Raw genomic sequence first — 106,523 nt, 5'->3', positions numbered from 1 at the left:
CTCCAGGCCGCCGCCGTGCACTCGTCGACCGGCGGGTCGGTCGGGTCGGTCGGGTCCGTCGGGTCCGTCGGGTCCGTCGGGTCCGTCGGGTCGGTCGGGTCGGTCGGGTCCGTCGGGTCGGTGGGGTCGGTGGGGTCTCCGCCCTCGACCGGCCCCGGCGTCCCTGATCCGAGCACGCCCTGCAGCGCGCCGGTCAGGGTCCCGGAACGATCACCGGACAGGTCCCACCACATGGCCCCGCCCAGGCCCTCGGCCCGGATGTAGTCGGCCTTCGCCCGGACGGACTGCTCGTTGTCGTACGACCACCAGGTGTTGCCGTCGTGCCGCCAGGCAGCGCCCAGCTCGGCGTCGTAGTACCCGGTACCCACGTTCTTGACGACGTCGTAGTCGTTGATGCCCGCCTCCCACTGACCCGAGGCCGGGCCGGTCGCGGTGCCCCACGCGTCGGACGACGGGGCGCCGGTCCAGCCCCGGCCGTACATCGCGAGGCCGAGGCCCAGCTGTGCCGGGTCGATCCCGGCGTCCGTGTACGACTTGACGGCCAGGTCGACGCTGAACTGCCGCGCCGGCTCGCGCGGGTCCGCAGGGTCGTGGTGCAGGTTGCCCTGGTGCCCGGTGAGGTTCGCGTCCCAGGCACCATGCAGGTCGTAGCCCTGGACGTTGCCGAAGTCGAGGTACTCGAAGATCTCCGGGTCGTTCCAGCCGCCCGCCTCGATGTCCGCCGGGTTGGCGGGCAGGAACGCGGAGAGCTCGTAGTCCTTGCCGGTCGTCGCGCCGAGCGCGTCGAGCTGCTCGCGGAACTCGGCGAGGAGGAGCTTGAAGTTGCGCTTGTCGTTGACGGGGTCGACGTGGTTGCCCTCGGCGCCGTTCGGCGAGCCCGGCCACTCCCAGTCGATGTCGAAGCCGTCGAAGACGCCGGCGGCGGCACCGGGTCCGCCGCGGCCGTCGATGACCGGCAGGTTGCCCTTGATGAACATGTCGATGCAGCTCGACACGAGCTTCTCGCGCGATGCCTCCGTCTTGGCCGCCAGCGAGAAGTTCTTGGACCAGGTCCACCCGCCCATCGACATCATGACCTTGAGGTCCGGGTGCTTCGCCTTGAGCTGCTTGAGCTGGTTGAACGAGCCGGCCAGCGGCTGGTCCCAAGCGTCTGCGGTGCCCGACACGGAGTTGGCCGCCGTGTAGCCCATGCCGTAGTCGGCCCAGGCGTCGCCCGCTCCGTCGGAGCCGTTGGGGCCGGGGCTCTGGGCCTTGTTGGCCTCGAAGCACTCGAGGTTCTGGTGGTGGATGTTCGCGAAGGCGTAGTTGATGTGGGTCAGCTCGTCGGCCACGCCGGACGTGTCGATCTGCTTGACCTGGTAGCCGCGCCCGTACACCCCCCACTGGGCGAAGTAGCCGACGCTGCGGAAGCCGTTGATGGCGGAGCCACCGGCAGCGGTGGCGGCGGTCTCCGTCTCTGCCGCGTGCGCGTCGCGCAGGCCGGCGCCGGCCACGGCGGCGGAGGCTGCCACGGCGAGCGCGGCCACCCCCGCGAGGATGCGTCGGCCTGTCCTGCTGATGCCTGACGGCGGTTGGTACGTCGAGTCCATCGTCTTCCCTCTCTCATCCGGTCGTCTCTGATCCGGTGGGTCACGCTGGTTACGCTCCTCTAAAAGTAAGGAAACCTGCGTTAATCGGGAATAAGGGAATTCCACACGGTGGGACTACGTAGTGGGACCGCGCCGGACGCGCGAGGTTGTTTCGGCATGAAACCTTCGACTCCGAAACAACCTCGTGCGGTACCAGGTACCTCACCGTCGAGGCGCAGCAGGATCCCAGGTCCGACGGCAGAACGCAGCAAAAGTCGTGCCCTCAGGTTGATGCGGGTGAAACGCGAGGAGGCCATACTTGCGAGCACCGTGAACGAATCCGGGAGGCTCGACGATGACCGCGCTGCCGCTGCAAGTCGTTTTTCCGCTCTCCCTCGGTGACCGCACCGTGGCGCCCCACGTCGCGTGCGAGCTCAGCCGACTGGTGGGTGATGAACCTGGATGTGTGGACCAGACAGCCCGGATGCTCGACGACGAGCATCTCCTCGGGACGGCGCTGATGCCGGACCCGCTCCCTGCCGCGCGTGCGGTCCGAGAGGCCGTCGGCCCGCTCGGGCTCGACGACGAAGCGCGCCGTGTCCTGCTCGTCGCCGCCGTGGCGGTGGTGGACCGCACGGAGGTGCTGCTCGCCGCGTCCGGCACCGACATCGACACACTCATGGCCGGACCGGCCGGCCGCCACCTGCACCTGGTGGGCGGCCGGTTCCGGTTCCACCATCCACGTATCCGCTCGGTGGTGCACGAGGACGCCGACCTCGCCACCCGCACCGCCGCCCACGTCGCCCTGGCGGAGGTGCACCGCAGGGCCGACGAACCGCTCATCGCCATGTGGCACACGGCGCTCAGCACGCTGGCCGGTGACCCCCTGCTCGCCGACGGGCTGGTCGAGCTCGCCGAGCAGCACCTCGCCCGGGGCGACGTCCACCGGGCGCACGAGGTGGCGCGCGAGGCCGCCAGTCACGGCACCGACCAGGTGCGGGCACGCGCGTTCGCGGTGGCCGGCCGCGCCGCCCTGTGGGCAGGGCAGGTGCACGACGCCGTCGTGCACCTGCGCCGTGCCGCCCATGCCGACGACGGCTCGGCCGCCGACGGGCAGCCCGACGCCACTCGTCCGCTCGGCATGGCGCTCGCCCTCCTGGACGGCCGGCCCGACGCCGTGGTCCCGGGTGACGCCTGTGGTGTCGACCGTGCGGCGATCGCCGCCGCACGCAAGACGATCCGCATGCTCGACGGCGCGCCCGGCGAGGCCACGACCATCCTGTCCGAGGTCGCGGAGCTCGCTCCGGCACGCCCGCCGAGCTGCTGGTTCGACGGTCCCGACGAGACGATGACGCCGCTCGCGGAGGCGCACCTGCGCGTGGCGCAGTCCTACCTCGCGCTGCGGCTCGGCGACATCACCGGGGCGGTGTCGGTGCTCGACGACGCCGTCGAGCGCCTCCCCGTCGCCCTCGCCTTCGGTGGGCTCGGGATCGCACTCGCGCGGCGCCTCGACCTGGTCCGGGAAGGGCACCTGAGCCGGCCCACCGCAGCGCTCGAGGCGTCGGTGCCCGGACAGGTGGCGCCCGTCGTACGGGCGGCGACGCTCGGCGACCGCGCCCAGACCGCCGTGTTCGACGGCCGCTGGGTCGAGGCCGCCACCCTGCTCGGGCTCGCTGCCGAGCGCGGCGGCGACGACCTGCGCCGCCTCTGGCTGCCCACGCCCGACCCGGTGGAGCTGCTCGTGCTCGCCGGCCAGGACCGGGCCGCCAGGCGCTCGCACGAACGGCTGCGGCTCCGCGTCCTGCCGACGGTCGGCCCCGAGTCGGCGGGCGGCTTCTCCGGCGGGCCGGTGCGACGGCGCCGGCTCGACCTGGCACGCGCCGAGCTCGCCCTGGCGGACGCGTCCGGGGTCAACCGGGCGCGCGAACGGGCCGTCGAGGCCTCGTTGCGGGTGGGTTCGACGTTCGAGCGCGGCCTGACCGAGCTCGTCGCGGCCCGGGCGTTCGCGCGCCTCGGACTGCCCGGGGACGCCGCCGCACACCTGCTCGGCGCCCACGAGCTGTTCGAGGAGTCCGGAGCGAAGGCCTGGGAGCACATCGCCGAACAGGCGCTGAAGGCACCGGGCTTCGTACCCACCGGTGCGGGCGAGACGGCGAGCCGGGCGCCGGACGAGCCAGCCGGCGAGCCCGCCGCCGACGTCACGCCGGAGGAGCTGTGCGGGCAGTGGGACGGCCTGCTCACCGAACGCGAGCTCGACGTGGCACGGCTGGTGGTGCAGGGCCGGACGAACCGGCAGGTCGCCGCGAGCCTCTACGTGTCGGTCCGGACGGTGGAGGTGCACCTGGGACGGGTCTTCCGCAAGCTCGGGGTGCGCTCCCGCACGGAGCTGGCGGTGCTGGCGCTGCGGGGGTGAGGCTCAGGCCTCGACGAGGATGGTCACCGGGCCGTCGCCCGTCAGCTCCACCTGCATGTCGGCACCGAACCGCCCGGTCTCGACGGTCAGGCCCCGCTCGCGCAGGGCGGCGACGACGGCGTCCACGAGGGGCTCCGCCACCGGCCCGGGCGCCGCCTGGTTCCACGTGGGACGGCGCCCCTTGCGGACGTCGCCGTAGAGCGTGAACTGGCTGACGACGAGCACCGGCGCGCCGACGTCGGCCACCGACTTCTCGTCGTGCAGGATCCGCAGGTCGGCGATCTTGCGGGCGATCGTCTCGACCTGGGCGGGACCGTCGTCGTGCGTGACGCCGACGAGCGCCAGCACACCCGGCTTGTCGATGGCACCCACCACCTCGCCGTCGACGGTGACCGAGGCGCGGGTGACGCGCTGCAGCACCGCCCTCATCGGCGGCCCTCGTACGCGTCGGCGAAGACTGCTCGGACCTCCCCGACGGGCCGTCCGCCGCCGAGCACGGGCACGCGCCCCAGCCCGTCGAGACCGCCCGGGTACACGCCCGGCAGACCGGCGGCGCCCGCCGCGCGCAGAGCGGCGGCGAGGATCGCCGGCCGGGAGCGTGCGGAGCCGTCGAGCACCTTGAACGCGAGGGCCGAGCCGTCGGGCAGCCCGGCGGCGTAGACGCCCTCGGCGCCGTCCTTGGCGACCAGGCCCGGCACCGCCTGCATGGCAAGCGTGGCGTCCCGCCCTGTGCCGCCCACCATGTCCGGGTGCGCGGAGATCGCGCGGCCGGCGCGGGCATCGTGCGAGCGGACGTCGACGGTGGGCGCCGCGCCGAGTATCGAGAACGCGCGGGCCAGACCCAGCAGCGTCGTCGAGAACAGGGGGGCGCCGCAGCCGTCGACCGTGGTGCGCATGACTACTTCGGCGTCACCGGTCATCTCCAGGATCGTGGCACGCATGGCGCGCTGCAGCGGGTGCTCCGGCGACAGGTAGGTCTGGATGTCCCAGCCCTGTGCGAGGCAGGTGGCGAGCATCGCCGCGTGCTTCCCGGAGCAGTTCTGCGCGAGCGGCGCCGGGCCCGGCCCGCCGTTGTGGGGCGCCATGTGCCACTCGAGCGCGGCCGGTGCGTAGAGCGGCAGGTCGGGCGTGTTCTGCAGCGCACCGGAGCCCAGGCCCACCGAGCCGAGGATCTGCAGCACACCCTCCAGATGGAACAGCTCGCCGTTGTGGCTCGCGGCGGACAGCGCCAGCAGGCGGTCCGGCAGCTCCAGGCCGGCGCGCAGCATCGCGACGAGCTGCAGCGGCTTGAGCGACGACCGCGGCCAGATCGGCGTGGTCGGGTTGCCCACCTGGAGCACCGGACGGCCGGAGGGGTCGAGCACCACGAGGTGTCCCAGGTGCACCGACTCCACCAGGTCGCCACGGATCACCTCGGCGAGCGGCGCGGCGTCGTCGAGCACGCTGGCCGACGCCGACGTGCCTGGCCGGGCCATCGGCGTCACCATCCGCTCTGCGGGCCGCGGGGCCGGTTCCCGGTCCCGTACGGCTGCAGACGGGGGCGCAGGTTCACCCAGTAGATGATCGCCGGCGCCACCGCGATGATGTTGAGGAAGGAGCCGAACATGAACCCGCCCTGGAGCCAGCCCTGCGGCAGCCCGAGGAAGCCGAGAGCGGCGGCGAAGCCCAGGATCGCCAGCCAGCCGGCCTTCGGTACGCGCCCTTCGGCGCGGTAGCCCTTGTCGGGCCTACGTACGGCGTCGACGAACGCGACGACCTGCACGACGAAGACCACGAGCGCGAGCGCGGCCATGACGAACCACTGCAAGAATCCCACGGCGCGAGCCTACGGCACGGGCCGGTCGTTCCCGTGGTCGGCGCCGAACAGCATCCGGGCCACCATGAGCATGAACGCGGCCACGCCCAGCAGGGCGGGAAGCAGCGCCCACAGCCAGCCCACCGTGAACCCGACCAGAAGGAACGCCGCGCCGGTCAGTGTCCACAGGACCACCGCGTAGATGCCGAACCTGGCAGCCGCCGCAGGGTCCCTCTCGAAACGGTCGCCGACCTGCGCATGCTGCCGTGCCTGCTCCAGGACCCACGGCTTGTGCCGGTTCGTCTGGGTGGCCACCAGGTAGGCGAGCCATGCCCCGCCTGCGACGAGCAGGGGCACCGCCGTCTGGAACACGACGTAGACACGATCGAACACCAGGACGCTCTCGACCCCTGCGACCACACCGACCACAAGAAGGGCGGACGCCACCCCGTACGCGGTCGCGCGCCGCCGGGGCATCCCGTAGCTCGAGGCCGTCTCCCGCATGAGGGACGCCGCGACGATCCAGCCAACGGCAGGGCCGGACAGGATGAGCCCGACGGCCATCGCGGCCAGGACCATATAGCTCCCGGGCTCGAGCCGGTCTGCGTTGCCCAGGACCAACGCCACGACCGTGACGAGCGGAGCGAGAGCGAGCAGCGCGACCGCCGAGGCCACGACGACTCCGGCGACGTACCGGCGCGCCACGGGCACCGGACGCCGTGCGGCCGCGGCGGCAGCAGCGCTCGAGGTCGCCGGGCTGGCCGTCGGGGGCGTCAGCATGCCACCTTCTGCCGCCGGACCGGACGCCTCCTCGGCGAGCGCCCGCACGTCGCCGAGCTCGTCGACCGCCCGCCGGGCGGCCTCGTCGGGGGCGACGCCACCCGCCGTCAGCTCCGCGACGCGGTCCAGGAGGTTCGCGCGGATCTCCTCCTTGAGGTCCTGCACGTCGGGGGTTGCCGGGAGCCCCGCGAAGGCTTCGTCCAGCAGGCGATGCACCGATGTGCTCGTCATCATCAGGAACCTTTCAGGTCGAGGAGGGAGTCGATGGTGCGCCGCGTGACCACCCACGCGTCCACGTTGCGCCGGTACACGGCCCGGCCCGCATCGGTGATGCGGTAGTACTTGCGCCGTCCGCCCTGGGACTCGTCGCCCCAGTAGGCCTCGACCAGCCCGTCCTTCACGAGCCGCCGGTAGGCCGCGTAGAGCGTGGCCTCCTTGATCTCGTAGTCGCCGCCGGTCGCGTCGCGGATCGCCTTGTAGATCTCGAACCCGTAGCGGTCCTCGCGGCGCAGCACACCCAGCACGATCGTGTCCGTGTGGCCGCGCAGGAGGTCGGCGGCGAAGGCGTCCGCCCCGCCGTCCGACGTCGTACCGCTCTCCTTCTGCATCACAACCAGTACTGTATCTGATGAACTACTACACCACAACGATACCGATACCGGCGGTGGACCGAGCGTGGCCGGTCCCGGGGCTCAGAGCTCCGGGAGGGCGTCCCGGGCCTCGCCGGGGGTGGCTCCCGCGGCTTCCAGCGCGTCGACGACCGGCGACCGCAGCAGCATCACCAGGGACTGCACCTGCCAGTCGCCCTCCCCCACGGTCCGTGGGTCCACCTGGGCGGCGACGGTGGTCAGCACGTCGCGCCCGCGAGCGCCGTCGGCCCCGGAGCCGACGTCGGACGCGAGCTGGCGCACCCCCGTGGCGAAACCCTCGACCAGGCCGGCCACGGGCTCGACGTCGTGGTCCCCCTCGAGCACCGGGAGCACGCGGCGGGCCAGCACCCGCACCGACCGCATGGTCCGGTCGACGAGCACCGCCTGGTCCTCCAGCCGGCCGAGCTCCCCGCGGTGCACCCGTCCTACGGAGATCCGGGCCAGCTCGCGTGCACCGCGCGCGGCCTCCTGCCACTCGGCGAGCACGGGCTCGGACGCGCGCCCGCGCACGAGGGCCGCCCGGACGTCGTCCTCGTCGCGAGAGCGCAGCCCGCGGGCGAGCGTCTCCAGCGTCTCGGCGAGCTCGGTCACTGCCTGTTCGGCCAGCGCACGGGGCCGGCGCCGGGTGTCGCCGGGTGTGAGCAGCGCGACGAGGAGGGCGACGGCGCCGCCGATCAGCGCGTCGGTCCACCGGCCGAGCGGCCCGCCGGAGACCGACGGGAGACCCACCACGATGATCGCCTGGACCCCGGCCTGCGTGACCAGGAGGGCGCCCCGGTCGATGAAGCGAGCGGCGGTGGCGGAGATGAACAGCACCAGGCTGAGCTGCCACCAGCCCGACCCGATCAGGTGCACGATCAGGTCGCCCATGGCGACGCCGACGGCCACGCCCACCGCCATCTCGGAGACCTTGCGGACGTCCCGCTGCGCGGAGAAACCGAGGAGCACCCACGCCGCGACCGGGGCGAAGAAGGGCTGCTCGTGCCCCAGCGCGTAGCGCGCGATGAGGTAGGCGGCGCCGGCGGCGAGCGACGCCTGCGCGATCGGGATCAGGCCCGCCCGCGCCCGCGTCCAGCCCTGGCGCAACCGGGTACGCAGCATGAGCGTGCGCATGGCCTTGCGCCACATCTCGTCGGCCGAGCCGGGCAAGGAGGTCACGAAGGCATCTTCGCATCCGACCGATCGCCGGACACGGGACCTCGCCCGTGGGTCAGATCAGGCTGCCCGGCCCGCGCAGGCCTCGGGTCAGCGGGCCGTGCGACTCGGGGCGGTCGACCGACACGCCGTCGCCGGGAACCACCACCTCCTGGGCCGCGGACACCTCGAGGGCCTGACCGGAGACCTCACCGACCACCATGAGCTCGGCCTCCTCCGGCACGTTGCGCTTGAGCACAGCGAGGCCGATGGGGCCCAGCTCGTGGTGACGGGCCATCGAGGTGAGCGTGCCGACGACCTTGCCGGCTCCGCCGTCCGGCGCCGGGAGGCGCACCTCCGCGCCGGGCTCGGGAAGCAGGTGCTGGGAGCCGTCGAGGTGCAGCATGACCAGCCGGCGCGGCGGCCGACCGAGGTTGTGCACGCGGGCGACCGTCTCCTGGCCCCGGTAGCAGCCCTTGTTGATGTGGACGGCGGTCCGCAGCCAGTCCAGCTCGTGCGGGATGGTGCGGGGGTCGACCTCGCGCGCGAACCGCGGGCGCCACGCCTCGACCCGGAGCGCCTCGGTGGCCCAGGTGCCCGCGAGCGGCCAGCCGGCCGCCTCACGCGCGGCGACCTCCGCCTCGAGGTCGGCACGCGGCACCAGCACGAGACGCCACGGCCGGGCGGCCCCAGGGTGCTCGGACTCGGGGGGCCCGTAGCGGGTACCACCGCTGACCACCGTCGGCCAGGCGTCGTGCCAGGTCACGGGCTCGCCCTCGATGCCGTCGGCGGCGACGGGCTCACCGATGGCCGCCCACTCGTCGGTCACGTCCGCGACCTCGACGCGGCGCGTGAACCTCATCCGATCGAGCCAGCCGGCCAGGCCGGGCGCCGACTCGCGCTCGGTGATCAGCCACGTGGCCTCGCCGTCGTCCACGACGCCGGCCACGTGCTCGATGTGGCCCTGCGGCGACAGGACGAGCAGCTCCGTGCTGGCCCGGGGCGCCAGGCCCTCGAGCTGCTGCGAGGTGATGGAGTGCAGCCAGGTCAGCCGGTCGGGCCCGGCGACCCGCACCACGCCGAGGTGCGACTGGTCGACCACCGCCCCGCCGCGCGACAGGGCGCGCTGCTCGGCCGTCGGGTCGCCGTAGTGCCAGGCGATCCCGGCGTCGGGTCCGGCGGCGGCGACCGCGCCGTGGCGGCTCAACAGGGGGCTCTCGTAATCCATGCTCACCTCAGGTGCAGCGTTGTGGGCGGACGAGGCATTCCCCGCCCGCGTTGTCACTGCCGGTCCAGCTCCGCCGAGGCGTACGAGCGCAGCGGCTCGCCGAACGCGGCGAGCTCCTCCACCCACAGCAGGCGGCCCTGCACCAGGCCGTACAGGCGCTTCGACGCACGCACCTCGGACGCCGTCGACGTCCGCGCGATGGCGTCCGATGCCAGGTCGATCCGACCGTTGCCCGCGGCGCCGACGTAGACCGTGATGCGCCCGGAGGCGTCGGCCACGAGCACCTCGAGCGCGTGCTTGTCGTCCTCGAGGCCGTCGGGACGGTCGGTCGACACGCGCCAGTAGCCCGTCTCGGTGGACCAGACGGTCCCCGCCGCCGCGACGTCGCCGTCGTCGGCGGTCTCGGGCACGTCGTCCTCCGACTCGGTCGGGTCCGGCACGGGTGCGGGCCACTCGCCGTCGTCGGGCAGCTTGTCCGGGACGGCGTCCTCCAGCACGCGCAGCGTGGACTCGAACCGCAGGTACGGGCCGCCGTCGTGGTCGAAGACCAGGTCCTGCACGAACGTCTTCTTGCCGATGCCCGGGTACTCGATCACCCCCTCGCCGCGCCAGCGGCCCACCAGCCACGCCAGCGGGTACACCTCGGGCGAGAGGCCGTCAGGGAAGGTGAACGTCATCAGCGCTGACCGGTGTACAGCTTGTAGACGACGTAGCCGGCGAACCAGGCGACCGCCACGGCGACGGCGACGATGAGGCCGGTGAAGATGAGCTCAAGGGCATGGATCGACATGGTGTCGATCCTAACGGTCCACCGCTTACAGTCAGCGGCATGCGCCAGCTCGTGATCAAGACCACTGCAGGCCTGGACCGGCCCGAGGCCACCAACCAGGCGTTCACCGTCGCGGCCGCCGCCGTCGCGTCCGGGGCCGAGGTGAGCCTGTGGCTCACCGGGGAGTCGGCGTGGTTCGCGCTGCCCGGGCGGGCGGCCGACCTCACGCTCGAGCACGCGACGCCGTTGCCCGGCCTGCTGGACGTCGTCCTGGCCGCCGGGACCGTCACGCTCTGCACCCAGTGCGCCGCACGCCGGGACATCACCGAGGCGGACGCGCTGCCCGGGGTCCGCATCGCGGGCTCCGCCCTCTTCACGGAGGAGATCCTGCGCGAGGGGGCCCAAGCCCTCGTCTACTGATCAAGGTCGGCAAAAGGTCAGGTGATCGGCAGTCCGGACTGCCGATCACCTGACCTTTTGCCGACCACCTGAGCCGGGGACCGTCAGGCCCGAACCAGGCCCGTCCGACGCAACAGCAGGTACATCTCGCACCCGAGGCACAGCCCGACGACGGCGTTGAGCGCCGCGGCGACGAATGCCACGGCCGCCGCGATCGGCACGGCCGGAAGCACCCCGAAGAACCCGAGGATCACGCCCACCGCGGTGACGAAGAGGCCGATGCCCTGCGCGAAGCGTGGCGGACGCCGGTCCTCCATCTCACCGGGCGGGCCCAGCCGCGGCCGGACGAACTTCTTGAACAGCATGCCCTGCCACGAGCCCTCGGCCCCGCGCAGCGTGCCGAGCAGGAAGCTCAGCATGATGAACGTCAGCAGCCACAGGCCGGCCGTGCTCGCGCCGAGCAGCACCACCGCTGCCAGCAGCACCGCCGTGATGCTTGCCCCCACACGCGGCCCGCGTGGGTCGATCCCCTTGCTCACGCTCATGACTGCCCTTCGTCCGCTTCGGCCACCGCAGGCGTCGGGACCCGGTTCAGCGCCTGACGCGCCTGGGTGTCGGAGACCACACCGCTCATCCGGGCCACCTCGCGCCCGCCGCCGTCGACCACGAGCACCGTGGGGGTGCGCTGCACGCCCAGACTGCGCACGAGGTCGAGGTGGTCGTCCACGAGCAGCTCACGGTGACCGACGCCGGAGCTCGACCCGGTGAGCCCGCCGAGCACACGCGAGGTGGACCGGCACGCGGCACACACCTCGGCAGAGAACTGCACGAACGTCACCCGCTCCGCGAGCGCGATCCCGGCCGACGACCAGTCGATGCCCGCGGACGTCTCCCGGGGTGCGCGCACAGCACCCTGACGTGCCGACCACCACACTCCGAGCGCTGCGGTACCCAGCACGAGCACGACGAGCGCTATCACCTGTCCCAACATTTAACCCACGATGCCGTGTGTTGCTCGTCCAGACAAGTCCTCACCTGCAATGACACCTGTCACAGTGCAGGCCTCTCCCTTCTCGCAGCGTCGCGCGCGTGATTTCCTTGGCACCGCACGTGGCCGCAGCAGTATTTATCGTGCCGAAATGCCGACGAAGCCGATGCCGCCCCGGTGGTAACGTGCATGCATCCGCATATATGGGAGAATTTGCTGAGATGGAAGTTTTGCCAACGCGCACCTGGAATGGAATAACCATCCCGGCGGCCGGGGTGTACAAGATCGACCAGAACCACAAGCGGCTCGGCTTTCTCGCCATGCACATGATGGTGAGCCCCGTGCGCGGCGAGTTCGCCGAGGGCGAGGCGACGGTCGTCGTCGCCGAGGACCCCCTCGTCTCCCAGGTCACGTGCACCATCCGGACGGCGTCGATCGGCACCCACGTGCCCGACCGCGACGCCCACCTGTCCAGCCCGGACTTCCTGGACGTCGAGAACCATCCCACCATCGAGTTCCGCAGCACCGGCTTCCGGATGCGGACGCAGGTGGACCCGATCTTCTCGTGGGCGCGGCTCAAGGCGGGCACCGCGGGCCGTCGTCCGCACGACCCGACCCAGCCGGACGGCTCGTTCACAAAGTTCGTCATGGACGGCCTGCTCACGGTCCGCGGCGTGACGCGCCCGGTCTCGCTCGAGTGCGAGTTCGGCGGCGTGGGGCACGACCCCTACGGCCAGGACATCTTCGGTTTCCACGGCAGCTGCGACATCGACCGCGAGGAGTGGGGTCTCCTCTGGAACGTCGCGCTCGAGGCCGGCGGCGTCCTGGTCGCCAAGAAGGTCCGCATCGAGATCGCCGGCGAGATGATCCGGCAGTCCTGAGCGCCAGTCACCTCAGAGGATGACCATCCGGCCCACGACGAACACGAAGATGCCGCACACCGCCACGGGCAGCGCGCTCGCCGCGAGCCCGGCAAGTCGCGCACCACGGGCCGGCAGCCGTTCGAGCAGCAGGTGCAGCGCACCCACGACGACACCGGCGACGAGCCCGCACCAGAGGCCGCTCACCGTGTCGATGTTCGGCAGCAGCGTTCCCGCGGTACCGCCCACCAGCACCGCGGCGACCGCGGAGATCCCCAGCGCGACCCAGCCGCGGACCGGCAGTGCCGACACGGCCGCCGCGACAGCCAGCGCGACAGCGCTCGTCACCACGAGCGCGGCGCCGGCGTCGGACCGCGCCGCGGCGATCCAGCCGGAGGTCGTGATGGCGGCGACGACTCCGGCCACGGTGCCCGACACCGACTCGGTCAGCTGGGGCCGGCCGTCGCGGCGCAGCATCTGCGCGATGAACGCGAGCACCACCGCACCGGCCAGGACGGTCGGCAGGTGCCGTAGCACCGGCTCTCCCTGCGTGAAATAGGTGGCAGCCGCTCCGCCGATGCCGCAGAGCGCCACGACCAGCCGCGTGCTGCCCGCCGCGGGCAGCCGGAGCAGCGAGGGCCAACCCAGCGCGACGAGAACCACCAGGACCACGACCGCCGCCACGAGGGGCAGCGGCCGGGGCTGGACGTAGGACGCAGCGGCGACGAGGGCCGCGAGCGCAGCAGTCGTCACGGCGCGGGTGGAGACGGACACGGGACCAAGTTTTCCAGAGTCTGCCCGAGTTCCTTCAATCGCAGCCTCTGAACCGCCTGATCACAGGCCTGAGAGAGACGAGCGACACTCGCGTCATGTGCGCGTCACGGGTCCTGAGCAGCATGGTGGTACCCAGGAAAAGGGCGTGTAACATGCACGCAACAAGCAACAGGGCAGACTTCCGCAGAGCCAGTTGGACGCGACGGGACGTCTCGCGACAGCGAGACCCGAGCCAGGGACGGTTGCAAGACGCCGGTTCCGAGAGGAGGTGCGTCAATGGCAGAGCTGTTGATCCTCACACCCGCCACCGGTGGGTCTGCCGAGGTACTGCCCGCACTAGGACTGCTTTCCCATCGGGTACGGGTGCTTCCGATGGAGCCTTCGGCGCTCGTCGACGCCCCGGACGCGGATGTCGTCCTGCTGGATGCCCGGCGCGACCTGGTCGCGGCCCGCACCACCTGCCGGCTGCTGCACGCCACGGGACTCACCGTGCCGCTCGTGCTGGTTCTCACCGAGGGCGGCCTCACGGTCGTGACCCACGAGTGGGGGGCCGATGACCTGTTGCTGGAATCCGCCTCTCCCGCCGAGGTCGAGGCGCGCCTGCGCCTGGTGATCGAGCGCTCCGCGCGCGGCCCGGCCGAGGAGTCCCAGCAGGAGATCTCGGCGGGCGAGCTGGCGATCGACGCCGGCGGGTACACGGCCCGGCTTCGCGGTCGCCCCATCGACCTGACCTACAAGGAGTTCGAGCTCCTCAAGTACCTCGTCCAGCACCCGGGCCGGGTGTTCACCCGGGCCCAGCTGCTGCAGGAGGTCTGGGGCTACGACTACTACGGGGGCACCCGGACCGTCGACGTCCACGTGCGGCGGCTGCGGGCCAAGCTCGGCCCCGAGCACGAGCAGCTCATCGGCACGGTGCGCAACGTCGGCTACCGGTTCGACCCGCCGAAGGAGCAGCGTCAGGTCGAAGAGGTTCCCGCACCGCCGCCCCCGGCGGCAGCCCCGCCCGTCCAGCCCGGCGCCGCGCCCGACGCCACCCCGCAGCGGACCACCACGGACGACCCGGGCGCAGGACCGACCGGGAGGCGGGTCGCGCAGACCGGTCACTGAGCCGGGCGCACACGGCACCGAGCGCGTAGGTTCGTACCTGTGACCGCACTCTCGGCCAGACCGGCCGTCCGCACGGCAGCCACCAGCGACTACACGTGCGCCCTGGTCGAGGGCCCGTGGCAGCACGAGTTCGTCTCGTCGGGCGGGTCGCGCTTCCACGTGGCGGTCGCCGGGTCGGAGAGCCGCTCGGCGCCCCTGGTCCTCCTGCTGCACGGCTACCCCGAGTTCTGGTGGGCCTGGCGCGCGCAGATCCCCGCCCTGGCCGACGCCGGCTACCGCGTGGCGGCGATGGACGTCCGTGGAGTGGGCGGGTCGGACAAACCGCCGTCGGGCTACGGGGTACCGACACGGGCGGCGGACGTCGCGGGCGTCGTCCGGTCGCTCGGCCGCGAGCGGGCGGTGGTGGTGGGGCACGGCACGGGCGGCACCCTTGCCTGGGCGATGGCCGCCCTGCACCCGGACACGACGGCGGCGGTCGCCGCCCTGTCCAGCCCGCACCCCGCCCGGGCGCGCCTGCACAGCCGGGCCGCGCTCACGACAGCGGCCCTCCGCGAGCTCGCATACCTGCAGCTCCCGACTCTGCCCGAGCGGGCGCTGGCCCAGGGTGACCTCGTGGCACGCACGCTCGCGCTCGGCGCGGCGACCCCGCTCCCCGATGACGCGGTAGGCCTGTACACGTCGGTGATGCGCATCCCCTTCGCCGCGCACTCCGCCGCGGAAGCGCTGCGCTGGGCAGTGCGGTCGACGCCCCGGATGGACGGACGCCGGTTCGGCACCGCGCTGCGCCGTCCGCTCGATATACCGGCCCTCCAGCTACAGGGCGGACGGGACGGCATCGTGCGGCCCGAGCGCGCCGACCTCGACGCCGTCGCTCTCGCGCCCGACCTGCGTTACGAGCTGATCCCCGGTGCCGGCCACTTCCTCCCGGAGGAAGCCCCGGACGAGGTCAACCAGATCCTGCTGGAGTGGCTTGCCCGCGTGAGCCCGGCACCGCGATAGCACTACTTGAGCGGCAGGCCCGCGGACTCCGAACGCTCGGGCGCCGGCCGCACCAGCTTCGCTGCCTTCTCGGGGTCGGTCTCACCCGCCCCGTACGAGGGGCACAGGTCGGAGATGCTGCAGGCCCCGCACGCGGGGTTGCGCGCCACGCACACCCGTCGGCCGTGCCAGACGAGGTGGTGGCTGAGCTTGGTCCAGTCCTTCTTGGGGAACAGCTCCCCCACCTCGGTCTCGACCTTCACCGGATCCTCCTCGGTGGTGAGGCCGAGCCGCCGTGCCACCCGCCCGAAGTGGGTGTCCACGGTGATTCCCGGGACCCCGAAGGCGTTGCCGAGCACCACGTTCGCCGTCTTGCGCCCGACGCCCGGGAGGGTGACCAGGTCCTTCAACCGGCCCGGGACCTCGCCGTCGAACCGCTCGACCAGCGCCTGGCCCAGGCCGATCACTGCGCGCGCCTTGGCGCGGAAGAAGCCGAGCGGCCGCAGGATCTCCTCGAGCTCGTCCGGGTCCGCCTCGGCGTACGCCTGGGCGTCCGGGTACATCACGAAGAGCTCCGGCGTGGTCTGGTTGACCCGGACGTCGGTGGTCTGGGCGCTGAGCACGGTCGCGATCAGCAGCTCCAGCGGCGTCGTGAAGTCCAGCTCCGCCCGAGCATCCGGATAGGTCTCTCCGAGCAGGCGATTGACACGCCGCGCTCTGCGCACGAGCGCCAGCTTGCTCTCCGCCGTGCCTTTCGCTGCCTTATCGGGTTCGCGTTCCCTGACTGTGGTCACATCCGCCACACTAACGATCCTCACCGACATTCGGCCCCGAGCTCGGCCGCCCGGTTTGGCGCCGTGTACCTAGGACGCGGAGTATGAGAAGGTCGAGGACGCACACGCCGTCCACGAGCCGTGCGTCGCACCCGATGCCCCACCCCACGGTCCGGGCAGCACCCGGACCTCACGACGGTCCACGTGAATCGAGGAAGAATCACCATGCCGTACACGCACCACCTGCGCGTCTACCCGTCCGCCGAGCCGCTCGAGCGCACCGACCAGCTCGCCTGGAAGCTCGCGGAGCTCGCCACGGACGCCGTCGAGCCCACCGCCGAGGTCACCGACATGGTGATCAACCGCGTGATCGACAACGCCGCCGTCGCGGCGGCCAGCCTCACCCGTGGTCCCGCGGTCTCGGCCCGGTCGCAGGCGCAGGCGCACCCGTACCGGCCCGGCTCCACCGTGTTCGGCCTCGCGCACGAGGCGACGAGCAGCCCCGAGTGGGCGGCCTGGGCCAACGGCGTCGCAGTGCGTGAGCTGGACTTCCACGACACCTTCCTCGCCGCCGAGTACTCCCACCCCGGCGACAACATCCCGCCGATCCTCGCGGTGGCCCAGCATGTCGGCTGCACCGGCAAGGACCTCGTCCGCGGCATCGTGACCGGCTACGAGATCCAGGTGGACCTGGTCCGCACGATCAGCCTGCACAAGCACAAGATCGACCACGTGGCACACCTCGGCCCGTCGGCTGCGGCGGGGATCGGCACGCTGCTCGGGCTCGACACCGAGACCGTGTTCCAGGCGATCGGTCAGGCCCTGCACACCACCACGGCCACGCGGCAGAGCCGCAAGGGCCAGATCTCCACGTGGAAGGCGCACGCCCCCGCGTTCGCGGGCAAGCTCGCGGTCGAGGCGGTGGACCGCGCCCTGCGCGGCCAGACCTCCCCCGAGCCCATCTACGAGGGTGAGGACGGCGTCGTCGCCTGGCTCCTCGACGGGCCGGACGCCGCCTACGACGTGGTGCTCCCCGAGGCCGGCGAGCCGCGCACCGGCATCCTCGACACGTACACCAAGGAACACTCCGCGGAGTACCAGGCGCAGGCGATCATCGACATGGCCCGCGCGCTCGGCAACGAGCGGCCGGAGCTGCGGGACCCCAGCAACATCCAGGGCATCGTCCTGCACACCAGCCACCACACGCACCACGTGATCGGCTCGGGCGCCAACGACCCGCAGAAGTACGACCCGACGGCGTCCCGCGAGACGCTCGACCACTCGGTCCCGTACATCTTCACGGTCGCGCTGCAGGACGGCGGCTGGCACCACGTGGACTCCTACGCCCCCGAGCGCGCTCAGCGACCCGACACGGTGGAGCTGTGGCGCAAGGTCACCACCGCCGAGGACCCGGAGTGGACCCGCCGCTACCACTCGACCGACCCGGCCGAGAAGGCGTTCGGCGGCCGCGTGGAGATCACGCTCGCCTCGGGCGAGGTCGTCACGCGCGAGATCGCCGTGGCCGACGCCCACCCGCTGGGCGCACGCCCCTTCGCCCGCGCCGACTACGTGCGCAAGTTCCGCACCCTGGCGGCCGGCGTCCTGGAGGACGCCGAGATCGAGCGCTTCCTCGCCCTCGCGGAGCGCCTGCCCGAGCTCACGCCCGCCGAGGTCCGCGAGCTCACGATCGTCGCCGCCCCCGGCGTGCTGGACGCGGTCGACGCCCCGACGGGCCTCTTCGAGCTGGGTGCGGAGAGCCGCTGATGCTCTACTCCCACCTCACCGCGCCGGCCAAGCGCCGCGCCTTCCGCGAGGCCCTCGCCGGACCGGACATCCTGCGTCTCCCCGGGGCGTTCAACCCGCTCAGCGCGAAGCTGATCCAGGACAAGGGGTTCGACGGCGTCTACGTCTCTGGGGCCGTCCTCTCCGCGGACCTCGGCCTGCCCGACATCGGCCTGACCACGCTCACCGAGGTGGCCGGCCGGGCCGGCCAGATCGCCCGGGTCACCGACCTGCCCGTGCTGGCCGACGCCGACACCGGGTTCGGCGAGCCCATGAACGTGGCCCGCACGGTCCAGACCATGGAGGACGCCGGTGTCGCCGGCATCCACATCGAGGACCAGGTCAACCCGAAGCGGTGCGGCCACCTGGACGGCAAGGAGGTCGTCGGGCTCCCCGACGCCGTCCGGCGCGTCCGGGCCGCCGTCGACGGCCGCCGCGACCCCGACTTCCTCATCATGGCGCGCACCGACGTGCGCGGCACGGAGCCGGGCGAGCGCGGCCTGAAGCTCGCGATCGACCGGGCGAAGGCCCTGGCCGACGCGGGGGCCGACGCGATCTTCCCCGAGGCGATGCAGGACCTCTCCGAGTTCGAGGCCGTCGCCTCGGCCCTCGACGTCCCCGTCCTCGCCAACATGACGGAGTTCGGCAAGTCCGAGCTCTTCACCGCCGAGCAGCTGCACGACGCCGGTGCGCGGCTCGTGATCTACCCGGTCACCCTGCTGCGCATCGCGATGGGTGCCGCCGAACGGGCGCTGGACCAGATCTCGGCGTCGGGCACCCAGGACGCCCTGGTGCCCGAGATGCAGACCCGCGCACGGCTCTACGAGCTCACCGACTACGCGGCGTACAACCACTTCGACTCGAACGTCTTCACCTACAAGCCCTGAACTTGTCTCGACACGAAGGAGTGCACATGACCGAGACCACGGAGATCCGCAAGGGTCTGGCCGGTGTCGTCGCCGACACGTCGGCAATCTCGAAGGTCAACCCCGAGACCAACTCGCTGCTGTACCGGGGCTATCCGGTGCAGGAGCTGGCCGCGAAGAAGACCTTCGAGGAGGTCGCCTACCTGCTGTGGCACGGCGAGCTGCCGACTCCGGCACAGCTGACCGAGCAGACGGCCACCGAACGTGTGCACCGCGAGCTGCCGGACAACGTCCGCGACGCCATCCTCGAGCTGCCCACCGACTGCCACCCCATGGACGTGTGCCGCACCGCGGTGTCGGTCCTGGGCGCCCACGACCCGGCGGCGGAGGACTCCTCCGTCGAGGCCGAGCTCGCCAAGTCGGTGCGCCTGTGGGCCGTCCTGCCCGCCGTCGTCGCGCTGGACCAGCGCCGCCGCCGCGGCCAGGAGCTCGTGCACCCGCGCGAGGACCTCGGCTACTCCGCGAACTTCCTGTGGATGACGTTCGGCAAGGAGGCGGAGCCCGCCGTCGTGCAGGCCTTCGAGGCCTCTATGGTGCTGTACGCGGAGCACTCCTTCAACGCCTCCACGTTCACCGCGCGGGTCATCACCTCGACGCTCGCCGACCTGCACTCGGCCGTCACCGGCGCGATCGGCGCCCTGAAGGGTCCGCTGCACGGCGGCGCGAACGAGGCCGTGCAGGCCACGTTCGAGGAGATCGGCACGGCCGACAAGGCGGAGGCGTGGCTCGAGGACGCCCTGGCGAGCAAGAAGAAGATCATGGGGTTCGGCCACCGGGTATACAAGAACGGCGACTCGCGCGTGCCGACCATGCGGGCGGTGCTCGGCGACCTGGCAGAGCACTACGGCCAGACCGAGGTGCTCGACCTGTACGACACGCTCGAGAGCGTCATGGGCGACCGGAAGAACATCAAGCCGAACCTCGACTACCCGGCGGGCCCGGCGTACCACCTGATGGGGTTCGACACGAACATCTTCACGCCGCTGTTCGTGGCCTCCCGGATCACCGGCTGGACCGCGCACATCATGGAGCAGCGCGCCGCGAACGCGCTGATCCGGCCCGTGTGCGAGTACGTGGGACCGGAGCAGCGCAAGGTTCCCTGAGCGGTTCCTGGGACGCCCGTTCCAAACTCCCAGGTGAGACCCCCTAGGATTTATGGACGGGCGTCCTACTTCGCACCGAGCAAACCTGACATCCCGCACGAGGCGGACGATCACGTCGGTCTGCGCGCCACGCGGACGCCACGAGAGAACCCGATGACCCGGCATTCTCGTGACATTGAGGCAGACTGAGAGGTGGAAAAGACTGATGGACGAAAGTCCCCGACACGTGAGGACACCACTGGTGGACGACGAAGTCGTACTCTCTGCCCCCCTCTTCGCGGACATGGAAGGCGAGGAGACGCGCGCGCTCTTCGAGTCCATGGTGCCCGTGGAGCTGGTCCGGGGTGACGTGCTCTTCCGCGAGGGCGAACCGGGTGACCGGCTCTATGTCATCGCGCAGGGCAAGATCAAGCTGGGTCGCCGGTCGAGCGATGGCCGCGAGAACCTGCTGTCGATCCTGGGTCCGGGCGAGATGTTCGGGGAGCTCTCCCTGTTCGACCCGGGTCCCCGTACCGCTTCGGCCTCGTCCGTGTCGGACTCCGTGGTCTACGAGCTGCGTCACGAGTCGCTCGTGCGCTGGATCGCCGACCACCCCGGTGTCGCCACCCAGCTGCTCGGCGCGCTCGCGCGTCGCCTCCGGCGCACCAACGAGACGCTCGCGGACCTCGTGTTCTCCGACGTCCCGGGCCGCGTGGCCAAGGCGCTGCTGGACCTCTCGACGCGCTTCGGCGAGCCGAACGACGACGGCATCCGGGTGGCGCACGACCTCACGCAGGAGGAGCTGGCGCAGCTCGTCGGCGCGAGCCGCGAGACGGTGAACAAGGCCCTGGCCGACTTCGCGACCCGCGGCTGGGTCCGCCGCGAGGGCCGTGCCGTGGTCCTGCTGGACCTGGACCGGCTGGAGCGCAGGGCGCGCTGAGTCCAGCAGTTGTGGCGAGTCAGAGCCAGGTGGTCGGTACCCGTGGGTACCGGCCACCTGGCCTTTTCAGTTAAACCCCGCGAAAGGAATCCCAAGGCCTACGATCAAGGCTGCCCACCCCCACAACCAGAATGTCCGGGACCTTCTCCGCGCAGCAAAGCCGACCAGCACAGGGACCGCCAGCAGCGCCATCGCGGCCAGGAAGTACCTGATCCCGGCCCCCGGATCTGGTTCTGAGCACTCCAGGAAACAGCCGCCGACTGACGCAAAGCCGAAGATGATCGTCAGCCCCAGGGGAATCGCCACAACGGTACTAGCGCCGAAGACGAACAGGGCGGTCGACATCTGTTCACGGGGCTGCGCCACTGTTCACTCCGATCGCCGCAGGAAGTTCCGACGGCACAGTATTGCGGCCAGGCTCAGTGTTGCTCCAGGGAGGAGATGAGGGGATGCAGTCCCCATCAAAGGGAGAACTCGTGACATCGACACCATTCGATGTGACGGCCGCCTGAAGCTCGAAACACTGCGGCGAGATCGACCCGCCTGGCACATGCACGACGGCCCTCAGCGCCTCTGCCCTGACGGAGCCGCGCCAGTACTCGCCGACACTCGCCGACACTTCCGCTTCGGTGAAAGACCCATCGGTTCCGGCTGTCTCAAGACCTGTAACGTGCGCCGTCGGTGCATCGCCCGACCATGATCATGGAGTCGCCGTCAGCGTCATCAGCGTCGCCTCGGGGCGGCACGCGAAGCGGACCTGCGTGTAGGGCGAGGTGCCGGCGCCCGCGGAGACGTGCAGCCACGTCGAGCCCTCGCCGCCCTCGCGGTCCGGCCGGGCTCCGGGCCAGCCGTGCAGGCCGGACGCGCGGGTCCGGTCCAGGTCGCAGTTGGTCACGAGCGCCCCGTAGAAGGGCAGGCAGAGCTGCCCGCCGTGCGTGTGGCCGGCGATGATCGCGTCGACGCCGTCGGCCGTCAGCTGGTTCAGCACCCGCTGGTAGGGCGCGTGCACGACGCCGAGGCGCAGCACCGCGTCCTCCTCGCCGGGCACGCGGCCCGGCTCCGGCATGACGTCCCGGTCGAGGTGGGGGTCGTCCATGCCGACCAGCCCGACGGTGCGGCCGTCGCGCAGCTCGACGAGCCCGCGGCTGTTGTCGAGGTCTAACCAGCCGGCTTCGGTGAACGCCTTGGTGAGCGACTCCGTGGGCAGCGGGACCTTGTCCTCCCGCTGGACGCGAGCATCGGGCAGCAGATACCGCGCAGGATTCTTGAATGTCGGCGCGTAGTAGTCGTTCGACCCCATGACGAACGCGCCGGGCACGTCCATCAGCTGACCGAGGACATCGAGCAGCGGCGCCAGCGCCTGGGTGTGGCCGAAGTTGTCGCCCGTGTTGATCACGAGGTCCGGCTCGAGCGCCGCGAGCGAGCGCACCCAGGCCTGCTTGGTGCGCTGGCTCGGCGTCAGGTGCAGATCCGAGATGTGCAGCACCCGAATCGGGCGCTGCCCAGGTGGCAGCACGGGCACGGTCACCCGCCGCACGCGGAAATGCTTGGTCTCCACGTGCGCGTAGGCCAGTCCGGCGACGGCGACGCCCCCGGCTATCCCGAGCGCCTTGCCGACGTTACCCAGCGTCCCCATAGAGATCAGTCGTTCCCGTTGTTGCCGCCGTTGCCGTTCCCGTTCCCGTTGCCGCCGCCGTTACCGGAGTCGCCGCCGCCGTCGGAGTCGCCCTCATCGCCGGAACTACCGCCGTTCGAGCCGCCCTCGTCGTCGTTCTTCGGCTTTGGCGGGGCGGGCTCCTGGCCGACAAGGTTCGGGTCCTCGGGGCCGAACTGGCCGATCGGCATGCCGGCGCTGGCGGCCTCGGTGTACGACGACCAGATCGGCCCAGCGACGTAGGAGCCGTACAGCGGTCCCTCGCGGTAGACGCCCTTGACGGTCGTGTGGAAGTGCTGGACGTCGCCCTCCGCGTCACCGACCCAGACCGACGTCGACAGCTGCGTGGTGTACCCCGTGAACCAGGTGTGCCACGAGAGGTTCGTCGTGCCGGTCTTGCCGGCCGAGGGACGCCCGCCCGAGAGCTCGTTGCCCGCGTACGTACCCTTGGTGAACACGTTCTCCAGCGCGTGGGTGACCGTGTTGGCGATGTTCGCCGGAAGGGCGTTCTTGTCGCAGTTGGCCCCCGGCACCTTCATCTGCTTGCCGTCCCCGTCCTTCACCCTGAGGATCGCGATGGGCGAGCAGTAGGTGCCCCCGCTGGCGAAGGTGGCGTACGCGGCCGCCTGGTTGAGCGGCGAGGTGGGCTGCGTACCGAGGATCATCGGCGCCTGGATCTCGATGTCCTCCACCTTGGCCTTCTCGAGCGGGCGCGAATACCGGGCGCCCTCCGAGTTGGTGTCAGGGATGGACGTCGGCCGGTAGCCGATCTTGTAGGCGGTGTTCCGCAGGTCGCACAGGTTCAGCTTGAAACCCATGTCGGCATAGGCGGTGTTCACCGAGTTGTAGGTCGCCTTGAGCACCGGCATGCTGCCCGACCCGGCGCCGTCGGAGTTGAACGGCTTCCACGGCTCGGCGGCAGCCAGGTTCCCGACACACGGTGTGTTGAAGTCCTGGGGCCACCGGGAGACCTGGTTCGCGTTCACGATGTCGTTGAGCTGGCGCCCGCTCCGCAGCCATTCCGCCAGCACGAACGGCTTGAAGTTCGAGCCCGGCTGGAACCCGCGCGAGTTGCCGTGCGAGTAGTCGGCCGCGTAGTTGACGGTCGTCGTGCCGGAGGGACGCTCGGCCCCGGACGCATACGGCACGTTCTGCGCCATCGCGAGGATCTTGCCGGTCCCCGGCTGCACCGAGGCGATCGCGCTCTCCAGGCCGCTCGAGTCCCCGACCGGGACGGCGTCGAGGACGGCCTTCTCGGCCGCACGCTGCTTCTTGATGTCGAGCGTGGTGACGATCTTGAGGCCACCGCGGTAGAGCAGGTCCTGGCGGTCCGCCTTCTTCTTCCCGAAGGCGGGGCTGGCCATGACCTCCTTGATGACGTAGTCACAGAAGAAGGCGGCACCCTTGGCGGAGTCGCATCCGACATCCAAGGGCTGGACGTCGAGGCTGTCCGACAGCTTCGTCGCCAGCGCCTCGTCCCGCTCCTCGGTCGAGATGTAGCCCAGCTGCCACATCTTGCCGACGACGAGGTTACGGCGCTCCTTGGCCTTCTGCGGGTTCTCCACCGGGTCGAACTGGTTCGGTGCCTTGGTGATGCCGGCGATCGTCGCCGCTTCGACCACCGACAGGTCGCTCGCCGACTTGTTGAAGTAGTGCCGCGAGGCCGTCTCGACGCCGTACACGCTCCGGCCGAACTGCGCGATGTTGAGGTAGCCCTGCAGGATGTCGTCCTTGGACATCTCCTTCTCGAGGGCGATCGCGAGCTTCGCCTCGCGCAGCTTGCGCGTCAGCGAGTCCTCGCGAGCCTCCAGGATGCCGAAGGTGTCACCTGCCCGGTCGGCCTCCTCGATCAGGACGTTCTTCACGTACTGCTGGGTGAGCGTCGAGGCGCCCTGCATGTCGCCGCCGCCGAAGTTCTTGACCGCGGCGCGCGAGATGCCCTCGGGATCCACGCCACCGTGCGTGTAGAAGCGCTCGTCCTCGATGGAGATGACGGCGTTCTTCATGTTGGCCGAGACCTTGTCGAGCGGCACGACGATGCGGTTCTGCGCATAGAACGTGGCCAGCTTCGTCCTGCCGTCGCTCGCATAGATCTGGGACTGCTCCGACAGTGGACCCGGGACAAGCTCGGCCGGCACCTCCTCGAAGACCTCGACGCCGGTGTCGACGGCGGTGTTCACGCCGGATGCGAGCGGGATCACCAGCCCGGCCGCGATCACGCCACCAGCACCAGCGGTGAGCACGAATGCGAGAAGGAGTCCGATGAGCTGCGCGGCGGGGATGGTTCGGGTGATCCGGCGCGGCTCGCGAGGGTTCGCCATGGCCATGAGCCCAGGTTACGGGGTGACCCTGAGCGGGCGCGCCGAAACTGGAGCCGCCCGTGTGCAGGTCTCGTGGGGAATCGCCGTCCTCGATCGCGGGCTAGCATCGTCGGCATGGCAACGAAGTGGGAATACGCGACGATCCCCCTCCTCATTCACAACACCAAGGCGATCCTCGACCAGTGGGGCTCGGACGGCTGGGAGCTCGTGCAGGTGGTCCCCGGACCCGACGGCACGGGTCTCGTCGCCTACCTGAAGCGTCCGACGGGCGGTGACGCATGACCCACGAGAAGCGCCTCGCCGAGCTGGGCATCACGCTCCCCGAGGTAGCGGCGCCGGTCGCGGCGTACGTACCGGCGGTGCAGACCGGCCGCTACATCTACACCTCGGGCCAGCTGCCCTTCGTCGACGGCGCGCTGCCGGCGACCGGCAAGGTGGGCGACGGTGCAGGTCTGGTCTCCCCCGACGACGCCGCGGCCTACGCACGCACCTGCGCGCTCAACGCCCTCGCAGCGGTCCGATCGGTCACGGGCTCGCTCGACACGATCTCCCGGATCGTGAAGGTCGTCGGGTTCGTCGCGAGCGACCCGTCGTTCACCGGCCAGCCCGCGGTCATCAACGGCGCCAGCACGGTGCTCGGCGAGATCTTCGGCGACGCCGGTATCCACGCCCGCTCCGCCGTCGGCGTGGCAGTTCTCCCGCTGGACTCGCCGGTCGAGCTGGAGCTCGTCGTCGAGCTGGCGTAACGCCTCCGCAGCGGCCCGGAACGGGCGTGATCGGACCCACTCCGGATTCGGTTTCCGTTCCGGGCCCTGCGTCGGCTATTCTGAGCAGGCTTCCGCGGAAAGGCTTCGTGCCTGTCGTGCCGTGGACTCCATCGGGGTGTGGCGCAGCTTGGTAGCGCGCTTCGTTCGGGACGAAGAGGTCGCAGGTTCAAATCCTGTCACCCCGACCATGGGAAAGGCCCTCTGACCAGCAGAAATGCTGGCACAGAGGGCCTTTTCGCTCTCTCGAGGGCCTGCGCTGCGAACGCGCTAAGAAGCCGGCACAGGCGGACGCCAGTCACGCCGGAGCAGCCCGAACACCCAGCTGTCGGACACGTCTCCGTCCACGATGCAGTCTTCCCGCAGCGTCCCCTCGCGCACGAATCCCAGCTTCTCCAGGACCCGCGCCGACCCGATGTTGCGGGTGTCCGTCTCGGCCTGGACCCGGTTCAGGTCCAGCGTGTCGAACGCCCACCCCAGCAGGGCGTGCGCAGCCTCCGTCGCGTAGCCGTGCCCCCACGCGGACCGGTCCAGGCAGTAGCCCAGCGACGCACTGCGGAAGTCAGGGTTCCACTCCATCAGGGCGCACCACCCGACGAAGGCCCCGTCCTCCACGCGATCGATCGCGACGCGGGCACCGGACCCCTCTTCCGCCAGCCGCTCGCAGACCGCGAGGAATCGCTCGGCGCGGCTGGGGTCCGTCCAGCGCGGGGAGTCCCAGTAGCGCATCACCTCGGCACTGGTGTGCAGTGCGACCAGGTGGTCGGCATCGGCTCCGGCGAAAGGTCGCAGACGCAGGCGGGAGGTGTGCAGCTCGGGGGTCGGCAAGGTCATGCGCCCATCGTGCGACGCCAGGCGCCGGTGGGTCACGGGATTTCCGCGGTCAGAACGGATGCGGACGCCGGGCGCCACGCCCGCCGCGCCATCGAACTTCTCACTGTCGATGGAGCCGACTGACACCAGCCGTGGTTCCGCCTTCAGCAGACGGTGCCCGTTGGGCGCGCACTTCGAACACCTGTCGGATAGATTGATGCCATGATGCGCACCAGTGATCGAACACGACGAACGCCTGACGGCTCTCCTCCGTCGGCGCCGCTCGGCGTGGACGGTGCTGCGCTCCACCCGGCAGCGCTGCGGGCCGTGCGCGAGCAGCTGGCGGACATGATCCTTCCAGGCCCCTCCGACACGCCTTCCGCACTGCCCGACAGCGTCCCGGCACAGTGGATCGAGCTGCTCGCGGAGCTCGAAGCCCTGAAGAAGAAGAACACCGCGACCGCCGCTCAGGCTCGGTTGGCTGTGGCAGTGGAGGAAGCGACGAAGGTCGCCGAGGCCGAGCACGGGGTTCGTACTGAGCGGCGAGGTCGGGCCGTTCCGAACCAGGTCGGGGCAGCGATGCAGCAGAGCCCGCACGCCGGATCAGCATTCCTGGGCACGGCGCGGGCATGGCTGACCAGCATGCCCCACACGTTCCACGCGCTCCGTACCGGAGCCCTCTCGCAGTGGCGCGCGACTCTGATGGTCCGCGAGACCGCACACCTGACAGCGGAGGACCGCGCCCAGATCGATGAGCAGATCTGCGGACCGGCGAACCGAGCCGCGCTGTGGCGGATGGGCACCCGCCGGCTGATCGCGCGGATCAAGGAACTCGCCAGCCAGCTGGACGTGCATGCGTGTGTGAAGCGGAACGCGAAGGCGGCCTCGCAGCGGTGTGTCTCGGTGCGTCCGGCGCCGGATCTGATGGTGTATCTGACTGCGCTGGTGCCGATGGCGCAGGGTGTGCAGGCGTACGCGCAGCTGAAGAAGCACGCGGAGGCAGCCACAGCAGCAGGTGACGAGCGCGGTGCCGGGCAGATCATGGCCGACACCCTGATCGAGCGCGTCACGAGCCGCGACCCGGGTGCGGCTGACGAGGTGCCGGTCACGCTCAATCTGCTGGTCTCCGACCAGACCCTCCTGACCGGTGGTGACCAGCCCGGTGTGGTCGTCGAGGGCATGCCCGGGGGCGCGGGCATGGTCCCGGCCCCCGTGGCCCGGCACCTGGCCGCACACGGGATCGACGCCGACGCGGCATGGCTGCGCGCGATCTACGTCAATCCCCAGGGGCGGTTGCTGGCCACGACGTCGAAGGCACGGTTCCACCCACCGGGCCTGGCAGATCTGCTGCGGGCGCGGGAGCAGGGCATCTGTGCCACGTCGTGGTGCGACGCACCGGTACGGCACATCGACCACATCACCCCGCACGCCGAGGGTGGTGCGACCAGCCTGGACAACGGTCAAGGCCTCTGCGCCCGGTGTAATCATGCGAAGCAGGCGCCCGGCTGGGCACAGTCGGTCACCGAGCACGAAGGCCGACAAGCCGTCGAGACCACCACGCCCACCGGGCACAGCTACGGCTTCGTCGCGCCCACACCACCCGAACCGGTCCGGGAGCGGGAGGGCACACCCGCCTGGACACCAGCGACAGGCATGACCGGTCCCCGTGACGGGCACACCCCGCGCAGCCGGTACGACGTCGGGCACTGCGTGCCGCGGCACAGCGGGACGATCGCCTACCGTCCACGCGGACGGCGTCGGGCCGCGCGCCGACGACCCCGGCCCGACCTCGCCTGGGCAGATATCCGCTGACCCGACCGCCGTCGGACGCTCGTGCCTGCCTCGCCCTCCGATGCAAGACTGGAGAGCCAACCCAGCACGGGAGGCATCCGATGGATCCGTACGTCCTCGTGGGCGGCGGGCTGACGACAGCCCGCGCCGCAGAAGCGCTCCGCGCCGGTGGATACGACGGCGAGCTGGTGGTAGTCACGGCTGAGCCCCATCATCCGTACGAGCGACCTCCGCTGAGCAAGGACTACCTGCGTGGCGAGGCGGAGCGCGACGTCGCCTTTCCGCTGGACGAAGCCTGGTACGGCGAGCACGCTGTCACCGTCCGGGCCAACGAGGCGGTCGTCGGGCTGAACCTGGCCCGGCACCACCTGACCCTGTCCGACGGCGGCACGCTCACCTTCGCGAAGGCACTCCTCGCCCCCGGGTCCACACCGCGAGCGCTGGACGTGCCCGGCGCGGACCTCGCCGGTGTGCACTACCTCCGCACCATCGAGGACTCCGACCGCATCTCCAGCACGCTGCTCGAGGCCTCCCTGGAGGGTGTGGGCCGGCTCGTCGTGATCGGCGACGGGTGGATCGGGCTCGAGGTGGCTGCGTCCGCACGGTCCCTGGGCCTGGGCGTCACGGTGGTCGGCCGTGGTTCCCACCCGCTCGGGCGGGCGCTCGGGTCCGAGATGAGCGACTTCTACGCGGGCATCCATGCCGAGCACGAGGTACATCTGCTGCGCAACGCTTCGGTCATGCGGATCCTCGGTGCCGACGGCCGCGTCACCGGCATCGACCTGACGGACGGCAGGCACATCGGTGCCGACGTCGTGGTGATCGGCGTGGGCGTCGCGCCGAACGTAGGGCTCGCCGAGGCAGCGGGCCTGGACCTTCGGGCCGCATCCCAGGGCGGGGGCGTCGTCGTGGACGGCACGCTGGCGACCTCGCATCCCGACGTGTTCGCCGGTGGTGACGTGGCGAGCGTTCCGTCCCCGCACTACGGGCGCCCGCTCCGCGTGGAGCACTGGGCCATCGCTCAGGAGACCGGCGCACACGCGGGCCGGGCGATGCTCGGCGCCCCCGACCAGTACGACAAGCTGCCCTACTTCTACAGCGACCAGTACGACGTCGGCATGGAGTACACGGGCTGGGTGGACGTCGAGGCCGGGTACGACGACGTGGTGATCTCCGGCGACACCGGCTCCCACGAGTTCGTGGCGTTCTGGCGCGTCGACGGGCAGGTGGCGGCCGGCATGGCAGTGAACGTGTGGGAGCAGATGGAGCGTGTGGAGGAACTGATCAGGTCTCGGAGGAAGGTGTCGACAGCGGACCTGGAGGGCTTCGTCGGCTGATCGTCGGTGGGACGATTCCCGCGTGCCCTCACTCCCCCGGACCCTCCTGATCGCTACCGCAGCCGCGCTCGCGCTCGCCGGGTGCACCCCGAGCGCTGAGCGACCGCCGGACGAGATCCGGTCCGCGGCCGACGCGGTGCGCGAGCTCGACGGCGTCCTCGACGTCGACGTCACCAGGACCACGGTGGGCGAGCCCGCCCCACAGAACTTCGGCCAGCGCGAAGAGACGACGCCGAGCAGGGTCGATGCCCGCGTCGAGCTGGCTGAGTCGCTCGACCCCGCGGCAGCCGGGAACGCCGTCACCGATGCGCAACGCCTGTTGGCGGCCGCGTCCAGCCGCGTGGACCCCCTCGAGAACATCACCGTGTCAGCGGAGTTCTTCGCCGGTTCCGAGCCGTCCGAGAACTCCACGACGGGTCAGCCCTGGCTCAGCATCCGGACGGAGCTCGACGCCGAGCCCGAGCGCGTGGCCGAGGCCACCGAGTACGGCTACGAGCTGCGCGCCACCGGCGCCGAGCGCGTGAGCCTCGGCGTCACGTCCGAGGCGGAGGGTCCGCACACGGCGTGGGCCTCCGTCGTAGCGTCCTCCGCGGACGACCTCGTCACCCTGGCCCGGAAGGCCGTCGAGCTGGACCGCGGAGCGGACCTCGAGGCGCCCGGGATCCGCTACGGGTCCGCGTCACGTCCGCCCGACCTGGCCGCCGTCCGGCTCGTGGTCGCAGCGGCAGGCCGACCGGACGTCCGGAACGCCGCGTACGTCGCCGGCCAGCCGCTCACCATCCAGTCCGAGGCCGCGCCCGGCGCACAGAGCCTCGCCGACCTGCGGTCCTGGCTCGAGGCCCGGCGCTTCGCCACCGCCGACCGCCCGCTCGCCTACACGGTCCTGGACGCGGAGTACACAGAGTCCACCGGCTGGGTCTCGGGCGCCGTTCCGGCCGCCCACGCACCGCACACCGTCCCGCTCCCGGCCGGCACGAAGGCCTGGCCGGACGACGTCACGGCGCCGGCCTGCGCGAGTGGCCACCTGCGCATCGCCTGGCCCGGTTCCGACGCAGCGACCGGGCACCGCTACGGCCTGCTCACCGCGCGCAACGTCGCACGACACGCGTGTGCCCTGGAGGCGGTGCCAGAGGTGGTACCGCTGAACGATGCCGGTCGCGGCCAGGACGACGTGTCGATCGAGCCCTACGCACCGGGTGTGGTGCCGGGCCGGGTGGTCGTCCCGCCCGGGGAGGCAGCATCGGCAGCGGTCGAGTGGGGCGCCATGTCGACGGTGAACGACCCCGACCTCACGACGACGCTCCGTGTGGTGCCGCAGCCCGGGACCGCCGCCGTCGAGGTGCCGGTCTCAGAACGCCCGGGTTCGTCACCCGGCGGCCTCGACGTGCTGGACGGCGCCGTCCTCCGGATCAGCCCGTGGGTGCAGGCGCTGGAGGGCTACAGCCCTGCGCGGTGAGCCGCGTCAGACCGCAGAGCCCGGCGAGACAGCGTCTCGCCGGGCTCGACCACGCATGTGCGGAGTCAGCCGCGCCGTTCCCGGACCGCCTTCGCCAGCTCGCGCAGCAGGTCCTCCGTGGTGTCCCAGTCCATGCACTTGTCGGTGACCGACTGGCCGTAGGTGAGCTCGGACAGCGGGGCGGGCTTCTGCGCGCCGGCCACGAGGAAGCTCTCCATCATCAGGCCGGTGATGCCACGCTCGCCGTCCGCGATGCGGTTGGCGATCTCGTGCACGACGCCGGCCTGGCGCACGTGGTCCTTGCCCGAGTTGCCGTGGCTGGCGTCCACGATCACACCGTTCTCGACAGCGCCACCCAGGCCGGAGGCGCGGGCCACACGCAGTGCGGCGGCGACGTCCTCGGCTCCGTAGTTGGGGCCGGACCGCCCGCCGCGCAGGATCACGTGGCAGTCCGGGTTTCCGGTGGTCTCGACGGCGGCGGCACGGCCCTCGCCGTCGGCCCCGAAGAAGGTGTGCTCGCTCGCCGCGGTGATGCAGCCGTCGACGGCGATCTGGACGTCGCCGTCGGTCGCGTTCTTGAACCCGACGGGCATCGACAGGCCCGAGGCGAGCTGGCGGTGCACCTGCGACTCGACGTTGCGCGCACCGATGGCGCCCCAGGTCACGGCGTCGGCGATGTACTGAGGGCTGGTCGGCTCGAGGAACTCGGCCCCGGCCGGGACCCCCGCGTCGAGCACACCCAGCAGCACCTCACGGGCGAGGTTCAGGCCGTGCCGCACGTCGTGCGAACCGTCCAGGTGCGGGTCGTTGATGAGACCCTTCCAGCCCACGGTGGTACGCGGCTTCTCGAAGTACACCCGCATGACGACGACCAGGTCGTCGGACAGCTCGCGGCGGAGCGTGGCGAGCCGCGCGGCGTAGTCCAGCGCGGCGACCGGGTCGTGCACGGAGCACGGGCCGACGATCGTCAGCAGGCGGTCGTCGTCGCCGGTCAGGACGTCGCGCACCTCGCGGCGGGACGTCGTGACGAGGTCGCTACGGGCGGTGCCCAGCGGCATCGACTCCAGCAGGCTGTTCGGCGCGGGAAGCGGGTCGAGAGCGCGAATGCGCAGGTCGGAGGTGCGGGTACCGAGGTCAGATGCCTCGGTGCTGGGTTCCGCGGGGGTGATGCTCATCGGGATCGGGGCTCCTGGTTGGCGAGGTCTGGTTCGAGGAACCGGACGGCCCGCCACCGACTCCTGGTCCGGAGCGGCCCGTCTCGGTCAAGACGAAGGGCCTGGACGCGATCGGCGTCCCAGGCCCTGGCTCCGGGTGGAAAGTTGGTCAGGCGTGCGCCCGCCGAGCTCCACCAGGAGCCGACGTAAAGCGCCAATACCAACGGATGTCCACGGCCAAAACGGTAGCCGCACCCCCGCAGGCTGTCCACCGGATACCAGGATGCGGTCGGTCACAGCTCTTCTGGAGTGCACGCACTAGCGGGCGTAACGCTCCACGAACGCCCGCAGGATGCGCATCGGCTCGGCGATGGTCACGGCGACGGCCCGCTCGCGCACCAGCTCCGCCTCGTCGCGCGGAAAGTAGCCGTAGTCCCGGTAGACGGCTATCCGCTGCACCATGCCCGTGCCGTCGAGCTCCGGATGGAACTGCGTGGCGTACAGGTTCTGCTTGATCCGGAACATCTGCACCGGACAGCCGGCCGACGAGGCGAGCAGCACCGCGTGGTCCGGCAGCTTGCGCACCGCTTCCTTGTGGCCCACGTACGCCGAGAAGCTCGGCGGCATGCCTGCCAGGAGCGGGTCCGACGCCGCGTCCGGCGTCAGCTCCACGACGACCGGACCCACCGGCTCCGCGTACGTCGCGTCGATCACCGCGCCCTGGTGCGCGCCCAGCGTGCCGACGCCGTAGCAGGCACCCAGGAACGGGAAGTCGCGGGCGACCAGCTCGTCGAGCAGCGCGGCGAGCTGTGCCTCGACCCGGCGCTGTACGGGGCCCTTCAGCTCCGCGGGGTCCGAGGAGTTGAACGGCCCGCCGCCGACGAGCACGCCCGAGTAGTCGTCGAGGTCCACGGGCGGCAGCGGGTCACGCTCCAGGCGCACCCGGTGCAGCTGCTTCGGTTCCAGGCCCCCGTACTGCAAGAACGCCGCGTACTCGCCGTCCGCGGCGATGTCTTCTCCGCGTGTCGCCAGCAGCAGGAACGGCTTCATGACAAGAGAGTAGGTGAGATCAGCGCGTCCCGGAACGCCGGGCCCACCATGTCGCCAGAGCGGCTCCGGACAGGTTGTGCCAGACCGAGAACAGTGCGGCCGGCAGTGCAGCGGCCGGTGAGAAATGAGTGGCCGCGAGGCTCGCGGCCAGGCCCGAGTTCTGCATGCCCACCTCGATGCTGACTGCCCGGCGGGCGGGACGGTCCAGCCGCGCCAGCTTCGCCGCGCCGTACCCGAGCAGCAGTCCCAGCACGTTGTGCGTGATGACCGCGAGCGCCAGGAGCAGTCCCGTGGCGAGCACGGTCTGTGCGTTGGCGGCGACCACCCCGAGCACCACCAGCACGATGCCGCCCACGGAGACGAGGGGCAGGTAGGGCAGCAGCTTCTCGACGAACCTCCCGGCGACGGCGCGCAGCAGGATGCCTGCGAGCACCGGCACGAGCACGACCTGGAGGATCGAGCCGAACAGGTCCATGAACCCGACGTCGAGGGTCTCGTCGGCGAGCCACAGGATGAGCAGCGGGGTGAGGAACGGCGCGAGCAGGGTGGAGATCGCGGTCATCGTCACGGAGAGGGCCGTGTCGCCCTTGCCGAGGTACACGATCACGTTCGAGGCGGTGCCGCCGGGAGCGGAGCCGACGAGGATCATGCCGAGCAGCGCCATGCCGGTGAGGCCGTAGACGCCGCCGACGGCCCAGGCGACCAGCGGCATGATCACGAACTGGGCCACGACGCCGATCAGCACCGCCCACGGCCGCTTGGCCACGAGGGCGAAGTCGCTGCCGCGCAGGGTCAGGCCCATGCCGAACATGATGATCCCGAGGAAGAGCGGGATGTGTGCCGCGAGGGGCGCCAGCTGGGCCGGGGCGAGCAGGCCCGCGACTCCGCCCAGCAGCACGAGTACGGCGAACCAGCGCCCGGCCAGCTCTGCGATCTTCCGCAAGGTCCCCATGTGTTCCTCTCCCGGGTGTCGGCCTCGACATCGGCCGGGACACCTTAGACCCGGCCCGGGTGAGTCCCGGGCCGGGTCCGCGAAGTGGTCAGGCGGTCAGGCGGTCAGGTCCAGCGGAACAGCTTGACGCCGAGCGGGAAGAGCACGAGCGTCCAGACGGCCAGTACGAGCACCTGGGCCAGCGGAAAGCCCTCGTTGCCGAACCAGCCCATGGTGAGCCCCTGGGCGGCGGCGCCGAGCGGCAGGTAGAGGCCGATCTCCTGCATCCAGTCGGGCATGACGGACAGCGGGACCCACACCCCGGAGAACATCAGGGACGGGAAGTAGATCAGCATGCCCAGGCCGGACGCCGTCTGGCCCTTCTCGGCCCGGGCCGCGACGAGCAGCCCGAGGGAGAACATCGCGGTCGTCGAGAGCACGAGGACGAGCAGGACGACGAGCGGGTCGGCCGCGAAGGGGACACCCAGCACCACCATGCCGCCGACCACCGCGGCACCGGCCGACACGATCAGCGCCAGCACGTTGATCACCATGTGCACGCCGATCAGGTTCTGCGGCGGCATGGGCGTGGTCGACAGCCGTTTCAGGATGCCCTTCTCCCGGAAGGTGGCGAACTGCACGGGCATGGTGGTCAGCGAGATGGTCCCCACGGCCAGGGCGATGATCGTGGGCAGGTAGGACGTGATGCCCGGTGCCTCGTTCCAGGGCGGCGGCGCGTCGGCCATCGGCTTCGAGAAGTCGGGGACCGCGAGCCCGAGGCCGAGCAGCAGCAGGCTCGGGAAGATCAGCGCGAAGAACACGCCGGTCGGTTCGCGCAGCCACACCCTGAGCTCGGTGCCGAACAGCGTCCAGAAGGCGCGGAAGCGCAGTCCCTCGTGGTTCACGCGGACGGGGCCGGTCGTCTCGACGGCGGTCATGCCGCCACCTCCTCGTTCTCCTCTACCCGGTACTCGCGACCGGTGACCTGGACGAACACGTCCTCGAGAGTCCGCTCGAGCGTGCGGACGTCGTCGGGCACGACGTCGGCGGCGGCGAGCTCCTGCACGACGGCGAACAGGACCTTGCGGGTGCCGGTCACCTCGATCTCGTCCCCGATCGGGACGGCGGCGGTGACGTCGGCGTCCCTCTCGGCGAGGGCGGCGAGCAGCTGGGTGGCACGCTCGCGCGCGCCGTCGTCGGCGAACCGGAGCCGGACGCCGCGGTCGCCCTCGAGCCCTTCGATCAGGGCCGACGGGGTTCCCTCGGCGACCACCCGTCCGCCGTCGATCACGACGAGCCGGTCGCAGAGCCGTTCGGCCTCGTCCATGAAGTGCGTGACCAGCAGCACGGTGACCCCGGAGTCCCGGACCCGTTCCACGAGCTCCCAGGTCGCACGGCGCGCTGCCGGGTCGAGGCCCGTGGTGAGCTCGTCGAGGATGGCCACCTGCGGCTTGCCGACCAGCGCGAGCGCGATCGACAGCCGCTGCTTCTGCCCGCCGGACAGCTTGCCGAACTGCTGGTGGCGGTGCGCGGTCAGGTCGAGCAGGTCGAGCAGCTCCGCCGGGTCGGCGCGCTCCGAGTAGAACGAGCCGAAGACGTCGAGCGCCTCGGCGACGGTGATCTTGTCGTGCAGCGCGGCTTCCTGGAGCTGGACGCCGACGTGCTCCCGGATCAGCAGGGGATCGGCCTGCGGGTCCTGGCCCAGGACCCGTACGGTGCCGCCGTCAGAGCGACGCAGGCCGGCGAGGCACTCGACGGTGGTGGTCTTGCCCGCCCCGTTGGGGCCGAGGATCCCGAAGATCTCACCTCGGGCGACCTGGAAGGACACATCGGCGACGGCGGTCTTGGGGGTGCCGCCGCGCTTGGCGGCTGGGTAGGTCTTGCGGAGGTGGCTGACTTCGACGACTGGGGACGTCATGTCGCTCCTTCGAAAGGTTGGTCCGGGTACGAGGTGAGAGGGGGCCCGGCTCAGCGGGCGCGTACAGGGACGGTGCGGAGCAGGGCATGGAGCACGACGGCGGCGATGACGACGGCGAGCGCGGTCCCGCCGACGCCGAGCAGCAGGGTCGCGAGGCCCTCGGCCGGGGGCACCTCCGCATGATCGAGGTCGGGACGGAGCTCGACGTTGGCGATCGTCCCCACCACACCCGTGCGGGTCGCGAGGTCGGCGAGCACCGCGGGCAGGGCGAGCGGGACGATGAGGAGCGCGCCCCAGGCCCGGTAGTGCGCGAATCCCGCCCCGACGCACGCCCCGAACAGGAGGTACGTGGTGATCACGAGGGACTCGGCGACCACCGTGCCGAGCACGGCGACGGGCGAGTCGAACGGGAGCGCGCCCAGCCGCCGCCAGGTCATGCCGAGCGACGCGCTCAGCGCGCGTTCTCCCAGCAGGGCGAGCGTGGTCACGACGCCGTAGCCGACGCCGACGACGAGGGAGCCGCGGACCACGCCCTCGAACAGGGACCGGCGGCTGCCACCGGCCGAGACGTGGAGCGCCAGGATGCCGACCGAGGCGGTGACACCGAGCCAGATCATCGGCCAGCGTGTCGCGCCGAGTGTCGCGTCGAGCGCGCTGATCTCCAGGTCGTTGCCGGCCGCGGCGTTGCCGACGGTGATCCCGACGGCGTACAGCACGTAGCTGACCCAGAACCAGATCCCGACGATGATGCCGGCCCGGCGCATCCTCCGGTCCACACCGGAGACGCCGCGCAGGTGCTGGGCCCGGGCGAGCGCGTCACGGCTCATCACTGCCTCCTCTGTGGTCGGAACGACGGTCGTTGCGGACATCTGCGGTCCTCCTCAGGCGGACGGTCGCAGGGCGACCGTCCGTAGCGGCAGCCGGAACAGCCAGGCGGCCAGTGCGACGGTGACGAGCCCGCCGGCCGGCGCGAGCAGGACGCCGCCGACGCCGTCAGGCAGGTTGTGCAGGCCGACCACGACGGCCGTGACGCCGGTGTGCGTCACGAGGTCCACCAGCGCCGCCGGGACGAGCGCGACCACGACGTAGAGGGTCCCCGGGACGACGCCGAGACGGCGGTAGCCGGCCGCGATCGTGGCGCCGACCAGGTAGTACGTGGCGACGACGAGGGCCTCGGTCAGGATCGTCAGGGCGATGCCTGCCCAACCGTCGGCCGGCGGCCCGAACTCGCGCGTCCAGGTCAGGCCGAGCGCGGCGAACAGCGCGCGCTCGCCGGTCAGGTAGACCGCGGTCATCGCGCCGATCAGCAAGCCGCCCGCCAGCGCACCGCGGATCGTGCCGGCCACGAGCGTGGCGCGGGTACCGCCGGCGGCGAGGTGCAGCCGCAGGTAGGCGGCGGGAACGATCATCCCGAGCACCAGCACGACCCACCGGGAGGAGCCGCCCATCTGGCTGTCAAGCACCGCCTCGTCCAGCCCCGAGCCGTACCGGGTCGTCAGCACGGCGATCGTCGCCGCAACCACCGCGAAGATCAGCCAGTACCAGCCGCCGATGGTGCGGATGACGCGCGCCGAGGCCCCGGCGGCGGCCCGGACGGTGCGCCGCTCGGCGTCGCGGAGCAGCAGGTCCCGGTCGGCGCCCGCGGCGACCGTGCCGGTCGCCGTCATGACGACACGCTTCTCGGGTCGGTGAGACGGACGAACAGGTCCTGCACCGGGACGGCGCCGACCTCGACGCCGGCCTCCCGGGCCTCGGCCAGCTCGGCGTCGTCGAGCGCGCCCTCGAGCGTGACCTGGACTGTCGCCCCGAGCTGCTGGCGGTGCAGCGCCCGGCGTCCGCCCGCGACCCGTTCGACGGCGTCCTTTGTGCCCGTGAGGCTGAACCCGCGCGACCGCATCTCGTCGGCGGGCTCGGCCAGCAGCACCCGCCCGCGGTCGATGACGACGACGTCCTCGAACAGCCGCTCGACCTCCTCGACCAGGTGGCTGGACAGCAGGATCGTGCGCGGGTGCTCGGCGTAGTCGGCGAGGAGCTCGTCGTAGAACGCGTACCGCGTGGGCGCGTCCATCCCGAGGTACACCTCGTCGAAGATGGTCAGCGGCGCACGCGTGGCCAGGCCGATGGTGGCCCCGACCGCCGACCGCTTGCCGCGCGACAGGGCTGTCGGCTTCTTGCGGGCGTCGACCTCGAACAGGTCCAGGAGCCGCTCGGCCGTCTCCGCGCTCCAGGACGAACGCATGTCGGCGTAGTACTTGAGGGAGGTGGCGACCTTCTCGTCGTTCAGCAGGTCGCCGCTCTCCCGGACAAGCTGCGTGCCCGAGGTGATCCAGGGGTTCTCCCACGGGTCCTCCTGCTCGCCCTCTGGCCCGACGACGACCGTGCCGCTCGTGGGCCGGCTGAACGCCGCCAGCAGCGAGAGCATCGTCGTCTTGCCCGCGCCGTTGCGGCCGAGCACCCCGGTGATGGTCCCCGGCCGGATCGTCAGCGTGGCGCCGTCGAGGCCGGTACCGGCCTCGTCCTTGACCAGGGTGCCGTCGGGCAGCAGCCTGCGTCCGCGGTCGAACCGGACGACGACGTCGTCCAGCCGGGCGCCGAAAGGTGCGGTGATCGTCATGACTCCTCCGTGGTGTGCTTCCGGCGGCCGACGGCGCCGAGGACGTACGCGACGACCTCGTCCGTCGAGATACCGAGGACGTCGGCCTCCTGCAGCGCCGGCGCCAGGACCTCCTCGAAGTAGCGGTTGCGGTGGTCGTCGAGCAGGCGCTCCCTGGCCTTCGGCGCGACGAACATCCCGAGACCGCGACGCTTGTAGAGCACGCCCTCCTCGACCAGACCGGCGAACGCCTTCTGGGCGGTGGCCGGGTTGATGCGGAACGTCGTCGCGAACTGCGTGGTGGACATGACCTGTTCCTCCTCCTTCAGCTCACCGGCGAGTACCTGCGCGCGGATCATCTGCGCGATCTGGACGTAGATCGGCTCGGGTCCGTCGAACACCGGCTCACCCCCTCCGTTGGTTCATTACTTGACTAATGAACCACGGTTGCTGCCTTGAGCGCAAGTGCGTCCGGGCACGGCAAAGGGGGGCGGAACAGACCAGGTCTGTCCCGCCCCCCTGGAGCGTCCGTCCGGCGGAGGCCTATGTGTCGGCGGCCTCCGCGGCGTCGAGGGTCGCCAGCTCAGCCAGGTCGGCCGCGATGAGCTCGGCGATCTGGATGGTGTTCAGGGCTGCGCCCTTGCGGAGGTTGTCGTTGCTGACGAACAGGACCAGGCCGCGGCCGTCCGGGACGGACTGGTCCTGCCGGATGCGGCCCACCAGGGACGGGTCGACGCCGGCCGCCGCGAGCGGCGTCGGGACGTCGGCCAGCTGGACACCCGGAGCGCCAGCCAGCAGCTTGCGGGCCTCGTCCGGGGTGATGGCTCGCCCGAACTCCGCGTGGATCGACAGCGAGTGCCCGGTGAACACCGGCACGCGCACGCAGGTGCCGGCCACCGCCAGGTCGGGCAGGCCCAGGATCTTGCGGGACTCGTTGCGGAGCTTCTGCTCCTCGTCGGTCTCGCCCGAGCCGTCGTCGACCAGGTTGCCGGCCAGCGGGAGCACGTTGAACGCGATGGGGGCCACGTACTGCTTGGGGTCCGGCAGGTCGACGGACCCGCCGTCGTGCACCAGGCCCTCGAGGCCCTGCTCGACACCCGAGCGCACCTGCCCGGCCAGCTCCTCCACGCCGGACAGGCCGGAACCCGACACCGCCTGGTAGGTCGCCACGCGCAGCCGCTCCAGCCCCGCGGCCTTCGCCAGCGGGGAGAGAACCGGCATCGCGGCCATCGTCGTGCAGTTCGGGTTGGCCACGATGCCCTTGGCCGCCTCGCTGATCGTCTCCGGGTTCACCTCGGAGACGACGAGCGGGACCTCGGGGTCGAGCCGCCAGGCCGACGAGTTGTCCACGACGAGCGCGCCCGCCTCCGCGAACCGCGGCGCGTGCTCGCGCGACGTGCCACCGCCGGCGGAGAAGAGGGCGATGTCGATGTCGGCGAGGTCGTCCGTCGCCGTCGCGGCGAGGTCCTCCACCGGCACGTCCACCCCGGCGAACGGCAGGGTGCTGCCCGCGGAGCGCGCGGACGCGAAGAACCGGATCGAGGCCACGGGGAAGTCCCGCTCCTCCAGCAGGCGCCGCATCACGGCCCCCACCTGGCCGGTGGCACCGGCGACGGCGACGTTCACGCCCTGGTCGGAGATCTGAGTCATGTCAGCGCCCCGTTCCCGCGTAGACGACTGCCTCGCCGTCGGCACCGTCGAGCCCGAAGGCGGTGTGCACGGCACGCACGGCGTCGTCGAGCGAGTCGGCACGGGTCACCACCGAGATCCGGATCTCCGAGGTGGAGATCATCTCGATGTTGATGCCGGCGTCCCGCAGCGCGGCGAAGAGCCGTGCCGAGACACCCGGGTGCGACTTCATGCCGGCACCCACGAGAGACAGCTTGCCGATCTGGTCGTCGAACTGCAGCGAGTCGAACCCGAGCTCCGCCTGCACGGCGGTGAGGGCCGCCATCGTGGCCGGGCCGTCCGAGCCCGGCAGCGTGAACGAGATGTCGGTCAGACCGGTGGACGCGGCCGACACGTTCTGCACGATCATGTCGATGTTCGCGCCCGTGCGGGCCACGACCTCGAAGATGCGGGAGGCCGAGCCCGGCACGTCCGGCACGTCGACGACGGTGATCTTCGACTCGGACCGGTCGTGCGCCACACCGGAGATGATCGCGGCTTCCATGGTGCTCTCCTTCAACTTCTGGGGCTTCATGTCCTCTGAGCTCACGCGTGTGCCGTCGTGCGCGCTGAACGAGCTGCGCACGTGGATCGGCACGTTGTACCGCCGCGCGTACTCCACGCTACGCAGCGCGAGCACCTTGGCACCGCAGGCCGCGAGCTCGAGCATCTCCTCGTAGGAGGCCCACTCGATCTTCCGGGCGTTGGGCACGATGCGCGGGTCGGCGGTGAAGACGCCGTCCACGTCCGTGTAGATCTCGCAGACGTCGGCGTCGAGGCCGGCCGCGAGCGCCACCGCGGTGGTGTCGGAACCGCCCCGCCCGAGGGTCGTGACGTCGTTCGTCGACTGGGTGACGCCCTGGAAACCGGCCACGATCGCGACCTGCCCCTTGTTCAGGGTCTCGCGGATGCGGTGCGGTACGACGTCGACGATCCGTGCCCGTCCGTGCACCGCGTCGGTGATGAGACCCGCCTGCTGGCCGGTGTAGGACTTGGCCTTCACGCCCAGGTTGGTGATCGCCATCGCCAGGAGCGACATGGAGATGCGCTCGCCCGCGGTGAGGAGGATGTCGAGCTCCCGCTTGGGCGGGAGCGGGGTGATCTGCTGCGCGAGGTCGAGGAGCTCGTCCGTGGTGTCGCCCATGGCGCTCACCACGACGACGACGTCGTTGCCAGCCCTCTTCGCTTCGGCGATCCGCTTCGCGACGCGCTTCACGCTGCGCGCGTCCCCGACCGAGGATCCGCCGTACTTCTGCACGACAAGTGCCATGCGCCTGCCTTCCGTTGCCGGCCGCCGTCTGTCTCAACGGTCCGCCGGGTGGTTGGGTTTGCGGGTCGATGGTAGACGCTTGGTGATCCCAGGGGTAGTCCGTCCCACGTCATGAGCCCGGGGCGGGCGGGTCGTCAGGCGAAGACGTCCCAGGCCAGGCGGGCGATCAGCGCACCGACCACTATGACGAACACCACACGGACGAACTTCGAGCCCTTGGCCACCGCCATCCTGGCCCCGATGTAGGCGCCGACGAGGTTCGCCACGCCCAGACCGAGGCCGAGGCTCCAGATGACGGCTCCGCTCGGCACGAAGAAGATCAGGGCGCCCGCGTTGGTCGCGAAGTTCACGATCTTCGCGATGGCCGACGCCGGGAGGAACGAGTACCCGAGGGCGCTCACGAGGCTGATGACCAGGAACGTGCCGGTGCCCGGGCCGAGCAGCCCGTCGTAGGCACCGATCAGCAGGCCGATCACGGCGGCGATCCGTTTGTGCCCGTTACCGACCCACCGCAGGTTGTCGTGCTGGCCGACGTTCGGCTTGAGCAGCGTCCAGGCCAGGACGCCGACGAGCACGACGAGGATCATCGGCTTGAAGAGCTGCTCCGGCATGTGTGCGGCGCCGATGGCGCCGCCGAACGCTCCGGCCAGGGCGGCGAGCGCCATCGGCCCGGCGGTGCGCAGGTCGGGCTGGACCCGCCGGTAGTACGTGATGGCGCTGGTGGAGGTGCCCATGATGCTGCCGAGCTTGTTGGTCGCCAGGGCCTGCACGGGGCTGATGCCCGGGACGAGCAGGAGCGCGGGCAGCTGGATCAGCCCGCCGCCGCCCACCACGGCATCGACCCAGCCGGCGGCGAGGCCGGCGAGCAGGAGGAGGACGATGGTGAGGAGATCGAGTTCGGGCACGGGTGCATTGTGCCTAGAAGGCGCTGCCGCGGCGGACGGTGACCAGGGAGCCGTCGGCGATGAACGCCGACGTCGGTTCGGCGGCGAGGCTCTCGACGAACCGACGGCCGTAGACCTGCTCGACGTCGCACTCGAACGACGGCTCGCGGGCCTGCCAGACGCTCCAGCTCGGGTGCTCGACCCGGTACTCGACGGAACCGCCGCCGCGCTGTGCGGCGTAGCCCCAGTAGTGCTCGGTGATGAACTCCTCCTGGGACCCCTCGACGGGCTGGCGCGCGGCGCCCTCGGTGGTGGCGCGGACGTGGTGCCAGGCCCCGGCGTCACGCCAGGAGTACTCGACCAGGCCGCCGGACGCGACCTCGCCGTCGTGCAGGTCGATCCGGTGCCGCATCGGCCGGGCCACGTACTTCTCGCCGTAGACGGCGCGCGCGACAGCGGCCAGCGCGGGGCGGGGCACGATCTCCTTGACGAAGACGACACCGCGCCGCCATCCGTCGTCCGCGCGGCGGCGGACGTAGAACCGCAGGTTGATCTCGTCGAAGTGCCGGTGGAAGGGGACCGGCACGCCGAGCAGGCGGGTGTCGAGGAACTGGAACCCGACGGCGCTCACGAAGTGCCTGCCGTCCCACGTGTCGAGCTCGACACCGTGCGGCACGAGCGGCCGCAGGACCGCGGGATCGGTCTCGTAGCTGAGCATCACCAGCCGCCGCCACTGCGCGGTGAGGAACTTCCCGGTACGCACCTCGGGTCCTGTCACGCGGGGAACGTACCAGTCCCGGCAGTCCGGATGTGGGTGGCGACCCGTAGGCTGACCTCTTGTGTACGAAGGCGCGGTCCAAGACCTGATCGACGAGCTCGGCCGGCTTCCCGGCGTCGGGCCCAAGAGCGCGCAACGCATCGCGTTCCACCTGCTCGCGACCGACAACCAGGAGGTCAAGCGGCTGGTCGACGCACTCACCGAGGTGAAGCTCCGCGTCCAGTTCTGCGAGCTGTGCGGCAACGTGGCCGAGGCCGAGCGCTGCCGTGTCTGCCTCGACCCGCGGCGCAGCGACGACGTGATCTGCGTCGTCGAGGAGCCCAAGGACGTGGTCGCCATCGAGCGCACGCGCGAGTTCCGTGGTCGCTATCACGTGCTCGGCGGTGCCATCAACCCGATCGAGAACGTCGGTCCGGACGACCTGCGCATCAGCGAGCTCCTGGCCCGGCTCGCGGACGGGACGGTGCAGGAGGTCATCCTCGCCACCGACCCGAACGTCGAGGGTGAGGCCACGGCGACCTATCTTTCCCGACTGATGGCCCACATGGGTATCACTGTCTCGCGGCTGGCCTCGGGTCTCCCCGTGGGTGGAGACTTGGAGTACGCGGACGAGGTGACGCTCGGTCGCGCGTTCGAAGGCCGCCGTGTCATCGGCAACGACAAGTAGGTGGGATCACGATGAGTGAGATAACCCCTGGGTCGGACCTCCGCGAGGTCGCAGACCAGGTGTCCGCACAGGCACGGACGTTCCTGTCGACGGTGACCCAGGTCGCGTCCGGAGGCATGCCGGGGGCGGAGCTCTCGCTACTCACTCTCGCGACGTCCGATCTGCTCGCGGCCGGTGCCCGGCTCGCGGCGATCGTGGACGTGGTGCCCAAGGAGCGGTACGAGCCGGACGCCGGCCCTGACACCGACCTCGACCCGCTCCGTGAGGCGCTGTCCAAGATGTTCGACGGGTTCGACGACTACACCGAGGTCGTGGACCCGGTGCTGGGCGAGGAGACCGGTTCCGCGTCGCTGTCCGGCGACCTCGCGTGCGTCGCCGAGGCGCTGGCCAAGGGCCTGCAGCACTTCGACAGCGGCCACGAGCTCGAGGCGCTGTGGTGGTGGCAGTTCTCCTACTTCTCGCTGTGGGGCGAGCGCGCGGCGTCCGCCCTGCGAGTGCTGCAGGGCCTGCTGGCGCACGTACGCCTCGACGTGGAGGACGACGTAGCCGCCGAGGCGGAGTACGACGCCCTCCACTCCTGAGCTCAGGCGACCCTGGTGCCCTGCGGCAGCTCGGCCGTCGGGATCCGCAGGCGGTTCACCGCCACGAACACGCCCGCCGCGCCGAGCAGCAGGTCGAAACCGAGGCCCCACGGCCAGACGAGCTGGTCGGTGACCTGGACCGGTTCCACCGGGGAGTCGGGCTGGACCTCCCGGCCGTTCTCGTACACGTAGTCGCTGCACCAGTCCTGCGGTCCTGTGTCGCCGGTCCGCGCGTACCGGACGCCGTACTGCAGCATCGCGAGCATGTTGCCGTCGTTGGCCAGGGCCTCGACGTTGCCGTTGAGAGGCTGTGCGTCAGCGACCACGACGAACGGGTTCGGGGCCAGCAGCCACCAGGTGCGCTCGCTGTGCCACACGGGCAGCTCGTGCGTGCGCCACTCGCACTCGGGTGCGGTGGTCTCCTCCCAGGTGTACCCGGTCTCGACGTCCCACACCTCGACCTTCTCCGTGGTGCTGGTGACGGGCACGAGCAGGCCGAACAGGATCGGCAGCGCCACCGTGACGGCCCCGATGGTCAGGTAGGTCAGCACCGCCGACCCCGACGTCTTGCTCACCAGGGCCGAGAAGCCCAGCCCGATGGCACAGACGACGCCGAGCACCAGCGCCAGCATGAGCACCGTGGTCAGCAGCGCGAGCCAGTGCACCCCGCCCCCGACCAGCGCCCACACGAGGAACGGGATGCTCGCCACGAGGAACGCGAGCGCCGCGATCCAGGACGCGGCGAGCTTGCCCAGCACGATCTCGGCCGGCGAGAGCAGGGTGACCTGCAACGTCGCGAGCGTGCCGGCGTTCCGGTCGCCGTTGATCGCCCCCGACGACAGGGTCGGCGCCACCAGCAGCCCCAGGAACAGCACGAACCCGACGACGATGCTGTAGACCGTCCCGCCGAACGATTCGCCGCCGCCCAGGCCGGAGTCGTCCGAGAGCATCTGGAACGCGCCAGTGGTCAGCAGGGTGATCAGGCCGACCACCGCGAACCAGACGATCAGTGCGGTCTTCCATCGTGTCGAGCGCACCCGCTGGCGCAGCTCCAGCACGGTCACGGTGCGCAGACCGTGCCAGGACAGGGACCAGGTGCCGCGACCGCGGGCTGCTCCGCCGTCGGCCGGTGCGGACCCGACGACCTCCACGTCAACGCTCATCGTCGCTCCTCCTCGAGTGCCAGGTAGGCCTGTTCCAGCACGCCACCCGCGGGGGCCAGGCTCGAGACGGCGACGCCGCCCTCGACCGCCGACCGCAGCAGCGCCGCGGCCGCCGCGTCCCCCGACAGCTCGACGAGCAGCCCGGTCCCGTCGGCCTCCTGGTGGTAGGCGGGACCGTTCTCGTCCAGCCAGGCCGCGAGCGCCGCGGGGTCCAGGCCGGTCAGGCGCCACGTCCGCGGGCGGTCGCCGTCGGCGACGGACCGGGTGTCGACGGTGCGGCCGCCCGAGATGAACACCGCGTCGTCGGCCATCTCGTCGAGCTCGGTGAGCACGTGCGAGGAGACCAGGATCGTCTTGCCCTCGGCCGCGAGGTGACGGAGGAGCACGCGCAGGTCCACACGGGAGCGCGGGTCCAGGCCCGAGGCGGGCTCGTCGAGGAGCAGGACGTCGGGGTCGTGCACCAGCGCACGGGCCAGGCCGAGCCGCTGCTTCTGGCCGCGGGACAGGACGTGCGCGGGCTGGTCGGCCAGCTCCGACAGGTGCACCAGCTCCAGCAGCTCGCTCGCGCGGTCCCGGCCGGCGGCGGCGTCGATCCGGTACGCCGCCGCGACGGTGGTCAGCACCTCGCGCGCCGTGAGGGAGTCCCACGTGCCGAAGACGTCGGGCATCCAGCCGGTCCGCGAACGCGCCACGTAGCTCTCGGCGACCGGGTCCGCGCCGGCGATGCGGATGCTGCCCGCGTCCGGCGCCAGGAGGCCGGCGAGCATGAGGAGAAGGGTCGTCTTGCCCGACCCGTTGGGGCCGATGAGCGCGGTGACCCGACCAGGTGCGGCGACCAGGTCGACATCAGCCACCGCGTGCACCGGGCCGAAAGAACGCCGCACGCCCTGCGCGCGGATACCACCGTCTGGGGTCATGCCGGGACACTAGCGTGGCTCGGGCCCCCGGGCCGTCAGCCCGTGGGATGAACCTGCTGTCGGTCCCGACGCGCCCTCCCGAGCACGTTCAGCACGCCGCACTCGCCGAAGGCCACGTTCTGGTCGATCCGCACGGCCACGTCCTCACCGGCGAACCGCAGCTCCAGGCGCAGCTCGAACGGGGTGCCGACGAACACCATCCGGCCGTGCAGCGTGAGCTCGTCGGTCCAGGCCGCCGCGGTCGCGACGTCGGCCGGTGCGCCCTGGAGCGAACAGGTTCCCGGACTCCACTCCTCGTGACCGAACCGCACCACGAGGTCCGATCCGTCGACCGTGAGGGCGATCTCGGTGCGACCGTCGGCGTCGCGGCCCAGCGTGAGAGCGGTGAAGCCCCGCGGGTTCGGTTCGAGGTCGTAGGTCACGCCCAGGAGCGACTCCTCCACCGGGGACGACTCCGCCCCCACGGGCGTGCGCAGCGCAAGCTCCAGCGGGGCGGCGACGTCCGCGTCCTCGAGCGCCCGCGTCTCGGCGGCCGTGGGCGTGACCCAGACATAGTCGGGCAGCAACGTCTCCCAGACCACGTCGAGCACCGACTGCAGGTCCGCGAGGCCCGACGTCATGACGATCACCAGGTCCTTCTCCGGCCAGACCACGACGTACTGCCCGAACGCGCCGTCGGCCCGGTAGGCGCCGTGCCGGCACTGCCAGAACTGGTAGCCGTAGCCCTGGCTCCACTCGGGCCAGTCGTGCGGACCGTTCGGCACCTGCCGCGCCGTCGCGGCCGACACCCACTCCGCGGGGACGAGCTGCTTGCCCTCCCAGACGCCGCCCTGCAGGTAGAGCTGGCCGAACGCCGCCATCTCCTCGGTGGTGATCGACAGCCCGAACCCGCCGGTGTCGATACCGTCCGGGTCCTGCTCCCATGCGGCGTGCGTGATGCCGAGCGGCGCCAGGAGACGCGGCGTCAGGTAGTCGAGCAGGCGCTCCCCCGTGAGCCGGTGCAGGATGGCCGACAGCAGGTAGGTGGCACCCGTGTTGTACACGAAGTGCGTGCCCGGCTCGTGCACCACCGGCTGCGCCAGGATCGTACGGGCCCAGCGGGCTCCCGGCAGGGAGATGGTCCGGTCGATGCCCTCCATGGTGGAGGCGTCGTGGCCCGTCGTCATGGTCAGCAGGTCGCGCACACGCATCGCCCGGAGGAGCTCGCTGGGGTCGGCGGGGGCATCGTCCGGCAGGAGGTCGATCACCCTGTCGTCCAGCGTCAGCAGCCCCTCGTGGACCGCGGTCCCGACCGCCGTCGACGTGAAGCTCTTGCTCACCGAGAACATGGTGTGCGGGCGTTCGGCGGTGTGGGGGTGCCACCAGCCCTCGGCGAGCACGCGCCCGTGCCGCACCACCATCACGCTGTGCACGTCCTCGAGGCGGTCGAGGCGGTCGACGAGGCGCCGCACCGCGGCAGGGTCGACCCCCTCGGCCGCTGGGGTGGAGCGGGGCAGGATCCGCGACATGCTGGGCATGTCCTTTCGCTCGGCGACGCGGCATTGTTCCGCACCCGGCACGACGCAGGGAGCGGGAGACCGCCATGCGGTCAGGACGGCACGCCGACCAGCCGTCGGAACCCGTCCTCGGCCAGCGTCCACGCTCGCGCGCGGGCGTCGTCCGCTCCTGGCGACCTCGGCTGCGGTGGCTCCGCCTCGGCGTGCCGCAGCTCCGTCTCGACGAAGTCCAGGAGGACGTCGGGCACCATCAGGGCGCCCAGCTCCCGTGTCAGCGACTTGCGGTCGATCAGCTCGTCGACAGCGGTCCGGACGTCGTCGGGCACGGCGGCACCGGCCACGAGAGTCGGCAGGTCCATCGGGGGCAGCGCCGAGTCCGCTCGCACGCGCATCCAGCGCAGTGTGGCCGCCGGACGCAGGGCGTAGAAGAACTTCTTCGCCACACCGCTCGAGGCCAGCAGCGCCAGGTTGTTCCTGGCCACGTGCACGTAGTGCTTCCGCAGCGCATGCCGGTCGGTCACGTCATGGGCAAGCGCCACGAGCTCGTCGCGAAGGACCGCGTCACCGCGGTACACGATCGGCGAGCGCAGCCACTCCCCCACCGTCGCGTTTCCCTTGACCATCAGCCCGAAGGCCTTGCGCACGTCCCAGCCGTTGACGTCGAAGACCTTGTCCAGCGGCGTCTCGATCACGTCACGCCGCGATCGGAGTCCCAGGTAGTCCGCCACCGGGCGCGTGTACAGGAAGCGGCAGTCGTAGTCCGAGTCCGGAGAGGGGAAGCCCCATGCGCGGCTTCCGCTCTCGATGGCCCACACCACGCTGACGCCCTGCTCCTCCTCGACACCGTCCAGGCGCGCGTCGATGGCACGGACGACGTCCGGGTCCATCGAGGCGGGGATGTTGCGCATCTCCGGAACGTAGCGGCCGGAAGACGGTGTCGTCGCGGTCTTTTCCTGGCCGGGCCGGTGCCCGGCGGTGCGGCAGCTCTCATGCGCCGGCCGGCTGCGGCGTCGGCTGCTCGACGGGATCCAGGACTGGCTCGGCTCCTGGGAGCGTCAGAGCAGCAGCTCCCCCACCACCTCCCCGAACAGATGGTTCCCCGTCTTCCGGAAGCCGCAGCGCAGGTAGAACTCCTCAGGCCCGTCCGGGCCCGGGACCCACAGGACGGTGATGCGGTCGAGCCCACGGCGCCGGGCCTCCTCGGCCACCTGATCGACGGCAAATCTGCCCACCCCGCGCATCCGCGCCTCGCGTGCCACGTTGAGGCGCCAGATCCCGGCGCGGAACTCCGGGATCTCCTCGTCCGGGTTCCAGTTCGCCATCACGAAGCCGACCACCTCGTCGCCGTCGAGAACGACCCTGGGCCAGGCGGTGGGATTGACGTAGGCCTCCGCGACCGACCAGGCGACCGGCGCCACCGGCTCCTCGTCGGCTGCCTGAGGGGGCAACCGAAGGGCTCCGAAGAGGTTGTCGGGAGTGAGCTCCGCGAGCTGCAGGTTGGCCATGGACCTGACTCTTCCACGAGCCACTGACACGGCAAGGCCGGGCGGTCAGGCGCGAAGCCGCTCCCGAGCCTCCATCAGAGCGAACCCCAGCACGTTGAGTCCGCGCCAGGCTGCCGGGTTCTCGGCGTTCTCGTTCTTCGCGCCCATCCCGATCCCCCAGACCCGGTCTCGCGGGCTCGCTTCGACGAGCACCCGCGAGCCGGTGCGCAGCAGGAACTCCTGCAGGTCCGGGTGGGCCGCGAACTTGTGGACGTTGCCCCGCACCACGACCTCGAACCGCTCGCGCGCCCAGACGTCTCCGTCGAAGTCGCGGACGGCCCGCCCGGCGGCCTTGGCCAGAGCCGGGTTCGGGGCATCGATCGCCGCCCGCTCGGCATCCGGGTCCCGGAACAGCCGCGCCTTCTCCGCCATCATCCAGTGCTCAGCGGTGGCGTAGCGTTCGCCGGCCACCTCGAACGGAGCAACGAACCACTGGCTCAAGCTCCCCTTGCCAGCGGTGCCATCGGTCTCGGGCTGGTGTCCCCAGAAGTGCAGGTACTTGACTGCGGCTCCGGCCTCGATCAACAGCCGGAGCTCGTCCACCGAGCGGGCGAGTGCAGGTCGGAGCACGACGTTGTTGGACATGCGACGCAGTGTTCCAGGAGCGACTGACATCGAACGCTCAGGCCGCGACGACCTCGACCTCGTAGCCGTCCTCGTTCTCCAGATAGGCGGCGTAGTGGTCCGCCCCGCCGGCGTGCGGATGCTTGTCGGGAAACAGCAGCGCCCAGCCGTGGGCGGGCGCCGCCTCGACGAGCTGATCCACCTCGTCACGCGTGCCGCCCTGGAACGCGACGTGGTTGATCCCCGGGGCGAGCCGGTCGTGGGCGTCCGCGGCGAGCGCCGGGCTCTGCTCGACGACGACATAGGTGCCGTCGAGGATCCAGCTCACCCCGACGCTCCAGCGCTGGTGCTCGACGTAGCCGAGGCTGGCGAGGAGCCAGCCCCACGACCGCTCCGCCCGGACGAGCGACGGGACCCACAGCTCGACATGGTGCAGGCGGCCGCGACTCATGGTGCGGCCGCCGCGATGACCCGGGTGAGGCTGCGGTGCAGCGCCGTGAGCTCCTCGGCGGACATCCCCAGGCGCGCCATGATGGCCGGCGGTACGAGGAGCGCCTGCTCCCGCAGTGCGCGCCCTTCCTCCGTGAGCTCGACGGCGAGCGCCCGTTCGTCACGAGGATCGCGCCGCCGCGTGACGTAGCCGATCGCTTCGAGGCGCTTGAGCAGCGGGGACAAGGTGCCGGGGTCGAGCTGCAGCAGCCCGCTGAGCTGCTTGACCGAGAGCGGCGACCGTTCCCACAGGGCGAGCATGACCAGGTACTGCGGGTGGGTGATACCCATCGGCTCGAGGAGCGGCCGGTACAGCGCGATGACGCTGCGCGAGGCGACGGCGAGTGCGAAGCACACCTGGCGATCGAGGGCCAGGAGGTCGTCGGGGGTGGTCTGGCCTCCGTCGGCAGGGTCTGCCGCAGGGACGTCGAGGCCGGACGACCCTTCCAGGTCGGACAGCGACGCGGCACCCGCGCGAGACATGGCGTTCATGCGGCTCCTCTCGGACATTGACCAGCGTAACAGTTTGTGTGCAAACTGTTTGTACACCAATTAAACGGAGGAACGGCATGCGCAACCGCGACGGTCTGACCCTGGGGTACCGCTTCACGTGGCGGCTCAACTGGTTGCTGCTGCACGTCGCCGGTCCCGCCGAGCAGGCTGACGACACCGACCCCCGGCGTCGGATGGAGCGCGAGCGGGCCGCGCGCGTGGCGCGGTACCGGGCGGAGCAGGGCAAAAGCTGAGACGTTCAGTGCCCGGCAGCGACCAGCAGGTCCCGGGACAACGGCGCGAGCGGATAGCTCGCGACCGGGTCGGCAGGATCGATCCACACCAGCTCCTCGAGCTCGGCCTGCACCGCGATCTCGGTGCCGGGCCGCAGGCGCACCCGGTAGGCGTGCGCATCGACGATGTGGTCCGGCTCGTTGGCGGCCGGCGCACCGAACCGGCCGAGGATCTCGATGTCGGCCGGTTCGAGCCGCACGCCGACCTCCTCCTCGAACTCCCGCAGCAGGGCCGCCAGGGGCGCTTCGCCCGGCTCGATCTTGCCGCCCACCTGCATGAATGACTGCGTACCGCGCTTGCGGACCAGCAGATGCCGCCCGTCGGCACGCTCCACGACGGCCGCGACGATCCGAAGCGTCGTGATCGGACCGATGGCGCCGTCCCCGCTCACGGCTGCTCCACGATCTCGTCGATCACCGTGCCGCCCAGGACCTGCACCACGAGCGGCACCCCGACCATGCCGGCCGACGCGATGTCCGGGTCGTCGGCGGACGGCTCGTCGTAGAAGTCGGGCTCGTCGGCCGGGGCCGCCGCCCGGGACGTGCTCGCCGCCGCGCCCGCGGCGGTCCCTCGACGCGGCTCGGCATCAGCACCGCTCGCCGCTCTCGCCCGGCGTTCGTTCGCCTGGCGTAGCGCCTCGCGCGCTCCGCCCGCCCCCGACATCGGGGCTCGCGCGGGCGCCGGGGCCTGGTCCTCGTAGACGGGCTCGGGCTCCGGCATGTCGTAGTCGGCGGGAGGCTCGGTCGCGCTGGCGCCCGAGAGCCATGCCTCGTCCGCTGCGCTCGCCGCCGACGGAGGTCTGGCCGCGGGCCGAGCAGGCTCCGGACGACCGGGCTCGGGACCAGACGGCTCGGGCCGGGAGGGCTCTGGGCGTTCGGCGACCGCGACACTCCCCTGGGCCGACACCGGCGCCAGTGCCGCCGATCTTCCGGAGAGACCGCCGCCCGCGGCGCCTGCTGCTGCCGTCGCGGCAGCGCCGGCGACGGGCAGCGCATCGGCCGAGGCCGACGGCGCGGACACCGTGGCCGCACGCCCGCCGGGCGGCGGCACGTCGGGCCACTCGGGTGCCGCGGCGGCGGTGGGTGCCGGGGCCTCGCGTCGAGGCTCGCCCGACGCCGGACCGGCGCCACCGCCCGAAGGACCACCACCCGACGAGGCCCCACCCGACGGCCCGCCGCCGGAGGTTCCACCGCCGCTCGCCTCACCGCCACCGGCCGGCCCCTCGTCGAGAGTCGCCTCGACCCGGACCCGGATGCCCAGCGTCTGGTAGACCGCTTCCTCCACAGCGCTGGTGTGCCGTGCGTTCGAGAACGTACGCGCCAGGCCAGGGGCAGCGAAGCCCAGCTTCAGCGTGTTGCCCTCCAGGGCGACGACCTGCGCGTTCGGCCCGACGAGCGACCACGTGACACGCGCAGCGGCGAGCGCACCGAGCACCTCGGGCCAGCGCCGTCGGACCGTCTCCGTCGTGACGCCCGGCTCCGCGCCCGGGGACCCGGAGGCCGGCGCAGCCGACGGCGCAGCCGACGCGGACGCGTCGGCCGGCTCCGGTACGGGCCGTGCGGGAGCCTGCTGCACCGGAGACTCTGGTGCTGGGGACTCCTGCGCTGGGGACTCCTGAACCGCGGGTTCCGGCTCGGGCTCTGCCCGTGCGGTGGGCCCGGAAGCGCCTTCGCCTGCGGACGAGGGCTCTGCCGCGGCGACAGGTGCCGCGGGGGCGGCCTTCGCCTCGGGCCGAGCAGGTTCCGGCGCAGCAGGCTGGCCCGGCTCGCCCCGCTTCTTGCGTGCGTCGAGCACCGCACGTGCGGCGGCGGCCCCGGCGAGCCCGCCCGTCGTCGGCTCCGGAGCCGGCGCACCGTCCGGCGCCGCGTCGCGGCCCGGCCCGGGCGCGGCCGGCGCCCCGGACGCCACGATGCCGCCACGTTCCAGCCGGTCGATGCGCGCCGCGAGACCCGCTGTGCCGTCGTCGGCCCCGGGCAGGAGCAGGCGAGCGCACAGCAGCTCCAGGTGCAGGCGCGGAGACGTGGCGCCCGTCATCTCGGTGAGGGCGGCGTTCACGAGGTCCGCGGCCCGGGAGAGCTCCGCCACCCCCAGCCGTCCCGCCTGGGTCCGCATGCGCTCGAGCTGATCGGTGGGTATGCCTCGCAGCACGGCACTGGCAGCGTCACCCGAGACACCGATGACGATGAGGTCACGCAGGCGCTCCAGCACGTCCTCGACGAACCGGCGCGGCTCGTGCCCCGTCGCGATGATCTGGTCGACGACCCGGAAGATCGATCCCCCGTCGCGTGCGGCGAGCGCGTCCACGACGTCGTCCAGCAGCGTCGCGTGCGTGAAGCCGAGCAGGCCGACCGCGAGGTCGTAGTCGACGACGCCGCCCGTGGCCCCGGCGATGAGCTGGTCCATCACGGACAGGGAGTCACGCACCGAACCGCCGCCCGCACGGGTGACCAGCGGGAGCACTCCGCCACCCACCTCGACTCCCTCGGCACCGCAGAGCTGCTCGAGGTACGGGGACAGCACGTCCGGCGGCACGAGCCGGAACGGGTAGTGGTGGGTGCGCGACCGGATGGTGCCGATCACCTTGTCCGGCTCCGTGGTCGCGAAGATGAACTTGATGTGGGGCGGCGGCTCCTCGACGATCTTCAGCAGCGCGTTGAAGCCCTGCGGCGTCACCATGTGCGCCTCGTCGAGGATGAAGATCTTGTACCGGTCGCGAGCCGGGGCGAACGTGGCCCGTTCGCGCAGGTCACGCGCGTCGTCCACACCGTTGTGCGACGCCGCGTCGATCTCCACCACGTCGAGCGAGCCGGAGCCGCCGCGCGCCAGCTCGACGCACGAGGGGCACTCGCCGCACGGGGTGTCGATCGGCGTCTCGGGCGTGTTCTTCGCGCAGTTGAGCGTGCGGGCGAGGATGCGTGCCGACGTGGTCTTTCCGCAGCCTCGTGGACCGCTGAAGAGATAGGCGTGGTTGACCCTCCCGCTGCGCAGGGCCTGCATGAGGGGGCCCGTGACGTGGTCCTGGCCGATCACCTCGGCGAACGTCTCGGGCCTGTAGCGGCGGTATAGGGCGGTGCTCACCCCCGCAACGATAGACGGCCTCACCGACACTCGGAGGACAGCCGTCCACAGGTCCGGATTCGACCCGAAGCGCGGCGTTCCTCCGACCCGAGCGGCACGTCGCGTGACCGGGTTCGACCCCAGCCTCGCCACCGCTAAATGTTAGTGACTAACATTTAACTGTGGTCACACCCCGTACCCTCCGCACCCGGGCCCGCATCCTCGATGCCGCGCTCGACCTCTTCGAGCGCCAGGGCTACGACGCCACCACGGTGAACCAGATCGCCGACGCGGCGGGCATCACGCCGATGACGTTCTTCCGGCACTTCCCCACGAAGGATGCCGTACTCGTCACGGACCCGTACGACCCGCTCATCGCGGACGCCGTCGGCGCCCAGCCGGCCGACCTCTCGCCCCTGGAACGCACCCGCCTGGGCCTGCTCACCGCGCTCGGCGACATCACCCCCACCGAGGACACGACCGCCAGGCGCCGGGTGGCCCTGGTCGCGCAGTCCCCCTCGCTCCGTGCGGCCGTCTCGGTGGGCACCGATGCCACCCAGCAGGCGATAACAGACCGGCTGGTGGCCGACGGCACCGATCCCCTCGACGCCGCCATCGCCGCCTCTGCCTGTCTCGCCGCGACCACCGCGGCCCTCCTGGCCTGGGGCTCGGCGCCCAGCGACGTCACCCTCACCGACCTCGTCCGCCGCGCCCTCGCGCAGCTCGCCCCGGCAGGAGCCACGTCGTGACGGCGCTCCGGCTCGACAACGTCACGCACACCTTCGGCGAGCGCTCAGCCCTCGACCGCCTCACGCTGACCGTCCGGCCCGGACAGGTCACCGCCCTGATCGGCCTCAACGGCGCCGGCAAGACGACGGCGCTGCGCGCGTTGTCCGGCCGTCTGCATCCCACGGACGGGGAGGCGACGATCCTGGGACACGACCCTGCTGACCTGCCCTTCGACGTCGCCGCGCGGTTCGGTCACGTCGTCGACACACCCCTGGTCTACCCCGACCTGACGGTCACGGAGAACCTCCGCTGCGCGGCCCGGCTGCACGGACGGTCACGGCGCGCAGCGATACCGGCGGCGAGCGCCGCCGTCGACCGGATGGGCCTGGAGGCCTGGCGGCACGCGCGCGCCAGGACGCTCTCGATGGGCAACCGGCAGCGCCTGGGCATCGCCTGCGCGACCTTCCACCGGCCTTCCGCCGTGATCCTTGACGAGCCGACGAGCGCCCTCGACCCGCAGGGCGTCGTCCTCGTGCGCGAGCTGGTCCGCGGCCTGGCCGACGACGGCGCGGCGGTGCTCGTCTCGAGCCATCACCTCGACGAGGTGGCGCGCATCGCCGACGAGATAGTGGTGCTGCACGCCGGGCGCGACGTCGGGCGCCTCGAGCCGGGCGGCACCGACCTGGAACAGCGGTTCTTCGCCATGGTGCTCGACGCCGATACGCGGGCTGCGGCCGACGCCCACACCACGACCCCCGGAGGCCGGGCATGACTGCCGTCGCCAACCTCGGCGCCGCGTTCTCCGTCGAGGCGCTCAAGCTGCGCCGCTCGGTCGTCGCACGCGTGGCCACGCTGCTGCTCGTCCTGCTGGTGCCGCTCGGCAGCGTGGGCGTCGTGGCGCTGGCCCGGTCGCCGCGGGCCGTGGGCGCGACCGCGGCCAAGCTGGCCGACTACGCGACGGGCGATCTCGCCACGACCCACCTGCTGGCGTGTGCCCAGATCCTCTCCGTCGCGGCGCTGGTCGCGGGCGGGTTCTTCCTCGCGTGGTCGTTCGGCCGGGAGCTGGAGAGCGGCACAGCGGGCGCACTGTTCGGCCTCGCCGTGCCGCGCGGCACGATCGCCCTGGCCAAGTGCCTGGTCGCGCTGGCCTGGATCGCCGTGTGCGTCGTGGTGGCGGTCGCCGTGACCGTCACCGCTTCGGCCGTGGTGACGGCAGGGTCGGGCGCATCCTTCGTCGGAGCCTGGGCCGGTGCGCGCACCGCACTCGTCGCCGGGCTCCTCGGTGGTGGCCTGGCCCTGCCGTTCGCCTGGCTCGCGACGGTGACGCGCAGCCAGCTCGGCACCGTGGGCGGGCTGGTCGGCATGGTGGCGCTCACCCAGATCGTCGTCCTGCTCGGGGGCGGGTCATGGTTCCCCTACGCCGCGCCGTCACTGTGGACCGGCATGGGTGGCGCCGCAGCAGCAGCCGCCGTCGGCCTGCCCCATCTGCTGCTCGCTGCGGCGGTCGCCCCGGTCGCCCTCGCCGCCGTCGTGCAGACCTGGCGGCGCCTCACCGACGTGTGAGGCGCCGCCGCGAGTCACCGCCGCAGTGCGCGGCGCGCCAGGATGTTCCCCAGCCACTGCACGGCCTGGACGATCAGCACGATGATCACCACGACGACGGCGGTCACCACCCAGTCGTACTGCCGGTAGCCCTGGACGATCGCGAAGTCGCCGAGGCCGCCGGCGCCCAGGTAGCCACCGATCGCGGACATGTCGAGCACGCCGACGAACAGGAACGTGTAGCCGAGGATCAGGGGCGCGAGCGCCTCGGGGACCAGCACGGTCCGCACGATCCGGAAGGGCGAGGCGCCCATGGCCCGGGCAGCCTCGACCACGCCGGGGTCGATGGAGACGAGGTTCTGCTCGACGAGCCGCGCGAAGACGAAGGTCGCCATGAAGCACATGGCGAAGGTGAACGCCTCGATGCCGATCGTCGAACCGATGACCGCACGGGTCAACGGGCCGAGCGCCACCAGGAAGATGATGAACGGTACGGGCCGCACCACGTTGACGGCCAGGTTCAGCACGGCGAACACGAACCGGTTGCCGAGCAGGTTGCCCGGCCGCGTCAGGTACAGCCCGAGGCCGAGGGCGAGCCCGAGGAAGCCGCCCACCAGCAAGGTGATCAGCACCATGAACGCCGTCTCGCCGGCGGCCTGCCAGAGCAGTGGTGTCAGCTGGTCCCAGCTCATGAGGCTGCCCTCCCGTGGTCGTCCACCCAGGTGACCGCGCGCAGCGCCACCACGGCGGCCTCCACAGCGGCCGGGTCACCGACGAGCTCGACGGTCAGCGACCCGTACGGCCGCTCCGCGACCTCGGTGATGCCGCCGAAGACGACCGTCCCGTCGACGCCGTGCTCGCGCAGGGTGCGGGTGAGTACCGCCGACGAACCCGCGACCTCGTCCACACCCACGGTCACGATGTGTCCCGTGTGCCGGGCGCGCAGGCGCTCCAGCACCTCGGGCGAGGGCCGGTCGCGCAGCGCGGTGGCGACGAACCGGCGGGTGATGTCGTGGGTCGGCGCGCTGAACACCTGGTACGCCTCGCCCACCTCGACGACGCGCCCCCGGTCCATCACCGCGACGCGGTGACAGATCGAGCGCACGACGTCCATCTCGTGCGTGATCACGACGACGGTGACCCCGAGCTCGCGGTTGACGCGCTGGAGCAGGTTCAGCACGTCGCGCGTCGTCTCGGGGTCGAGGGCCGACGTCGCCTCGTCCGCCAGCAGGATGCGCGGGTTCGTGGCGAGTGCCCGCGCGATGCCGACGCGCTGCTTCTGTCCACCGGACAACGCGGCGGGGTGCACCCCCGCCTTCTCCGCCAGGCCGACGAAGTCGAGCAGCTCGGCCACGCGCGCCTCGCGCCGCGAGCGCGACCAGCCCGCCACCTCCAGCGGGTAGGCGACGTTCCCGGCGACCGTCCGGGAGGCGAGCAGGTTGAACTGCTGGAACACCATCCCGATCCCGGCACGCACGGGACGCAGGCGCGCCTCGTTCAGGGCCCCGAGGGCGACGCCGTCGACCACGACGTCGCCCCCGGTGGTGCGTTCCAGGGCGTTGATCAGGCGGACCAGGGTGGACTTGCCGGCACCCGACTGGCCGATGACGCCGAAGATCTCGCCCTCGCGGATGTCGAGGGTGACCTCGTCGACGGCGCGCACCTCCGTCCTGCGCCCGCGGCCGGGGAACACCTTGGAGGCGCCCTCGAACCGCACGATGCTGCCGGCGGCAGCTCCGGTCGCGGCAGGCATCAGGACGCGTCCGCCTCGATGCCGGCCAGGATCTCCTGCAGCTCCGCGGCCGGGTTGTCCTTGATGACGCCGGTACCACCCGAGGCCTCGAGCACACCCTCCTCGACCTCCGGGGAGTGGTAGATCTCGATGAGCTGCTGGAACACCTCGTTGTCCGCGTCGTCCGCGCGGGCGACCCAGACGTTGATGTACGGCGCGGCGGTGTCCGAGTCCGGGTCGTCGGTGAAGATGGCGTCCTCGGCGGCCAGGTCGGCGTCACCCACGTAGTCGTTGTTGATGATCGAGGCGTCGACGTCCTGCAGCGCGAGCGCCGTCTGGGCGGCGTCGACCGGGGTCACCGACACCCGCGACTCGTCCTCCAGGATGTCGGCCGGCGTGGAGAACGCGCTACCGCCGTCGCGCAGGGCGACGAGCCCCGCCTCCTGGAGCACGAGCAGAGCACGGGCCTGGTTGCTGTCGTCGTTGGGGACGGCGACCTCGCCGCCCTCGGGGATGTCCTCGACGCTGCCGTGCTTCAGGGAGTACAGGCCCAGCGGGTAGACCGCGGTGGCCGCGATCGGCGTCAGGTCCTGCTCGGAAGCGGTGTTGTAGGTCGCGAGGAACTGCAGGTGCTGGAACTGGTTGAGGTCGAGGTCACCGTCGGTCAGGCCCTGGTTGGGCAGCTGGTAGTCGCTGAAGTTCACCAGCTCGACGGTGATGCCCTCCTCCTCGGCCAGGCCGGTGAAGGTGTTCCAGTAGTCCTCACCGGAGTTGACGACGCCGATGCGTACCGGGTCCTCGGCGGTACCCGCGGCGGCCGTGGCCTCACCGGAACCGCAGGCGCTCAGGGCGAGGGCGGTGACGGCAGCGAGGCCGGTGGCCAGGACAGGGGTGAAGCGAGACATGGGTGGTCCTCTCAGAGGCGCACGGGCGCGGGTGTGCCGGTGCGCAGGATGCGTGGTGGGGTCTGCGTCGGGCGCAGGCCGGGGTGTGACGGGGCGGGCCACGGCCATCAGCAACGTGGCGAGCTCGCGGGACTGTGCGGCCCTCAGCGGGCTGCGGCGAGGTGCGGCGCTCTCAGCGCACGCACATTCGCCCGCCGCGCACACGGCCGCCGCACATGGCGTCGCGGCGGGTGCGCGACGTCGTGGCTGCGGTCCAGGTGCGGGTCATGCGGACATCGTGCGCCACTGCACGACGTCGAAGCGAATCGCCTCGGGGTAAATCCCATGATGTGGACGGAATGCCATCCACATGTTGGACGAGGCGCCAGATTCCGGGCGCTCAAGGACCCCCCGCACACCCACCAGAGCTCACTTACCCTTGCTGCCTTCCGGCCCTGGGGGAGTTCGGCGAGGTGATGCCGCACGAGGGGTCTGCACCAAGCCTAACCGATCCGGGCACCACGGCCCAACCACGTGGAACGCGCTGTACGCCACCTCACAGCCCCGCTCCACGCTCCGATTCGTTGTCCGAGCACGGCGTCCGGTATCCTCGTCAGGCCGCGCCAGACTTCGGTCCTGTGGCCGCGCGCCGCCTCGGCGAAGCGCGAGGAGGATTCGCCTAGTGGCCTATGGCGCACGCTTGGAAAGCGTGTTGGGTTAACGCCCTCGGGGGTTCGAATCCCCCATCCTCCGCAGTGGCAAGAGGCCCGGAACCGTTGGAATATCAACGGTTCCGGGCCTCTTGTCGTTCACCAGACCATGCCCGTGGGCACAGCATGGGCACACCCCGACCAGGTCACAACTGCCACTCCGCGCGGTAGTCCGGGTGATCGGCGAACGTCAGGGCGTGGGCCAGGACCGCGACCTGGAGTCCAGCGAACAGGTTCCGGGTGACGGTGGCTTCGTCCTCATGCCCGCTGTCCGACGCCTTGCTCAGGACCCGCCCAAGTTCCTCGTACGTCTCTACGATTGTCCGCTTGGCCGCGATGTCAACGAGGACCCGAGCGGGGCTCCAGCGGTCGATGTGTTGCTGCTGTTGCGGAAGGAACGGGGCGGCCGCTGAGGGCTCGCCGTCAACCTCGCCGGGGCGTGACGAGGCGCTGTCAGCCATACGCGCGGTCGACTCGTCCTCGTCCAGCCGTGCGGTCAGAAACTCGGTGATGGTCATACCACCGATCCTTCCACGCGGACCAGGACCCGACTCTCGCGCCTCACAACGACGACGAGGGCGTCGGCGAACCGCGCCGTCGCCATTTGTACCGAACCCCGCTTCACCCACGGCCTCACCAGGCCGGCGCTAGCCCAGCAGGGAGAGCAGGGCCTCCGCGGCGCCGTCCTCGTCGATGGTGCCGGTCTCCCGGTCGGCCACGGCCCGGACGTGCGCGGGCGCGTGACCCATGGCGATCGACCGCGTGGCCCACCGCAGCATCTCCAGGTCGTTCTCGCCATCACCGATCGCCGCCGTCGCGTGGAACTCGATCCCGAGGTGGCGGCGGACCTTGTCCAGCGCGGTCGCCTTCGACAGGGCAGGCGGGGTGACGTCGAGCCAGTCGGGGCGCGTCTCGATCACCGTCAGGCTCATGGCCCGCAGGATCGGCGCGAGCCCGAACGCTCCGGGCCTGTACAGGGCCAGCCGCGGCGTCGCATCCGCCCACAGCTCCTCGAGCGCGGCCACGCTGTGCTGGTCGCCGTTCAGCTCGCCGTCGGGGAACGGGATGTTCACGCGGTACCCGACGCCGACGAGCTCCGCCGCGACCCGGATGCCGGGCATCGCCTCCACGGCCACGCGCACGACAGGCTCGGGCTCGATGACGTGCAGGTCGGAGATCTCGTAGTCGTCCCCCATGACGTGCGCGGTCACGGCACCGTTGCTCGCGACGATCCACGCATCGTCGAGGCCGAGCTCGGCGGCGACCGGCAGTGCGCCGACGAGCGACCGACCCGTCGCGAGAGCGACGTGGTGGCCGGCCGCGAGCACCTCGGCGACCGCGGCACGCACGGCGGGGCTGACGGGCTCACCGGTGTTCAGGAGGGTGCCGTCGATGTCACAGGTGACGAGCGCCGGCATGGAGAGATCAAGACGGCGGCTGGTGCGCTGCGGGTTGCGGCTGGTGGTGGTCACGATTTGCCTTCCGGCGGGCGGGGAGTGCTATTTCTCTCCCGAGCCTGGCGTGCTCGCCCGTCCGCTGGCAGGTCCAGCGCGTCAGCCCGTGTCGGCTGACGGGTGTACGCCGCGGCGTACACCCGTGGCGTACAGCGTGTAGTCCGCCGTACGCTCGCGCCGTGACCACGGACCAGCGCCCCGCGACGCAATGGACGATCCTCGAGGAACGGCTGCAGGACGACACCCGCCGCGCGCGGGCATCTATCGCCAAGGTGCGGCTGCCCGACGGCGTCGAGTTCGAGCAGTGGGTGCTGCGCCTCCAGCCGGCGGTCATGGTCGCGATGGTGGACGACGACCTGCGGGTGTTGCTGATGTACCGCCACCGGTTCGTGATCGACCAGTGGGTGTGGGAGCTGCCCGGCGGGTACCTCGACGACGGCGAGAATGTCGAGGCCGCAGCGTTCCGGGAGGCCGAGGAGGAGACTGGGTGGCGCCCCCGCTCGGTCGATGCCTACCTGCGGTTCCAGCCGTCGGTCGCGTCGCTTGAGCAGCCGAACACGGTCTACCTGGCCCGCGGCGCACACGACACGGGCGCCGCCCCGGACGTGAACGAGGCCGAGGAGCTGGCGTGGTTCTCGCTCGACGAGGCCGAGGCGATGATCGGGTCCGGCAAGATCGTCGGCGCCGCGACCGTGGCCGCGGTCCTCAAGCTGCAGCTGGACGCCGCGAAGGGCCGCCTCTAGCCGACGAGCTCCGCGGCCCGGGCGCGGTAGGAGGCGACGGGTTCCAGTCCGGCGTGCGGTGCCAGGCGGTCGGCGATCTCGGCGAGGTAGTCCCGCGACCGCGCGGAGTCGATGCCCTCTGCGGCGTCGGCGGCCTGGTGACCCGCCGCAGCCGCCTCCTCGACGTCGCCCGCCTGGGCGTGAGCTCGCGCGACCAGCGCGAGGTTGAAGGCTCGTCCGCGTGCGTACCGCTCGTCCATGTCCAGGGACCGGCGCGCGAACCGCAGCGCCAGGTCACCACGCCCGAGCGCGGTGAACGTCTGCCCGAACTTCGCCGCGAGATAGGCCTCGTCGAAGTACCCGAGCCACTGCGGGTCGGTCGCCCGCTCCGCCTGGTCGAACAGCCGCTCCGCGCGGTCGAGCGCCCCCGCCGTCGCCGCGTGGTCACCGTCCACGGCGTGCCCCTGCGCTTCCAGCACGGCGGCCTCCGCAGCGATGGCACCGACGCCGGCGTCCTGCGCTGCCCGCGCCGCGGCGCGGGCCAGGTCGACCGCCTCGCCGCCGGCGCGGAGGTAGGCCGCCTGGTGCGACATGGCCGCCAGGATCTCCGCGCCGAGCGGCCGGTCCTCGGCGGCACCAGCCAGCTGCAGGGCGTGCACCATGTACCGCTGGGCCAGCGCGTGCCGTCCCACGTCGTACGTCGCCCATCCGGCGAGCTGGGTCGCTTCCGCCGCAGCGGACAGCAGCGCCGCCCCCGTTACCGCGTCGTACCGCCCCCGCAGGAGCTCGGCCACGTCGTGGTGCAGGAACCGCACGATCCGCTCGCGGATCTGCCCGCCTCCGTACTGGTTGTCGACGGTGCGGAAGACGCCGAGCATCTGACGGATCATCTCGACGTCAGGAACTCCGACGACCCGCGGGCCGCCGACTGGAGCACTGGACGTGCTGGGTGTGGTGAGCCAACGCAGCGCGGGAGTGAGGAACGCGGACGCGTTGAACGCCGCGGCGGTGAGGAAGTCCTGGCGCTGGGCGTCCAGGGCCCACAGCTCGAGCGTGCCGTGCAGGCTGTCCGTCTCGGCAGTGGTCACCACGGCAACGAGCCCGCCGTCGGCCGGTGACTGGACACGCACCATAGCGGCCAGCCGGCCGTCGGCGGCGAGGGCGTTGTCGAGCAGTGCAGCCACGGCCACGCTCGGCTGCTTCCGGCCTTTCTCAAGGTCCCACAGATGGCCGTGCGAGATGTGCACGACCTCGGCAAGTCGCCGCAGAGACCATGTACGGCCCTCGCGCAGGCGACGGAGGTATGGGCCGAACCCGGCGTCGACGCTCACGTGTTGCCCCATGGGCCACCCTCCCTGGACGAGGCCGTGAACCGAGGTTACCGGCGGGAGCGGGAGTGGTCCACCCCACCGCCGTGCGCGTCGTCTGCGAGCCCGGGTGGACGCGTTTCAGGACGACTCCCCCGCCGGCCCGTCGTAACGCCGGTAGCCCTCCGCCATCGGCCCGGCCGGGGCGATGCTCCCGAGGATGGCGTCGCTGATCGCGGCGAGCTGCGTCACCTGCTCCGGGCTGAGCACGTCGACGACGTGCCGCCGGACCGCAGCCACGTGGCCGGGCGCGGCGGCACGCATCTTCGCGCGCCCGCCCTCCGTGAGCCGCGCGTTGGTGGCCCTGCCGTTCTCGGGGCAGGGCGAACGCTCGACGAGACCCCGGTCTTCCAAGCGCGCCACGACGTGCGAGAGCCGCGACGGTGTCGCGTTCGTGGCGCCGGCCAGCTCGGTCATCCGCATGGTCCCGCCGGGCGTCTCGGCCAGCACCGCCATGACGAAGTACTCGAAGTGCGTGACGCCGGAGTCGTGGCGCAGCTGGCTGTCGAGGACCCCGGGGAGCAGCTCGAGCACCGCGACGAAGCGGACCCACGCCGCCATCTGACTGCGGTCGAGCCACGGAGTGTCGTTCACCACGCCAGGTTGTCACGGGACGGTTGAAGCTTCAATTCACCCCGTGCTAGCGTGCCGCGAAAGTTGAAGCGACAACTTGATTCACCCCTCAGCGCCGCCCTCACCAGCAGAACGACACAGGGAGAACCCCATGAAGTCTCAGTGGACCAAGGACCTCGCAGCACTCGTCGCCCGCGTAGCCATCGGGGTGGTGCTCATCGCGCACGGCGCCCAGAAGTTCTTCACCTTCGGGATCCCCGGGACCGTCGACTCCTTCGCCGGCATGGGCATCCCCCTGCCCCAGGTGGCCGCCCTGTTCGCGGCAGTCGTCGAGCTCGTCGGCGGTGCCGCGCTGATCCTCGGCGCCGCGACGTCCATCGCCGGGATCCTGGTCGTGCTGAACATGCTCGGGGCGCTCGTGCTCGTACATCTCGGCAACGGCGTGTTCGTCGACCAGGGCGGCTTCGAGCTCGTCGCCGCGCTCGGCGCCGGCGCGCTCCTCCTCGCGGCCACCGGACCCGGTGCCTGGAGCGTGGACCACCTGGTCGGGCGCGCCGTCACGGCCCGGCGCGCAGGGACGACGTCGGCGGCCTGAGCCGGGCAATTCGTCCATCCGTCACATGACGTTATGGACGTGCTCACCTCCGTCTGGTCGGGTGAACGGGCACCCGTCCCCTGACCTGGAGGAGAGCCCATGTCCACCGCCCCCGGCGTCGCCGGAATCTCGCGTCGCACCCTGCTGACGGCCGCAGGCGCCGTGGGCGCCCTCGGCGCCTCGGCCGCACTGGCCGGCCCAGCCTCCGCCCGGACCGCAGGGGCCGGCCGGCCGGTGATCGGCCGCGCACGAGGCGAGCTGCTGCACGCCATGAGCTTCAACATCCGCTACGACCGGGTCGGGCAGACGCAGCCCGGCGAGCCGGACTACTGGCCGGAGCGCGCCCCGCTCACCACCGAGTTCCTCCGGCTGGAGCAGCCGACCGTCCTGGGTGTCCAGGAGGTTCTGTTCCACCAGCTCGCTGCCGTCGAGGAAGGTCTGGGGCGGCACTACAAGATGGTGGGCTTCGGGCGCGACGGGGGTGCGGGCGGCGAGTACTCCGGCATCTTCTACGACGCGCGCCGCCTGACCGTGAAGTGGTGGGACCAGTTCTGGCTGTCCGACACCCCGCAGGTCATCGGCTCCGCCACCTGGGGCAACACGGTGACGCGGATCGTCACCTGGGCCGAGCTGCACGACAGCGTGACGGGACGGGACTTCCTGCACATCAACTCGCACTTCGACCACCAGGCGGAGAACGCACGGGTGCGCAGCGCCCGGGTGGTCCGCGACCAGGTGGCCGCGGCCGGCCTCCCGGTCGTCTTCACCGCCGACTGCAACGCCACGGCCGGGAGCTCCGCGCCGTACGACATCCTGGTCACCGACGGCGGGCTCCGGGACACCTGGCTCGACGCGGACCGGCAGCTCACCCCGTACGCGGGCACCTTCCCCAACTACGGGACGCCGAACCCGGACGGCACGCGCATCGACTGGATCCTCACGACGCCCGGTGTCGAGGTCCGCGCGGCGGCGATCAACACATGGACCCGCGACGGCCGCTACCCGAGCGACCACACCCCGGTCCAGGCGCTGCTGAAGATCTGAGGTCCCGACAGGCTCGACCGGCGAGGCCAGGCTCGACCACCGGCATCACCGGTGGTCGAGCCTGGCCTCCGTCATCGAGCCATCCGGCCGTCAGGCCCGGCGGCGCGTGAACACCGCCGCGCCGATGCCCACGGCGCCCACCACGATGCCGGCCGCACCGAGCCAGCGGCCCACCGGGTCGACGGCCGGAGCGTCGTCCGCGGCCGCGGTCTCGCCCGACGCATCGTCCGAGGCATCATCCGAGGCCGCGGCACCGTGGTGCCCACCCTCCGCCTCGGCGGCGGTGGTCGTGAACACGGGTGCGGGAGCCTCCGGCTCCTTGCCGTCGTCGGCGACGAGGTCGTCCCAGTCGACGACGGTGCCGTCGGTGTACGTCTGGTGGGCGGGGAGCACGATCTCGGTGCCCTCCTCGGGCAGCGCCCCGACCCGGACGGCGAACTCCTGGTACTCGTGCGGCGGAACCTCGTTGCCCTTCTCCGCCGTCCAGGTGATCCGCGCAGGCGCCTCGTCGACGGTCGCGCCCTCGACCTCGAACGGCTCGTCGAGCGTCTCGACCTCGACCTCCACGTCCCAGCCGGGCAGCGAGCGCGGGGTCACGCTGAGAAACGGGGTGTCGGTGGGCAGGTCCACCACCAGCTTCTCCGTCGACTCGGTGTCCGACTCCGTCGGCACACGGAACGTGAGGCTGGAGTAGCTGTCCGCGGCGGTCGAGTCGGGGTTCACCGTCACGTGGGCATAGGCCACGGTGGGCAGCAGCACCAGGACGGCGGTTGCAGGGACTGCCGCGAGGGCGCGGCGGGCGGGCATGCTGAAGCGAGTCATGTGCTCGGTCCTTCGGTCTGAGGGTGTGCGGAGGGGGTGCGGCGACGCACCTCCCGCCCGACACCGTCAGGCCGCGAGGCGCATCACCAGGGCCGACGACGGCGGCCCGCGCTCCGGCGCCACGTGCACGTCCACGGCCGCGCGCGGCGCATCGAGGGCCACCAGCACGGGGACGCGCCGGACCACCGGCAGCCACAGCGGCGCCACCACCAGCGGCCGGACCAGCCACGACGCGAGCAGCCAGACGCCGCGCTCGACTCCCACGAGCAGCCCGACGGACACGACGGTCGCCAGGGCGTGCCAGGCGAGCATCCCCGGACCCATCACCGCGGAGCCGGTCCCGACGCACGTCCCGTGCACGAACGTCCCGCCGAGGGAGCCGGCCAGGTGGGCGTGCGCTCCGGCGTCGGGCAGCGCGGACGGCGCGCAGGCGCCGCCGAGGAACGAGAAGACGTGATGCAGGGCGTACTGCCCGAGCCCCGCGAGGGCGAGCCCGCCCGGCCAGCGGATGCGCCGCCGCACGGCCACCATCGTCACGACCAGCAGCAGCGCGCCGAGCAGGGCGACGACCTCGAGGGGCGGAAGGTGGCCGCCCGCCTCGAAGTGCCCGGTCAGCGCGAGGGCGAGGACGACCACGGCCCACAGGAGCGCGCGGCCGAAGCCCACGGCACCTGAGGACGGGTTCAGCACAGCACCGACCCTAGCCCCGTTACTTGGCCGGCTGAACCTCGTCCGGCTCGCCTTCCTTGGCCGGCTTGATGCGCTTCTCCGGGGTGATCTCGTCGGCGGGCACGCAGCCCTCCGCGTTCCGCAGCGGCTGGTCCGCGGCCAGCTCGACGTCTTCCACGCCGAGCGGAGGATCGAAGTTCTCGCCGATGAGCAGGTCGATCACGCGGTCGCGCCGGTCGTCCAGAACCATCCGCATCTTGGGGAACTGCGCAGCGAGCGTGTACGCCTGGACGATGCCCTTCGTGCCGAACCGGAGCTCCGACTCCTGGAGCAGCATCGGCACGTTGCCGGGGGTCCCCTCGATGACGAACCCGCGGTCCGCCAGGACGGTCTCGTGCGCGCTGGCCAGGCCCTGCTCGCCGGATGCGTTGAGCAGGCGTACCCGGGTATCGGTGTACGCGGTCGGAAGGGCGCCGTCGGGCTGCCCCTTCACCGCCGGGAGGCAGGGCACCGGATAGGACTTCTGCTCCGAGACGCCGACCGTGGTGAACGGCCGGTCGAACGGAGAGCTGATGGCGCCCGAGTACACCGCGAGCGCGAAGATGCCGCAGACCGCCAGGAACGCGATGAGCACGCCGAAGACCACGGCCTGGCGCTCGTGCTCTCGACGACGGCGCTCCACGCGCGCCTGGTCGTACCCGGGAGATGTCACTCTTGGAACCTACCTGAGGTCAGCGGATGGTGAGCACGCGAGCGTGCAGGACTGGACGTTGTTGCAGGGCGGCGCGCACCGCGCGGTGCAGCCCGTCCTCGAGGTAGAGGGTGCCCTCGTACTCGACGACGTGTGCGAACAGGTCACCATAAAAAGTGGAGTCCTCTGCCAGGAGCGTGTCGAGGTCGAGTGTGCGCTTCGTGGTGACGAGCTCGTCGAGGCGCACCTGACGCGGGGGCACGTCGACCCAGTCGCGCGTGCGTGAGCGCCCGTGCTCGGGGTACGGGCGGCCGTCTCCTACGGCCTTGAAGATCATCGGTCCATCCTCACTGGACTCGGCGGGGCACGGTCCGGGAGCGGCGGTGAGACCCTGCCTGCTGACACGGAACGGCGTCCCGCACCCTACCGGACGGAGAGTGCGGACAACAGCCACACTCTCCGTCCGGGCACTCAGCTGCTCTGCAGGTCTCGCCACCGGAACCCGAGGAGCGCCAGGCCGAGCAGCACGGCCGCCACCGCGCCGAGGCCCACCATGCTCGCGGTCTCGGGCGCCTCACCGAACCCCGCCGGGAGCCAGTTCAGCGGCGAGATCGCCTCCGCACCCTCGGGCAGGTCGAAGACCGCTCCGAACATGCCGACCACGAACGAGTACACGAGCAGCAGCCACACGGCGGAGGCGAACCGCGGGACCCAGGCGTAGAGGGCCGCGGCAAGGCCCAGGTAGACGAGGAGCGCCACGGAGTAGGTCCAGAACACGTCGGTGTAGGCGGCGAGCCCTGGCTCGTCCATACCGACCTGGACGGCGCCGGCCCACATCGCGTAGACGCTCACCGCCATGAGCACCACCGTGCTCAGCCCGACGACCACGAGGTGCGCGCCGAACCATCGCGAGCGTGACACCGCCAGCGCGAGCAGCACCTCGGCACGGCCCGCCGTCTCCTCGGCCTTGGCGCGGCCGGACATGACGATCGCGTACGCCGCGCAGGCCAGGGCGGCGAACAACATCATGGCGCTCAGGAACCCGTCACGGAACACTGCCGGGTCCGTCCCCCCGAACACCGCCTGGAACATCTCGTTGTCCTCCGCGCCGGAGACGCCCATCTCCAGGATCTCCGGCAGGAGGGTGCCGGACGCGTACCACATGAGCGCCATCCCGAGAGCCGTCCACCCGAAGGCCGACCGCTGCTGCCGCCAGGCCAGTGCGAGCGGGCTGCGCAGGCTTGCCGGGGCGTCCGCGCGTCCACCGCGGGTCGCGACGAGGCCGCCACCGAAGTCGCGGCGCGAGGCGAGGAACGCCCCGAGCACGAGCAGCACCAGGATCGCCACCACCGAGAGGGCGGTGGGCCACCAGCGCAGGTCGACGAAGGCTCGCATCTGCTGGGCCCACCCGATGGGCGAGAACCACGACAGCAGGCTGCCGTGCCGCTCCTGGATGTCCCCGGCGGACCGCAGCACGAGCGCCAGGCCGTACGCGGCAAGGCCGATACCCGTGGCACCCCGGCCGTGCTCGGTGATCTGGCACGCCACCACGGCGACGGCCCCGAACACCATGGCGGCCAGGCCGGACCCGACCGTGAGGCCGAACGAGTCCGCGAGAGGCATGGCCTCCCCGCTCGCGCCGTACAGGGCGAGCGCCGAGACGACGGCGATGACCGCGTTGACGACGAACAGCGTGATGACGGCGGCCACTGCCGGGGCGTGCCGCCCGACCGGGGCGGCTCGCACCAGCTCGGACCGGCTGCTCTCCTCCTCGGCACGCGTGTGCCGCACGACGTGCAGGACGCTCATGATCCCGAGCGCCAGGACCACCCAGGTGATCCCTTCGTTGGCGATGGCCACGCCGACCGTGTAGTTGTCGATGCCGTAGCCGGGACCGCCCATGACGATGCCGGCCGGCGTCTCCATGACGAGCGCCCGTCCGGCGAGCGCCTCGGGGCCCATCGCGTCGAGCGCCACGGCGAAGTAGGCGTAGAAGGCCACCACGGACAGCGTCCAGACACTGAGCCGCACCCGGTCGCGACGCAGCATGAACCGGACCAGGCGTCCGGTCCCGGACAGCGTGGATCCGAACGACGGCCGCGGGACCGCGGGCGCCAGCGCGACGGCGGTCACCGGGCACCTGCCGTGCCCTGCGCCGCCGCGGAGGCGGTGTCGTCCGCGCCGTCGTCCGCGCTCTCCGCACCCGGCAGCACGTCGCCGTAGTGCCGCATGAAGAGCTCTTCCAGCGAGGGCGGTGCGGCGGTGAGGCTGTGCAGCCCGAGCGCCGTCAGCTGCGACATCGCGGGGCCGACCTGGGCGTTGTCGATGTCGAAGGTGACGCGCGTGCCGCCGTCGGCCGGAGCGGTGGCGAAGTTGTGCACCCCGGCGAGGCCGCGGACGCCGGAGGGGTCGTCCGAGACCACTGCCGTGACGTTCGACCGGGTCAGGTGCCGGAGCTCGTCGAGCGTGCCGGACTCGACCGACGTCCCGTTACGGATGATCGTCACGGTGTCGCAGACCTTCTCGACCTCGTGCAGGATGTGGCTGCTGAGCAGGACGGACGTGCCCGCCGCGGCGGCCTCGCGCACGTACTCGGTGAACACCGCCTCCATGAGGGGGTCGAGACCCGACGTCGGCTCGTCGAGGATCAGCAGGTCCACGTCCATGGAGAACGCCGCCACGAGTGCGACCTTCTGCCGGTTGCCCTTGGAGTAGGTGCGGGCCTTCTTGGTGGGATCGAGCTCGAAGCGCTCGAGCAGGTCGGCCTTGCGCCTCTTGTCGACCGTGCCGCGCAGACGGCCCAGGAAGTCGATGGCTTCGCCGCCGGTCAGGTTGGGCCACAGGCTGACGTCGCCCGGGACGTAGGCGAGTCGTCGGTGCAGCTCGACGGCGTCGCGCCACGCGTCACCGCCGAACAGGCGGGCCGTGCCGGAGTCCGCGCGCAGCAGCCCGAGCAGGACGCGGATGGCGGTGGACTTGCCGGCCCCGTTGGGGCCGAGGAACCCGGCGACCTCGCCGGGCTGGACGGTCAGGTCCAGGCCGTCGAGGGCCTGGACCCGGCCGAAGGACTTGCGCAGGTCGTGGATCTCTATCGCTGGTGTCGCGGTCATGACTCGCTCGCTCTCTGACGTCGGAGGGGACGTGGCAGGGCAGCGCGCTCTCGACCGGCGGGTACCGGTCAGCCTTTGGCAGGCGTGGGCGCTACCTCGTCGTCCGACGGCGGGTCGGACACGTACATGAGGTAGTCGTCGAGCATCCGACGGGAGGTGAGGAAGCCCTCGGTGAACAGCTCCATCATCGGCAGGTAGCTCTTGGAGAAGTAGCCACGGACGATCCCGACGAGATCGCCCGGGTCCGACGGCGGGTTGAGCGTGACCTCCAGCAGCAGCGCACCGAGCGAGGACAGCGTGAGGTAGCGCGCCCGTGCGGCCTCGTCCCTGCTGGGCACGATGACGCCCGCGGTGACGCCCTCCTGGGTGTAGTCGACCGCGTCGTCGACCATGTGGCCGATGAACTCTCGGGCGAGCGGGCTGCCGTCCTGCATGGAGCGCAGCACGTACCCGACGAGCGTCGCGTTCTGCTCGGCGGCGGCGAACTTGTGGAAGAAGCTCTGGTCCGCCGCGGCGTCGGCGACGTTCTCCCGCTTGAGCCGGCGGACCGTGGCGAGCAGGTACGCGTCGCACTCGGCCCGGAGCTTGTCCTTGGACCCGAAGTGGTGCATCACGAGGCCGGCGCTGACCCCCACGTCGGACGCGATGGCCCGGACCGACGCGCCGAAGCCGTCCACCGCGAACCGGTTGATCGCGGCATCGCGGATCCGGGCACGGGCGGTGAGGTCGGCGTCGGCGGGCACACCGCTGTCCGACGGCGGGGTGGTCCCCCCGCGCCCTTCGTCACCGCGCGCTGAACGCATGTTCAGCATGCTAACCACGCGTTCAGTCCGGTGTCCAGACCGATGCCGGCGGGTAGGCCGCTCGCGTCCTACCCGTCCGGCACGGAGGTGGTTCAGCCCTCGGCGGTGCCGCGCCAGCGGCCGATGGCCCCCATCACGTGGTAGATCACGAGGGCGGCGGCGGTACCGAGGGCGATACCGCCGAACTGCAGGTCACCGGCGGTCCAGGTGAAGTCGGCGATGCCGATCACGAGCGGCACGGCCGCCGTCGTCAGGTTGACCGGGTCCGAGAAGTTGACCTTGCCCTGCACCCAGATGCGGGCGCCCAGGATGCCGATCATGCCGTAGAGCATGGTCGTGACACCGCCGAGCACACCGTCGGGGACGCTGGCGATCAGCGCGCCGAACTTGGGCGACAGGCTGAGCACCAGCGCACCGAACGCGGCCACCCAGTACGCCGCCGTCGAGTACACCCGGGACGCCGCCATGACACCGATGTTCTCGGCGTACGTCGTGGTGCCGGAGCCGCCGCCGAGGCCTGCGAGGGTCGTGGCGATGCCGTCGGCCAGGAGCGCCCGGCCGGTCAGCGGGTCGTAGTTGCGGCCGGTCATCGCGGCCACCGACTTCACGTGTCCGACGTTCTCCGCGACGAGCACGAGCACGACCGGCAGGAACAGGCCGAGCACGCCCGGGTCGAACGACGGCGCCACGAACTGCGGCAGGCCCACCCAGTCCGCCTGACCGACCTTCGAGAAGTCGACCTCGCCGCGCAGCGTGGCGACGGCGTACCCGATGACGACGCCGAGCAGGATCGAGAGCCGGCCGACGAGGCCGCGGAACAGAACCTGGATCAGGATGATCGAGGCCAGGGTGATCACGGCCGTCACCGGGGAGGCCTGGAAGCCCGAGCACCCCTCCTCGTCGCACGTTCCCCAGGCGACCGGCGCGAGGTTCAGGCCGATCAGTGCCACGATCACGCCCGTGACGACGGGCGGCATCGCCACCTGGATCCAGCGCGGCCCGGCGAAGTGCACCACCACGCCGACGAGCGCCAGGAGCAGGCCGCTGGCAAGGATGCCGCCGATCGCGGCCGACTGCCCGCTCGACGCCGTGGCCGCCAGGATCGGCGCGATGAAGGCGAAGCTCGAGCCCAGGTAGCTCGGCAGCTTGTTGCCCGTGACGAGCAGGAAGGTGATCGTGCCGACCGCCGAGAAGAACAGCGTGGTTCCCGGGTCGAACTCCGTGATGGTCGGCACCAGGAACGTGGCACCGAACATCGCGACGATGTGCTGCAGGCCGATCCCGATGGTGCGCGGCCAGCTGAGCCGCTCGTCGGGGGCGACGACCTCACCGGGGGTGATGCGTGTGCCGTCACCGTGCAGCTGCCAGCCGATTCGCATGTACCTGTCCTTGATCTCGCAACGGGGGTGTCGCGCGGATCTTAGTCGCAGGTACTGCGGACCTCGCTGAGCTCGGGGTCGCCGACCGGCGCCGGGCAGAGGAACTGCGTGTACCGCTCGTCGTCGTCGACGTAGCGCTTCAGCCAGGACAGGCTGTACCTGGCGATCGTCGTGCTGGGGCTGCTCGGCGCGGAGTGTGAGGCATCCCGCAGCTCCAGGTACGCCTTGTCCCCGTCGGCGGGCAGCGACTCGTAGATCGGCTCGGCGTACGACCGGACCCGGGCGACGGCGTCGTCCTCGGCGCCGATGACCAGGGTCGGGGCAGTGACCTCGGGGAAGGTCCTGTCCGGGCTCCACGGGGTCATCGGGATGACCGCTCGCAGCGCAGGATCGTCCTTGGCGGCCTCCAGGCTGCCGCCTCCGCCCATCGAGTGCCCCATCACGGCGAGCCGGTCGGGATCGATGCGATCCGCCAGGGTGCTCTCCTGCAGCTGCTCCAGGGCGGCGAGGAGCTGTGCGCCACGCCGGGTGGGCGAGTCGGCGGGTCGGAGGGTGTCGATGGTGAGGACGACGAAGCCCTGGGAGGCCAGTCGCGGGCCGAGCCACGCGATCGCCGCCTGCGAGGAGCGGTAGCCGGGGGAGATCGCCACCGCTCCGAAGGTGCCCTCGGAGGTGTCGGTCGGGTAGTACACGGTGCCGCCGCCGTATCCCTCGGCGGCGGCACGCGTGACGACGGCCGCGCGGATCTCGAACGTTCCCCGGGGAGCCGTGATGCTCTCCACCGTCGGGTCGGGCCCGCGCTGGTAGCCGTCGTCGGCGGCAGCGGCGGGGACCGCCACCAAGGTTCCGGCGACGAGCGCGGTCGCCGCCAGAGCGGCTCGGACGGCACGAGAAAAGCTCTGCATGGAGTTCTCCGATGTGTGTCGCGGCAAGGACGGCCGGGACGACCATAGGAAAGATTTCTCCACACGGCCTGCGCTGGCTGTGGCTCAGCCGAGCTGCGGACGCACCTCGCGCGCGACCAGGTCGAGGTGGTCCAGGTCTGCCAGGTCGAGGACCTGCAGGTAGACCCGCTCGACGCCCACAGCCTCCAGGGCCTTGAGCCGGTCCACGACCTCGGCCACGGTGCCGGCGATGCCGTGCTCGCGCAGCTCGGCGGGCTCACGCCCGATCGCCGCGGCACGCCGGGTGAACTCGGCCTCGTCCTGGCCGACGGCGGCGACCAGCGCGACCGACTGGACGATCGACCCGGGCGCGCGACCGGCGTCGGCCAGGGCCTTGTTGATGACCTCGATCCGTGGGCCGATCGTGTCGATCTCCGGGAAGGCCTGGTTGTACTCGTCGCCGTACCTCGCCGCGAGGGCGGGTGTCCGGCGCGGGCCGCCACCGCCGACGAGCACCGGGATCCTGGACTGGGCGGGCTTCGGCAGCGCCGGGGAGTCGACGAGCTCGTAGTGCTCGCCGGAGAAGGAGAACGTCTCGCCGACCGGGGTGCCCCACAGGCCGGTGACGATCGCGAGCTGCTCCTCGAGGATGCCGAACCGCTTGTCCGGGAACGGGATGCCGTAGGCCTTGTGCTCGGCCTCGAACCACCCGGTGCCGAGGCCGAGCTCCACCCGCCCGCCGGACATCTGGTCCACCTGCGCCACCTGGATCGCGAGGACGCCGGGGTGCCGGAACGTCGCCGAGGACACCAGGGTGCCCAGGCGCACCGTGGACGTGTCGCGGGCGAGGCCGGCGAGCGTGACCCAGGAGTCGGTGGGGCCGGGCAGACCGTCGCCGCCACCCATGGCCAGGTAGTGGTCGGAGCGGAAGAACGCGCTGAACCCGAGCTGCTCGGTCGTCCGGGCGACGGCGAGCTGGTCGTCGTAGGTCGCGCCCTGCTGGGGCTCGGTGAAGATACGCAGGTCGAGAGTCATGCCCTCACCTTGCCACGACCCACCGACGTCGGGCGTCGGCTCAGTCGAAGACAGGATCCGTGGTGCGCGAGCGCTTGATCTCGTAGAAGTACGGGTAGCGCGCGAGCGTCACGGAGGCGTCGAACAGCGCACCCGCCTCCTCGCCGCGCGGGATGCGCGTGAGCACGGGGCCGAAGAACGCGACGCCGTCGACGTGGATCGTGGGCGTGCCGACGTCGTCGCCGACGGGCTTCATGCCGGACTTGTGGGAGGCCGCGAGCGCCGCGTCGTGGTCGGTGGACGTGGCCACCTCGGCGAGGGCGGCGGGCAGCCCCGCCTCGGCGAGGGCCTCGACGGCCACGGCGTCGAAGTCCTTGTTCTGCTGGTCGTGGATCCGGGTGCCGGCCGCGGTGTAGAACGCGGAGAACGCCTCGGGGCCGTGGTCCGTCTGGACCGCCGCGGCGATGCGGCCGATGCCGCGCGACCGCTCGATGCGCGCCCGGTAGTCGTCGTCGATGTCCCTGTCCTTGTTCAGCAGGTACAGGCTCATGAGCTTGAAGGTGAGCTCGACGTCGCGGATCCGGGCCACCTCGAGGGCCCAGCGCGACGTGATCCAGGCGTACGGGCACATGGGGTCGACGTAGACGTCGACGACGGGCTTGGCTGCGGTCTCGGTCACGTCCAGCAGACTACGCTCAGTGCGTGACCGGGATCCGTTGGGCGAGTCTGGCCACCGTCGTCGGCGGCGGGGTGATCTTTCTGGTGTGCCTCGTGGGCGTCGCGCTCGGCCATCCGTGGTCGGCCGTGCCCGGCGGGCTCGGCCTCCTGACGGCCGTGCGCGAGGTGCGCTACCTGCGCAGACTGCGGTCCGGCAAGATCCCGAGGCGGGAAAATTAGCACCGTGAGCACCCTGCAGCGTTCAAGAATGCTTCACGCGGCCGGACGGGCACGCGGTAGCCTGCCTGGCATGACCGCCGTCCGTACCCACACGCATGCGCAGGCAGTAGACGTCGCGGTGGACCTGTTCACCCGGCAGGGGTACGAGGGGACCACCGTCGAGGAGATCGCCGACGCCGCCAAGGTCAGCCGGGCCACGTTCTTCCGCCGGTACCGCTCGAAGGAGGACGTGGTCTTCGCCGACCACGAGCTCCTGCTCGAGGAGGTGGTGGTGATGCTGGCCGCCACCCGCCCCGACGCCCGTACCAGCGAGGAGGCCGGGCACGACCTCGGTCGCGCCTGGGACCCCGATGTCGACCCGTACCTCGAGGTGTGCCGCGCGGCACGCATGGTGTTCGACCACCACGTCGGCCAGCGCGAGACCTCGCTCGCCCGGTATGCCCTGCTGCAGCAGGTCCCTGCCCTGCGCGACCGCGAGCTCATCACCACGCACCGCTACGAGCGGGCGTTCACCCACTACCTGCGCGACACGCTGCCGCCGGAGCGGTCGACGTCCACGGCGTCGATAGCGTTCGCCGCCTCCGTCGTCGCCGTCCACAACGCGATACTGCGCCGCTGGCTGCGCACGCCGTCGCTGGAGCTGCGGCCCGAGCTCGAGGAGGCGTTCGCCGACCTGCGGCGGGCCGCCGTGCTCGGCACGGCCGCGCACGCACCGGCCGACGGCGGAGCCCCGGCGGGCCGCCGCGTGGTCGTCACGGTCGTCGAGGGCGGTGCCGGGCCCGACGAGGTGGCGCGCGCGGTCCGGGAAGCGCTCGCCTGACGCCCTCGCCCCGGGGAATGCCGTCATGGCATCCTGTGTTCCGCTAGTCAATGTGCAGCAGATGCACACGTGCTCCGGGGTCGGTGAAATTCCGAGCCGGCGGTGATAGTCCGCGACCCGGGTCGCTCCTTCGGGAGGGGCTCGGTTGACCTGGTGAAACTCCGGGACCGACGGTGAAAGTCCGGATGGGAGGAAGCACGTGCGGCGCGCGCCGTCGCCCCTTCGGGGCCACGGCTCCGCGCCGTCGTCGGCGCCCTCGTGGCGCGTCGGCCCTCACCCCGGAGTCCCCGTGTGCGGACTTCGGAGAGGGATAGAGACATGGACTGGTTCCGCGCCGTCTACGACGCGACGTTCCTGGTCGCCGACCAGCAGATCTACTGGCGTGAGGTCATCGGCAACCTGTTCGGGCTGGCGTCCGCCCTGGGCGGGCTGCGGCGCAAGGTGTGGGCGTGGCCCGTGGGTATCGTCGGGAACGTCCTGCTCTTCACCGTCTTCATGGGCTCCTGGTTCGGCGAGACGACGCGTGCCGACATGCTGGGTCAGGCGGGTCGCCAGATCATGTTCATCGCCGTCTCGGTCTACGGCTGGTACCGCTGGCGCCAGACCCGGCGGCTGGGCGGCGTCGGCACCGTGGCGGTGCACCCTCGCTGGGCCTCGTGGCGGGGCCGCGTCGGTCTCGTGACCGGGATGCTCGCCGGCACGCTCCTCCTCACCCCGCTCTTCCGGACCCTCGGTTCGTACGAGCCGGTCTGGGCCGACGCGTGGATCTTCGTGGGTTCCGTGCTCGCCACCTACGGCATGGCCAAGGGCTGGGTCGAGTTCTGGCTGATCTGGGTGGCCGTCGACCTCGTCGGGGTGCCCTTGCTGTTCTCGGCCGGATACTGGGCGACCGCCCTGATGTACCTGTTCTACGGTCTGTTCACCCTGTTCGGGTTCTTCGCGTGGTGGCGCATCAGCAACCGCGAGACCGCGGCCGAGGACGAGGTGGTGGCCACGGCCTGATCGCGTACCGTCGGCGCACGTGACGTCACAGGACCGCACCGCTCGGATCGGGATCGTCGGCTCGGGCTTCCGGGCCCGCACCATGCTGCGCGTGCTGCAGGCGCTGCCCGACCGTTTCGAGGTGACGGGCGTCGCCACGCGGAACGCGGCGGACCGTGCGGAGCTGGCGACCCGTGGCCTGTCGGCGGCCGGGCTGCCGGGGGTTCCCGCACCTGCCTACGCCTCGGTCCCGGAGCTGCTCGCCGGCGGCCGTCCCGACGTCGTCCTGCTGACCCTGCCCGCCGGCGCCGCGCAGCCGGTGATCCGCGACCTCGCCACCGCGGGCGTCCCCGTCCTCACGGAGACGCCCGCGGCGGGCGCCGTCGAGGAGCTGGCGGCGCTGCAGCAGCTCGTGGACGACGGCGCCTGCGTGCACGTCGCCGAGCAGTACCACCTGGAGCCGCTGGTCGGGGCGCAGCTCGCGGTCGCACGGTCGGGGCTGCTGGGCGAGGTGACGGACGCGCACGTCGCCGTCGCGCACGACTACCACGGCCTCAGCGTGCTGCGCCGGGCGCTGGGCGTCACGTTCGAGGACGCGGAGATCACCGCCCGGCGGGACATTCGCTGCGTGCTGCCCAGCCCGAGCCGCGAGGGTGACCCCGAGGACCTGACCCCCGTCGACACGGTGCACGCGACGGCATGGCTGGACTTCGGTGGCCGGCTCGGCACCTACGAGTTCGACGACGTCCAGTACCGCTCCTGGGTGCGCTCCCCCGCGCTGCTGGTCCGCGGCGAGCGCGGCGAGCTGCGCGACGACGTCGTGCGCCGGGTCGGTGCCGACGGGCTCCCGCGGCGGTCCACGCTGGCGCGGGTGGCCGCGGGTGGCGCCGGCAGCCACGAGGGCATGTTCCTGCGCGGCTACACGCTCGACGGCGAGTGGCTGTACCGCAACGCGTTCCGCCCGGCCCGCCTGCCCGACGACGAGCTGTCGATCGCCCGCCTCGTCGCCGGCATGGCCGACCACGTGCTGCACGGGGCGCCGGCGCCCTACTCCGTGGCGGAGGCCGCCCAGGACCAGTACCTCCAGCTCGAGGTGCGGCGTGCCGCGGCGTCGGGCGAACGGGTGCGGACGCGACCGCAGCCCTGGGCCCAGGGGCATGCCTGCCGCCACACCGGGGACGGCCGCGCGTGAGACGTAGTATCGCTTGACCTGAGATCCGGTACCGGCGCACCATGGACGCATGACTCAGACCCCAGGAGTGACGGCGCCCGACTACGACGTCTCGCAACCGCTCGACATCGACTTCGCCGGCGCGTTCGCCGACATCACGGAGGAGGAGCGCGCGCACCAGCTCGCCGTACGCCAGTTCGTGCAGGACGAGGTCCTGCCCGTCATCGACGGCTACTGGGAGCGGTACGAGGTCCCGATGGACCTGGTCAAGCGCATGGCCGAGCTGGACTTCCTGCGCGACGGCGTGGACGTGCCCGGCTACCCCAAGATCTCCAAGATGGCGGAGGGCCTGGCCGCGATGGAGATGTCGCGCGGCGACGGCTCGGTCACGACCATCTGCGGCGTGCAGGGTGGCCTGGCGCTGCGCTCCATCGTGATGCTCGGCTCGGACGAGCAGATCGAGAAGTACGCGGGTCCCATGGCCCGGGGCGAGATCCTCGGCGCGTTCGCGCTGACCGAGCCCACGCACGGCTCGGACTCGGTGGCCCTGGAGACCTCCGCGGTGAAGGAGACCCGCGACGGCGTCGAGGGCTACGTCGTCAACGGTGAGAAGAAGTGGATCGGCTTCGGCTCGATCGGCGACATCTCCGTCGTCTGGGCACGCGGCGAGGACGGCCAGGTGCACGGCTACATCGTGCCGCAGGACACCCCCGGCTACGACGCGAGGACGATCGAGGGCAAGATCTCGCTGCGCGCCATCCACCAGGCGCACATCGTGCTGAACGACGTGTTCGTCCCGGCCGAGAACCTCCTGCCGAAGGCCCGCTCGTTCAAGGACACCGGCCGCGTCCTGTTCGCCACCCGCCTCGGCGTCGCCTGGGGCGCCGTCGGCCAGGCGATCGCCTGCTACGAGGCCGCCGTCGCGTACTCGAAGCAGCGCACGCAGTTCGGCCGGCCGCTCGCGGCGAGCCAGATGGTGCAGGAGCGCCTCACCAAGATGCTGTCGATCCTCACGCAGATGCAGCTCCTCGTGAAGCAGCTGACGCGGCTCGACGAGGCCGACCAGCTCAGCGGCCCGCAGGCCTCGCTCGCCAAGTACACGTGCACCCGGGGTGCGCGCGAGATCGCGGCGATCGCCCGCGACCTGCTCGGCGGCAACGGCATCCTGCTGGAGAACCGCGTGGCGCGGCACTTCGCCGACATCGAGGCCCTGCACACCTACGAGGGCACCGAGAGCATGCAGGCCCTGATCATCGGACGCGAGATCACGGGCACCAGCGCGTTCGCCTGACCCACCCGCCTAGTCACCTGGCGAGGTAGTCATCCGGTTCGCGCTGGGTGACTACCTCGCCAGACGACTACCTCGGCAGGTCGGGGTAGGGGTAACCCGACGCTCACGTCGTGGGGCGACAGCATGTCGCGGCAGCATGCGTCGGCCTAGTGTCATGTCCATGACCAGCGATGACGGCCCGACGCCGCCGCCCCAGCCCCGCACCCCCGAGGACCGCGTCGCGCCCGCACTCGTCTCGGCCCCCGCGTTCTTCCGGGCACCGTACGACGCCGCCACCTGGCGCGCCGTCGCCGCCCTCGGGACCGGCTGGATGTGGCACCTGACGGGCGGGCTGGTCCTGTGGATCCTCGTCGTGGTGTCCGCGGGCCTGGTCCCGGCGCTCGGCGTCGGGGTACCCCTGCTCGCCGCCTCCCTCGTCGCCGCCCGGTGGTTCGGCGGGGCGGAGCGCGCCCGCATCGCCGCACAGACCGGCGTGCTGATCCTCGCCCCGCTGCCCCGGGTGCGGGCCCGGCGCGGCTTCTGGTCGGGGCTGTGGTCGCCGGTGCGCGACAACCGGGCGTGGGCCGCCGCGCTCTACGCCTTCCTCGCGATGCTGATCAGCACGGTGTTCTTCCCGCTCACCGCGGCCCTGCTCGCCGGCGCCGTCGCGGCGGTCGCGTTCGTGCCGCTCGGCCAGGGCACCGCCCTCGCCCAGTGGTCCGGCCTGTCGTGGCCGGCCACGGTGGTCGGCGCGCTCGCCGGCGCCGTCGTCCTGGTGTGGGCGGGCGCCGCGCTCGCCCAGTACGGCTCGTACCTCATGGTGCGTCTCGCGACCTACCTGCTGGGGCCGTCCGCCGCCGACGTCGCCCGCGCCCGCGCCGCCGTCGCCGAGCAGGAGACGCGCCTCGCCGAGGCCGCGGCGCACACCGCCCGCGAACGGGCGGTGGTCCTCACCGAGTCACGTACGGCAGCCGTGTCGGCCGCCGACACCGAGCGGCGCCGCATCGAGCGTGACCTGCACGACGGCGCGCAGCAGCGCCTGGTCGCCCTCGGCGTCGAGCTCGGTGTGGCCCGCCGGCTGGCCGACAAGGACCCCGAGCACGCCGTCGCCGCCCTGGAGCTCGCGCACCGCGAGATCAAGGAGACGCTCGCCGAGCTGCGCGACCTGGTGCGCGGCATCCACCCGGCCGTCCTGGCTGACCGCGGGCTCGACGCCGCGCTCTCCGCCCTCGCGGGCCGCAGCCCGGTACCGGTCCGCGTGGAGGTCACCGGTGATCTCGCGCCCGCGAGCGCCGCCGCGCAGGCCGCCGCGTACTTCGTGGTCGCCGAGGCCCTGACCAACGTCGCCAAGCACGCCGGGGCGGAGTCGGTACGGGTGCACGCGAGCCTGGTGCCCGAGGACGAGCAGACACGCCTGCGTGTCATCGTGCACGACGACGGCCGGGGCGGCGCCGAACCGTCGCCCGGCAGCGGGCTCGAGGGCCTGCGCGGCCGGGTCGCCGCCCTGGACGGCACGTTCGAGCTCGACAGCCCGCCCGGTAAGGGCACCCGCCTGACCGTGGAGGTCCCGTGCGCATCGTGATCGCTGAGGACTCCGTCCTCCTTCTGGACGGCCTCACCCGGCTGCTCGCCGCAGAGGGCCACACCGTGACCGGCTACGGGACGGCGGACGAGCTCGTCCGGGCGCTCTCGACGGCCGACACCGAGCTGCCCGACCTGCTCGTCACGGACGTCCGGATGCCGCCGTCGCACACCGACGAAGGGCTGCGGGCCGCCGTGCACCTGCGCAGCCTGCACCCGAACCTGCCGGTCCTCGTGCTGTCGCAGTACGTGGAGCAGAGCTACGCGAGCGAGCTGTTCGCCCGAGGTGCCCGTGGCCTCGGCTACGTGCTCAAGGACCGCGTGGCCGACGTCGACGAGTTCCTCGACGCCGTCGCCCGGGTGTCCGGGGGCGGCACCGTCGTGGACCCCGAGGTGGTCACCCAGATCATCGCCCGGCACCACGGCTCCGATCTCGACGTCCTGACCCGGCGCGAGCGCGAGGTGCTCGCGCTCATGGCCGAAGGTCGTTCCAACGCCGCCATCGCGGACCGCCTCGTCGTGGGGCTGGCCGCCGTGGAGAAGCACGTCACCAACATCCTCAACAAGCTCGGCCTCCCGCCCGCCACCGACGACCACCGCCGGGTGCTCGCCGTGCTGCGCTGGCTCGACCAGAACGGATCTCACTGATGAACCAGCCACATCCCCAGAACGCCGCGGTTCCCGAAGACGCCGTCGGGCCGCCCGGGCCGTACGCCCAGCCCGGGACGTACGCCGAGCAGGGCGCGTACGCGCCCGAACCGCCGCGACGCGGCGTCACCGGACGTGTTCTCGGTGCCGTGGGCATCATCGTCGCCCTCGTGGCGGTCGCCTTCGGTGCGCTGTACCTCGTCGACCTGACCATGTCGGAGACCAGCACCACCCACCGGTCCTACGACGCCGTGGACTCGGTGGTCCTCGTGGCCGACGGCGACGTCACCGTCAACGCCGCGGAGGGCGACATCGAGGTCGACGTCATCGCGCACAGCGGCCTGCGGGAGCCCACGTACTCGGCGGAGGAGTCGGCGAACCGCCTGGAGCTCACGCACGAGTGCGGTTGGTCCATCGGCCCGCGCTGCTCCGGTGCGCTCGACGTGACGCTGCCGGCCGGCACGGAGGTGACGGTCCGCACGGCGAGCGGGGACGTCGTCGCCAACGGCCTGGCCGGGGACGTGTCCCTGGACAGCAGCAACGGCCAGATCGAGGCCACCGAGATCAGCGGCCCGCTCACCGTGAGCTCCAGCAACGGTGACATCGACGTCGCGGACGTCGATGCCGACGTCAGGACCTTCACCTCGAACGGCGAGACCGACGTCGCCGACGTGGACGGCACCGTCACCGCCGACAGCAGCAACGGCGACATCACCATCGGTTCGGTGACCGGCGACGCCTCGGCGACGACGGGCAACGGCGAGGTGCAGGTCACGGCGGCCGGCGGCGACGTGTACGCCGAGTCCAGCAACGGTGACGTCACGATGGTCGGTGACGGCGAGCCCGTGGCCCTGACGATGTCCACGTCGAACGGCGACGAGATCGTCCAGGGTGCGGTCGACCCGGCCGCCGAGCGCACGGTCGATCTCCGCAGCTCGAACGGCGACGTGTCCTACCTCGACGAGTAGGCGTTCCACCACGATCACGCCCGTGACCACCCAGGCCAGCACCTGGGTGGTCACGGCGTTGCCGCACTCGCCCGGCAGATCGCGGGCACCCGTATCCGTACCGGTATCCGTCGGGCGCCGACGACACCGCCGATCAGTGCAAGGATGTGGCCGTGCCGAGCGCGTCAGACATGTCGACAACGCCCAAGGCCGTGGGCAAGGACATCCTGCGGTCCGCCACCCGTGTGCTCCTGTCCTGGCCGGCCCTGTGGATCGGCTTCGTCCTGGCCCACGCCTGGATCATCCTGCAGGCCTGGGTCTTCGGCCAGCAGATCCTCGGCGACGTGGGCCTGTACGAGTGGTGGGTCCGCAACGGCATGGCCGTCGGGTGGTGGCCGGTCTTCGGTTACGACTGGGTGTACCCGCTCGGCGCCCTGGCGCCGATGGCGGTCCCGGCGCTGCTGACCGAGTCCACGGACGGCTACTCCTGGGTGTGGATGGGGCTCGTGACGGTCTCGAACGCCGTCGCGGTGCTGGTGCTCGGCCGGGCCCGACCGCGCGGCCGGGTCGCGGTCTGGTTCTGGCTCGCCTTCCTCGTGGCGCTCGGTCCCATCTGGATCGGCCGGCTCGACGGTCTGCTCGCGCCGCTCATCCTCGTCGCGCTGGTCGTCGCGGCCAAGCGGCCCGCGCTCGCCATGACCCTGGCCACGATCGGCGCGTGGATCAAGATCGCCCCGGGCGCGGTGGCGCTCGCCCTGGCCGCGACGACGTCGGGTGCCAAGGCGTTCCTCCGGAACGTGGTGCTGCCGGGTGCGGCGGTGTCCGCGGTGGTCGTCGGTGTCGCCTTCGCGGGCGGCGGCCAGGACAACGTGCTGGACGTGTTCGGCGAGCAGGGCGACCGTCAGCTGCAGGTCGAGGCCGTCGGCGCGACGCCGTTCACGGTGGCGCGGCTCTGGGACCCGTCGATCCAGGTCGAGTACGACAAGGTCATCTACACCTACGAGGTGCAGGGCGCCGGGGCCGACGCCGTCGCGCAGGCCCTGGACGTCGCCCTGCCCGTCGCCGCCGTCCTGATCGCGGCGCTCATGTGGTGGGCCGCGCGGCGCCGCCCCGAGCGCGTCGGCGACATCCTGCTGATCGGTGCCGCCGCGGAGCTGCTGGCCCTCATCGTCTTCAACAAGGTGGGGTCCCCGCAGTTCATCGCGTGGATCGGGCCACCCGTCGCCGCCGCCATCGCGCTCGGCACCCGCTCCCAGGGCACGCGCCGCACCTGGTTCCTACCCGCCCTCGGCACCCTCGTGGTCGCACGGCTCACCATGGAGATCTACCCGCTCCGGTACGGCGAGTTCCTCGGCGGCTGGCCGCTGGCCACGAGCATCGGCGCCCTGCGCAACGCGCTCCTCGTGGCGCTGCTGGTCGGCGCGATCGTCCGCCTGGTCCAGATCGCATGGGCCCGCCAGACGGTTTCCAGAGCAGGTTGAGGGTCTGTTCAGGGGTGTTCGTCATGCCAGGGGCATGGTGGCTCCGATACGGTCAGGATCGTGACATCGTGTGTAGCGGTAACCGTCTCGACGCCACCCGTTCCCCGGCTCGCCGCTCGAAAGACTTCGTCCGGACATCGACGACCGGCAGGTTCGTAGCGTGCGAGTAGCCATCGTTGCGGAGAGTTTCCTCCCGCAGGTCAACGGGGTCACGAATTCCGTCCTGCGGGTTCTCGAGCACCTGCACGAGCGGGGGGACCAGGCCATGGTCCTCGCGCCCGATGCCGACGCCTCGATCGGTCATGTCCCGCCCTTCGTCAGCGGCGCCCCCGTCGTCGAGCTCGGCTCGATCGGATTTCCCGGGTACCCGGACGTGCGGCTCGTCGTCGGCAAGAAGTGGCGCACCGAGCGCACGCTGGCGACGTTCGCGCCCGACGTCATCCACCTGGCGTCGCCGTTCATCCTGGGCTGGCGCGGCATCCTGGCCGCCGAGCGGCTGCGGCTGCCCAGCGTCGCCGTCTACCAGACCGAGGTGCCCGGCTATGCGGCGCGCTACGGCCTGGGCGGCTTCGAGCCGCTGCTGTGGAAGCGGGTCAAGGACATCCACGAGCGCGCGACGATGACCCTCGCGCCGTCCACGGCGACCATGCGGCAGCTGGAGAACCACGGCATCCCGAACCTGCGCCTGTGGGGCCGGGGCGTCGACACGCAGGCGTTCCACCCGCAGTTCCGGGACGAGGCATGGCGCCGCAGGGTCGGCGCCGGCCGCGAGACCCTCGTGGGCTACGTGGGCCGGCTGGCCGCCGAGAAGCAGGTCGAGGCGCTGCGCGTGCTGCAGGACCTGCCGGGCGTTCGCCTCGTCATCGTGGGCGACGGTCCCGAGCGGGACGACCTGCGGCAGATCCTTCCGGCGGCCCACTTCACGGGGCTGCTGCGGGGCGCCGAGCTGTCGCGCGCGATGGCCAGCCTCGACGTGTTCGTGCACCCGGGCGAGCTCGAGACCTTCGGCCAGACGCTGCAGGAGGCGCACGCCAGCGGTGTCCCGGTGGTGGCCCCCGCCGCGGGCGGGCCGCTGGACATCGTCAGGCACTCCCACGACGGCTGGCTGTACCCTCCAGGTGACCACGCGGCGCTCCGTGCCCGTGTCGCCGACCTGGTGGGCGACGAACGCAAGCGGCGCGCCTTCGGCACCGCGGCGCGCGAACGCGCCGAGGGACGCACGTGGCACGACATCTGCTCCGAGCTCATGGGGCACTACGACGACGCGATCCGGGTGCACGCGCGAGCCGGCTCAGCGGAGGTATGACTTGCGAATCGTCCACGTCGCGAACTTCTACAGCCCTCGTTCCGGGGGAATCCGAACTGCGATGCACGCCATGGCCGGGCAGTACCTGTCCCGGGGGCACGAACCTGTGCTCGTCGTGCCGGGCAGACGGGACGGGGTATCGCTCGTGGACGGCGTCCGGGTCGTCACCCTGGCGGCACCGCGCGTGCCGTTCTCCGGCGGGTACCGCGCGGTGGTGCAGCCCGGCAAGATGCGCAACCTCCTGGAGACCCTCTCGCCCGACCGGCTCGAGGTGAGCGACCGCACCACTCTCGCCGGGCTGGGCGACTGGGCCCGCGAGTCCGGCATCCCCTCGCTGATGATGCTGCACGAGCGCGTCGACGGGGTGCTGCGCTCCTGGATTCCGGGTGGGGCCGAGGGCGGGCCGGCGGCCGCGTTCGGCGCGGCGGCGACGCCCGCCCTGGCCGACCGCTACAACCTCGCGACCCTGCCCCGGTTCGACCGCCTGGTGGCCACCACCCAGTTCGCGGCGGGCGAGGTGGAACGCCTCGCCGAGCGCAACCGGGCGGCGGCGCTCCCGCCGCTCTACCGGGTACCGCTGGGCGTCGACCTGGAGCGGTTCCGGCCCGACCGGTACTCGGACGAGGCCCGCGCGCTGTACGCGCCGCCCGGCACCGCGCTGATCGTGCTCGCGAGCCGCCAGTCCACCGAGAAGCGGCCGGACCTCGCCATCGACGCCGCCGCGCAGCTCGTGCGCGACGGCCGCCCCGTGCGGCTCGTCGTCGCCGGTGCCGGACCGCTCCTGCCGAAGATGCGGCGGCGCGCCGAGGCCGCGGGCCTGCCGCACCGGTTCCTGTCGTTCATCCCGGACCGCGACCGACTGGCCACCTTGCTGACCTGCGCCGACGTCGTCATCGCCCCGGGCCCCATCGAGACGTTCGGGCTCGCGGCGCTCGAGGCGCTGGCGTCCGGTACGCCGGTGGTCTGCAGCTCGTCGAGCGCCCTGCCCGAGGTGGTCGGCACCGCAGGAGCCGCCGCCCCGCCGGACGCCGCGGCGCTCGCCCTCGCGCTGCACGAGGTGCTGGACCGCGACGTGCCGCAACGCCGCAAGGCGGCCCGCGCCCGCGCCGAGCTCTTCCCGTGGAGCGCCACGGGTGACGCGATGATCGAGCTGCACTCCCGCAAGGCCTTCGACCTGACGCCGGACCCCGTGCTCCCCGAGCTGGCCCGCCTGGAGCGTGCCCACGCGCCGGTCGTCGCCGCCCCGACGAACCCGATCCACACGGGGCCTGTGGGGCATCGGTGAGATGACGCCGCCGGCGGGACGCGAGCGCTGCTTCCGACTTGTCGCCCTCGGCGACTCGATCACGGTGGGCGTCGGCGACACCGTCGGTCCCGACGCCGCCCACGGCCCCGGCTGGGCGGCACATCTCGCCGCCGTGCTCGGTGCGGAGGCGTTCACCAACCTCGCGACCAACGGTTCCCGCTCCCGCGACGTCGCCGGCCCGCAGCTCGAGGCCGCCCTGACGCTCCGCCCGCACCTCGCCACGGTGCTCGTGGGCGGCAACGACGTGCTCCGCAGCGACTTCGACGCCCGGCTCACGCTGATGGACCTGCGCCGCTGCGTCAGCGAGCTGACCGGTGCCGGCACCGACGTCGTGCTCGTGCTGCTGCCCGTGATCGGCTTGTTCGAGCTCGGCCCACGCCTGGTGCGGCGCGTGATGCGGCGCCGGGTGGCGTCGATCAACGCGGCGGTCCAGGAGGTGGCGGCGTCGGCGCACGGACTTGCGACGGACGGGCCGGCGGCGCAACCCGTCAGTGGTGACGAGCCGACGCCGATCTCGCGGCACGGGAGGGTCGTCGTCGTGGACGCGACGCGGGCGATCGCCCCTGCCGTTGCCAAGGCCTGGCATGTCGATCGTGTGCACCCGTCACCCGCCGGACACCGGCAGCTGGCGTTGGCCGCCACGACCGCGCTGGCCGACATGGACCCGGAGTACGCCCCGCCCCCGGTCCGGGGCTCGGACCAGGAGTGGGTGCGGGCTCTCGCCGCACGGCTGCCCGAGGCACCCGACCCTCCGTCGGTGCGGCAACGCCTGGGCTGGCTGGTGAGAGCAGGCCTGCCCTGGTGCGTGCGCAGGGGCCGGGACTTTCTGCCAGGCCTGCTCCGGGCCGTCGTGCACGACCTGCGGGCGGAACGGGTGCTCGCGCCCGGCAGCATGGTCACGAGCCTCGCCGACTCGGGCCTGGACCCCCGCCGCCGCATCCGCAGGGGGTGACGGTCAACGGCCCTGCGGCCGCATCGCGTCGATGATCCGGGTCCAGTTGTCGTTCCCGTAGCCGTTGTCGCGGACCCAGGCGTAGTACGCCTGGACCGCCGCGGGCAGGCCGGTGTCGACGCCCACCGCCTTGCTCGCGGCGACGATGTGGTCCGCTGTCGCGCCCATCATCGCCGCCGTGCTCAGGTCGCCAGGATGCTCACCCGCGTCGATCTGTGCGCCGGGATTCTCGCCCTCGCCCACCGCCAGCATCTCCCCGATGCCGGTCACGGTGAGCATCAGCTCGGGGAACGCGGCCGAGGCGGTGACCCCGCCGGACTCCAGCAGCGCGGTGGCGTGCATGAGTGACGCGAGCGAGGTCAGGAACACGTCGAGGTGGGCCAGATACATGAGCTGTGCCAGCCCCAGGTCTTCGCCGAGGTAGCGGGGGGCGCCGAGCTTCGCCAGAGTCTCACGGTCGGCCTCGAACACCTCGGCCGGGCCGCTGTAGTAGACGTACGCGGCCTCGGTGCCCACCATCGGCGCGGGTGTCATGACGCCACCGGTCAGGAACCGCGCGCCGTGCTGTTCGGCCCACGCGGCGCCCTCGCGGGTGACGTCCGGCGAGTCGGAGCTGAGGTTCACGAGCGTGCGGCCCGCGAGCGCCTCCGTCGCGGAGCCGAGGATGTCGTACATCGCCTGGTAGTCGGTCAGGCTCAGGATCACGAGCTTGCTCGCCGCTACGGCGGCCGCCGGTGTGGCGGCGACCGTCGCCCCGGCGGCGGCGACGTCGGCCGCGCGGCCGGCCGTCCGGTTCCAGACGGTGACCTGGTGGCCCTCGCGCAGCAGGGTGTGAACCATCGCCTGGCCCATGGGGCCGAGTCCGATGACGGTGACGGGTGTGCTCATCGGGCTACCTCCAGCTCGTCGCTGTTGTCGTCCTGGTGGGTCTGGCCGGTCTTGGCGGTGCGTTCGGCGCGGAGGCTCTCGTAGATCCTGGCGAAGCCCTCGGCGCCGTGTCCGTCGGCGATCTGTTCGCTGATCAGCTCCTGCACCGCGGCGATCGTCGTGGGCCGCACGCCCTGTTCCTCGCTCGCGCGCACGATGTGGCTGAGGTCGGAGAAGTCCAGGCTCTGCTGACCGGGGACGGCGTAGTCGCCGCCGTCGATCACGCCGGCGAAGTGCTCGAACCCGTCGGTCATCGCGCTGAGGAACGGTGTGGCCCGCGCGGCGAACTCGGTGGCGCTGATCCCGACCGAACCGGCCATCGCTGCCCCGTGCAGGAACCCGGCGAACATGGAGTACATGCCCGAGAGCATCGCCAGGTCGACGAGCGAGGCGAGGCCCGCGTCCGCGCCGTCGTAGGTGCTGGTCGCCCAGCGGTCGAGCACCGGCCGGCTCGCGTCGAAGACGTCGCGGGACCCGCTGTACAGGATCGACGCCTCCGGGGTGCCGATCATCGGCGGGGTCGCCATGATGGCGCCGTCGAGATGGTCGACGCCGTGGCCGGCCGCCCACGTGGCCAGCTCGCGCGCCTCGTTCGGCGTGGTGGTCGTCAGGTTCACCAGCGTGCTCCCGCGCATCCCGGCGATGACCGGGTCGAGGGTCTCGTGCACGGACGCGTGGTCCAGGAGGCAGGCGACGATCAGGGGGTTTGCCGCCACGGCGGCACCGATGGACGACGCCGCCTGGGCGCCCCGCGCGCTCAGGTCGACTGCCCGGGCCGAGGTGCGGTTCCAGACGGTCACGGCATGACCGGCGTCGAGCAGGGTGGTGGCGAGGGCGCTACCCATAGCGCCCAGGCCCAGCACCGTGACGCCGGCGCCTTGGGGATCGGTCATCAAGAATCTCCTCGGTAGGTGGGTACCTCCCCATGCTCGGCGTGCGACGTACGATCGTGGAAGTACCCACTAATTACTGGGGTACTTACCTGTTGGTACGTAGGAGGAACCCGATGGCGAAGGCACCACGCAACGGCCCCTATATCTGCGGCATCGACGCTGCGCTCGACGTCGTCAGCGGCAAGTGGAAGGGCCTGATCCTCTGGGAGCTCGACGAGCACGGCGTGCGCCGGTTCGCAGAGCTGCGGCGCGGTCTGCCGGGCGTCAGCGAGAAGATGCTGACCCAGCACCTCCGCGAGATGGAGGCGGACGGGCTGGTCCGCCGTCAGGTCTACGCGGAGGTGCCGCCGCGCGTGGAGTACTCCCTGACGGAGCACGGCCGGGCGCTCAACGAGGCCCTGGCACCGCTCGGGGCCTGGGGCGTCGAGCGGATCCGGCGGGAGCGGTCGGACCTGGTCGAGCACAGGGACGCGGCGGCGCTGCCCCGCCCTTGACCCTCCTTGCACCCAGGGCTCCAGCCGGTCGAGCTGGCATCCCTGGACGCGGTCACTCCAGCGGCAGCAGCCCGCGCTCGGCGAACACCTTCCTGGCGACGCCGACGGCGTTCAGCGCGCGCGGGAACCCGCAGTAGACGGAGCTGTGCAGGAAGACCTCGATGATCTGCTGCGGGGTCAGGCCGACGTTGAGCGACGCACCCACGTGCACCTCGAGCTGGGCCTCGCTGCCGCCGAGGGCCGTGAGCATCCCCAGCGTCACCAGCTGGCGCTGCTGGGGCTCCAGGCCGGGCCGGGAGTAGATGTCCCCGTAGCCCCACGCGACGATCTGGTGCCCGAGCTCGGGGGCGATGTCGGCCAACGAGTCGATGACGTTGTGGCCGGGGTCGTCGTGGATGGAGTCGAGGACCTGCTTGCCGGACGCGAATCGTTCCGCGCGCACCGCGTCGTTCTCCGTCATGGTCCTTCTCCTTCTGAGCTGCCGACAGGGGTGGTGTGGCGCTCGATCGATCGCCAGGGGCATGCGCCGTGGAGCGTGGACCAAGTTCAACCGATGACCGGCGGGCGGCGCAATACCTTTCATCCATATACATGCAGGTCATCTGCCATTTTTCGCCGCCGGCCGCACGGTCTCCGCCTTCGCTTCCGCCGCAGCCCGGGGCGGGCGACGAGTGGCAGGTGTCCAGCCTCGCCCTAGCCTTGCTGTGTGACCGCATACGTACCCTTTGTTCCCCTCCCGCTCGATCAGGAGGACGTCCGGTACGAGCACGGTCCCGACTCGTCCCGCAGGCCCGGCGTGCCGCACGGCTTCACGGTCGAGCTGCACTGGGAGAGCACCGCGTACCCCGGGACCACCCGGAAGGTGTGGGTCCACGTGCCCGCCGCGTACAACCCGGCGGAGCCCGCCGGGATCCTCGTCTTCCAGGACGGCTGGTGGTATCTCGACCCCGAGGGCGAGGTCCGCGGCGGGATCGTGCTGGACAACCTCGTCCACCGCGGCGACATCCCCGTCACGATCGGCGTGTTCGTCGACCCGGGTGTCTTCGAGGACATCGAGGATCCCGTACGGCGCAAGAACCGCAACGCCGAGTACGACGCGTTCGGCGGCCGGTACGGCGCCTTCCTGCTGGAGGAGATCATCCCGGAGGTCCGACGGCGCTTCGTGATCAGCGACGACCCGGAACGCTGGGCCATCGTCGGCGGCGGCAGCGGCGGGAGCTGCGCCTTCACCGTGGCCTGGCACTACCCCGACCGGTTCCGCCGGGTCGCCGGCTTCCTGTCGAGCTTCACGCAGCTGCCGGGCGGCAACAACTACCCCGCCCTCATCCACATGACACCCCGCAAACCCCTCCGGATCTTCCTGCAGACGGGCCACCGTGACCTGCGCTGGAACCAGCCCGACCACAACTGGCTCGCGGAGAACCTGCGGGTCGCCGCGGCCCTCGCCGAGGCCGACTACGACTTCCGCCTCGTGCTCGGCGACGGCGGGCACAACCCGAACCATGCGGGGGTGCTGCTGCCGGACGCGCTGCGGTGGTTGTGGCGTCCGGGCGACGCGGACTGAGTTCGCTCGTCAGAGCCTGATGGTCACGAGCGTCTTGTCGTCGTGACGCTTTGCGCGCGGCCAGCGCTGCCCGTCCTGGTCGGACGCTTCGGCATCGTGGACGTCCTGGAGCACCTGCGCTTCGCCGTGCCCGTTCGCGTGTTCGGCCAGCTCCCGCCAGGTCGCCGCTACCGGATGGCGCTGTGGGTCGACGCCGTCACTGGCGAGCAGCAGTCCGGTGATACCCGACCGGCTCTCTGCAGTGGTCAGCCCGTGGTGCGCGGCCTCGGGCTCCGCTCCGGCGATCCAGTAGCCGCCGGGCCGGTTGCGTCGTCGGGCTTGCTCGGCCTGGAGCGCCAGGAGCACCTCGCGGTGTCCGACGTCGTATCCATGGCCGGCCGCCAGGCGTGCGCGGTAGGCCGCACGCTCGTCCGCCCCCACGGCATCCAGGCGGTCGTCGGTGTAGACGGTCTCGACGCTGCCGGCACGAAGCACGACGACGTAGCTGTCGCCCAGTGTGTAGGTCTCCACGACGTCGTCGGACCAGCGCGCGATGGCTACCGTGCTGGTCGGGCTGGTGTCCGGAGTCAGGCCGTGAGCGTCCCGAACCGTTCGGATCGCGCCGGCAACGGCGTCAGCGAGCGGTTCTCCGCGAGGCACTGTCTCGCTGAGTGCCTGGCCGAGCCGTTCCGCGTACCAGCCGGGATCATGAGACCGGTCACCGGCGACCGAGGTCGCGCCGTCGAGCACCGCGGCGAAACCGTCTCCGACGACATAGCGGTCCTGGTTGTTCGGTCCCCCGGCGAGTGACGCCGCCCGGATGCTCGTGCGATCGGCCTCTTCGGACATGGCCTGAACCCTACGAGACCGGTCGCCACGACGCCGGGCGACAGGGGGATGGACTGCCGCTGATTCCAGGCCGGCTTCACGTGCCGCAGCCTCCCGCTCCCTCGTCACCAACGTCATGACCCGCAACATCTAGTAGTCGCCGCAGCTAGTTCCGGCCGGGACGAGGAGCACGGACCAGTTCAGTTCCATGGAGTCGGTTGCGCGCTCATCGGTATAGGTGACGGTCACCTTCGTCCGCAGCGCCTCCTCGAGATCGCTTGCCCGCAGAGTGACCGCGACCAGCGCGCGGTGGCCCGCCGGGATGGTGGTGGCCACCTCGGACGTCCCGGGTGCGGGTAGCGGACCGGTCCCCACCGTGGCGTCTGGCCAGTCCTCGCGAGTCAAGAACCACTCGACGACGTCGATCCCGTCGGTCACTGCATCGATGTCGCTGATGGTGACGTCGTCCGCTGAGGTGTTCTCCACCGTCTCCGATGCGAACGATGCGAGCCCGTCCTCGCTGACGGGCATGCACATCTCACCGCTTCCTCTTTCAGCACCGACCGATTCCAGGCCCTCGGCCGCGCCCAGCTGTCCGCAACCGACGACCATCGCGAGGCAAGGGAGCGCCACCAGGAGGCGACGCCTCACCGCAGCTGCATAAGGACACGGGAGGGACACTCGCCCGGGAGCCTGTTGGTCCGCAGAGCTAGTCACCGAGGGGGACCGCACGGAGGACGTCCCACTCGTACATCCGGTGGTCCCGGTGCATGCGAATCAGTGAGACCTGCGTGTACGTCGCCGTCGACGGCGCTGCCGGCTCGGCCTGGTCGAGAGCCGCCCGGATCGGTGCGGCGTCGGCGTCCGCATTGCTGTACGCCACCGACACGTGCGCTCCGAACCCGTCCTCGGGCTCCGGGCACTCTCCCAGCGCATCGGTGATGCCCGCTCGGATGGCTCGGCGCACCTCGGTGAATGCCTCGGGATCGGCCGGCGGCAGCATCACGCCCTCGCTCGTGACGTGGGCACGGCGGTACGACGTCGTGATCGGGGCCATCGCGCGCAGCCGGCCGGCCACCCGGAGGGTCACGTAGTCGAGGGCTGCGACGTTGATGTCCTCGACGTGGCCGACACCCTGCATGGTCATGTGCAGCCACTCGTCCGGGATCGGGTCGAGGGTGCCGACCGCGCTCACGGCCTCGCGGTACCGCTGTGCGAGGTCACGCACCTCGGGCTGGTCGTCCTGGGTGATGTGCCAGGCGTAGAACCTGGTCCCGACCCGCCAGCCCGGACGCCACCACCAGTGGTCGGTCATGGTGTCGTTGTCGGCGTAGAGCGCGCTGTAGTCGGTCATCCGAGATCCGGCCTTCCTGCATCGGGGTCGCTCTCCGTCAGGATGCCGCACCCGGGACGTACCGAGCGCAGGTCGCCCGGGTGGTCCTGGGGGGCGGCAGCGGTCCCTGAGCGGGACGGGGCGCCGAACGGCGTCCGCGACATACGGGACGCACCCCCCAGTCCACCCACCAGTAACATCGCTGGCAGAGCCTGTGTGGTCAACGAGCCCTCCTACCGTGGAGCGTGAACCATCAACATACCGATGAGCCAGCAGCAGGTCGACGAGTTCTTCCGTGCGAACGCGCCCGCAGATGTCCAGCACACCGTCGCTTGGCTGTTGTCGAGCGGCTACGTGCTCGTCTCGCAAGAAGGCACGAGCACGTTTGGCGCTTTGTTCCTCTTCGAGGGCGATTCGGTGGTGCAGATCATCGTCGACCGCTCGCAGTGGTCGCTCGACGTAGCTGCGGTGCCCGAAACCCAGCTCTGGCAGTACGACGTGCTACTCGCCGCGCAGAGCAGCCAGGAATACGGGCGACGGTTCCCGCGCGTCGGTGCCCGTACATTGAACGTGCCCCTCCCGAAGCAGCTTCCGGAAGGCGTGAGCTGGCGTGAGACGCTGCCCGGCGTACTCCATTGGATCCAGGCCAGCGACGTCACAGAGTCGGTCACCGAGGCACAGCAGCAGCGATCGGCGCTCATGTGGCCCCGGAACCGTTAGAGCGTCCGCGGCAAGTAGGTGCGGACGCCCTCGTGTCGTGCGTTGTTCCTGCCCCACGGGTGGCGGGTCCCGCCGCGGGGCCGCGCCCGGCGGGCAGGATGCGCGGCGAATCCAGGCCTTGATCCCATGTTGAGGATGTCTAAAGAAAAGATGTCCCTGGTCGACGGGACCTGCGCGGAGCGGTTCAGCTGGCCGGTCGAACAGCTCGGCCAGGATGAGCACGGCACATGGCTGGGCGCGCGGCGCGGGAACCCGGTCCGCCAGCCCGACGGCCGCCGCGAAGAAGCTCAAGCACACGATGCCGTCTGGCTTGTCGCGGCGGGTGCATGGTGCCTGCCCGCCTTCTGGTTCACCGACACGACCGACCTCACTATCGATATCTGCACACCGCCGAGGCTCGATGGAGGCGTGTGGTCCTTCGTCGACCTGGAGCTGGACCTGTTTCGCAGCGCCGATGGTTGCGCCGGCATCGTCGACCAGCACGAGTTCGACGAGCTGGCTCTGTCCGGGCACCTCACCGACGGCCAGGTAGCGGCCGCAACCGAGGCCGCACGATCGTTGCTGTCCCTCGTGCAGATGGAGGCAGAACCTTTCGGCGGAGCAGCGAGAGCATGGCTGCGGTCGCTTCGCTCCTAGCGGTTCTCGTCGATCCCCACCAAGCTGTCGAAGCACTGCAGAAACGGAGTGCCCGGCATGACGAAGGCCCCCAGATCCGCATGATTCAGCGGTTGGGGCATTCGGCGTGCGGTAGCGGTGGGCTCAGCACAACCGTTTGTTCCACGTGAGGTGCAGTTGGAGCACAACCCCGTTGACCTGCATGTTCACCCGACAACGGTTGTATGGCGTCGGCCCTCGTTGGTCGGTGCCCGATCTAAAAGTGATGGGTAAATCATGGATTCCGGCCATCATCGCGAGGCGTTTCGCGTCGACAGCTCGGGCTAGGAGGGGTCGATCAGAGTGTGGAGGATGGCGGCGACGGCGGTCGTGTCGTGCCCTGTGGGGTCGTGTCGGGTGACGCGTTCCAGGGAGACGGTGCGGGGCTGCTCGCAGATCGCGTAGGAGCCGGGTGCCACCTCGACGCGGGTCGGCCAGGACTTGTCAGTGGAGGTCATCGGAACCACGATCGCCAGCCGCATAGCCCGGTGCTGACGAGTATTCGACAAGACCAGGTGCGGCCGGTGGTGGGCCTGCTCGCGACCAACGGTGGGGTCCATGGACAGCCAGATCACATCGCCGCGCTGAACGATCACGCGGTGGTCTCCTGGGCACGGATCATCTGCTCTTCGGCGGCGTACTCACCCTCGGTCGGCCAGGCGCCCTCTTCACGGGTCTGGGCCTCGTACTCGTCAGGGTCGATGGCGTCCATCGCTTCCCAGAACTGGCGGCGCTCGTGCTCCTCGATGAGGGCAGCCACGGTCTCGTCCGCCGTCTTGAGCGGCTTGCCGTTGAACTTGACGTGGGCGAGCCGCTGCCTCGTGGCGCGTGCAATGGTGATGGTAGTTGTCTCACTCATGACATCTACAATGACAGATTTCATGACCCCTGTGAACCCCGTATGGGTCCTCTGGCCCCCGTATGGGTACCTCTGCCACCATTCTCCCGCTTCGGGGTCCCTCGATCCTCTTGATTCCCGGGTGCCCGCCGGAGGCACTGCCTGAGAGCTGAACATGAAGAGACGGTCTCGACTATTGGAGTCGGGACCGTCTTCGTCATGCCTGGGAGCCGGTAGGCCGTCGGGGTGCGGTGGGGTGCGCGCAGGGCGCGAAGTGCCCGGAGCGCGGGGCCCCATCGCGGGCCCCCGCCGGCCGGACGGCCCAGCGCGGCGGAGCCGCGCCTTGACGGAGGCCACGACCCTGCGGCACTACGTGAAGCGGACGCACGTTGCGCCCGATGTCCGGGTGGTCCCGGACCTGCTGGTCAACCAGCCCGCCAGCGACTCCCCCGACTCGAATGTCATGGAAGTGATGGATCCCGGGGACGACAACGGCCCCCGACCAGCAAACATGCAGGTCAGGGGCCGTGTCTTGCACTCAGGGTGCGGTAGCGGTGGGATTGGAGAGGGCACTTGTACGGCGTTGCACGTGGAACGACACAACCCGGATGACCTGCGGAGATACCCTCACCGCACCTCGACCGGCTTGGATGAGTTAGCACCGGGACCGACAGCAAACCGGAGCGAAAACGGAGGCATCCTGGTCCGTTCGGGTACAGCTCGTTCGGTCCCTGCCACGCTACTCGGATCGATCAAGGCTCCGTATCCAACGCTGACATCCTCGCTGCGTCGACGGCAGTTCACCCTTCTCCGGCGAGCCTGGTGCCGTCATGCGACCTAGCGTCGAGGGCATGGAGCCCACCCACGCAATCACCCCGATCCCACCTACGCCCGACGACGGCCGGAGCAGTACTTTCACGGCCCACGACCGGACCGCAGCGTCCGATGATGCTTCGGCGCTGATGGTTCTACGGGCACACGTCGAGCACGGCCGGCCGACGCCGGAGCCTGGGCAGCTCATCGAACTGCGCACACGGCGCGTCATCACGACATGGAAGCGAGCCGCCGACATCCTCGAGAACGACTAGCACACATACACGAGCAGGTAGCCGGCACGATCGGGCCGGACGTCGACCGAGCGGGAGGTATAACCGTGAAGCGATACACAGCGTGGGTCATCACATGGCAGGACCACATCACCCCTCGGATCTTGCACGGCGTCGAGATTGGAACGCCTCTTGCACTAGTTCCGAAGAAGGCCTACGTCGAAGGCGCCATGGTTGTCGCCTACCAGATGCTTCTGGACTCAGCGCCCTCGGTCGCTGTGGCTGCGCTGGGGAATCAGCCGCGCGACGAGGTCGAGTGGGACCACCTAAAGGAGAACGCAAAAATCGGTGTCGGCCTGGAGGTTTGGGCACACCACGCTGATGTGGTGCACCATCCCGCCCCGGCAGGTTCTTTTGCAGATGAGGGAACAATCTCCTACAAGCACTCGAAGTGGACGGACCCTCGAGATGTCCGGGAACTAGCCCTTGCACTTGAGGATTTCGATGCAGCTAGGGAGCAGTTGCGGACGCGAACCAGTGCATGGCCGCCTCTCTAACCCGGCGGGTCTTGCTCCCAGCCACAGGCCTGGTTCGGGGTCCCTGATCCTCCGTCATCCGTTGGCGCGGGGCACGTCTCGGACATCGGTTCTGCTGGCAGTGCAACAGGTCCCGCCCGTCCAGCTCATGATGCGGTGGTGCTCCTGGTCGGCGGGACCTGTTGCACTGCCGGCGGGTTCGCTGTCAGGGTCCCGGTCAAGCCAATGGATGACGGAGGATCAGGGACACCGCGGCTCCCTCGATCCTCTTGATTCCCGCGGTGCCCGCCGGAGGCATGAGACCGAGGCATGTGGCTACGAGTCGACCGGAGCGTCCAGAACATCGAACGCCGGTGAGAGCATGGCGTTGAACTTCGCCCAGGCTTCCCGTTCTATCGGTGGCTCGTATGCCGGTCGGTCGAACGCCTGCTCGATGAAGGCGTCGATCCGCACGGCGACGTTGCTGAACGCGTCCGCGATTTTCTCAGCGTCCGCTGGCCGCCAGATCAGGGAGTCATACATGCCCTGGGCTTCGGTTCGCATCGATGACGATGCCCTACTGCTTCTGGTGCCGAAGTGCTTTCCTGGTTCGCTCATCTTGACCCACGTCGCATGGACCAAGAAGTTTCGGTGGGGCCGGAGGCGCTCGATGGCCTTGACGATGGTGACAAGCTGCTCGATCTGCTCATCGGTGAGTCCGTGGTGATAACGCGCGATGCGCAGGCAGGACTTGGTGATGTTCGAGAGGTCTTCACCAGCGGTGATCACTCGTCCGTAAGGAGAGCCGATGAGGTGGCAGAACAGGTCTCGCAGTTGATCCTCGACGGCTGCGCTCTCGGCTGCGACGCGACCGATTGCAGCCAGCATTGCCTTCGTCGGTTTTCCGGAGGACGCCATGGCCGCATCGTAGGGTGCGCCGTCAGGGTTGGGCCGGTAGGCCGTCAGGGGTGCGGGGTGGGGTGCGCACAGCGAGCGTCAGCGAGCGGAGCGCGGGGCCCCACCTCGCGGGCCCCCTGCCGGCCGCACGGCCGCGCGCCGTCAGGCGCGCCTTGATCTCATAGAGGTCAACTCGGCAGCGATCGCCGTGCGCCACGTGGGGGCCCAGACCGGTCGCCGCTGCTTCGAACCGGATGAGCGTTGGCCGGAGGTTTCACCAAACCGCTACTTCTTGGTGCATCCGCTATCCGTTGCCAGCGAGTCTCACCCCAGACTGTTCCGTGTTGGGGTATCTGCACTGGTTGCTGTTTCAGTATCATCAGTAACATGCCGCCTCCGATGAAGTACGCGAAGCCGCCCCTAGTCGTGGTGTTGGCGGAGGTGCGGCACCTCAAGGTGCCTCCGTTGTCAGACGACCAGGTCACCGCAGTTAAGACCAAGCTCGCCGACGTGTTGCCGCTGCATCGGCAGATCGAGCGCGGCAGCGTCAGCTTCGCTGTCAACCCCCACAACCCTGGGGCGACGCCGATCGCAACCACAAACAAGGTGCGGGTTGACGCCTTTGGCTCCCGGGACGGTCTCACCCTGTTCACAGCCGGGCCTGAGTCCTACTCTCTAGAGACCGCGACATACGACGGGTGGGATTCGTTCCGATCCCTGCTCGAGCGGGTTACCGAGGCAAGGATCGAAGCAGGTCGACCGGATGGAGTGAATCGCTTGGGGCTGAGATATGTCGATGAGATTCGCCTCCCGGCCTCCAAGCAGGAGACGCCAAACTGGTCTAAGTACCTCGATCCTCAGGTGATTGCGCCAATGCCTGGGGGGATGAGCCTTCAAGTTGAGCAGCAACAAGCCATCGTCCAGTACTCGACCGATCGTGACGATGACACACTCACGTTGCGGTATGGCGCGGTCAACGGTCCGCCTTCTATCACCGCCGATGTGCGACCTAAGCCACCAGCTCCCGGACACTACTTCTTGCTAGATACGGATGCGGCATGGACGCCTACCGGGACACCAGAGTTCGATGGTCCGACGATACTTAAGGCGGCGGACAGGATTCACACAGACGTGACGGCATTATTCGAGTCCACCCTCACGGACAAAGTTAGAAGAGAGGTGTTCGGTGGTCACTGATACTCGTGTTCCTTCAATCGAGTCAACTGGTCAAGATAGCGTCGTCGACAAGCTTGTTCACATTCCTCGTACTACAAGTGTTCTCGCTTCGGACGCATCCGTGTTGCGATATGAGCTGGGCTGGCTTGTAGACGGCACCGATCAGATCCAGCGTCGGGCCTTCAGCGATGACCTCGAGCGCAGACAGGCTCAACGCCAGAAGCTGGCGCCACGTGACCTTCTCGACTATCTGAACGATCTGGGATTTTCGTGGCGCGACATCGCGCGGCTCGCCGGCGTCTCGGTGCCCGCCGTGCAAAAATGGCGCAGAGGGTCTGGCGTGGCCGCGACGAACCACGCAGCTCTGGCGAAAGTGGTTGCCCTGACGGAGATACTTGGCGACCACAGCGTAATGGAAATCGCATCCTGGCTAGAGATTCCCTTGAAGGAAGGCGTGTCGCTGAGCAGGATGGACATGCTAATCGCAGGGCGTTACGACCTAGTGATGCTTTCTGTCGCAAATGAAGGCATGATGGGGGTCGACGCGATTCTCGACAAGTTCGATGAGAACTGGCGGGAGATCCTCGTCGATGACAACTTTGAGACTTTCGTTGACGCTGATGGGATCTTGTCAATTCGCCCGAAGGCTTCTCAGTGACGGAGTATCGGCTAGAAACTCCGACAACACTGGATTCTGTGTACGAAGCCCTCGGCGAAGAGGATGCCGAGTTAATGGCCAATCGCCCGCTGTTTACTGGTGACGTCTTCCGTTTGGATGACGGGAGCAAGGCATGCCTCGTACAGCACCCATGCGCGATGCGGCAGGGAACGCAGCTGGTGGAAAGGGTCCTCGCTTGCGGCCTCTCGCCTAGCCCGATCCAGATTCGCACTGACTGGGCGAGTGGAGACTTCAAGAGGGCGTACCTTCCAACCCTGGAGGACGGCAAGAATTATGGAATTCAGTTTACCGACCTGCTGGTCCTCAATCGGGACGAGTTGCTGTCCTCACAACGGATTGCGGTACTGAGCGAGATTGGCGTCAATCTCCTTGTGCAACGATGGATCTACCACAACAGCAGAGTTGTCGTGCCGACGATCACTATCCATCGGCAGGTTGCACCCCAGCATGAAGAAGCCGACCTGACGATGGAGGCCGTTGACCATCTCGTCATGGAAGGCTGGCCCTCCGACACCGCCCTCACCCGGGTAGATCAATGGCTAGACGATCCAACCCAAGTTGGCGGTCGGCTGCGATCGCAATTGCTCGATCCGCAGGCACGTAGCACTGTTCGGAAACGAATGCGAACGCTTCTGAGCAGTGCGGGGCCGTACACGATGACATGACGCTCCAGGCGAACATTGAACCGCGCTGCCGTCTCCGTATTGCGACCGGCCTGACGCCGTCAGCGAGTCAGTTGTCAGTTGGAAGACTCATTGTGGGAGACCACGTAGACGGCGGCCGGTTCGGTGAGTCCGTCACCGTAGCGGTGGTTGAGGTCAGCAATGTAGACGGCTCCGAGTCGTTCATAGAGCCGGATCGCCGTGCGGTCCTTGAGCATGACGTCGAACGCGATCGCGAGCCCTTGAGACCGCGCCAAGTCCAGTGCAGCTTCCATCAAGAGCCGGCCGGCGCCGCTTCCCCGGTAGTCAGGGTCGACAAACAGGCGCACGGGAATAGCCAGGCGGTCGATGTCACCGCCGGTGTGCTCCTGCCAGACTCGGGCAGCGTCGTCCTCGGGCACGGCACGCGTGAGGGTGATCTGCCCGATGGGTCGATCATCCTCGACGGCGGTCCAGCTCTGCAGCTCGTTGGGGTGGCGTAGCCAGCCTTCGGGGTCGGCCACGCCTTCGACGGGGTAGCCGTCCTGGGCGTGCACGCGGACCAGTACGGCGGCGAGGTCGGGCAGGTCTTCGTCGTGGCGTGGGCGGATTGTGTGGGTCATCAGTAGTCCACGGGCATGTCGTAGTCGAGTGCTGAGTAGTCGGCGCGCATGCAGAAGTTCGTGACTTCGAACGGCTGCTTGTCGGAGGTCATGCCGGTGTGCCACAGGTCGATCATGGGCACGCCTGGTGGTAGGTCGAGCCCTTCGGCTTCTTCCCGGGTGGCCGGCCGCGCAGTGATTTCTTCGCGGATGTTGTCGATGGTGTAACCGAGGTCTTCGAGTCGCCCGTACAGGCTTCGCGCACCGAGGTTTTCGGCCTTCGCGAGGGCCGTCCCCTTGGCGATCGACCATGGGATGTACGTGATGCCGACCTGCATCGGGACCTCGTCGGCGTAGTACCAGTTCTCGCGCCGGGCCAGTGATGTTCACGCGACGGATCAACTTGTGTTCCCGTCGACGGAGGCAACGCCCCGCTCCCCCGGTCGAGTTCGTGAGCAATTGCGCCATGCTCGCGAGGGAACGGGCATCACGGTGACACCGCACGACTTCCGTCGAACGATCGCGACGCAGGTAGCGAATCAGACCACGGTCGGGAACGCGACGGCGCTCCTCGGTCACGCTGACGAGGGAACTACCCTGCGGCACTATGTGAGGCGGACGCACATCGCGCCGGACCTCCGGATCGTCATCGATCAGCTCGTCCAACAGGCGGAGGCCGACGAAGCCCCGGAAAGCCAATTCGGACGGTAAATGGACGGCGCGGCATGACGAAGGCCCCCAGATCCGCATGATTCTGCGGTTGAGGGCCTTCGGGGTGCGGTAGCGGTGGGATTTGAACCCACGGTGGACTTTCACCCACACACGCTTTCGAGGCGTGCTCCTTAGGCCGCTCGGACACGCTACCTTTGCCCGCCACAACAGCAGCGGGCCGTAGCAGGATACCCGGTCGGAGCCCGGTTCCACGAATCGGCCGCCACGCCCGGTGCACACAGTGATCAGTGCCTCCCTCGGCCGGCGACTGTCCGGCGACCGAACCCGCCATATCCTCCGGCTGTGCCGCATCATCCGGCGACCCGAACCCGACCGTAGAGTGGGCCCATGGCGACGACCGCTGACGCAGAACCCGTTTCCGACACTGCGGCAGACGATGCCGCGGACCCTGCCGCGGCGGACCCTTCGGATGCCAAGGCGGGCGACCTCGTCGAGCGCACGGCGGCGTCCATCCGCTCCTGGATCATCACGGGCACGTCGCGGCCGGGCGAGCGACTCTCGGAGAAGGCGGTCGCCGAGACCCTCGCGGTCTCCCGCAACACCCTCCGTGAGGCCTTCCGGGTGCTGACCCACGAGAACCTGCTCGTCCGACGTCCGCATGCGGGCGTGGTGGTGGCCGTCCCGACGCTTGCCTCGATCCTCGACATCTACCGCGTGCGCCGCATGATCGAGGGGCAGGCTCTGCGCGGCGCGCTGCCCGGTCACCCGGCTACCGAGATCATGCGCAAGGCCGTCGAGAGCGCGGAACGGGCCCGCGACGAGAAGGACTGGCGCGCGGCCGGTACGGCCAACATGGAGTTCCATCGCGGGATCGTCGCGCTCTGCGACAGCGAGCACCTCGACCGGCTCTATGCCACCGTCTCCGCGGAGCTGCGCCTCGCCTTCGGCCTCCTCGCGAACCCGGAGTACCTGCATGCCCCGTACGTGGCGCGCAACGCGCGCATCCTGGAGATGACCCTCGCCGGGGACAGCGCGGCCGCCGCCGCGGAGCTCGACGAGTACCTCGTCCAGTCGGAGCGGACTGTTGCGGCCGCGTACTCCCGCCGCACAGCCGGTGACCCTGCCTGACGCAGCGCACATCACCCGGGCTCACCGCACCGGCAGCACCGCCAGCAACTCGTTCAGCTGCGCTCTCGTGGTCGCGACGTACCCGCCACGGAGTCGCATCGCCGCGTCCCAGACCTCGCGCTCTCCCGCCGTCTGCCGCTCCAGGACGCTCATGTTCTCGGTGAGGTCCAACCGGCGGTTGAACCCCTGGACCGTGTCGCGCCACCGGTGGAGCCCGGTCACGAGGGTGGTGTCCCGACGCCGGTCGAGCGCACCCGAGACGAGCGCCGCGTCGACGGCGGAGACCGCCAACCGCGCGAAGACTGCTCGCGGCCGGTCGTCAGCGGCCCGGGCAAACTCGTTGTCGGCGAGGACCGCGCGGTTCCGCTCCAGCTCACGGCGGATGGCCGCGAGCACCTGGGCGTGCCGTTCCGCCTCGCTGCTCAGCCGCTCCACGACGAGTCCGGTCATGCCCGCCACCAGCGTCAGCGAGTTGACCGCCGGCTCCCACCGCGGCTCGCCCGGGAGCGCGAACCACAGCACACCCAGCACGAACGCCGTGGCCAGCAGGACATACGTGAGCGTTGCGACCGTGGCGCGCGCGACAGTCACATGCCGCTCCACCATCCAGCCCAGACCCGGCACGGTCAGGCCCAGATGGTGAACGGCCGGTCGTCCACACGCGGTTCCGCGCCCTCGGGTGGGCCCACCACGGAGACACGATCACCCGGGCGGAGGGCACAGAGGACGCGCTCGAGGGTTGCCGCAGCGTCCTCGTCGTCCGTGACCGCGAGGTCCAGGTGCAGGGAGAGGATCCCCGGCCGGGCCAGACCCGGAGCCTCGGTCTCGTGCAGGTCCGCACGCACGTGCGCCTTGCACCGGATCCGCGGAACCGCTCGGACCAGCAGGCCGAGCCTGCGCCCCACGGGCTGCTGCTGCACTGTCGGTTCGGCCATGGCGGTCATCCTCCGGCGTGCGCGGGCAGATATCGCTGCACGACCAGGCTAGCGGCGTCCGACACAAGTATCTAGGTTGTTGAACAATATGACCCGCACGTGCCAGCGCCTTGGCCGGAAGACCTCGGCCGGAAAAGGCGAGTGCTGGGCACCTGCGGGTCCCGAACCTCAGAACCCGCAGGTACCCAGCACTCAACGAGGGCCGTGCTGTCGGTCAGTACACGTACGGCCAGCCTGCGGAGTCATAGGCCAGCAGGTTGATGCCCAGCCGCGGTGCGCCGCTGTCCGTGTAGTAGTGGTAGAACAGCGCGTCGGCGTCGCTGTCGGCGATCACGGCCTGGTGGCCGGGACCGTGGATGCTGCCGTGGCTCGCCAGGATCTCGGTGCCACCACCGGAGTTCATGGCTCGTCCCGCACGGTCCACGTACGGACCGGTGACCGACGTCGAGCGGCCCACCATCACGCGGTACGTGCTGTTCGCACCCTGGCAGCAGGTGTCGAACGAGACGAACAGGTAGTAGTAGCCGTTGCGGTAGTGGACCGTCGGCGCCTCGATGGCGCCGCCGTTCCGGCCGGCGATGCTGTGGAACTCCGTCCCGGACCGCTTGCCCGTCGAGGCGTCGAGCCGGATCATCTTGAGGCCCGACCAGAACGAGCCGAAGCTCAGGTACCAGCGACCGGACTGGTCGATGACCAGGTTCGGGTCGATGGCGTTGAAGTTGTCCGACGTCCGCGACTCGATGACGAGCCCCTGGTTGGTCCACGAGCCCTGGGCGCCGGTGGTGCTGGTGGCGAGGAAGATGGCCGAACGGTTCGAGCCGAAGGTCGAGGCCGAGTAGTACATGTAGTAGCGGCCGTTGGCGTAGCTGATGTCCGGAGCCCAGACGTGGTTGCTGTTGTTGGTGTACGAGTGCGCCCACGGCACGCCGTTCGGGAACGCCGACCCCGCGTTGTTCCACCGCGTGCGGTCCGTGGAGGTCTTCAGGGCGATGCCGTTGCCGGTGGCAGCGAGCAGGTAGTTGCCGGCGGGCGACTTGACGACCTCGGGGTCGTGCACGTCCGTGCTCCCGGTGACGGGCCCGGGGTTGGGGTAGGCCGCCAGGGCTGCAGCCGCCGTCGTGCCCGACGGCGCGGAGCCCGCCGAGCCGACTGCCGCGGTCGGGGTGCCTGATGCCGCAGGGCTGATCGCGAGCCCTGCGGCGACGAGCAGCGCGACGGCCACCTGTCGGCGTCGGGTGTTGCTGGCGGATAGTGCTCGGAACTGGTGCATCGTTGCCTCCGTCCGGAACGTGCCGGCAGCGCGACGGACCCGATTGTGAGCGCTCA

The 106,523-nt window shown here is 70.8% G+C and carries 115 protein-coding genes, 3 tRNA genes, 1 other RNA gene, 1 pseudogene and 1 riboswitch; of the genes and pseudogenes, 47 read left to right on the top strand and 73 right to left on the bottom strand.

The window, feature by feature from the left end:
- Positions 1-1,589 (bottom strand): glycoside hydrolase family 18 protein (locus LUM46_RS14980; RefSeq protein ID WP_274994918.1); only part of this gene is annotated, 1,589 nt, incomplete at its 3' end.
- Positions 1,590-2,034: 445 nt separating this feature from the next.
- Between LUM46_RS14980 and LUM46_RS14975 the strand changes: the two genes are divergently transcribed.
- Complete coding sequence (locus LUM46_RS14975; protein ID WP_274994917.1) at positions 2,035-3,981, top strand: helix-turn-helix transcriptional regulator; 1,947 nt, start codon at positions 2,035-2,037, stop codon at positions 3,979-3,981.
- Between the two features lie 3 nt (positions 3,982-3,984).
- Here the strand turns inward: LUM46_RS14975 and dtd are convergent, their stop codons facing one another.
- The 8 genes from dtd to LUM46_RS14935 form a co-directional block, all read right to left on the bottom strand.
- Positions 3,985-4,410 carry a D-aminoacyl-tRNA deacylase gene (gene dtd / locus LUM46_RS14970; RefSeq protein ID WP_274994916.1) on the bottom strand — a complete coding sequence of 142 codons (426 nt, stop codon included), beginning with the start codon at positions 4,408-4,410 and terminating at the stop codon, positions 3,985-3,987.
- Positions 4,407-5,456 carry an asparaginase gene (locus LUM46_RS14965; RefSeq protein WP_274994915.1) on the bottom strand — a complete coding sequence of 350 codons (1,050 nt, stop codon included), beginning with the start codon at positions 5,454-5,456 and terminating at the stop codon, positions 4,407-4,409. Before LUM46_RS14965 ends, dtd begins: the two co-directional genes overlap by 4 nt.
- A gap of 5 nt (positions 5,457-5,461) precedes the next feature.
- The gene (locus tag LUM46_RS14960) at positions 5,462-5,797 is read right to left on the bottom strand and encodes a DUF2516 family protein (protein ID WP_274994914.1); all 336 of its coding nucleotides are present in this window, start codon (positions 5,795-5,797) and stop codon (positions 5,462-5,464) included.
- A 9-nt stretch (positions 5,798-5,806) separates the two neighbouring features.
- A complete protein-coding gene (locus tag LUM46_RS14955; RefSeq protein ID WP_274994913.1) occupies positions 5,807-6,790 on the bottom strand; it encodes a permease prefix domain 1-containing protein in 984 nt (327 codons plus the stop codon).
- Positions 6,790-7,164 (bottom strand): PadR family transcriptional regulator, encoded by a 375-nt coding sequence (locus LUM46_RS14950; protein ID WP_274994912.1) that lies wholly within the window; start codon positions 7,162-7,164, stop codon positions 6,790-6,792. Before LUM46_RS14950 ends, LUM46_RS14955 begins: the two co-directional genes overlap by 1 nt.
- Positions 7,165-7,248: 84 nt before the next feature.
- Complete coding sequence (locus LUM46_RS14945) at positions 7,249-8,364, bottom strand: FUSC family protein (RefSeq protein WP_310243059.1); 1,116 nt, start codon at positions 8,362-8,364, stop codon at positions 7,249-7,251.
- A 52-nt stretch (positions 8,365-8,416) separates the two neighbouring features.
- Positions 8,417-9,568, bottom strand: coding sequence for a CAF17-like 4Fe-4S cluster assembly/insertion protein YgfZ (gene ygfZ, locus LUM46_RS14940; protein ID WP_274994911.1), 1,152 nt, complete (start codon positions 9,566-9,568; stop codon positions 8,417-8,419).
- A 53-nt stretch (positions 9,569-9,621) separates the two neighbouring features.
- A complete protein-coding gene (locus LUM46_RS14935; RefSeq protein WP_274994910.1) occupies positions 9,622-10,245 on the bottom strand; it encodes a heme-binding beta-barrel domain-containing protein in 624 nt (207 codons plus the stop codon).
- A gap of 152 nt (positions 10,246-10,397) precedes the next feature.
- Between LUM46_RS14935 and LUM46_RS14930 the strand changes: the two genes are divergently transcribed.
- Positions 10,398-10,757: a DsrE family protein gene (locus LUM46_RS14930; protein ID WP_274994909.1), complete on the top strand. Its 360-nt coding sequence runs from the start codon at positions 10,398-10,400 to the stop codon at positions 10,755-10,757.
- Between the two features lie 83 nt (positions 10,758-10,840).
- On the opposite strand, the gene LUM46_RS14925 is transcribed toward LUM46_RS14930, so the two are convergent.
- Both LUM46_RS14925 and LUM46_RS14920 read right to left on the bottom strand, forming a co-directional pair.
- Complete coding sequence (locus tag LUM46_RS14925) at positions 10,841-11,281, bottom strand: DUF4395 domain-containing protein (protein WP_274994906.1); 441 nt, start codon at positions 11,279-11,281, stop codon at positions 10,841-10,843.
- Positions 11,278-11,727 carry a thioredoxin family protein gene (locus LUM46_RS14920; RefSeq protein WP_274994905.1) on the bottom strand — a complete coding sequence of 150 codons (450 nt, stop codon included), beginning with the start codon at positions 11,725-11,727 and terminating at the stop codon, positions 11,278-11,280. The genes LUM46_RS14925 and LUM46_RS14920 overlap by 4 nt, the downstream gene beginning before the upstream one ends.
- A gap of 272 nt (positions 11,728-11,999) precedes the next feature.
- On the opposite strand from LUM46_RS14920, the gene LUM46_RS14915 reads away from it, so the two are divergent.
- Positions 12,000-12,605: a YceI family protein gene (locus LUM46_RS14915; RefSeq protein WP_274994904.1), complete on the top strand. Its 606-nt coding sequence runs from the start codon at positions 12,000-12,002 to the stop codon at positions 12,603-12,605.
- A 12-nt stretch (positions 12,606-12,617) separates the two neighbouring features.
- On the opposite strand, the gene LUM46_RS14910 is transcribed toward LUM46_RS14915, so the two are convergent.
- Positions 12,618-13,358 (bottom strand): hypothetical protein, encoded by a 741-nt coding sequence (locus tag LUM46_RS14910; protein ID WP_274994902.1) that lies wholly within the window; start codon positions 13,356-13,358, stop codon positions 12,618-12,620.
- 276 nt (positions 13,359-13,634) lie between these two features.
- Between LUM46_RS14910 and LUM46_RS14905 the strand changes: the two genes are divergently transcribed.
- The gene (locus LUM46_RS14905) at positions 13,635-14,465 is read left to right on the top strand and encodes a winged helix-turn-helix transcriptional regulator (protein WP_274994901.1); all 831 of its coding nucleotides are present in this window, start codon (positions 13,635-13,637) and stop codon (positions 14,463-14,465) included.
- Positions 14,466-14,504: 39 nt separating this feature from the next.
- Positions 14,505-15,464, top strand: coding sequence for an alpha/beta fold hydrolase (locus tag LUM46_RS14900; protein WP_274994900.1), 960 nt, complete (start codon positions 14,505-14,507; stop codon positions 15,462-15,464).
- Between the two features lie 2 nt (positions 15,465-15,466).
- Here the strand turns inward: LUM46_RS14900 and nth are convergent, their stop codons facing one another.
- Positions 15,467-16,237: an endonuclease III gene (nth, locus tag LUM46_RS14895; protein ID WP_274994899.1), complete on the bottom strand. Its 771-nt coding sequence runs from the start codon at positions 16,235-16,237 to the stop codon at positions 15,467-15,469.
- Between the two features lie 204 nt (positions 16,238-16,441).
- Between nth and LUM46_RS14890 the strand changes: the two genes are divergently transcribed.
- The 4 genes from LUM46_RS14890 (at position 16,442) to LUM46_RS14875 (ending at position 20,946) form a co-directional block, all read left to right on the top strand.
- On the top strand, positions 16,442-17,980 hold the full coding sequence (locus tag LUM46_RS14890) for an MmgE/PrpD family protein (protein WP_274994898.1): 1,539 nt from the start codon (positions 16,442-16,444) through the stop codon (positions 17,978-17,980).
- Positions 17,980-18,885 carry a methylisocitrate lyase gene (gene prpB, locus LUM46_RS14885; RefSeq protein ID WP_274994897.1) on the top strand — a complete coding sequence of 302 codons (906 nt, stop codon included), beginning with the start codon at positions 17,980-17,982 and terminating at the stop codon, positions 18,883-18,885. Before LUM46_RS14890 ends, prpB begins: the two co-directional genes overlap by 1 nt.
- Before the next feature lie 26 nt (positions 18,886-18,911).
- On the top strand, positions 18,912-20,027 hold the full coding sequence (locus tag LUM46_RS14880) for a bifunctional 2-methylcitrate synthase/citrate synthase (RefSeq protein ID WP_274994895.1): 1,116 nt from the start codon (positions 18,912-18,914) through the stop codon (positions 20,025-20,027).
- A gap of 241 nt (positions 20,028-20,268) precedes the next feature.
- Positions 20,269-20,946, top strand: coding sequence for a Crp/Fnr family transcriptional regulator (locus LUM46_RS14875; protein WP_116677089.1), 678 nt, complete (start codon positions 20,269-20,271; stop codon positions 20,944-20,946).
- 700 nt (positions 20,947-21,646) lie between these two features.
- Here the strand turns inward: LUM46_RS14875 and LUM46_RS14870 are convergent.
- A complete protein-coding gene (locus LUM46_RS14870; RefSeq protein ID WP_274994893.1) occupies positions 21,647-22,582 on the bottom strand; it encodes a metallophosphoesterase in 936 nt (311 codons plus the stop codon).
- A gap of 5 nt (positions 22,583-22,587) precedes the next feature.
- The gene (locus LUM46_RS14865) at positions 22,588-24,927 is read right to left on the bottom strand and encodes a transglycosylase domain-containing protein (protein WP_274994892.1); all 2,340 of its coding nucleotides are present in this window, start codon (positions 24,925-24,927) and stop codon (positions 22,588-22,590) included.
- A gap of 108 nt (positions 24,928-25,035) precedes the next feature.
- Here LUM46_RS14865 and LUM46_RS14860 point away from each other — a divergent pair, with 108 nt between their 5' ends.
- The 3 genes from LUM46_RS14860 to LUM46_RS14850 all read left to right on the top strand — a co-directional run bounded on the left by LUM46_RS14860 (position 25,036) and on the right by LUM46_RS14850 (position 25,876).
- On the top strand, positions 25,036-25,203 hold the full coding sequence (locus tag LUM46_RS14860; protein WP_020017885.1) for a Sp36 family protein: 168 nt from the start codon (positions 25,036-25,038) through the stop codon (positions 25,201-25,203).
- Entirely contained in the window at positions 25,200-25,667 is a 468-nt protein-coding gene (locus LUM46_RS14855; RefSeq protein WP_274994890.1) for a RidA family protein, read from the top strand. Before LUM46_RS14860 ends, LUM46_RS14855 begins: the two co-directional genes overlap by 4 nt.
- Before the next feature lie 132 nt (positions 25,668-25,799).
- A tRNA-Pro gene (locus LUM46_RS14850) sits at positions 25,800-25,876 on the top strand.
- Positions 25,877-25,955: 79 nt separating this feature from the next.
- Here the strand turns inward: LUM46_RS14850 and LUM46_RS14845 are convergent.
- Positions 25,956-26,519: a GNAT family N-acetyltransferase gene (locus LUM46_RS14845; RefSeq protein WP_274994888.1), complete on the bottom strand. Its 564-nt coding sequence runs from the start codon at positions 26,517-26,519 to the stop codon at positions 25,956-25,958.
- Positions 26,520-26,846: 327 nt separating this feature from the next.
- Between LUM46_RS14845 and LUM46_RS14840 the strand changes: the two genes are divergently transcribed.
- The 3 genes from LUM46_RS14840 (at position 26,847) to LUM46_RS14830 (ending at position 31,082) form a co-directional block, all read left to right on the top strand.
- Entirely contained in the window at positions 26,847-28,310 is a 1,464-nt protein-coding gene (locus LUM46_RS14840) for an HNH endonuclease (RefSeq protein WP_274995155.1), read from the top strand.
- An 80-nt stretch (positions 28,311-28,390) separates the two neighbouring features.
- Complete coding sequence (locus LUM46_RS14835) at positions 28,391-29,626, top strand: NAD(P)/FAD-dependent oxidoreductase (protein WP_274994887.1); 1,236 nt, start codon at positions 28,391-28,393, stop codon at positions 29,624-29,626.
- 22 nt (positions 29,627-29,648) lie between these two features.
- Positions 29,649-31,082, top strand: a complete 1,434-nt coding sequence (locus LUM46_RS14830; protein ID WP_274994885.1) for a DUF4232 domain-containing protein — start codon at positions 29,649-29,651, stop codon at positions 31,080-31,082.
- Positions 31,083-31,147: 65 nt separating this feature from the next.
- Here the strand turns inward: LUM46_RS14830 and LUM46_RS14825 are convergent, their stop codons facing one another.
- The 13 genes from LUM46_RS14825 to LUM46_RS14765 all read right to left on the bottom strand — a co-directional run bounded on the left by LUM46_RS14825 (position 31,148) and on the right by LUM46_RS14765 (position 43,328).
- Positions 31,148-32,257: a 3-deoxy-7-phosphoheptulonate synthase gene (locus tag LUM46_RS14825; protein WP_274994884.1), complete on the bottom strand. Its 1,110-nt coding sequence runs from the start codon at positions 32,255-32,257 to the stop codon at positions 31,148-31,150.
- Positions 32,258-32,554: 297 nt separating this feature from the next.
- Positions 32,555-33,286 (bottom strand): glutamine amidotransferase, encoded by a 732-nt coding sequence (locus tag LUM46_RS14820; protein WP_274994881.1) that lies wholly within the window; start codon positions 33,284-33,286, stop codon positions 32,555-32,557.
- 19 nt (positions 33,287-33,305) lie between these two features.
- Positions 33,306-34,238 (bottom strand): bile acid:sodium symporter family protein, encoded by a 933-nt coding sequence (locus tag LUM46_RS14815; RefSeq protein ID WP_274994880.1) that lies wholly within the window; start codon positions 34,236-34,238, stop codon positions 33,306-33,308.
- A 104-nt stretch (positions 34,239-34,342) separates the two neighbouring features.
- Positions 34,343-35,155, bottom strand: a complete 813-nt coding sequence (locus tag LUM46_RS14810) for an ABC transporter permease (RefSeq protein ID WP_274994879.1) — start codon at positions 35,153-35,155, stop codon at positions 34,343-34,345.
- Positions 35,152-36,135, bottom strand: coding sequence for an ABC transporter ATP-binding protein (locus LUM46_RS14805; protein ID WP_274994878.1), 984 nt, complete (start codon positions 36,133-36,135; stop codon positions 35,152-35,154). The genes LUM46_RS14810 and LUM46_RS14805 overlap by 4 nt, the downstream gene beginning before the upstream one ends.
- A 50-nt stretch (positions 36,136-36,185) precedes the next feature.
- Entirely contained in the window at positions 36,186-36,962 is a 777-nt protein-coding gene (locus tag LUM46_RS14800; protein ID WP_274994877.1) for a hypothetical protein, read from the bottom strand.
- 54 nt (positions 36,963-37,016) lie between these two features.
- A complete protein-coding gene (locus LUM46_RS14795; RefSeq protein WP_274994876.1) occupies positions 37,017-37,802 on the bottom strand; it encodes a hypothetical protein in 786 nt (261 codons plus the stop codon).
- On the bottom strand, positions 37,799-38,749 hold the full coding sequence (locus tag LUM46_RS14790) for an ATP-binding cassette domain-containing protein (RefSeq protein ID WP_274994875.1): 951 nt from the start codon (positions 38,747-38,749) through the stop codon (positions 37,799-37,801). Before LUM46_RS14790 ends, LUM46_RS14795 begins: the two co-directional genes overlap by 4 nt.
- A complete protein-coding gene (locus LUM46_RS14785; protein WP_274994873.1) occupies positions 38,746-39,129 on the bottom strand; it encodes a GntR family transcriptional regulator in 384 nt (127 codons plus the stop codon). Before LUM46_RS14785 ends, LUM46_RS14790 begins: the two co-directional genes overlap by 4 nt.
- 142 nt (positions 39,130-39,271) lie before the next feature.
- Positions 39,272-40,378 (bottom strand): aspartate-semialdehyde dehydrogenase, encoded by a 1,107-nt coding sequence (locus LUM46_RS14780; protein ID WP_274994872.1) that lies wholly within the window; start codon positions 40,376-40,378, stop codon positions 39,272-39,274.
- 1 nt (position 40,379) lies between these two features.
- Entirely contained in the window at positions 40,380-41,666 is a 1,287-nt protein-coding gene (locus LUM46_RS14775) for an aspartate kinase (RefSeq protein WP_274994870.1), read from the bottom strand.
- A 134-nt stretch (positions 41,667-41,800) separates the two neighbouring features.
- Complete coding sequence (locus LUM46_RS14770) at positions 41,801-42,571, bottom strand: TSUP family transporter (RefSeq protein ID WP_274994869.1); 771 nt, start codon at positions 42,569-42,571, stop codon at positions 41,801-41,803.
- A gap of 13 nt (positions 42,572-42,584) precedes the next feature.
- Entirely contained in the window at positions 42,585-43,328 is a 744-nt protein-coding gene (locus LUM46_RS14765) for a YqjF family protein (protein ID WP_274994867.1), read from the bottom strand.
- A 61-nt stretch (positions 43,329-43,389) separates the two neighbouring features.
- Between LUM46_RS14765 and recR the strand changes: the two genes are divergently transcribed.
- Both recR and LUM46_RS14755 read left to right on the top strand, forming a co-directional pair.
- Entirely contained in the window at positions 43,390-43,995 is a 606-nt protein-coding gene (gene recR, locus LUM46_RS14760; protein ID WP_274994865.1) for a recombination mediator RecR, read from the top strand.
- Positions 43,996-44,006: 11 nt separating this feature from the next.
- On the top strand, positions 44,007-44,576 hold the full coding sequence (locus tag LUM46_RS14755) for a DUF5063 domain-containing protein (RefSeq protein ID WP_274994862.1): 570 nt from the start codon (positions 44,007-44,009) through the stop codon (positions 44,574-44,576).
- A 2-nt stretch (positions 44,577-44,578) separates the two neighbouring features.
- On the opposite strand, the gene LUM46_RS14750 is transcribed toward LUM46_RS14755, so the two are convergent.
- The 8 genes from LUM46_RS14750 to LUM46_RS14715 all read right to left on the bottom strand — a co-directional run bounded on the left by LUM46_RS14750 (position 44,579) and on the right by LUM46_RS14715 (position 51,241).
- Positions 44,579-45,739 (bottom strand): ABC transporter permease, encoded by a 1,161-nt coding sequence (locus LUM46_RS14750; protein WP_274994860.1) that lies wholly within the window; start codon positions 45,737-45,739, stop codon positions 44,579-44,581.
- Positions 45,736-46,656 carry an ABC transporter ATP-binding protein gene (locus tag LUM46_RS14745; protein WP_274994859.1) on the bottom strand — a complete coding sequence of 307 codons (921 nt, stop codon included), beginning with the start codon at positions 46,654-46,656 and terminating at the stop codon, positions 45,736-45,738. Before LUM46_RS14745 ends, LUM46_RS14750 begins: the two co-directional genes overlap by 4 nt.
- A 35-nt stretch (positions 46,657-46,691) precedes the next feature.
- The gene (locus LUM46_RS14740; RefSeq protein ID WP_274994858.1) at positions 46,692-48,173 is read right to left on the bottom strand and encodes a serine hydrolase domain-containing protein; all 1,482 of its coding nucleotides are present in this window, start codon (positions 48,171-48,173) and stop codon (positions 46,692-46,694) included.
- Between the two features lie 71 nt (positions 48,174-48,244).
- Positions 48,245-49,060, bottom strand: coding sequence for a nucleotidyltransferase domain-containing protein (locus tag LUM46_RS14735; protein ID WP_274994856.1), 816 nt, complete (start codon positions 49,058-49,060; stop codon positions 48,245-48,247).
- Between the two features lie 147 nt (positions 49,061-49,207).
- Positions 49,208-49,657 (bottom strand): GNAT family N-acetyltransferase, encoded by a 450-nt coding sequence (locus LUM46_RS14730; RefSeq protein ID WP_274994855.1) that lies wholly within the window; start codon positions 49,655-49,657, stop codon positions 49,208-49,210.
- A gap of 45 nt (positions 49,658-49,702) precedes the next feature.
- Positions 49,703-50,281 carry an NADAR family protein gene (locus tag LUM46_RS14725; protein WP_274994853.1) on the bottom strand — a complete coding sequence of 193 codons (579 nt, stop codon included), beginning with the start codon at positions 50,279-50,281 and terminating at the stop codon, positions 49,703-49,705.
- Positions 50,282-50,318: 37 nt separating this feature from the next.
- Complete coding sequence (locus tag LUM46_RS14720; protein ID WP_274994852.1) at positions 50,319-50,711, bottom strand: VOC family protein; 393 nt, start codon at positions 50,709-50,711, stop codon at positions 50,319-50,321.
- Positions 50,708-51,241 carry a MarR family winged helix-turn-helix transcriptional regulator gene (locus LUM46_RS14715; protein WP_274994851.1) on the bottom strand — a complete coding sequence of 178 codons (534 nt, stop codon included), beginning with the start codon at positions 51,239-51,241 and terminating at the stop codon, positions 50,708-50,710. Before LUM46_RS14715 ends, LUM46_RS14720 begins: the two co-directional genes overlap by 4 nt.
- A 77-nt stretch (positions 51,242-51,318) precedes the next feature.
- Between LUM46_RS14715 and LUM46_RS14710 the strand changes: the two genes are divergently transcribed.
- A complete protein-coding gene (locus LUM46_RS14710; protein ID WP_274994850.1) occupies positions 51,319-51,495 on the top strand; it encodes a hypothetical protein in 177 nt (58 codons plus the stop codon).
- 5 nt (positions 51,496-51,500) lie between these two features.
- Here the strand turns inward: LUM46_RS14710 and LUM46_RS14705 are convergent, their stop codons facing one another.
- Complete coding sequence (locus LUM46_RS14705) at positions 51,501-51,926, bottom strand: NUDIX hydrolase (RefSeq protein ID WP_274994849.1); 426 nt, start codon at positions 51,924-51,926, stop codon at positions 51,501-51,503.
- The gene (locus LUM46_RS14700; RefSeq protein WP_274994848.1) at positions 51,923-54,613 is read right to left on the bottom strand and encodes a DNA polymerase III subunit gamma and tau; all 2,691 of its coding nucleotides are present in this window, start codon (positions 54,611-54,613) and stop codon (positions 51,923-51,925) included. The genes LUM46_RS14705 and LUM46_RS14700 overlap by 4 nt, the downstream gene beginning before the upstream one ends.
- A 161-nt stretch (positions 54,614-54,774) precedes the next feature.
- Here LUM46_RS14700 and LUM46_RS14695 point away from each other — a divergent pair, with 161 nt between their 5' ends.
- Genes LUM46_RS14695 through LUM46_RS14685 form a run of 3 tightly spaced genes read left to right on the top strand, consistent with a single transcriptional unit; the run spans position 54,775 to position 56,884 of the window.
- Positions 54,775-55,341 carry a TetR/AcrR family transcriptional regulator gene (locus tag LUM46_RS14695; RefSeq protein WP_274994846.1) on the top strand — a complete coding sequence of 189 codons (567 nt, stop codon included), beginning with the start codon at positions 54,775-54,777 and terminating at the stop codon, positions 55,339-55,341.
- On the top strand, positions 55,338-56,093 hold the full coding sequence (locus LUM46_RS14690) for an ABC transporter ATP-binding protein (RefSeq protein ID WP_274994845.1): 756 nt from the start codon (positions 55,338-55,340) through the stop codon (positions 56,091-56,093). Before LUM46_RS14695 ends, LUM46_RS14690 begins: the two co-directional genes overlap by 4 nt.
- A complete protein-coding gene (locus tag LUM46_RS14685) occupies positions 56,090-56,884 on the top strand; it encodes an ABC transporter permease (protein WP_274994844.1) in 795 nt (264 codons plus the stop codon). Before LUM46_RS14690 ends, LUM46_RS14685 begins: the two co-directional genes overlap by 4 nt.
- 14 nt (positions 56,885-56,898) lie before the next feature.
- Here the strand turns inward: LUM46_RS14685 and LUM46_RS14680 are convergent, their stop codons facing one another.
- The 4 genes from LUM46_RS14680 to ffs form a co-directional block, all read right to left on the bottom strand.
- Positions 56,899-57,555, bottom strand: a complete 657-nt coding sequence (locus LUM46_RS14680) for a methionine ABC transporter permease (protein ID WP_274994842.1) — start codon at positions 57,553-57,555, stop codon at positions 56,899-56,901.
- On the bottom strand, positions 57,552-58,616 hold the full coding sequence (locus tag LUM46_RS14675; protein ID WP_274994841.1) for a methionine ABC transporter ATP-binding protein: 1,065 nt from the start codon (positions 58,614-58,616) through the stop codon (positions 57,552-57,554). Before LUM46_RS14675 ends, LUM46_RS14680 begins: the two co-directional genes overlap by 4 nt.
- A complete protein-coding gene (locus tag LUM46_RS14670; RefSeq protein WP_274994839.1) occupies positions 58,616-59,500 on the bottom strand; it encodes a MetQ/NlpA family ABC transporter substrate-binding protein in 885 nt (294 codons plus the stop codon). The genes LUM46_RS14675 and LUM46_RS14670 overlap by 1 nt, the downstream gene beginning before the upstream one ends.
- Before the next feature lie 378 nt (positions 59,501-59,878).
- Positions 59,879-59,975: signal recognition particle sRNA small type (gene ffs / locus LUM46_RS14665), an RNA gene on the bottom strand.
- Between the two features lie 172 nt (positions 59,976-60,147).
- On the opposite strand from ffs, the gene LUM46_RS14660 reads away from it, so the two are divergent.
- Positions 60,148-60,232, top strand: a tRNA-Ser gene (locus LUM46_RS14660).
- Positions 60,233-60,335: 103 nt separating this feature from the next.
- Here LUM46_RS14660 and LUM46_RS14655 read toward each other — a convergent pair.
- Positions 60,336-60,707 (bottom strand): DUF6221 family protein, encoded by a 372-nt coding sequence (locus tag LUM46_RS14655; protein ID WP_274994837.1) that lies wholly within the window; start codon positions 60,705-60,707, stop codon positions 60,336-60,338.
- 129 nt (positions 60,708-60,836) lie between these two features.
- Positions 60,837-61,661, bottom strand: a complete 825-nt coding sequence (locus LUM46_RS14650; protein WP_274994835.1) for an HAD family hydrolase — start codon at positions 61,659-61,661, stop codon at positions 60,837-60,839.
- Between the two features lie 161 nt (positions 61,662-61,822).
- Here LUM46_RS14650 and LUM46_RS14645 point away from each other — a divergent pair, with 161 nt between their 5' ends.
- A complete protein-coding gene (locus tag LUM46_RS14645) occupies positions 61,823-62,386 on the top strand; it encodes an NUDIX domain-containing protein (RefSeq protein ID WP_274994834.1) in 564 nt (187 codons plus the stop codon).
- Here the strand turns inward: LUM46_RS14645 and LUM46_RS14640 are convergent.
- Entirely contained in the window at positions 62,383-63,708 is a 1,326-nt protein-coding gene (locus tag LUM46_RS14640) for a helix-turn-helix domain-containing protein (RefSeq protein WP_274994833.1), read from the bottom strand. The genes LUM46_RS14645 and LUM46_RS14640 overlap by 4 nt on opposite strands.
- Positions 63,709-63,813: 105 nt before the next feature.
- Positions 63,814-64,326 (bottom strand): MarR family winged helix-turn-helix transcriptional regulator, encoded by a 513-nt coding sequence (locus LUM46_RS14635; protein WP_274994832.1) that lies wholly within the window; start codon positions 64,324-64,326, stop codon positions 63,814-63,816.
- 130 nt (positions 64,327-64,456) lie between these two features.
- Between LUM46_RS14635 and LUM46_RS14630 the strand changes: the two genes are divergently transcribed.
- Together LUM46_RS14630 and LUM46_RS14625 are read left to right on the top strand one after the other, a co-directional pair.
- Positions 64,457-64,900 carry a DoxX family protein gene (locus LUM46_RS14630; protein WP_274994830.1) on the top strand — a complete coding sequence of 148 codons (444 nt, stop codon included), beginning with the start codon at positions 64,457-64,459 and terminating at the stop codon, positions 64,898-64,900.
- 99 nt (positions 64,901-64,999) lie between these two features.
- Entirely contained in the window at positions 65,000-65,944 is a 945-nt protein-coding gene (locus LUM46_RS14625; protein ID WP_274994828.1) for an endonuclease/exonuclease/phosphatase family protein, read from the top strand.
- Between the two features lie 90 nt (positions 65,945-66,034).
- Here the strand turns inward: LUM46_RS14625 and LUM46_RS14620 are convergent, their stop codons facing one another.
- From LUM46_RS14620 to LUM46_RS14570, 11 genes are all read right to left on the bottom strand, one after another.
- Positions 66,035-66,766: a YcnI family copper-binding membrane protein gene (locus LUM46_RS14620; protein ID WP_274994826.1), complete on the bottom strand. Its 732-nt coding sequence runs from the start codon at positions 66,764-66,766 to the stop codon at positions 66,035-66,037.
- A 66-nt stretch (positions 66,767-66,832) separates the two neighbouring features.
- Positions 66,833-67,456, bottom strand: coding sequence for a hypothetical protein (locus LUM46_RS14615; RefSeq protein WP_274994825.1), 624 nt, complete (start codon positions 67,454-67,456; stop codon positions 66,833-66,835).
- Between the two features lie 19 nt (positions 67,457-67,475).
- Entirely contained in the window at positions 67,476-68,147 is a 672-nt protein-coding gene (locus LUM46_RS14610) for a LytR C-terminal domain-containing protein (protein ID WP_274994824.1), read from the bottom strand.
- 19 nt (positions 68,148-68,166) lie between these two features.
- Positions 68,167-68,463, bottom strand: a complete 297-nt coding sequence (locus LUM46_RS14605) for a type II toxin-antitoxin system VapB family antitoxin (RefSeq protein ID WP_108493446.1) — start codon at positions 68,461-68,463, stop codon at positions 68,167-68,169.
- Positions 68,464-68,597: 134 nt separating this feature from the next.
- A complete protein-coding gene (locus LUM46_RS14600) occupies positions 68,598-70,259 on the bottom strand; it encodes an ABC transporter permease (protein ID WP_274994822.1) in 1,662 nt (553 codons plus the stop codon).
- The gene (locus LUM46_RS14595; RefSeq protein WP_274994821.1) at positions 70,256-71,236 is read right to left on the bottom strand and encodes an ABC transporter ATP-binding protein; all 981 of its coding nucleotides are present in this window, start codon (positions 71,234-71,236) and stop codon (positions 70,256-70,258) included. Before LUM46_RS14595 ends, LUM46_RS14600 begins: the two co-directional genes overlap by 4 nt.
- 68 nt (positions 71,237-71,304) lie before the next feature.
- Positions 71,305-72,039: a TetR/AcrR family transcriptional regulator gene (locus LUM46_RS14590; protein ID WP_274994820.1), complete on the bottom strand. Its 735-nt coding sequence runs from the start codon at positions 72,037-72,039 to the stop codon at positions 71,305-71,307.
- A 92-nt stretch (positions 72,040-72,131) separates the two neighbouring features.
- Positions 72,132-73,418: a uracil-xanthine permease family protein gene (locus LUM46_RS14585; RefSeq protein ID WP_274994818.1), complete on the bottom strand. Its 1,287-nt coding sequence runs from the start codon at positions 73,416-73,418 to the stop codon at positions 72,132-72,134.
- A gap of 41 nt (positions 73,419-73,459) precedes the next feature.
- Positions 73,460-74,323 carry a poly(ethylene terephthalate) hydrolase family protein gene (locus tag LUM46_RS14580; protein WP_274994817.1) on the bottom strand — a complete coding sequence of 288 codons (864 nt, stop codon included), beginning with the start codon at positions 74,321-74,323 and terminating at the stop codon, positions 73,460-73,462.
- A gap of 84 nt (positions 74,324-74,407) precedes the next feature.
- Entirely contained in the window at positions 74,408-75,337 is a 930-nt protein-coding gene (locus tag LUM46_RS14575) for an LLM class F420-dependent oxidoreductase (RefSeq protein ID WP_274994816.1), read from the bottom strand.
- Positions 75,338-75,377: 40 nt separating this feature from the next.
- The gene (locus LUM46_RS14570; protein WP_274994815.1) at positions 75,378-75,995 is read right to left on the bottom strand and encodes a mycothiol-dependent nitroreductase Rv2466c family protein; all 618 of its coding nucleotides are present in this window, start codon (positions 75,993-75,995) and stop codon (positions 75,378-75,380) included.
- Between the two features lie 23 nt (positions 75,996-76,018).
- Here LUM46_RS14570 and LUM46_RS14565 point away from each other — a divergent pair, with 23 nt between their 5' ends.
- From LUM46_RS14565 to LUM46_RS14510, 12 genes are all read left to right on the top strand, one after another.
- Entirely contained in the window at positions 76,019-76,213 is a 195-nt protein-coding gene (locus tag LUM46_RS14565; protein WP_274994814.1) for a hypothetical protein, read from the top strand.
- A gap of 70 nt (positions 76,214-76,283) precedes the next feature.
- Positions 76,284-77,033 (top strand): TetR/AcrR family transcriptional regulator, encoded by a 750-nt coding sequence (locus tag LUM46_RS14560; protein WP_274994813.1) that lies wholly within the window; start codon positions 76,284-76,286, stop codon positions 77,031-77,033.
- Positions 77,034-77,098: 65 nt separating this feature from the next.
- Positions 77,099-77,236, top strand: a riboswitch (FMN riboswitch).
- Between the two features lie 115 nt (positions 77,237-77,351).
- A complete protein-coding gene (gene pnuC, locus LUM46_RS14555; protein WP_274994811.1) occupies positions 77,352-78,035 on the top strand; it encodes a nicotinamide riboside transporter PnuC in 684 nt (227 codons plus the stop codon).
- Between the two features lie 19 nt (positions 78,036-78,054).
- Complete coding sequence (locus LUM46_RS14550; RefSeq protein WP_274994809.1) at positions 78,055-79,206, top strand: Gfo/Idh/MocA family protein; 1,152 nt, start codon at positions 78,055-78,057, stop codon at positions 79,204-79,206.
- A gap of 49 nt (positions 79,207-79,255) precedes the next feature.
- Positions 79,256-80,476, top strand: coding sequence for an acyl-CoA dehydrogenase family protein (locus LUM46_RS14545; RefSeq protein WP_274994807.1), 1,221 nt, complete (start codon positions 79,256-79,258; stop codon positions 80,474-80,476).
- A gap of 160 nt (positions 80,477-80,636) precedes the next feature.
- Positions 80,637-82,037, top strand: coding sequence for a sensor histidine kinase (locus tag LUM46_RS14540; protein ID WP_274994806.1), 1,401 nt, complete (start codon positions 80,637-80,639; stop codon positions 82,035-82,037).
- Entirely contained in the window at positions 82,025-82,684 is a 660-nt protein-coding gene (locus LUM46_RS14535; RefSeq protein ID WP_274994805.1) for a response regulator transcription factor, read from the top strand. The genes LUM46_RS14540 and LUM46_RS14535 overlap by 13 nt, the downstream gene beginning before the upstream one ends.
- The gene (locus LUM46_RS14530) at positions 82,684-83,652 is read left to right on the top strand and encodes a DUF4097 family beta strand repeat-containing protein (RefSeq protein ID WP_274994804.1); all 969 of its coding nucleotides are present in this window, start codon (positions 82,684-82,686) and stop codon (positions 83,650-83,652) included. Before LUM46_RS14535 ends, LUM46_RS14530 begins: the two co-directional genes overlap by 1 nt.
- A gap of 152 nt (positions 83,653-83,804) precedes the next feature.
- The gene (locus LUM46_RS14525) at positions 83,805-85,112 is read left to right on the top strand and encodes a glycosyltransferase 87 family protein (RefSeq protein WP_274994803.1); all 1,308 of its coding nucleotides are present in this window, start codon (positions 83,805-83,807) and stop codon (positions 85,110-85,112) included.
- A 160-nt stretch (positions 85,113-85,272) separates the two neighbouring features.
- Positions 85,273-86,418 (top strand): glycosyltransferase family 4 protein, encoded by a 1,146-nt coding sequence (locus tag LUM46_RS14520; RefSeq protein ID WP_274994802.1) that lies wholly within the window; start codon positions 85,273-85,275, stop codon positions 86,416-86,418.
- A 1-nt stretch (position 86,419) separates the two neighbouring features.
- Entirely contained in the window at positions 86,420-87,703 is a 1,284-nt protein-coding gene (locus LUM46_RS14515) for a glycosyltransferase (RefSeq protein WP_274994801.1), read from the top strand.
- 1 nt (position 87,704) lies between these two features.
- Positions 87,705-88,676 carry an SGNH/GDSL hydrolase family protein gene (locus LUM46_RS14510; RefSeq protein ID WP_274994800.1) on the top strand — a complete coding sequence of 324 codons (972 nt, stop codon included), beginning with the start codon at positions 87,705-87,707 and terminating at the stop codon, positions 88,674-88,676.
- Positions 88,677-88,679: 3 nt separating this feature from the next.
- Here the strand turns inward: LUM46_RS14510 and LUM46_RS14505 are convergent, their stop codons facing one another.
- Entirely contained in the window at positions 88,680-89,564 is an 885-nt protein-coding gene (locus tag LUM46_RS14505; RefSeq protein ID WP_274994798.1) for an NAD(P)-dependent oxidoreductase, read from the bottom strand.
- Positions 89,561-90,496: an NAD(P)-dependent oxidoreductase gene (locus tag LUM46_RS14500; protein ID WP_274994797.1), complete on the bottom strand. Its 936-nt coding sequence runs from the start codon at positions 90,494-90,496 to the stop codon at positions 89,561-89,563. The genes LUM46_RS14505 and LUM46_RS14500 overlap by 4 nt, the downstream gene beginning before the upstream one ends.
- A gap of 113 nt (positions 90,497-90,609) precedes the next feature.
- Between LUM46_RS14500 and LUM46_RS14495 the strand changes: the two genes are divergently transcribed.
- Positions 90,610-90,990, top strand: coding sequence for a winged helix-turn-helix transcriptional regulator (locus LUM46_RS14495; RefSeq protein ID WP_274994796.1), 381 nt, complete (start codon positions 90,610-90,612; stop codon positions 90,988-90,990).
- 52 nt (positions 90,991-91,042) lie between these two features.
- On the opposite strand, the gene LUM46_RS14490 is transcribed toward LUM46_RS14495, so the two are convergent.
- Positions 91,043-91,450, bottom strand: a complete 408-nt coding sequence (locus tag LUM46_RS14490) for a carboxymuconolactone decarboxylase family protein (protein WP_274994794.1) — start codon at positions 91,448-91,450, stop codon at positions 91,043-91,045.
- Positions 91,451-91,696: 246 nt separating this feature from the next.
- On the opposite strand from LUM46_RS14490, the gene LUM46_RS14485 reads away from it, so the two are divergent.
- A complete protein-coding gene (locus LUM46_RS14485; protein WP_274994793.1) occupies positions 91,697-92,554 on the top strand; it encodes an alpha/beta hydrolase in 858 nt (285 codons plus the stop codon).
- Positions 92,555-92,563: 9 nt separating this feature from the next.
- Here LUM46_RS14485 and LUM46_RS14480 read toward each other — a convergent pair whose 3' ends face one another.
- The 3 genes from LUM46_RS14480 to LUM46_RS14470 form a co-directional block, all read right to left on the bottom strand.
- Entirely contained in the window at positions 92,564-93,382 is an 819-nt protein-coding gene (locus LUM46_RS14480) for a protein phosphatase 2C domain-containing protein (RefSeq protein WP_274994792.1), read from the bottom strand.
- A 129-nt stretch (positions 93,383-93,511) separates the two neighbouring features.
- Positions 93,512-93,892, bottom strand: a complete 381-nt coding sequence (locus tag LUM46_RS14475) for a hypothetical protein (RefSeq protein ID WP_274994791.1) — start codon at positions 93,890-93,892, stop codon at positions 93,512-93,514.
- 178 nt (positions 93,893-94,070) lie between these two features.
- Positions 94,071-94,715 (bottom strand): 2'-5' RNA ligase family protein, encoded by a 645-nt coding sequence (locus LUM46_RS14470; protein ID WP_274994790.1) that lies wholly within the window; start codon positions 94,713-94,715, stop codon positions 94,071-94,073.
- Between the two features lie 243 nt (positions 94,716-94,958).
- On the opposite strand from LUM46_RS14470, the gene LUM46_RS14465 reads away from it, so the two are divergent.
- Positions 94,959-95,414, top strand: a complete 456-nt coding sequence (locus LUM46_RS14465; protein WP_274994789.1) for a hypothetical protein — start codon at positions 94,959-94,961, stop codon at positions 95,412-95,414.
- A 135-nt stretch (positions 95,415-95,549) separates the two neighbouring features.
- A complete protein-coding gene (locus LUM46_RS14460; RefSeq protein WP_274994787.1) occupies positions 95,550-96,050 on the top strand; it encodes a ribonuclease FAU-1 family protein in 501 nt (166 codons plus the stop codon).
- A 302-nt stretch (positions 96,051-96,352) separates the two neighbouring features.
- On the opposite strand, the gene LUM46_RS14455 is transcribed toward LUM46_RS14460, so the two are convergent.
- Together LUM46_RS14455 and LUM46_RS14450 are read right to left on the bottom strand one after the other, a co-directional pair.
- A complete protein-coding gene (locus LUM46_RS14455) occupies positions 96,353-96,664 on the bottom strand; it encodes a type II toxin-antitoxin system PemK/MazF family toxin (protein ID WP_274994786.1) in 312 nt (103 codons plus the stop codon).
- Positions 96,661-96,927, bottom strand: a complete 267-nt coding sequence (locus LUM46_RS14450) for a hypothetical protein (protein WP_274994785.1) — start codon at positions 96,925-96,927, stop codon at positions 96,661-96,663. The genes LUM46_RS14455 and LUM46_RS14450 overlap by 4 nt, the downstream gene beginning before the upstream one ends.
- Positions 96,928-98,059: 1,132 nt before the next feature.
- Here LUM46_RS14450 and LUM46_RS14445 point away from each other — a divergent pair.
- A complete protein-coding gene (locus tag LUM46_RS14445; protein ID WP_274994784.1) occupies positions 98,060-98,509 on the top strand; it encodes a hypothetical protein in 450 nt (149 codons plus the stop codon).
- A 294-nt stretch (positions 98,510-98,803) separates the two neighbouring features.
- Here the strand turns inward: LUM46_RS14445 and LUM46_RS14440 are convergent, their stop codons facing one another.
- A complete protein-coding gene (locus LUM46_RS14440) occupies positions 98,804-99,385 on the bottom strand; it encodes a hypothetical protein (protein WP_274994783.1) in 582 nt (193 codons plus the stop codon).
- Positions 99,386-99,763: 378 nt separating this feature from the next.
- Between LUM46_RS14440 and LUM46_RS14435 the strand changes: the two genes are divergently transcribed.
- From LUM46_RS14435 to LUM46_RS14425, 3 genes are read left to right on the top strand one after another with little or no spacing between them, the layout of a single operon-like run.
- Complete coding sequence (locus tag LUM46_RS14435; RefSeq protein ID WP_274994782.1) at positions 99,764-100,561, top strand: TIGR04255 family protein; 798 nt, start codon at positions 99,764-99,766, stop codon at positions 100,559-100,561.
- Positions 100,551-101,198: a hypothetical protein gene (locus LUM46_RS14430; protein ID WP_274994781.1), complete on the top strand. Its 648-nt coding sequence runs from the start codon at positions 100,551-100,553 to the stop codon at positions 101,196-101,198. The genes LUM46_RS14435 and LUM46_RS14430 overlap by 11 nt, the downstream gene beginning before the upstream one ends.
- A gap of 38 nt (positions 101,199-101,236) precedes the next feature.
- The gene (locus LUM46_RS14425; RefSeq protein WP_274994780.1) at positions 101,237-101,884 is read left to right on the top strand and encodes a hypothetical protein; all 648 of its coding nucleotides are present in this window, start codon (positions 101,237-101,239) and stop codon (positions 101,882-101,884) included.
- A 74-nt stretch (positions 101,885-101,958) separates the two neighbouring features.
- Here the strand turns inward: LUM46_RS14425 and LUM46_RS14420 are convergent, their stop codons facing one another.
- Both LUM46_RS14420 and LUM46_RS14415 read right to left on the bottom strand, forming a co-directional pair.
- Positions 101,959-102,483: a GNAT family N-acetyltransferase gene (locus tag LUM46_RS14420; RefSeq protein ID WP_274994779.1), complete on the bottom strand. Its 525-nt coding sequence runs from the start codon at positions 102,481-102,483 to the stop codon at positions 101,959-101,961.
- Complete coding sequence (locus LUM46_RS14415) at positions 102,483-102,842, bottom strand: UTRA domain-containing protein (RefSeq protein ID WP_274995154.1); 360 nt, start codon at positions 102,840-102,842, stop codon at positions 102,483-102,485. The genes LUM46_RS14420 and LUM46_RS14415 overlap by 1 nt, the downstream gene beginning before the upstream one ends.
- 10 nt (positions 102,843-102,852) lie before the next feature.
- On the opposite strand from LUM46_RS14415, the pseudogene LUM46_RS26695 reads away from it, so the two are divergent.
- Positions 102,853-103,173: pseudogene (locus LUM46_RS26695) on the top strand (tyrosine-type recombinase/integrase); the annotation flags it as partial.
- A 67-nt stretch (positions 103,174-103,240) separates the two neighbouring features.
- Here LUM46_RS26695 and LUM46_RS14410 read toward each other — a convergent pair.
- Positions 103,241-103,327 (bottom strand) — tRNA-Ser (locus LUM46_RS14410).
- Positions 103,328-103,521: 194 nt separating this feature from the next.
- On the opposite strand from LUM46_RS14410, the gene LUM46_RS14405 reads away from it, so the two are divergent.
- The gene (locus LUM46_RS14405) at positions 103,522-104,262 is read left to right on the top strand and encodes a GntR family transcriptional regulator (protein WP_274994778.1); all 741 of its coding nucleotides are present in this window, start codon (positions 103,522-103,524) and stop codon (positions 104,260-104,262) included.
- Between the two features lie 21 nt (positions 104,263-104,283).
- Here LUM46_RS14405 and LUM46_RS14400 read toward each other — a convergent pair whose 3' ends face one another.
- From LUM46_RS14400 to LUM46_RS14390, 3 genes are all read right to left on the bottom strand, one after another.
- Complete coding sequence (locus LUM46_RS14400; RefSeq protein WP_274994777.1) at positions 104,284-104,853, bottom strand: hypothetical protein; 570 nt, start codon at positions 104,851-104,853, stop codon at positions 104,284-104,286.
- Between the two features lie 35 nt (positions 104,854-104,888).
- Positions 104,889-105,197: a hypothetical protein gene (locus LUM46_RS14395; RefSeq protein ID WP_274994776.1), complete on the bottom strand. Its 309-nt coding sequence runs from the start codon at positions 105,195-105,197 to the stop codon at positions 104,889-104,891.
- 214 nt (positions 105,198-105,411) lie between these two features.
- A complete protein-coding gene (locus LUM46_RS14390; protein WP_274994774.1) occupies positions 105,412-106,467 on the bottom strand; it encodes an arabinan endo-1,5-alpha-L-arabinosidase in 1,056 nt (351 codons plus the stop codon).
- Between the last annotated feature and the right edge of the window lie 56 nt (positions 106,468-106,523).

The sequence above is a fragment of the Promicromonospora iranensis genome (assembly GCF_028994805.1).
Taxonomy (GTDB): Bacteria; Actinomycetota; Actinomycetes; order Actinomycetales; family Cellulomonadaceae; genus Promicromonospora; species Promicromonospora iranensis.
This window is presented reverse-complemented; position numbering and strand designations above follow the sequence as displayed.

What these genes read in the sequence shown, in the direction of transcription:
- dtd (WP_274994916.1), bottom strand. Translation starts at nt 4,410, where the DNA reads ATGAGGGCGGTGCTGCAGCGCGTCACCCGCGCCTCGGTCACCGTCGAC.
- LUM46_RS14965 (WP_274994915.1), bottom strand. Translation starts at nt 5,456, where the DNA reads ATGGCCCGGCCAGGCACGTCGGCGTCGGCCAGCGTGCTCGACGACGCC.
- LUM46_RS14955 (WP_274994913.1), bottom strand. Translation starts at nt 6,790, where the DNA reads ATGATGACGAGCACATCGGTGCATCGCCTGCTGGACGAAGCCTTCGCG.
- LUM46_RS14950 (WP_274994912.1), bottom strand. Translation starts at nt 7,164, where the DNA reads ATGCAGAAGGAGAGCGGTACGACGTCGGACGGCGGGGCGGACGCCTTC.
- ygfZ (WP_274994911.1), bottom strand. Translation starts at nt 9,568, where the DNA reads ATGGATTACGAGAGCCCCCTGTTGAGCCGCCACGGCGCGGTCGCCGCC.
- LUM46_RS14935 (WP_274994910.1), bottom strand. Translation starts at nt 10,245, where the DNA reads ATGACGTTCACCTTCCCTGACGGCCTCTCGCCCGAGGTGTACCCGCTG.
- LUM46_RS14930 (WP_274994909.1), top strand. Translation starts at nt 10,398, where the DNA reads ATGCGCCAGCTCGTGATCAAGACCACTGCAGGCCTGGACCGGCCCGAG.
- LUM46_RS14925 (WP_274994906.1), bottom strand. Translation starts at nt 11,281, where the DNA reads ATGAGCGTGAGCAAGGGGATCGACCCACGCGGGCCGCGTGTGGGGGCA.
- LUM46_RS14920 (WP_274994905.1), bottom strand. Translation starts at nt 11,727, where the DNA reads ATGTTGGGACAGGTGATAGCGCTCGTCGTGCTCGTGCTGGGTACCGCA.
- LUM46_RS14905 (WP_274994901.1), top strand. Translation starts at nt 13,635, where the DNA reads ATGGCAGAGCTGTTGATCCTCACACCCGCCACCGGTGGGTCTGCCGAG.
- LUM46_RS14890 (WP_274994898.1), top strand. Translation starts at nt 16,442, where the DNA reads ATGCCGTACACGCACCACCTGCGCGTCTACCCGTCCGCCGAGCCGCTC.
- prpB (WP_274994897.1), top strand. Translation starts at nt 17,980, where the DNA reads ATGCTCTACTCCCACCTCACCGCGCCGGCCAAGCGCCGCGCCTTCCGC.
- LUM46_RS14880 (WP_274994895.1), top strand. Translation starts at nt 18,912, where the DNA reads ATGACCGAGACCACGGAGATCCGCAAGGGTCTGGCCGGTGTCGTCGCC.
- LUM46_RS14870 (WP_274994893.1), bottom strand. Translation starts at nt 22,582, where the DNA reads ATGGGGACGCTGGGTAACGTCGGCAAGGCGCTCGGGATAGCCGGGGGC.
- LUM46_RS14865 (WP_274994892.1), bottom strand. Translation starts at nt 24,927, where the DNA reads ATGGCCATGGCGAACCCTCGCGAGCCGCGCCGGATCACCCGAACCATC.
- LUM46_RS14860 (WP_020017885.1), top strand. Translation starts at nt 25,036, where the DNA reads ATGGCAACGAAGTGGGAATACGCGACGATCCCCCTCCTCATTCACAAC.
- LUM46_RS14855 (WP_274994890.1), top strand. Translation starts at nt 25,200, where the DNA reads ATGACCCACGAGAAGCGCCTCGCCGAGCTGGGCATCACGCTCCCCGAG.
- LUM46_RS14845 (WP_274994888.1), bottom strand. Translation starts at nt 26,519, where the DNA reads ATGACCTTGCCGACCCCCGAGCTGCACACCTCCCGCCTGCGTCTGCGA.
- LUM46_RS14840 (WP_274995155.1), top strand. Translation starts at nt 26,847, where the DNA reads ATGATCCTTCCAGGCCCCTCCGACACGCCTTCCGCACTGCCCGACAGC.
- LUM46_RS14835 (WP_274994887.1), top strand. Translation starts at nt 28,391, where the DNA reads ATGGATCCGTACGTCCTCGTGGGCGGCGGGCTGACGACAGCCCGCGCC.
- LUM46_RS14825 (WP_274994884.1), bottom strand. Translation starts at nt 32,257, where the DNA reads ATGAGCATCACCCCCGCGGAACCCAGCACCGAGGCATCTGACCTCGGT.
- LUM46_RS14820 (WP_274994881.1), bottom strand. Translation starts at nt 33,286, where the DNA reads ATGAAGCCGTTCCTGCTGCTGGCGACACGCGGAGAAGACATCGCCGCG.
- LUM46_RS14815 (WP_274994880.1), bottom strand. Translation starts at nt 34,238, where the DNA reads ATGGGGACCTTGCGGAAGATCGCAGAGCTGGCCGGGCGCTGGTTCGCC.
- LUM46_RS14810 (WP_274994879.1), bottom strand. Translation starts at nt 35,155, where the DNA reads ATGACCGCCGTCGAGACGACCGGCCCCGTCCGCGTGAACCACGAGGGA.
- LUM46_RS14805 (WP_274994878.1), bottom strand. Translation starts at nt 36,135, where the DNA reads ATGACGTCCCCAGTCGTCGAAGTCAGCCACCTCCGCAAGACCTACCCA.
- LUM46_RS14800 (WP_274994877.1), bottom strand. Translation starts at nt 36,962, where the DNA reads ATGAGCCGTGACGCGCTCGCCCGGGCCCAGCACCTGCGCGGCGTCTCC.
- LUM46_RS14795 (WP_274994876.1), bottom strand. Translation starts at nt 37,802, where the DNA reads ATGACGGCGACCGGCACGGTCGCCGCGGGCGCCGACCGGGACCTGCTG.
- LUM46_RS14790 (WP_274994875.1), bottom strand. Translation starts at nt 38,749, where the DNA reads ATGACGATCACCGCACCTTTCGGCGCCCGGCTGGACGACGTCGTCGTC.
- LUM46_RS14780 (WP_274994872.1), bottom strand. Translation starts at nt 40,378, where the DNA reads ATGACTCAGATCTCCGACCAGGGCGTGAACGTCGCCGTCGCCGGTGCC.
- LUM46_RS14775 (WP_274994870.1), bottom strand. Translation starts at nt 41,666, where the DNA reads ATGGCACTTGTCGTGCAGAAGTACGGCGGATCCTCGGTCGGGGACGCG.
- LUM46_RS14755 (WP_274994862.1), top strand. Translation starts at nt 44,007, where the DNA reads ATGAGTGAGATAACCCCTGGGTCGGACCTCCGCGAGGTCGCAGACCAG.
- LUM46_RS14750 (WP_274994860.1), bottom strand. Translation starts at nt 45,739, where the DNA reads ATGAGCGTTGACGTGGAGGTCGTCGGGTCCGCACCGGCCGACGGCGGA.
- LUM46_RS14745 (WP_274994859.1), bottom strand. Translation starts at nt 46,656, where the DNA reads ATGACCCCAGACGGTGGTATCCGCGCGCAGGGCGTGCGGCGTTCTTTC.
- LUM46_RS14740 (WP_274994858.1), bottom strand. Translation starts at nt 48,173, where the DNA reads ATGCCCAGCATGTCGCGGATCCTGCCCCGCTCCACCCCAGCGGCCGAG.
- LUM46_RS14735 (WP_274994856.1), bottom strand. Translation starts at nt 49,060, where the DNA reads ATGCGCAACATCCCCGCCTCGATGGACCCGGACGTCGTCCGTGCCATC.
- LUM46_RS14730 (WP_274994855.1), bottom strand. Translation starts at nt 49,657, where the DNA reads ATGGCCAACCTGCAGCTCGCGGAGCTCACTCCCGACAACCTCTTCGGA.
- LUM46_RS14725 (WP_274994853.1), bottom strand. Translation starts at nt 50,281, where the DNA reads ATGTCCAACAACGTCGTGCTCCGACCTGCACTCGCCCGCTCGGTGGAC.
- LUM46_RS14720 (WP_274994852.1), bottom strand. Translation starts at nt 50,711, where the DNA reads ATGAGTCGCGGCCGCCTGCACCATGTCGAGCTGTGGGTCCCGTCGCTC.
- LUM46_RS14715 (WP_274994851.1), bottom strand. Translation starts at nt 51,241, where the DNA reads ATGAACGCCATGTCTCGCGCGGGTGCCGCGTCGCTGTCCGACCTGGAA.
- LUM46_RS14710 (WP_274994850.1), top strand. Translation starts at nt 51,319, where the DNA reads ATGCGCAACCGCGACGGTCTGACCCTGGGGTACCGCTTCACGTGGCGG.
- LUM46_RS14685 (WP_274994844.1), top strand. Translation starts at nt 56,090, where the DNA reads ATGACTGCCGTCGCCAACCTCGGCGCCGCGTTCTCCGTCGAGGCGCTC.
- LUM46_RS14680 (WP_274994842.1), bottom strand. Translation starts at nt 57,555, where the DNA reads ATGAGCTGGGACCAGCTGACACCACTGCTCTGGCAGGCCGCCGGCGAG.
- LUM46_RS14675 (WP_274994841.1), bottom strand. Translation starts at nt 58,616, where the DNA reads ATGCCTGCCGCGACCGGAGCTGCCGCCGGCAGCATCGTGCGGTTCGAG.
- LUM46_RS14670 (WP_274994839.1), bottom strand. Translation starts at nt 59,500, where the DNA reads ATGTCTCGCTTCACCCCTGTCCTGGCCACCGGCCTCGCTGCCGTCACC.
- LUM46_RS14655 (WP_274994837.1), bottom strand. Translation starts at nt 60,707, where the DNA reads ATGACCATCACCGAGTTTCTGACCGCACGGCTGGACGAGGACGAGTCG.
- LUM46_RS14640 (WP_274994833.1), bottom strand. Translation starts at nt 63,708, where the DNA reads ATGGGGCAACACGTGAGCGTCGACGCCGGGTTCGGCCCATACCTCCGT.
- LUM46_RS14630 (WP_274994830.1), top strand. Translation starts at nt 64,457, where the DNA reads ATGAAGTCTCAGTGGACCAAGGACCTCGCAGCACTCGTCGCCCGCGTA.
- LUM46_RS14625 (WP_274994828.1), top strand. Translation starts at nt 65,000, where the DNA reads ATGTCCACCGCCCCCGGCGTCGCCGGAATCTCGCGTCGCACCCTGCTG.
- LUM46_RS14620 (WP_274994826.1), bottom strand. Translation starts at nt 66,766, where the DNA reads ATGACTCGCTTCAGCATGCCCGCCCGCCGCGCCCTCGCGGCAGTCCCT.
- LUM46_RS14605 (WP_108493446.1), bottom strand. Translation starts at nt 68,463, where the DNA reads ATGATCTTCAAGGCCGTAGGAGACGGCCGCCCGTACCCCGAGCACGGG.
- LUM46_RS14595 (WP_274994821.1), bottom strand. Translation starts at nt 71,236, where the DNA reads ATGACCGCGACACCAGCGATAGAGATCCACGACCTGCGCAAGTCCTTC.
- LUM46_RS14590 (WP_274994820.1), bottom strand. Translation starts at nt 72,039, where the DNA reads ATGCGTTCAGCGCGCGGTGACGAAGGGCGCGGGGGGACCACCCCGCCG.
- LUM46_RS14585 (WP_274994818.1), bottom strand. Translation starts at nt 73,418, where the DNA reads ATGCGAATCGGCTGGCAGCTGCACGGTGACGGCACACGCATCACCCCC.
- LUM46_RS14580 (WP_274994817.1), bottom strand. Translation starts at nt 74,323, where the DNA reads ATGCAGAGCTTTTCTCGTGCCGTCCGAGCCGCTCTGGCGGCGACCGCG.
- LUM46_RS14575 (WP_274994816.1), bottom strand. Translation starts at nt 75,337, where the DNA reads ATGACTCTCGACCTGCGTATCTTCACCGAGCCCCAGCAGGGCGCGACC.
- LUM46_RS14560 (WP_274994813.1), top strand. Translation starts at nt 76,284, where the DNA reads ATGACCGCCGTCCGTACCCACACGCATGCGCAGGCAGTAGACGTCGCG.
- pnuC (WP_274994811.1), top strand. Translation starts at nt 77,352, where the DNA reads ATGGACTGGTTCCGCGCCGTCTACGACGCGACGTTCCTGGTCGCCGAC.
- LUM46_RS14545 (WP_274994807.1), top strand. Translation starts at nt 79,256, where the DNA reads ATGACTCAGACCCCAGGAGTGACGGCGCCCGACTACGACGTCTCGCAA.
- LUM46_RS14540 (WP_274994806.1), top strand. Translation starts at nt 80,637, where the DNA reads ATGACCAGCGATGACGGCCCGACGCCGCCGCCCCAGCCCCGCACCCCC.
- LUM46_RS14530 (WP_274994804.1), top strand. Translation starts at nt 82,684, where the DNA reads ATGAACCAGCCACATCCCCAGAACGCCGCGGTTCCCGAAGACGCCGTC.
- LUM46_RS14510 (WP_274994800.1), top strand. Translation starts at nt 87,705, where the DNA reads ATGACGCCGCCGGCGGGACGCGAGCGCTGCTTCCGACTTGTCGCCCTC.
- LUM46_RS14505 (WP_274994798.1), bottom strand. Translation starts at nt 89,564, where the DNA reads ATGAGCACACCCGTCACCGTCATCGGACTCGGCCCCATGGGCCAGGCG.
- LUM46_RS14500 (WP_274994797.1), bottom strand. Translation starts at nt 90,496, where the DNA reads ATGACCGATCCCCAAGGCGCCGGCGTCACGGTGCTGGGCCTGGGCGCT.
- LUM46_RS14495 (WP_274994796.1), top strand. Translation starts at nt 90,610, where the DNA reads ATGGCGAAGGCACCACGCAACGGCCCCTATATCTGCGGCATCGACGCT.
- LUM46_RS14490 (WP_274994794.1), bottom strand. Translation starts at nt 91,450, where the DNA reads ATGACGGAGAACGACGCGGTGCGCGCGGAACGATTCGCGTCCGGCAAG.
- LUM46_RS14480 (WP_274994792.1), bottom strand. Translation starts at nt 93,382, where the DNA reads ATGTCCGAAGAGGCCGATCGCACGAGCATCCGGGCGGCGTCACTCGCC.
- LUM46_RS14475 (WP_274994791.1), bottom strand. Translation starts at nt 93,892, where the DNA reads ATGCCCGTCAGCGAGGACGGGCTCGCATCGTTCGCATCGGAGACGGTG.
- LUM46_RS14470 (WP_274994790.1), bottom strand. Translation starts at nt 94,715, where the DNA reads ATGACCGACTACAGCGCGCTCTACGCCGACAACGACACCATGACCGAC.
- LUM46_RS14465 (WP_274994789.1), top strand. Translation starts at nt 94,959, where the DNA reads ATGAGCCAGCAGCAGGTCGACGAGTTCTTCCGTGCGAACGCGCCCGCA.
- LUM46_RS14460 (WP_274994787.1), top strand. Translation starts at nt 95,550, where the DNA reads ATGTCTAAAGAAAAGATGTCCCTGGTCGACGGGACCTGCGCGGAGCGG.
- LUM46_RS14450 (WP_274994785.1), bottom strand. Translation starts at nt 96,927, where the DNA reads ATGAGTGAGACAACTACCATCACCATTGCACGCGCCACGAGGCAGCGG.
- LUM46_RS14440 (WP_274994783.1), bottom strand. Translation starts at nt 99,385, where the DNA reads ATGGCGTCCTCCGGAAAACCGACGAAGGCAATGCTGGCTGCAATCGGT.
- LUM46_RS14435 (WP_274994782.1), top strand. Translation starts at nt 99,764, where the DNA reads ATGAAGTACGCGAAGCCGCCCCTAGTCGTGGTGTTGGCGGAGGTGCGG.
- LUM46_RS14420 (WP_274994779.1), bottom strand. Translation starts at nt 102,483, where the DNA reads ATGACCCACACAATCCGCCCACGCCACGACGAAGACCTGCCCGACCTC.
- LUM46_RS14405 (WP_274994778.1), top strand. Translation starts at nt 103,522, where the DNA reads ATGGCGACGACCGCTGACGCAGAACCCGTTTCCGACACTGCGGCAGAC.
- LUM46_RS14395 (WP_274994776.1), bottom strand. Translation starts at nt 105,197, where the DNA reads ATGGCCGAACCGACAGTGCAGCAGCAGCCCGTGGGGCGCAGGCTCGGC.
- LUM46_RS14390 (WP_274994774.1), bottom strand. Translation starts at nt 106,467, where the DNA reads ATGCACCAGTTCCGAGCACTATCCGCCAGCAACACCCGACGCCGACAG.